Source organism: Streptomyces sp. NBC_00122 (genome assembly GCF_045160845.1).
Taxonomy (GTDB): Bacteria; Actinomycetota; Actinomycetes; order Streptomycetales; family Streptomycetaceae; genus Streptomyces.
The window spans coordinates 3,264,404-3,376,751 of sequence record NZ_CP108191.1; the positions used below are offsets into that span (position 1 = coordinate 3,264,404).

Below are 112,348 nucleotides of genomic sequence, written 5' to 3' on the forward strand. Positions count from 1 at the left end.
ATGACGCCCTTCCCCGGTGCGGCAGCGCCGGAAGGACGGCCTCCACCCAGTCCGGCGCGACGCTCAAGGACACGATGGTCCGCGCCGGCCAGTCCTCGGAGAAGGCCGCAATGATCTACCAGCACTCCGACGAGGAGCGTCAGCAGGAGGTCGCCGGGGGCATCGACGCCAGAGTGCGCGCCGCCCGCGACAAGGGGTTGGTGAAGAGGCAAGCGAGGGGTGCCTGACGACGGGTGGGTGGGGAGAGCTGCGCGCCTCCCTCGCCCACCGACTCTGAGATTGGCTGCGTGTGCCGTTCGGCCGGGTCCGGCGGGCCGGGGTACGGCACACACGGCCTCGGTCGCTCCCGCTATGAAACGCCCCGGCCCACGGCATCCTTGGCTCGCAGGCGCAGTCGTCACACTGCGGCTGGTGGATTGGGTGTTTCGCCGGTGCGGCGGTATTCGGCGTTGATGCGCTGGGCTTCCGCGAGCTGGTCTTCGAGGATGACGATGCGGCAGGCGGCCTCGATGGGGGTGCCCTGGTCGACGAGCTCCCGCGCGCGGGCGGCGATGCGCAGCTGGTAACGGGAGTAGCGGCGGTGTCCGCCCTCTGAGCGGAGCGGGGTGATGAGGCGGGCTTCTCCGATGGCGCGGAGGAAGCTCTGGGTGGTGCCGAGCATGGCTGCGGCCCGGCCCATGGTGTAAGCGGGGTAGTCGTCGTCGTCGAGACGATCGTCGAACGAGTCGTGTGCTGTCATTTGCACCTCTCTCTGTGGAACGCGTGGAGGGGCCCTGGTGCCGTACGGCACCAGGGCCCCGAAGGAACTGCTACACCATCTGCCGACCCTAGTACTCCGTCGGCCTTCTGTTTCCGCGGACCTGACCTGCACTCGGCCGGGGGCGCGGGGATCGCGGTTGCTTGACCGGAGACCACCTCACTATCGATGTCCTGCGGTACCCGGGCTCAGCCTTTCGGCCCGGGCGATCCTGATGGCGGTCAACTCCTCCGTTCTTCCCTCTGGACCGATCACTTGCCAAACGGGGGACTGCGTACTGCTGTTGATGCGAACTGCTCAGTGGCCTGCGGTAGCGCCACTCTCCGGCAGCCAGCCCCGTCGCCCATCCTGCGTCTGCTCTGGCTTAGAACCCCACTGCCGAACTTCCCGGTACGCGCGCCCGCAGCCGACGCCTTTACCGAGGTACCGCTCACTGACTGCACTGCTGGTACTGCGAACTGCACTTACTGAACTGCCACTGCGTTAACTGCGGTACTGCTCGTGGCAGCCCCTGATCACTGCGGGCCGCCCGGTCCGGTCGTCAGTCCCGTCGCCGTCCTGCAACAACCCTGGCTTCGGAACTCCACCACCGCACCGCCCTGCGCATTGCGTGTACTGATGCCCGGCAGTTCGTCTCTCCGGGCCTTGCTCGATCTCGGCTACGAGAGAAACCATAACCACACCGCAATCGAATGTCTACTGTGGCCATCACAGATTTTCGCGTGTTCGACGAGGAGGTAATCGGGGGTCGAACGCAACCCTGTATCCGCGCGCTGGGCAGCCAGAACGGGGTGGGGCGGGATCAGGCGGCGGGCTGGGGCTGCCGCAGTTCTGCCTGGCCGAAGAGGAGTGCGTAGCCGCCGGGAAGCTGGTGGAGGATTCGGGCGAGGAGGTCGGGGCCTGCGAGCCGGGAGACGACGGCGAGTACGGCGCCGGTGTCCCAGCGCGCGGTGGCCGGGGTGCCCCCGGTGCGGGCGGCCAGCTCTTTGACGAAGCCCCAGCCGGTGAGTTGTTCGGTGTCGGGGATCTGGGCGGTCAGGGTGAGGGCGGCCTCGACGGGCAGGCACTGCGCGAGATCGACACGCTCGTCTCCGGTGATCTGCCGGCCGAGGGCGGCGAGGACAGCGCGGACGGCTTCCTCGGCGCGTTCGCGGGTGGGATAGGCGCCTTCGTAGCGCACGCGTTCCAGCATCTGGTCGAACGTCATGGCCGCGAGGGACGGGTTCGCTCGAGGCTGGTCGTACATGGTGCTGCAGCTGCCTTTCTCTTCGAAGGGTTCGGGTTACGGACGGTGGCGGCGGGCAGTCAGGTGGGCTGGGGGTGGCCGAAGAGGAGGTCGTAGCCGGGCGGGAGCTGCAGCAGGACCTCGCGCATGAGGACGTCTCCCGCCGCGGCGGCCACGGTGGAGAGGGCCGCGCCGATGTCCCACAGGGCCGTCTTCTCGGTGGCGCCTTCGATCCAGGCCGCAGCCGCGCGGATGAAGCGTTCAGGTGAGAGCGGTTCGGCGGCCTGCAGGGGGTTGAGGAGGATCAGGGCGTACGTCTCGGGGAGCCGGGCGGCGAGCTCGGCCCGCACGGTGCCGACCAGGTGTGCGCCCAGCAGGGCCAGGACGACGCGGGCCGCCCGTTCGGCCTCCTCCCGAGTCTGATACTCACCGCGTTCCTGGACGTGGTCCAGGAACGCCTCCCGGCGCATCGTCATCACGTCACCTCCGGATAGGGGTGAAGGGGCGAGGGGGTGCGGAGGACGGGGTGCCGGAGGGGGAATCGGTTCCCCGTCCTCCGCCGCTGGTGCCGGGCTGTCAGCCGGAGATCTGCTTGCGGCCGGACTCGCCGCCGATGCTGATCTTCCGCGGCTTGGCGCGCTCGGCGATCGGGATCCGCAGGGTCAGGACACCCGCGTCGTACTCGGCTTCGATGCGCTCGGTGTCGAGGGTGTCGGCCAGCATGATCTGGCGGGAGAAGACGCCGAGGGGTCGTTCGGAGAGCTCCATCTGCACGCCGTCGGACTTCTCCGCGGGCCGACGCTCGGCCTTCACCGTCAGCATGTTCCGCTCGACGTCGATGTCGATCGCCTCCGTGCTCACGCCGGGGAGGTCGAAGGCGATCACGTACACGTCGCCTTGGCGGTAGGCGTCCATCGGCATCACGGACGGCTTCGACCACGTGCCCGACGCACCCGAAAGCTGCTGAACGATCCGGTCCATCTCGCGGAACGGGTCAGTGCGCATCAACATCGCGAAACACCTCCAGTTGGTTCAGGCAGAAACTGCCAATGCGCTTCAACGTGCTCCCGTTGTAACATGTCATTGAAACGATGACAAGCAAGGAGTCATCTGGAGGATGACAGAGTCACGGAGAACGCAATGAACGAGGCCGCCGAGCCGATCACACCAGTCCCTTTCCTGGCTGCCGCCGCGGCGCTGGAGGCCATCAACCAGGCCGTCAAGGACGCGCAGCAACCCTCCGCGAGAACCCCGACGGCCGAAGCGGCGCCCGCGGCGGACTCTGGCCCGCACCCGGCTCTGGCCGCGCTGCTGATGCTGCGCGAGGTCCGTGAGCAGCTCGCGGGCTGGGAGAGCGGCCTGATCGAAACCGCCCGCGGTAGGGGCGCGAGCTGGGCCGACCTCGCAGGCCCCCTCGGGGTCGCCAGCCGGCAGGCCGCCGAACGCCGCTACCTGCGCCTGCGCCCCGGCACCGCCGGAAGCACGGGCGAGGAACGCGTCCAGGCCACCCGTGACACCCGCGCCGCCGACCGCACCGTTACCGCCTGGGCCCGCGACAACGCGGCCGACCTGCGCCGACTCGCCGGGCAGGTCACCGCCCTCACCGGCCTCCCCGCCAACGCCCAGGACGCCATCGGCGACCTGAACCTGGCCCTCGCCGACAATGACGCTGCCCGTCTCGTTCGCCCCCTGACCGCCACCCGGGCCCATCTGCGGCCCGAGGACGCCGAGCTCGCCGAACGCATTGACGCCTTGACCCAGCACACGGACCAGCTCCGCCAGGACACCCACGACCAGCGCAGCACGTGACACGTAACCCGCGAACTATCGACTGGCCAACGGGCGTCGGGAGGGCCACGCCCGTAGATGCAAGGAGTGATCACCATGGTCGAACACCCGCCCCGGACGGCCGACGGTAACGACGTCGCCGTAGAGGTCCTGGACCACACCGTCGCGGTCAGGCTCACCGGCGAGATCGACCTCGAGACGGCGCACTCCCTGCACCTCGCCCTCTCCGAAGCTCTCGCTTACGCGTCACCGGCCAAGCCGGTGGCGGTCGACTGCAGCCGCCTCACCTTCTGCGACTCCTCGGCACTCAACGCACTCCTCGCCGCACGACGCGCAGCGCAAGAGACCGGCGCCGTCATCCGCTTGGCCGCCCCCAACCCCCAGCTCCGGCGCCTCCTGGAGATCACCGGCACCCTGGCTCTCTTCCCCGTGGACCAGGACCCGCCGCCGGCCGGCCGCGTTCCCGGGCGGCGCCCGGATGGACCCTCGCAGTAGGCGCCGACTGCCGATTCCGATCCCAGCCAGGACAAGTGGCTGACCCCGGGTGTGAAAGGCATTAGAGGGCATCTCCGACCCGATGGCAGGGGCGGCAAGGCTCGGGGGTGGCGTTCTCGCGGACGGCCCGGCGCGTCGGCCGAAGGTCGCCGTCGGGGGCTGTGCGACGACGGCAGTGCTGGGCGCGGCCACCGCCGGCGCGACAGCGGTATGGCAGGTGGGCCTGCTGCGCGCCGCCGCCTGGATCGCGCGCGGTCTGCGTGTTCCCGACCGGAACGCGCTCCTGGCGGACATCGTCCCCGCCAAGGCGTACGGACAGGCCTATGGCTTCGAGCGGATGATGGACAACCTCGGCGCCACCTTCGGACCGCTCCTCGCCCTCGGCCTGGTGGCCTGGCTCGGCGTCCCATGGGCCATCGGCCTCTCCGTTCGGCAAACTGCTGGGAGCGGTTGCTGCGTTCGAGGTCGGCAACGTCGCCGCGCCCCTGCTGATCCTGCGCGCCTCGGACTTGCTGGCCCAGGAACACGGCACGAAGACGGCGACGACGATCGCACTTGGCCTTTACACCGCCTACAACGTCGCGGCCACGATCGCCTCCGTGCCCGCTGGCCGGTTCTCGGACCGGCTCGGCACCCGAGGCCCAGCCGTCGTCCTCGCCGGCGTAGGCATCGGAGCGGTCGAGACCGCCGAGCACTCCGCCGTCGCGGCCCTCGCCCCGAAGGGCCTGCGAGGCTCCGCCTTCGGCATGCTCGCCACCGTCCAGTCGCTCGGCAACCTCGCCGCCTCCACGATCGCCGGCCTCCTGTGGACTCTCGTCTCCCCGACCGCCGCCTTCGCTTACCTCACCGCCTGGATGGGCGTCGCCCTCATTGGTCTGCTTTGGTCCGCCCGGCGTGCGCGCGGGTAGATGCCGCCTGAGTGGACACCGTCCGTCAACTGCCTCTTTGGGAGCGCGAATTCGCACCCGGTGTCGCCGATTATGGCGCAGGTCACAGGAAATGCGTCTCGTGATATGAGGCGCCACAGCGTCGGGGTGGTGCAAGTGGTGCACGGAACGCCCCCGGCCAGGGCGTTTCAGCGACTTGGGGCACGCGGAGGGCGCGGCGAAGGCTGAGAGGTATAGACAATGAAGAAGGCCCAGGTCGCCGACCTGGGCCTTCTTGCAAGAGCGGATGACGGGAATCGAACCCGCGCTATAAGCTTGGGAATCACCCGGCACTCAAGGGCCTGCACAGCCTCTGACCTGCTGAGATGGTGCCCAGGAGTGGCGTGGGAGCGGCCCCGTCGAGCCCTCTGGTGACCGCTGTCTACCGCCTCTACTGGCACGTTGTGGCACGGCCGGCGGCTTCGCACGGCCCCTGACTGCCGTGAGGTGACCCCTGGGAGCCCGGCGCCCGTGCGCTTCAGGGTTCAACTCCCACCCATTTCCATGGTGCCTCGCTCCTCTCGGCCCGGTCCTCCAGCGAGAGAGTCCATAGCGTCAAGTCATGGTGACGGTTTATGCTCGGATCGTGCGAGCCGCGAGTGAACCCCTGACCGACGACGAGAAGACCGACCTGGACGAAGCCCTCAAGGCCGTCCGCCGGGCCGAGCAGGCCCTTGCCCGGGCGCAGGCGCACCTCAATCGCACGGTGGGCCGGATCGGCTCCGCCGACCGCTACGGGCAGAAAGCTGCGGCAGGCCGCCGCGTCGGCTGGTCCCGCCAGCACGTCACCACCCTTGCCAACGCCTACCGTGCGGGCGAACTTGACCAGGAGGAGAGGGCCGAAGCCGCATGAGCACCGCGCCCCAGTCGTCCGCTATCCCGCAGCCGCCCGCCCAGCCCGAGGCGATTCGCGCCGCCCTCGCCCAGGTGGCCCCGCAGTTGCTCGCCGACTTCGACCGCGACCGCGCGGCCAGCACCGCCCGCGCGCGCGCCGAGGTTTCCGCCACTCCCCTCCGCACCTTCACGGAGGCGTGGGCCGTTGAGGTGGCCATTGCCCGACACCCGGAAACCGCCACCCGGCTCCACGCGCTTGAGGCCCGCGCCGGGGAGGTCACCGACCTCGGCGATGCCCGGGACATCGCCGCCGAGATCAGCCGCATCCGCAACGCCGCCGCCGCCGAGGCGGGCCTCCGTACCGCGGGCGAGGCTTCCCGGTGACCGACGACCGTTGGGTGTGGGAGTACGCCTTCCACGCAGAGGACGAGGAGGGCTACCCGAAAGTTGTGCGCGACGAAGTGAAGGCTGTCGCCGATCAAATCGTCGAGCTGGCCAACCTCGGCGTCGACCCGTCCGAACTCGGCGACCCCACCCCCGGTACGGCTCGCCGTCACATGCTTCTCTCCGGCGGGTGGTTCGAGACCCAGGCGCTCCCGCGGACGAGGCCACGCCTCCTGGCCGTGGTCCTGGTCGTACCGCCGCCGCACCTGCTCTGACACGAGAAGGGGCAGGTGGTGCGGCGGTGGTGGGCGGCGCCAGGAAGGGCAGAGCGGATGACGGGAATCGAACCCGCGCCATAAGCTTGGGAATCACTCGGCACTTGGGCGTGCGTATGCCCTCTGACCTGCCGGAATGTCCGCCAGCTGAACCTGTTCCGGCTGCTTCTGGGAACCCCGTGGTGACCGCTCTTCACCGCCCCTACTGGCACGTTGTGGCACGGAGCGGGCGCCGCCGACGCCGTTTCTCCCTGCCGTAGCCCTATGCGCCGCCGACCGCAGCAGGGTCGAGGGAGTCGACGTCTTCCATGAAGGACAGCATCCGGGCATTGACCACGTCGGGGTGGTCGATCTGCGGGCCGTGCCCCGTCGCGGTGATGATCTCGGCGCGGGCTCCGGGAACAAGGCGCGGAACGCGTTCCAGCTGCCGCTTGGGGTGTACGAGCAGGCTGTGCTTGCCCATGATGACGTAGAGCGGGGTCCGGATGGATCGCAGCGCATCCTCGGCCAGCGGCAGCGGTGCGGGGCGGCGGATCCGGTACGCACGGGCGCCGAGCTGGATCCATTTGCGCATCTCGGGGACGGCTATGACCGGCTGGTCCAGCCACTTGGCGAGCCGGGGGCGCAGCGCCTTGGGGGCGAAGGTGGCGAACAGGCTCACGAAGACCCAGGCGAAGAAGCGCAGGCCGACCTTCTCCAGGCCGCCGGGGTCGAGGGCGGTGACCGAGGCGAGCCGTCCGGGCCGTCGGTGGGTTTGGTTGAGCACGAGCCAGCCGCCGTAGGAGGAGCCGACGAGGTGGACCCGGTCGAGGCCGAGAGCGTCGAGGGCCTCGTCCATCCACTGTGCGGCGCGCTCGGGCTGCCACATGGGCTCGCGGTGGACGCTGCGGTTGGCGTCGCCGGGGGTGTCGAGGGCGTAGACGGGGCGGTCGAGGCTGAGCCCGGGGGTGTTGGGGTACCACATCGCCGAGCTGTAGCCGGCGCCGTGGATCAGGACGATCGGCGTACGGGACTCGGCGGCGGGGTCCGAGGGCCCGTACCGGTAGACGTGGGTGGTGCCGAAGCTCGTCTCCACGTCCGTCTCGGAGTGGGCGGGTGCCCCCATCGCGTAGAGGACGTCGGCGGCGGCGAAGTAGCGGTCGCGCAGGGCGTCGTTGACGTAGCGACCGACGTCGCGGCGTACGCGGGCGGTGTTCTCGGGCACGGCGGCACCTCCGGTGAAGATCCATTCTTCGTGGTACGACCGTACCATCAATGTGGTACATCGGTATCATGAAGGGGTTCGGGTAGCGGAGCGCGAACCCACTATCGACGGGCGGGGACACGGGAACATGCCGAAGCGTGTGGATCACGAGGAACGGCGCGCCCAGATCGCCGAGGCGCTCATCCAGGTCGCCGGACGGCGCGGGCTGCACGCCGTCGGCATGCGGGACGTGGCCGCCGAGGCCGGCGTGTCGCTCCGGCTGGTGCAGTACTACTTCGAGACCAAGGAAAAGCTGCTCTTCTGCGGCCTCCGGCACCTGACCGACCGCTTCGCCGCGAGGGTGTGTGCCCGCTTGGCCGCTGCCGGCCCGGAGCCGGGCCCGCGCGCCACGGTGGAGGCGCTGCTGCTGGCCTCGCTGCCGACCGACGAGGAGAGCCGCACGTTCCACCTGCTGTACAGCTCCTACGCGATCCTGTCGGTGACCGACGAGGCGCTGGCCGCCCAGCCCTTCATCGACAACCCCGACGCCGCGGAGAGCGCCGTGACCGGCCTGCTCGAACAGGCCCAGGCGTCAGGTCTGGCCGATCCCGGCATCGACGCGCGCACGGAGGCGATCAGCCTGCTCGCGATGGCGGCGACCATGGGCACCAGCATCCTCGTGGGCCAGCGGAGTCCGGAGTCGGCGATCGCCGTGCTCCGCCACCACCTGGACCGGATCTTCACGGCTGTCAGGACGTCCGAGCGGGGAGCGGGATCAAACTGATGTGTCACGAAGCACCATGGAGGGTTTCAGCGCGTTCATGGCGACAGAGGACGCATTCGATCCGGAGGCGATGCTGAGCCTCTACGACTCGGTCGGATGGGAGGACCACGAGTCGACACCCGAGGACAAGCGCAACCACGCGTTCTACCGAAGCCTGGGTTTCTGTCCTACGAGGAGAAGGAGATGGCGGGCTTCGGACTGCCCAGGAACCGCCCCGACCTGCGCAACGCGGCGCCCTGACCGGATCCGACGCGGATCCCCACGTCAGCTGAGCACCAACTGCGGGCCATGCGGGGGCCCATGTGGTGCACAGGTGGTGTGAGGCTCGGATCTGGATCGGGCAACAAACAAGCCCCAGGTCGTTGACCTGGGGCTTTGTTATGGAGCGGATGACGGGAATCGAACCCGCGCTATAAGCTTGGGAAGCTCATGTTCTACCATTAAACTACATCCGCATACGTCCCAGTTGCCCGGATCTGTATCGTCACCCACTCTACCCCATGATCGACCCCCGGTGAATCGACCGCGGGGTCGTTGTCGTGTGTGGCGTGCACCGAGGCGTGTGGGTGCGGGAGTTGGGGCGTACCGTGTGTACGGAGCGGCGGCTGGAGTGGGTCCTGATCATCCCCTAATGTGGCGATTCATCGCAGTACGGCTCGTTGGGGAAAGGGACTCGATGGAGCACACCGTCGTCCGTTGTGCCGAAGGGCACGTTTTCAGTACCGCCTCCTTCCCGCTGCAGCACCTCGGTGCCGGCCGGATCGGGCCCGGACGGTTGCTGCGGTGTCCGCGCTGCGCGCGGCTGAGGCAGGCCGTGCCCGTGGGGCCGGCCGTCAAGCGATAGCGGACGGGCGCGCGGGCCGCCGCTCTCGATTGGGGGTGGCCCGCGCGCACTGCGTATCCTCGGGACGTGCTTCTCTCTGACAAAGACATCCGGGCCGAGATCGACAGCGGACGGGTTCGCATCGACCCGTTCGAGGAATCGATGGTGCAGCCCTCCAGCATCGATGTACGTCTCGACCGGTTCTTCCGGGTGTTCGAGAATCACCGCTACGCGCACATCGACCCCGCCGTCGAGCAGACCGACCTGACCAGGATGGTCGAGCCGGAGGGCGACGAGGCGTTCATTCTGCATCCGGGTGAGTTCGTGCTCGCCTCGACGTACGAGGTCATCTCGCTGCCGGACGACATCGCCTCCAGACTGGAGGGGAAGTCCAGCCTGGGCCGCCTCGGCCTGGTGACGCATTCGACCGCCGGGTTCATCGACCCCGGGTTCTCGGGCCACGTGACCCTGGAGCTGTCGAACCTCGCCACCCTGCCGATCAAGCTCTGGCCGGGCATGAAGATCGGGCAGCTGTGCATGTTCCGGCTCAGCTCGCCCGCCGAGTTCCCGTACGGCAGTGAGCGCTACGGATCCCGGTACCAGGGGCAGCGCGGGCCGACCGCCTCGCGCTCCTTCCAGAGTTTCCACCGCACCCAGGTGAGGCACGAGGCATGAGTGACGGAGTACGCGAGAACCTCGATTACGAGGGATTCGGGCGGGCTGTGCGGGAGCTCGCGCAGACCATCGCAGACGACGGCTTCGAGCCCGACATCATCCTGAGCATCGCCCGGGGCGGGGTGTTCGTCGCCGGCGGCCTGGCGTACGCGCTCGACTGCAAGAACATCCACCTGGTGAACGTCGAGTTCTACACCGGTGTCGGGACCACGCTGGAGATGCCGGTCATGCTGGCTCCCGTGCCCGAGGCGATCGACTTCACCGACAAGAAGGTCCTCATCGCCGATGACGTGGCCGACACCGGCAAGACGCTCAAGCTCGTGCACGACTTCTGCCTCGGGCACGTCGCCGAGGTGCGGTCCGCGGTCATCTACGAGAAGTCGCACTCCCTCGTGAAGTGCGAGTACGTGTGGAAGAAGACGGACGAGTGGATCAACTTCCCCTGGTCGGTCGAGCCGCCCGTCGTGAAGCGTGAGGGCCAGGTCCTCGACGCGTAGCAGCCATACCGCGTGGCGCAGGGCTGCCACGCGGTGCATGTGCCCGGTTCGCCGAGCCGTGCATCAGTGCTCGTCGCCGTCGCCGTCGCCGTCGCCGTCGGCTTCCGCGCGCTGCCGTTGCTGAGGCAGTAGCAGCTCGGCCAGGAGGCCGCCGCCGTGTGCCGGGGTGAGCCGGGCGGTGCCGCCGTGGAGTTCGGCGACCCAGCGGACGATGGCCAGGCCCGTGCCGGTTCCGGTACTCGCGGCCCCGGTGACGTGGCGTTCGAAGACCCGTGCGCGGTCTTCGGCCGGTACGCCGGCGCCGTGGTCCCGCACCGTTACCCGGTCGGCCCGGTCGGTGGTGACGTGCACCTCGAACGGGGTGCCACCGCCGTGTCGCAGTGCGTTCTCCACGAGGTTGCGGACTGCTTGGGCGAGGAGCTCGGGGTCGCCGTTGACGACGGCGGCCTCGGTGGTGACCGTGACGCCGGTGCGGTCCGGCAGTTCCTCCACGGTCTGCTCGACCAGTTGGTCGAGCCGCAGCGGCGTGAGTTGGACTTCCTGGGTACCGGCCTCGACCCGGGCCCGGGCCAGCAGCCCGGTGACCAGCCGGCCGAGCCGGTCGATGAGCCGGACCGCCTCATCCAGGGCGGCAGGGGCGCGGGTGGGCGAGATCCTGCCGCTTTCGACGGTCAGACGCACCTTCGTCATCGGCGCCGGGACCACCTTCCCGCACTGCCCCGAACACCAGCCGGCCAACCTCGCCGGTGACCTGGGCGGCGAGGGCGGCATCCTGCGGGGCGGCGTCGTCAACGGCCCCAACGCGGCGGACAAGCTCAAGGACCTCAACTCCTTCCCCACCATGCGCAAGTGCCCGACCGGCCAGGGCAACCCCTTCGCCGCCTTCGACGGCCGCGGCGGCGGCTTCATGGATCACGTGGGCGCCTGGCAGGCGGTCGAATCAGCCGACGACTTCACCGCCACGGCCCTCCTCTCCTTCACCCTCTCCGCCGCGCCTCCGAGCGCCGGACCGACCCCAGCTGACGGCACGACGGCACCGCGAGGAGACCCGCGCATACGCGTGGCCGTACACAGGTACGCGTGAAGGGGCCCGCCGCGCAGACACTGCGCGGCGGGCCCCTTCAGGTGTGCTGCTAGATCGTGCCCAGCTTGATGATCGACAGCAGGGCGATGAGCTGGATCGCGGACGCGCCCAGCGCCTTCGGCCACGGCAGGTCGTGCGATTTGGCGACGAGGGACGTGAACAGGAAGCCAGCGGCCACCCAGGTGGCCCAGCCCAGGACCTGGACCAAGCCGTTGTCGCCGCCCAGGAACACGGCGAAGAGCAGGCGGGGGGCGTCCGTCAGCGACATGATCAGCATCGACAGGCCCACGGTGGGCTGCCAGGAGCCGTCGCCGCCCATCTGGCGGGCCAGGGTGTGCGTGACCGCGCCCAGGAGCAGCCCGCAGATGACGAAGGCCACGCCGGTGGACAGGACGATCGGGACGGCCTTGGCGAGGGTCGCGTTGATCACGTCCTTGCGGGCGTCGTCGAGGCCGAAGACCGCGAGGAGCCCGTAGAGGAAGGTCACGGTCAGCGCCGGACCCCAGACGGCGTAGTCGCGCATCTGCAGGAAGGTCTGTCCCGGCCGCATCACGATGCCGCGGAGCAGTTCCTTCCACGGCAGCCGCGGGCCGGCCGGAGCGGCCGCGGCCGCGCCCGCCTGGTACGTCCCGCCCTGGCTGTACGGGTCCTCGCCGACGGCGAAGACCTGGGTGTGCCCGGGGTTGTCGTTGGTGTAGCCCCCGTGGCCCCCGTGGCCTCCGTGGCCGTACGGGGGCTGCTGCGCCTGCGGCGGCTGCTGCTGTCCGTACGGGTCGAAGTACTCGGGCTCACCGTGCCCCCCTGGTCCCGGCTGCGGCCACTGCTGCTGCGGCGGCGGGCCTGCCTGAGGGTAGGGCTGCTGGCCGTACGGCGGCGGTTGCTGCTGTCCGTACGGCTGCTGCCGCGGGGGTTGTTGCGGGGTGCGGTTGTTGTCCCGGCCGCGTCCGATCCTGAATCCAGCCACGTGATCGAAAGTACCCGGTCCGGCGGGCCGCCGTGGACGGGCAGCCGGAACCCGTGGCCTTTGCGGCTGACCTGTGACATCCCCTAGGGGAACCCCGGGGGGTTGTCCCCACCCCGGCGTTGTGCCCGGTTTACGTAGCTGAGGTGTTTTCTGAGATCTTTCGTTACGTTCTCGACGGAATACCCACATATCGGGTCCGTAGCTTCGTCTCCGTCGCCGCCACGCAGAGACGAGAAGAGCACCCATCATGCGCAGCACCCGCCGCAGCACCCGCCGCACCGCCCGCCGCACCGCCCGCCGCACCGCCGCCGTCTTCGCCGGCGCGGCCGTCGTCCTGGCCCTTCCGGCCGGATCCGCCTTCGCGGACTCCCCGGCCGTCCCGGTCACCCAGCCGACGAAGCCGCAGGTCAAGCCGACCGCTGAGGTCCGGGCGTACGTCACCGCCGTGAGGCTCGCGGACGGCTCCGTCGCCAAGGTCTACAAGGTCGGCGACAACCACTTCGAGGCGGACGTCTTCGCCGGCTCCACGAAGCCGGACACCCTGGTCGGCAAGGGCGGCGCCGTCGCGTACGGCCGCAGCAACGGCCTGCACGCCGTGCTCCAGCCGAACGGCACCGTGACCTCGTGGGTCGAGGGCGGGGAGCGGCCGAAGCCGGTGGGGAAGGAGAGCTCGGTCCGCTTCACCATGCCCGACGGGCGGATCGCCAAGCTGGTCGACGGCCCGGACGGCAAGCGCGTCGAGATCTCGACGCCGAAGGGGAACTCCCTCGGCACGATCGATCTGAAGCACCCCGGCACGCACTACGACGGCTGGACGTACGAGCTCGTCCAGGACGGGAAGCGCGTGAAGTTCCTCGTCATCGACGGCAAGGGCGGCGGCAACAGCTGGGTGTACGACTTCGGCGGCAAGCTGATCGGGAAGTACACGGTCGTCGCGCCGTAGGACGGAACGCCAGAGCGGCCGGTCCCCGGGTGGGGACCGGCCGCTCCGGCGTGCTCAGGGTCTGGAGAACCAGTGGCCTACTTGGCGTCCTCGGGCTTCGCCTCGGACCCGTCCTTCGCCTCGGCCGGCTTCTCCGTCTCCTCGGTCGGCTCCGCCTCGGCCTTCGCGTCGGGCTCGGCTGCCGCCTCCGGAGCGGCCTCGGCCTCCTCCGCCACCTCGGCTTCTGCCTCTGCCTTGGCCTCAGCCTCAGCCTCAGCCTTGGCCTTCGCGTCGGCTTCGGCCTTCGCCTTGGCTTCCGCCTCGGCCTTGGCTTCCGCCTCGGCCTTGGCTTCCGCCTCGGCCTTGGCTTCCGCCTCGGCCTTGGCTTCCGCCTCGGCCTTGGCTTCCGCCTCGGCCTTGGCTTCCGCCTCGGCCTTGGCTTCCGCCTCGGCCTTGGCTTCCGCCTCGGCCTTCGCCTTGGCTTCCGCCTCCGCAGCGGCAGCGGCCTCGGCCTCCGCCTGGAGCGCGGCCAGCTCCTCCTCGGTCGGGCCCGGGGTCTTGACCGAGTCCAGCAGCAGCTGGGCCACGTCCACGACCTGCACGGACTCCTTGGCCTTGCCGTCGTTCTTCTTGCCGTTCACCGAGTCGGTCAGCATCACCAGGCAGAACGGGCACGCCGTCGACACGATGTCCGGGTTCAGGGACAGCGCCTCGTCGACACGCTCGTTGTTGATGCGCTTGCCGATCCGCTCCTCCATCCACATCCGCGCGCCACCGGCGCCACAGCAGAAGCCCCGCTCCTTGTGGCGGTGCATCTCCTGCTGCCGCAGGCCCGGCACGGCCGACATGATCTCGCGCGGCGGCGTGTAGACCTTGTTGTGCCGGCCCAGGTAGCACGGGTCGTGGTACGTGATCAGGCCCTCGACCGGCGTCACCGGCGTCAGCCGGCCCTCGTCGATCAGGTGCTGGAGCAGCTGCGTGTGGTGGATGACCTCGTACTCGCCGCCCAGCTGCGGGTACTCGTTCGCGATGGTGTTGAAGCAGTGCGGGCAGGTCGAGACGATCCGCTTCGCCGACTTCGGCTTCTTCGTCGCCGGGTCCTCGTCGTCCTCGCCGAAGGCCATGTTCAGCATGGCCACGTTCTCCTGGCCCAGCTGCTGGAACAGCGGCTCGTTGCCCAGGCGGCGCGGCGAGTCACCGGTGCACTTCTCGTCGCCGCCCATGATCGCGAACTTGACGCCCGCGATGTTCAGCAGCTCCGCGAAGGCCTTCGTCGTCTTCTTGGCCCGGTCCTCCAGGGCGCCCGCGCAGCCGACCCAGTACAGGTAGTCGAACTCCGAGAGGTCCTCCGCGTCCTTCCCGATGATCGGGACCTCGAAGTCGACCTCCTTCGTCCACTCGACGCGCTGCTTCTTCGCCAGGCCCCAGGGGTTGCCCTTCTTCTCCAGGTTCTTGAGCATCGTGCCCGCCTCCGACGGGAACGCGCTCTCGATCATCACCTGGTAGCGGCGCATGTCGACGATGTGGTCGATGTGCTCGATGTCGACCGGGCACTGCTCGACGCACGCACCGCAGGTCGTGCAGGACCACAGCACGTCCGGGTCGATGACGCCGTTCTCCTCGGCCGTCCCGATCAGCGGGCGCTCGGCCTCCGCCAGGGCGGCCGCCGGGACGTCCGCCAGCTGCTCCGGCGTCGCCTTCTCGTTGCCCTCCATGTCCTTGCCGCCACCGGCGAGCAGGTACGGGGCCTTGGCGTGCGCGTGGTCGCGCAGCGACATGATCAGGAGCTTCGGGGACAGCGGCTTGCCGGTGTTCCAGGCCGGGCACTGCGACTGGCAGCGACCGCACTCGGTGCACGTGGAGAAGTCGAGGATGCCCTTCCAGGAGAACTGCTCGACCTGGGAGACGCCGAAGACGTCGTCCTCGCCCGGCTCCTCGAAGTCGATCTCCTTGCCGCCGCTCGTCATCGGCTGGAGGGCGCCGAGCGCCGTCGAACCGTCCGCGTTCCGCTTGAACCAGATGTTCGGGAAGCCGAGGAAGCGGTGCCAGGCGACACCCATGTTGGTGTTGAGCGAGACCGTGATCATCCAGGTGAAGGACGTGACGATCTTGAGCGCCGCGAAGAAGTAGGTGAGGTACTGCAGCGTGCTCAGGCTCAGCCCGTCGAAGGCGGCGATCAGCGGGTACGAGGCGAAGAAGCCCGGCTCCCAGCCCTCGACGCCGTGCTGGACCCCTTCCAGCGCGCGCAGCGTCATGATGCAGACGCCGACGATCAGGATGACGGCCTCGACGAAGTACGCCTGGCCCGTCTTGGAGCCCGCGAAGCGGGACTTGCGGCCCGCCTTGCCCGGCCGGCTCAGCTGCCGGATCACGATCAGGGTGACGATGCCGAGCACGGTCATCAGGCCGAGGAACTCGGTGAAGATCTCGTACGGCAGCCAGTCGCCGATGATCGGGATCAGCCAGTCGGCCTGGAAGAGCTGGCCGAAGGCGTTGACGATCGTCAGCAGCAGCGAGAAGAAGCCCACCGCCACGAACCAGTGCGCGAACCCGACGATGCCCCAGCGGTTCATGCGGGTGTGGCCGAGGAATTCCTTGACCAGCGTGATGGTGCGCTGTGTGGGGTCGCCGGTGCGCGTGCCCGCGGGCACTGGCTGGCCGAGGCGCACGAAGCGGTAGATCTGCGCGATGGCACGGCCGAACAGCGCGACGGCTACCACCGTGATGACCAGCGACACGATGATCGCGGCGAGTTGCATGGGAGGGCTCCTCGGGCGGTACTTACTAAGCGGTAACTTATTGAGTCAAGGCATGAGGTTACCCACTCCCGACGCCGCAATGTAGCTGAGCGCGCGGTGATCTGTGTCGCTCAGGCATGCCTTTGCCGATAGGCCGCCCGCGGCGTCTGCGCGAGGATCGCCAGGTCCATCCCCAGCCAGTGGTTCTCGACGTAGTGCCGGTCGAGCAGCGCCATTTCCTCCCAGGGTAGGTCGGAGCGCGCGCTGACCTGCCACAACCCGGTCATCCCGGGCCGTACGAAGAGCCGCTCGGGCCGGTCCGTACGGGACTCCGGGCGCGGCCCGACCAGGGACATCTCGCCGCGGAGCACGTTGATCAGCTGGGGCGCCGGGTCGAGCGCGCAGCGCTCCAGGGCCGCGCCGAGGCGGCCGGCGTCGTCGGTGCGCAGCCGCCAGGTGCGGAACGGCCGTCCGGCCAGGCCGGCCGCCGGTACCCGTGCGAACGCCCGGCCGCCCTGGGTCACGTAGAGCAGCCCTGCCGCTGCCGCGAGGGGGGCGGCGAGCGTGAGGAGCAGGATCGCCGCACCGATGAGGTCGAGCACCCGCTTGGCCGAGGGCCGGGCCGGCCGGAGCCCTGGCCGGGCGGGGAGGGGCAGCAGCAGAGGCATGTCAGCACCGTGCCGTAAGCCTGCGGCGGTCCTGGGGTGGCGCGCGGCCGGATGCCCCGTTCGGGTGCGGCGCCCGCGGCCGGACTCCGCGCCCCGGACCCCGCGCCGTCAGGGCCGATGCCGTGGGTTGCGCGTAAGGGGGGCCTAAAGATTGAGTCGCATCGACTCAGCTCTGTTGACGTCCGCGCGGCGATGCGGCATGGTTGAGTCTGTTGCACTCAAGTCAGCTGGAGGAATCAAAATGGCACGTGCGGTCGGCATCGACCTGGGCACCACTAACTCCGTCGTCAGCGTTCTGGAAGGCGGGGAGCCCACCGTCATCACCAACGCCGAGGGCGCCAGGACCACGCCGTCCGTCGTCGCCTTCGCCAAGAACGGTGAGGTCCTCGTCGGCGAGGTGGCCAAGCGCCAGGCGGTCACGAACGTGGACCGGACCATCCGCTCCGTCAAGCGCCACATGGGCACTGACTGGAAGATCAACCTGGATGGCAAGGACTTCAACCCGCAGCAGATGAGCGCCTTCATCCTGCAGAAGCTGAAGCGCGACGCCGAGGCGTACCTGGGCGAGAAGGTCACGGACGCGGTCATCACCGTCCCGGCCTACTTCAACGACTCCGAGCGTCAGGCGACGAAGGAGGCCGGTGAGATCGCGGGTCTGAACGTCCTGCGCATCGTCAACGAGCCGACCGCCGCCGCTCTGGCCTACGGTCTCGACAAGGACGACCAGACCATCCTCGTCTTCGACCTCGGTGGCGGCACCTTCGACGTGTCGCTCCTCGAGATCGGCGACGGTGTCGTCGAGGTCAAGGCCACCAACGGTGACAACCACCTCGGTGGCGACGACTGGGACCAGCGCGTCGTCGACTACCTCGTGAAGCAGTTCGTGGGCGGCCACGGCGTCGACCTGTCCAAGGACAAGATGGCGCTCCAGCGTCTGCGCGAGGCCGCGGAGAAGGCGAAGATCGAGCTGTCCTCCTCCACGGAGACCTCGATCAACCTGCCGTACATCACGGCGTCCGCCGAGGGCCCGCTGCACCTGGACGAGAAGCTCACGCGCTCGCAGTTCCAGCAGCTGACCGCGGACCTGCTCGACCGCTGCAAGACCCCGTTCCACAACGTCATCAAGGACGCGGGCATCAACCTGTCCGAGATCGACCACGTGGTCCTGGTCGGCGGCTCCACCCGTATGCCGGCCGTCGCCGAGCTCGTCAAGGAGCTCACCGGCGGTCAGGACGCCAACAAGGGCGTCAACCCGGACGAGGTCGTCGCCATCGGCGCCACCCTCCAGGCCGGTGTGCTCAAGGGTGAGGTCAAGGACGTCCTGCTCCTCGACGTGACCCCGCTGTCCCTGGGTATCGAGACCAAGGGCGGCATCATGACCAAGCTGATCGAGCGCAACACGACCATCCCGACCAAGCGGTCGGAGATCTTCACGACGGCCGAGGACAACCAGCCGTCCGTGCAGATCCAGGTCTACCAGGGCGAGCGCGAGATCGCGGCGTACAACAAGAAGCTCGGCATGTTCGAGCTGACCGGCCTGCCCCCGGCCCCGCGTGGCGTCCCGCAGATCGAGGTCTCCTTCGACATCGACGCGAACGGCATCATGCACGTCACGGCCAAGGACCTCGGCACGGGCAAGGAGCAGAAGATGACCGTCACCGGCGGCTCTTCGCTCGGCAAGGACGAGGTCGACCGCATGCGCCAGGAGGCGGAGCAGTACGCGGACGAGGACCTGCGTCGCAAGGAGGCGGCCGAGTCCCGCAACCAGGGCGAGCAGCTCGTCTACCAGACGGAGAAGTTCGTCAAGGACAACGAGGACAAGGTTCCGGCCGACGTCCGCACCGAGGTCGAGGCCGCCGTCGCCGAGCTGAAGGAGAAGCTCAAGGGCGAGGACACCGCCGAGATCCGTACCGCGACCGAGAAGCTCGCCGCGGTCAGCCAGAAGCTCGGCCAGGCCATCTACGCCGACGCCCAGGCCGCGCAGGGCGCCGCCGGCGCCGCTGCCGGTGACGCGGGCCAGGCGAAGGCCGACGACGACGTCGTCGACGCCGAGATCGTCGACGACGAGAAGCCGAAGGGCGGCGCTGCCTGATGTCGGAGGAGACCCCGGGTTTCGAGGAGAAGCCCGACGTCCCCGTCGACGGCACGTCCGACGAGCCGAAGGCCGCCGACTCCGCCAAGGAGGAGGCGGCGGCCCCGGCCGGGGACTCCGCACCGGATGTGGCCCTGCTGGCGCAGCTGGACCAGGCCCGTACGGCGCTCGGTGAGCGGACCACGGACCTCCAGCGGCTCCAGGCGGAGTACCAGAACTACCGCCGCCGGGTGGAGCGGGACCGGATCACCGTCAAGGAGATCGCGGTCGCGTCCCTCCTGACGGAGTTGCTCCCGACCCTGGACGACATCGGCCGGGCGCGGGAGCATGGCGAGCTGGTCGGCGGTTTCAAGTCGGTGGCCGAATCGCTGGAGACCGTCGCCGCCAAGATGGGCCTGCAGCAGTTCGGCAAGGAGGGCGAGCCCTTCGACCCGACGATCCACGAGGCCCTGATGCACTCGTACGCGCCGGACGTCACCGAGGACACCTGCGTGGCGATCCTGCAGCCGGGGTACCGGATCGGCGAGCGTACGATCCGCCCCGCGCGGGTCGCGGTGGCCGAGCCCCAGCCGGGCGCGGCCCCCAAGTCCGAGTCGGGCGAGGCCGACACGCCGTCGGACAAGGACACGGATGCCCCCGACAAGGGCTGATGTTGAACCAGTAGAAGCACGAGAGGAGGGACACCGGGGATGAGCACGAAGGACTTCGTCGAGAAGGACTACTACAAGGTCCTCGGTGTCCCGAAGGACGCCACCGAGGCCGAGATCAAGAAGGCGTACCGGAAGCTCGCACGCGAGTTCCACCCGGACGCCAACAAGGGCGACACCTCCGCCGAGGAGCGCTTCAAGGAGATCTCCGAGGCGAACGACATCCTCGGCGACGCCAAGAAGCGCAAGGAGTACGACGAGGCGCGCGCCCTGTTCGGCAACGGTGGCTTCCGCCCCGGGCCGGGCGGGGCCGGCGGTTCGTTCAACTTCGACCTCGGCGACCTGTTCGGCGGCACCCAGCCGGGTGCCGGCGGCGCGGGCGGCGGCTTCGGCGGCGGCCTGGGCGATGTCTTCGGCGGCCTGTTCAACCGCGGCGCCGGGCCGGGTGCGGGAACCCGTACCCAGCCCCGCCGCGGCCAGGACATCGAGTCCGAGGTCACCCTCTCCTTCACGGAGGCGGTGGACGGGGCCACGGTCCCGCTCCGGATGTCCTCCCAGGCCCCCTGCAAGGCCTGCTCCGGCACCGGCGACAAGAACGGCACCCCCCGGGTGTGCCCGACCTGCGTCGGCACCGGCCAGGTCTCGCGGGGCAGCGGCGGCGGCTTCTCGCTGACCGACCCCTGCGCGGACTGCAAGGGCCGCGGCCTGATCGCCGAAACCCCCTGTGACGTCTGCAAGGGCAGCGGGCGCGCCCGCAGCTCGCGCACGATGCAGGTCCGGATCCCGGCGGGCGTCTCCGACGGCCAGCGCATCCGGCTGCGCGGCAAGGGTGCGCCCGGCGAGCGCGGCGGTCCGGGCGGTGACCTCTACGTCGTCGTGCACGTCGACTCCCACCCGGTGTTCGGCCGCAAGGACGACAACTTGACGGTGACCGTCCCGGTGACGTTCGCGGAGGCGGCGCTGGGCGCCGACATCAAGGTCCCGACACTGAACGGCCCCTCGGTGACGCTGAAGCTGCCGCCGGGCACTCCCAACGGCCGCACGATGCGGGCCCGCGGCAAGGGAGCGGTCCGCAAGGACGGCACCCGCGGCGACCTGCTGGTGACGGTGGAGGTCGCGGTCCCGGTCGAGCTGTCGGACAAGGCCCGCGAGGCGCTGGAGATGTACCGCGAGGCGACGGAGTCGCAGGACCCGCGCTCCGCGCTGTTCGAGTCCGCGAAGGGAGCATGACATGGACGGCCGCCGACGACAGTCCTCCCGCTTGGGTGGGGGCTACCAGCTCACCGACGAGACCCCGGTCTACGTGATCTCGGTGGCCGCCCAGCTCTCGGGTCTGCATCCGCAGACCCTGCGCCAGTACGACCGTCTCGGCCTGGTCTCCCCGGACCGTACGGCCGGGCGCGGCCGGCGCTACTCGGCCCGTGACATCGAGCTGCTCCGCACGGTGCAGGCGCTGTCCCAGGACGAGGGCATCAACCTGGCGGGCATCAAGCGGATCATCGAGCTGGAGAACCAGGTCGCCGCGCTCCAGCAGCGCGTGGCCGAACTCTCCGCAGCGGTGGACGGCGCGGCGGCCACGCTCCAGGCCCGCGAGGCCCAGGTGCACGCCTCCTACCGGCGCGACCTGGTCCCGTACCAGCCACCGGTGCCGGGCAACGCCCTGGTCGTCTGGCGGCCCAAGCGGCCGACGGACTGACGACGCGTGCGAAGGCCCCTCCCGGTGACCCGGGTGGGGCCTTCGGCGTACCCGGCGCCGCCGGCGCCGGTCAGAGCTGTGGATCCCGCCTGGGCCCCGAGACCTGGCCCAGGATCCCCGACTGGGCGATGAGGAAGCCGAGCTGGGCCCGGCTGCCGCTGCCCAGGGCGGAGGCCAGCTTGGCGATGTGCGCGCGGCAGGTCCGTACGTTCATGCCCAGGCGGCGCGCGATGGCCTCGTCCACGTGCCCCTCGACGAGGAGCTGGGCGATGGAGCGCTGCACGCCCGAGATCCCCGAGGGCGTCGGATCGTAGGGGATCTGCTCGTTGAGCGGGGTGGCCCGGCGCCACAGCTGCTCGAAGACCCGGGCCAGGTAGCGGACGAGCGCCGGGTGCCGCAGCTCCAGGGCGATCTGCTGGTCGTCGCTCGCGGGGATGAAGGCGACCGACTCGTCGCAGATGATGAGCCTCTCGACCAGCTCCTCCAACGTCCGGATCTCGACCTTCCCGCTGGCCATCCGGTCGACGTAGGCCATCGTTCCGCGGCTGTGGCGCACGGTGTGCTGGTAGAGGGTGCGCATGCTCACGCCACGCCGGATGAGCGGCTGGTCCCGCTCTATCGCCTGGTTCAGAATGTTCTCGGAACGCCCGCCGCCCGGCTGGATGGTGAGCATTTCCGCCTGACACTCGGCGGTGGCGACGTTGAGGGCCGCGTTGATCCTGTTGAATCCCTCCAGCACGGTGATCGCGTGGGTGGGCGCGGGAGTCAGCGCGCTGATGGCCATGAATGGCTCAAACGCTTCGGTGAGCTCGATGGAGGAGCGCCGGCGTTGCAGGATGTCCCGTTCCAGCGGGTGCAGCCGCTGTGCGAGTGCCACCGAAGGTGGAACCGGACGGAGCCAGTTGTCGTCGTCCGGGTCAGGGTGCAGCAGCGCGAATTCCAGCAGGCAGGGCGTCTGCTCGACCTCTTCGCGGGCTATGCGGCCGGAGCTGAGCGCGCTCGCGTACAACTCGGCCCCGAGATCGCACAGGTCCGTCACCGCATGGGGATGTGTCTGGTTCATCCGCATAATCGGCAAATCTCCCACCCCCAGGGTCCTGCATGTACAGGAACATGATGCATCGCCACGGTGGCAATGGCGTGGCTCGATAAGTCATCGTCTGAGATGCGGGGGAGAGGAATCCATCAAGTGAGGACAACGTCGACCATGTACAAGAAATTGCTTCGCTCGGTGGCTGCCATTGCTCTCTCTACGGCCGCTGCTGTCGGTGGAATCTCGCTCGCGCAGACCAGCTGGGGCGGTGCGCCCGCCGACAGCGGTTGGGGGGCCGGTGCCACCACCGGTGAGAGCGACAGTGGTTGGGGCAAGGTCGTGGCCGACAGTGGCTGGGGCCCCGCACCCAAGCCGGTTATGGGTGGGAAGTCTTCGGACGCATGACCCCCGACGACCGCGGCTTCCGCCGCGAAATGGCCTCCGCTTACCGGTCGGGATGGCAGTTCATCGACCTGGCCACGGCGATCCCGTTCCCCGGGGACTCGCTGATGGTCACCCTGTTCGGTCAGCCGATCGTCGTCGTGCGCGAGGAGGACGAGGACGTACGTGCCTACCGGTGCCTGCGCCGCCCGCGGGGCGCGCCGCAGCCCGTCCGCTGCGAGGTGCGCTACGGAATGGTCTTCGTCAATCTTGATCAGCGCGATCACCAGCTCTTCGAACCCGATATCACCACCGCCACCCCCCGCAGTGCCTGAAGCGATTCCCCCGTCGTTGCAGATCGCTCAGGCGCTACCCCCACACAACGGCGCCATCGTGGACCTGACCACGATGGCGCCGTTGTGATGTCCGCGTCCAGTCGCTGACCGGACAAGATTCGGACAGATGAGAATTCAACAATTCACGCGCGCCCCATGGCCCGGTCCAGAGTGATCTCCATGACGACCCGGTCGGGATTGGGCGAGGGCATCCGCCCGTAGCGCTCCGCGTAGCGCGCCACCGCTTCGGCGACCGCCGCCTCGTCCGTACGGATCACCGCGCGGCCCTCCAGGGTGGCCCAGCGGCGCCCTTCCATCTGGCACACCGCGACCCGCGCCCCGCCCGTCCCGCCGGCCTGGGCCGCCAGGATGTTGCGGACCTTCTTGCTGTGCTTGTTGCTGATCACCCGGGCCAGTCCGGCCTCCGGGTCGTAGGTCACGCCCACCGGCACCACGTGGGGCGTGCCGTCGGGACGCGGTGTGGTCAGCGTGCAGACGTGCCGCTCCCGCCAGAAGGCGAGGTATTCGGGCGTCGGGTTGAGTGCGTCATGGGACATGGCCCGAAGAGTACGACTCCCTGCCTTGAGTGGAATAGACTCAACTTTGCATAGGTTGTTCATGTCAGAGTTAGACAGAGTCGGTCAGGGTGCCGTCACCCCTTCCGGAGAGGAGAAGCCGCCCCGTGGACGCCGAGCTGACCAACAAGAGCCGAGCCGCGCTGAACGCGGCCACCAGCAGGGCCGTCAAGGACGGCCATGCCGATCTGACCCCCGCGCACCTCCTGCTGGCGCTCCTCGCCGGCGAGGACAACGAGAACATCACCGACCTGCTCGCGGCCTCGGACGCCGACCAGGCCGCCGTACGCGGCGGCGCGGAGCGGCTCCTGGCGGCCCTGCCCAGCGTCACCGGCTCCACGGTCGCGCCCCCGCAGCCCACCCGCGAGCTGCTCGCCGTACTCGCCGAGGCCGACGCCCGGGCGGGCGAGCTGGGCGACGACTACCTGTCCACCGAGCACCTGCTCATCGCCATCGCCGCCAAGGGCGGCGCGGCCGGCGAGCTGCTGTCCAACCAGGGGGCGAGCGCGAAGAAGCTGCTGGACGCCTTCGAGAACGCGAGAGGAGGGCGGCGGGTGACCACCCCCGACCCCGAGGGCCAGTACAAGGCTCTGGAGAAGTTCGGCACCGACTTCACGGCGGCCGCCCGCGACGGCAAGCTCGACCCGGTCATCGGCCGCGACCACGAGATCCGCCGCGTCGTGCAGGTGCTCTCGCGCCGTACGAAGAACAACCCTGTGCTCATCGGCGAGCCCGGCGTCGGCAAGACGGCCGTCGTCGAGGGACTGGCCCAGCGCATCGTCAAGGGCGACGTCCCCGAGTCCCTGAAGAACAAGCGGCTCGTCGCCCTGGACCTCGGAGCCATGGTCGCGGGCGCCAAGTACCGCGGCGAGTTCGAGGAACGGCTCAAGACCGTCCTCGCCGAGATCAAGTCCAGCGACGGCCAGATCATCACCTTCATCGACGAGCTGCACACGGTCGTCGGCGCGGGCGCCGGCGGCGACTCCGCCATGGACGCGGGCAACATGCTCAAGCCCATGCTGGCCCGCGGTGAGCTGCGCATGGTCGGCGCGACCACCCTCGACGAGTACCGCGAGCGCATCGAGAAGGACCCGGCGCTGGAGCGGCGCTTCCAGCAGGTGCTGGTCGCCGAGCCGTCCGTCGAGGACACCATCGCGATCCTGCGCGGGCTCAAGGGCCGCTACGAGGCCCACCACAAGGTCGTCATCAACGACAGCGCGCTCGTCGCGGCCGCGACCCTCTCCGACCGCTACATCACCTCCCGCTTCCTTCCCGACAAGGCCATCGACCTCGTCGACGAGGCCGCGTCCCGGCTGCGCATGGAGATCGACTCCTCGCCCCTGGAGATCGATGAGCTCCAGCGAGCGGTGGACCGGCTGCGGATGGAGGAGCTGGCGCTGAAGAACGAGTCCGACCCGGCCTCGCTGGAGCGCCTCGACAAGATCCGCAAGGACCTCGCGGACAAGGAGGAGGAGCTGCGCGGCCTGACCGCCCGCTGGGAGAAGGAGAAGCAGTCCCTCAACCGCGTCGGTGAGCTCAAGGAGCGCCTGGACGACCTGCGCGGCCAGGCCGAGCGCGCCCAGCGCGACGGGGACTTCGACACCGCCTCCAAGCTGCTCTACGGGGAGATCCCGGACCTGGAGCGCGAGCTGGCGGAGGCCACCGAGGCCGAGGCCGAGGTCTCCAGGGACACCATGGTCAAGGACGAGGTCGGCCCGGACGACATCGCGGACGTGGTCGGAGCCTGGACCGGCATCCCGGCGGGCCGGCTGCTGGAGGGCGAGACCCAGAAGCTGCTCCGCATGGAGGACGAGCTGGGCCGCCGCCTGATCGGCCAGAAGGAGGCCGTCCGGGCCGTGTCCGACGCCGTACGCCGCACCCGCGCAGGAATCGCCGACCCCGACCGCCCGACCGGCTCGTTCCTGTTCCTGGGCCCGACGGGCGTCGGCAAGACCGAGCTGGCCAAGGCGCTCGCGGACTTCCTGTTCGACGACGAGCGGGCCATGGTCCGCATCGACATGTCCGAGTACGGCGAGAAGCACAGCGTGGCCCGCCTCGTCGGAGCCCCGCCCGGCTACGTCGGCTACGAGGAGGGCGGCCAGCTCACCGAGGCCGTGCGCCGCCGCCCGTACAGCGTGGTGCTCCTGGACGAGGTCGAGAAGGCCCATCCCGAGGTCTTCGACATCCTGCTCCAGGTCCTGGACGACGGCCGCCTCACGGACGGCCAGGGCCGCACCGTGGACTTCCGCAACACGATCCTGATCCTCACGTCGAACCTGGGGAGCCAGTTCCTGATGAATCCGTCCACACCTGTGGACGAGAAGACGAAGCAGGTCCTGGACATGGTCAGGGCGAGCTTCAAGCCGGAGTTCCTGAACCGGCTGGACGACACCGTGGTCTTCTCCGCACTGGGCGAGGACGAGCTGGCGCACATCGCGCAGCTCCAGATCGGCCGTCTGGCGGCGCGCCTGGCCGACCGGCGCCTCGTTCTGGAGGTCACGCCCGAGGCCCTGGCCTGGCTGGCGGACAAGGGCAACGACCCGGCGTACGGTGCCCGGCCGCTGCGCCGCCTGATCCAGACGGCGATCGGCGACCGTCTCGCGAAGGAGATCCTCTCCGGCGAGGTCAGGGACGGCGACACCGTACGCGTCGACGTGGCGGGCGAAGACCTGCTGGTCGGCAAGGCGCTGTAGCCCTCCGGGCGGGGGCGGCGGGGCTCACATGTCGAAGGCCTCGACGGCCACGAGGACGCTCCCGTCGTCCCCGTGGCCGGACCCGAGGCCGACCCGCACGGAGACGGCGGTGCCCGCCGGCGGGTGGGAGGTGTCGGTGCTCACGCACCCGTTGTCGGCGCCGGCCGGGCAGGCCGAACCGGCGGACACCGTCGCGGGCGCCGTCGCGGGCGCCGTCGAGGGCGGCGTTGCGGGCGGTGCCCCGGGTGTCGTCGAGGGCGGTGTCGAGGGCGGCGCCCCGGGCGGCGTCGCGGGGCGGGACCGGGCGATCCACTCCCGGGCGGCCTCCGCGTCCATCCGGAACGTGCCGGTGTAGGTCGTGTCCATCCACCGGCTGCGCTCGCACGCCGCGTCCCGCGCGCCCTGCGGCGCGGGGAGCCGCGCGAAGGCGAAGGCCTCCGCGCAGTCGACCGGCTCGGGCTCGCCCGGAAGGTGGTTCATCCATGAGACGGCGATCCATCCCGCCAGGCACAGGAATCCCGCGCACAGCAGCAGCGGCACCGCGATAACGGCCTTCACCAGGCGTGATCCGGACATGTTCCCCCTCGGTCGGCCCACTCGTGTCCGCCCGGAGCGGATCGTAGCCGTCAAGGTGGACACGAGGAGGGCGAGATGGGGGAGGATGCATGTATCCGCACGAAGGGAAGTACACGGTGAGCATCGACCCGGCCTCGATTCCGAACTTCGGAGGGCAGCAGCCCGATCCGCAGGCCACAGGACCCGCGGGCCCCGTCGTCCCCGACCAGGATCTGGTCAAGCAGCTGCTGGAGCAGATGGAGCTCAAGTACGTCGTCGACGACGAGGGTGACCTCGCGGCGCCGTGGGAGGAGTTCCGCACCTACTTCATGTTCCGCGGCGAGGACGAGCAGCAGGTTTTCTCGGTGCGGACCTTCTACGACCGTCCGCACAAGATCGAGGAGAAGCCTCAGCTTCTCGAATCGATCGATGACTGGAACCGTCGCACCCTGTGGCCGAAGGTCTACAGCCACACCCACGACGACGGCTCGGTCCGCCTGATCGGCGAGGCGCAGATGCTGATCGGCACCGGCGTCAACCTGGAGCACTTCGTGTCCTCCACGGTCAGCTGGGTCCGCGCCTCCATCGAATTCGACAAGTGGCTCGTCGAGCAGTTCGGCCTGGAGAAGGAGATCGACTCCGCCGACGGCGACGACGAGAAGAACGGCGACGACAGCCAGTAGTCGGCGGTCTCGCTCACAGAGGTACGCGCGCCACGAGCAGCAGGTACAGCCCGTAGCCGTAACCGAGCCCGGCCAGCACCGCGGTCACCACGACCGCGGTGCGGGGCCGGGCTCTGGCCATGACGGCCGCCACGGGCAGCAGCAGCGGGAAGGCCGGCAGCAGGAACCGGGGCTTCGATTCGAAGAAACCGGCTCCGCCGTAGGCGATCAACAGCAGCACCCCGGTGTAGACGAGCAGCGCCGGCGGGGTCCGGTCCAGCACCAGCAGGACCGCCAGCAGCCCGGCCGCGGCCAGCAGCACCACGGTGACGGTGGTGGCGAGCGGCACGTGCCCGCCGGTCAGCACCCGCTCCGCGGAGCGCAGGGCGCCCTGCCCGAAGTCGAAGCGGGAGCCCCAGTGCCGCTGCACGTCGAAGTAGCCGCCGACGGGATCGCCCGTCCGTGCCCCGACGGCCAGCACGTACGCCGCCCAGCCCGCCGGGGCCAGCAGCCCGGCCACCCACACCTCGGGCGCGCGGGATCCCCGTACGAGGACGGCGTACAGGGCCGTGGCCGAGACCGCGGCCGCGACGGCGAGCCCGGTGGGCCGGGTCAGCCCGGCGAGCACGGCCAGGCCCGCCGCCCACAGCCAGCGGTCCCGCAGCAGGGCGTGGAGCGTCCAGGCGGCGAGCGCGGCCAGCAGCCCCTCGGTGTAGGCGAGGGTCAGCACCACGGAGTGCGGCAGCGCCGCCCACAGCCCCACGAGCAGCAGCCCGCCGCGCGGGCCGATCACCCGCTCCCCGACCCGGTAGACCCCGACGGCGGCCGCGGCGGCGCAGACCCAGGCGACCAGGAGCCCGGCGGGGACGAGCCCGCCGGGCAGGACGGCGGATACGAGCCGTATCAGCGTCGGGTAGAGCGGGAAGAAGGCGTAGTCGCTCTGGATGGAGCCGGTCGCGGGCCACATCAGGGTCCGGCCGTAGCCGTGGGCCGCGATCCCCAGGTACCAGGCGGAGTCCCAGGACTGGCCGAGAACCCGGAGGGGATCCCGTCCGGCCCACCAGGACCCGAGGGTGACGACCAGTACCCCGGCGCCGCGTACGGCGGCGAACACTCCGAGCGCGAGGACCGTCGTCGGCGCGGCCGACCGGACCGCCCTGACCGCGCGGATCTCCAGGGGTGACGCGGACACGGAGGCTCTGCCCGTTGCCATGTATCCCGACTTTCCCGCTCTTCGTGAGTACGCTCATCTGATGATGAGAGCTTCGGGCACCTTCAAGGTCGTCAGCTTCACACCGGCTTCACTCACCCCGCAACCACATGTGGAAACCGGTCTCCCGGTGGGCGTCGCCACGATGGAGAAGCGTTACGCGGGCGACACCTTGACGGGCCACTCGTCCACGCTCTTCACGGCCGCGTTCGACCAGGAGGCGGGCGTCGGCAGCTACGTCGCGATGGAGTCCTTCGAAGGCGCCCTCGACGGCCGCCAGGGCGCCTTCAACTTCGTCCACTCGGCCGCCACCGACGGCGGACCGTCCCGTGCCGCGGAACACTTCGCGATCGTCCCGGGCAGCGGTACGGCCGCACTGACCGGCATCACGGGCGCGGGCGGTCTGCGCGTGGACGAGGACGGCACGCACCGCATCTGGTTCGACTACGAGCTCCCGCCCGCCTGAGCGGCTCAGGTGCCTGCCCGGAGGCGGCTCAGGCGGGCCGCGGCCTCGCGGAGGACCTCGGTCTTCTTGCAGAACGCCCAGCGGACCTGGGTCGCTCCGGCGGCCTTGTCGTCGTAGAAGACCTGGTTCGGGATGGCGACCACGCCGCAGCGCTCGGGCAGGGCGCGGCAGAAGGCGAGACCGTCCTTCTCGCCGAGCGGGGTGATGTCCGTGGTGATGAAGTACGTGCCCTGCGGGCGGAAGACCTCGAAGCCGGCGGCCGTGAGGCCGTCGGCGAGGACGTCGCGCTTGGCGGCCAGGTCGGCGCGGAAGGCCTCGTAGTACGTGTCGGGAAGGGCGAGGGCCTCGGCGATCGCGTACTGGAAGGGGCCCGAGGAGACGTAGGTCAGGAACTGCTTCGCCGAGCGGACCGCCGTGACCAGTTCCGGGGGCGCGGTGACCCAGCCGACCTTCCAGCCCGTGAACGAGAAGCTCTTCCCGGCGGACGAGATGGTGACCGTGCGCTCGCGCATGCCCGGGAAGCCCGCCAGCGGGGTGTGGGCGCCCTCGAAGACCAGGTGCTCGTACACCTCGTCCGTGATCACGAGGAGGTCGCGCTCCACGGCGAGGGCGGCGACGGCGGACAGCTCCTCGCGGGTCAGGACCGTGCCCGTCGGATTGTGGGGGGTGTTCAGCAGGATCAGCCGGGTGCGGGGGGTGACCGCGGCGCGCAGTTCGTCCAGATCGAGGGCGAAGGCCCCGGCGTGCGGGCGCAGCGTCACCGGGACGCGTACCGCGCCGGCCATCGCGATGCAGGCCGCGTACGAGTCGTAGTACGGCTCCAGGGCGATGACCTCGTCGCCCGGTTCGAGGAGGGCGAGCAGAGCGGCGGCGATGGCCTCCGTGGCGCCCGCCGTGACCAGGACCTCGGTGTCGGGGTCGTAGGCCAGGCCGTAGAAGCGCTGCTGGTGCGCGGCGATCGCGGCGCGCAGTTCAGGGATGCCGGGGCCCGGCGGGTACTGGTTGCCGAGGCCCGTGAGGACCGCGTGGGAGGCCGCCTCGGCGATCTCGGCGGGGCCGTCCGTGTCGGGGAAGCCCTGGCCCAGGTTGATCGACCCGGTGCGGGCGGCCAGCGCCGACATCTCCGCGAAGATCGTGGTGCCGAAGGCCGCCAGTCGGCGGTTCAGGAAGGGGCGGTCGCTGCTCACGGGTGCGCTCATGGGCGCCATCCTGAGGGGAACCTCTGGAGTTGCTCAAGTGTGCTTTGGGCCGCGTGGCTTGCGGGCATCCCCCCTTCACGCGGGACGCGGGGATCCCGCCCCCCGGGAAGACCGGGGTGTGAGAGAGGGGGCGGGCATCGTGTTCGTCTTCATTGTGATCGGGCTTCTGTTCGTCGGAGTCGTCGTAGTCGTCGTGACCGTGGCGGTGCGTTCGGCCAAGAACGGGTTCTCGTCCGGCGGCTCCAGCAGCAACAGCAGCTGGTGGGCGGGTGGGGGCGGCTCGTCGTCGAGTTCGTCCTGCGGCGGATCGTCCTCCTGCGGATCCTCCTCGTCCTGCGGCGGATCGTCGTCCTGCGGCGGCGGGGGGTGCGGTTCCAGCTGACACGGGGCAGCCGGTACCGCGCCGACGAGGGCGCCCGACGGGTCTGACTTCCGCCGGGCGCCTTCTCCTGCCCGGCTCCTGCCCGTCTTCCGCCGGTCTCCCGCCGGTCCTGCGCGCCCATGCAGCACGACGCGCGGGACGCAACTTGTTGAACACGTGAACTGCGAAGCCCCCGGGGGGATGTAAACCCCGTCAACTTGGGTAAAACGGCTGTGAGTGCCGTGCCTTTCATGATTCCCTCGGTTGAGTAGACCAGTCCCCGGACCTCCCGGGACTTCCTGTGGACCCGTGCCGGTGTCCCCCCACCCGTTGACTACCGCTGGCGGGCCCCGGCCCATCTCCCTCGCGCGTTTGCGGAGCCGACTCATGCTCACGACCCTCCAGACCACCTATACCGACACGCGTGCCGCCGACCTCGCCTGGGCCCTGGGTCGGGACCGGCTGCCCGCCCTGGCCGTACTGAACCTCGAACTGTCAGGCGCAAAGGTCGAGTTGCGCCTGCTCGGGGCCTCTCATCAGGTGCTCCTGGAGGAGGGGAAGGTGCTCTGCTCGGAGACGGTCGCCTGCATGCCCGGCAGCAGTACGCCGCTGCCGCTCGGCGTGGCCAAGCGGGTGGGCGACTGGGAGTACGAGTTCGCCGCGCGGGTCGAGACGCTGTCCCGCGGGTCCTTCGCGGGACGGGCCCAGGAACTGCTCGCGCTGGTCGCCGACCACCCGAACGGACTAGCGGGCACCTTCCCGGGCAGTCCGCACGCCTTCACCGCCCTGCTCGCGCAGCGATACGAGGGCCAGGTGCGCTGGCGGACCTGGCACGCGTACCCGCAGGAGGGTCAGCTGGTGGCCACCCGGACCCGGGTCGCCGTACGGACCGGGGCCCCGGACACGGCCGCCGCGGAGACGCGCGCGCTGACCTAGGGGCGGCTCGGGGCGGCCCGGAGCGTGTCGGCGCCAGGCGGCGGTGCGGGGCCCCGACGTTGCGGCGCGGTTACTCCAACTGGCTGGATCAGTAAGTCACTTGCACCCATGTGGGTGACCGGGTGTGAGTGGGTGGTGACGTACGGTTCGGTTCATGATCGACCGTTCCGTCCCGCGTCGGGTGCTCCCGGCTCCGGAGCCGCGGGGCGTGGCGACCGTCCCGGCCGCCCTGCCCGTACGGCCCGGGACCGGCCGACTCCTCGTCCTGGCCACCGTGTTCGTGTGCGCCGCCTGCGGCCTCGTATACGAACTGGAGCTGCTCGCCCTCGGCTCCTACCTCATCGGCGATTCCGTCACCCAGGCGTCGGTCGTGCTGTCCGTCATGGTCTTCGCCATGGGTGTCGGATCCCTGCTCGCCAAACGGCTGCGGCACCGGCCCGCATTCGGTTTCGCCGCCATCGAGGCCGGGCTGGCCCTGCTCGGCGGCCTCTCGGCCGTGGCGCTGTACGCGAGCTTCGCCTGGCTGGGGGAGTCCCGGCCCGCGCTCGTCGCGTTCTCGTTCGCCATCGGCGTCCTCATCGGCGCCGAGATCCCGCTGCTGATGGTCCTCATCCAGCGCATCCGCCGGCAGGACGCGGGCGGGGCCGTCGCCGACCTGTTCGCCGCCGACTACGTGGGCGCCCTCGTCGGCGGCCTCGCCTTCCCGTTCCTGCTGCTGCCCGTGCTCGGCCAGCTCACCGGCGCGATGCTCACCGGCACCGTCAACGCGCTCGTCGGCGGCGGGCTGGTGCTGTGGCTGTTCCGCCGCGACCTGAGCCGGCGCGCCCGGTGGACGCTGATCGTCGCGAACGTGACCGTGCTTTCCGTACTCGCCTGCGCGACCGTCCTCGCCGACGACTTCGAGCGGGTGGCCCGCCGCGCCGTCTACGGCGGGGAGGTGCGGGTCGCCGTCCAGACCGGCGTGCAGGAACTGGTCCTCACCGGGCCGCGGACCGGCTCCCCGCGCTCCCTCGACCTGTACCTCGACGGGCGGCTGCGGGTCAGCGGCTACGACGAGTACCGCTACCACGAGGCCCTCGTCCACCCCGCCATGACCGGCCCGCACGCCCGGGTCCTGGTCCTCGGCGGCGGCGACGGCCTCGCCGCCCGGGAGGTGCTGCGCTACCGGGACGTCGCCTCGGTCACCGTCGTCGAGCTCGACCCCGGGGTGGTCCGGCTCGCCCGCACCGACCCGATGCTCTCCGCGCTCAACGCCGGGGCGTACGGGGACCCGCGCGTCGGGGTCGTCACGCAGGACGCGTTCCGCTGGCTGCGCGGGCCGGCCGCCCGGGAACGGTTCGACGTCATCGTCTCCGACCTCCCCGACCCGGGCATCACCCCGAGCACGAAGCTCTACTCGCAGGAGTTCTACGGGCTGGCCGCGCGGGCGCTGCGGCCCGGGGGCCGGATCGCCGTACACGCCGGGCCGCTGGCCTCGCGCCCGCGTACGTACTGGACCGTCGAGTCCACCCTGCGCGCGGCGGGCCTGCGGACCTCGCCCTACAGCGCGGGCGGACGCCTCTCGGGTTTCGCCGCCGGACCCGACCGCACGCCGCTGGGCGTCAGCGACGCGCCACCGCAGGACTGGGGCTTCGTACTGGCCTCCCGAGAGCAGGCGCCGCCGCTGCGCGTGGACCGCGACACGCCGGGGCTGCGCTCGCTGTCGACCGGCTCGCTGCGGGATGCCGCGCGCGACGCGGAGCGGACCCGGATGGACGGGCTCCCGCCGTCGACCCTGCCGCACCCGCGGTATTCGTGACCGGGTGCGGGTCTCGTCGGTAGGCTCGTCCGCATGGAGCATCAGGTGTTCGTTCCGGTACCGGCAGACAGCCTCCGCGCCGTGCTGCGCGACCCCGTCCGGGTGGCCCGTTGCGTGCCGGGACTCCAGCAGGACGCCGACGCCGAGTCCGGACCGCTGTCGGGCCGGCTGAAGGTCCGGGTCGGCGGGCACACCGTGACCTACCGGGGCGCCCTGTCCGTCACCGAGCGTGACCCGGGCCACTTCGCCGTCGACGGCGAGGGCACGGAGGTCCGGGGCAGCGGGACCGTGAAGCTGGCCCTCGTGCTGCGGCTGACCCCGCAGGGGGACGGGACCCGGCTGGACTTCACCGCGGCAGGCACCGCCGACGGGCGCGCCGCGGGCTTCACCGCCGAGGCCACGGCCGCCGCCGTGCAGCGGCTGCTGGAGCGGACCGCCGAGCAGCTTGCGGCGGTGGCGGAGCCCGGAGCGGCCGGAGCGGGCCTGGCGGCCGGAGCCGCCGCCGGTGCGGACGACACCGACGGGGCCGACGAGGCCGACCCCGTGGCCGAGGCCGAGGACATCGAGGGCGCCGGGGCCGACGGGGACGCGGCGGACGGCGACGACGTCACCGAGGTCACCGCCTCCGTGTTCGAGACCGAGGTGCCCCCGCCGTCCCTCGATCCTTTCCTGGCCGGCGGGTTCGACGAACAGGCTGATGTGCCGGGGCCGCCGGCCGAGGCCGCCCACGCCCGCCGCACGATGATCGGCCGCAGCGCCGAGGAGGTGGACCACGCGCCCCCGCGCGGCCGGTACGCCCCCGTGCCCCCGCCCGCCGCCACCACGACCAAGGACAACCTGCGCTGGCTCGCTCCGGCCGCCGCTCTCGCCGTGGCCTCGGCGGTCGTCCTCGGCCGGGCCCTGCGCCGCCGCCGCTGAGCCCGTACGGGCGGCACCCGGCACCCCACTAGGGTCGACCGCATGAGTACGCAACTGAGCGCCGGCGGCGCCGAGGTGACTGTCGACCAGGAGAACGGCTGCCGGATCAGCAGTCTGCGCATCGACGGGACGGAGCTGCTGCGCGAGGGCCCGCACTACGGGTCCTTCCCGATGGTGCCGTGGTGCGGCCGGACCGGGAACGGCCAGTTCCGGGACGGGGCGAAGGTCCACCAGCTCCCGCTCAACCACCCGCCGCACGCCCTGCACGGCTTCGGCCGGGACGCGGCCTGGCGCCGGGCCCGTGCCACCGGCACCGACGCGGTGTTCACGTACGACCTCGTCGACCCGTGGCCCTACCCCGGCCGCGTCACCCAGATCTTCGAGCTGTCGCCGGACGCGCTGACCCTCACCATGGGCGTCGAGACGTACGGGGACTCCTTCCCGGCCCAGGCCGGCTGGCACCCCTGGTTCCGGCGCGACCTCGGGCTCGGCGGCGGGGACGTGAGCATCGGCTTCGACCCCGCCTGGCAGGAGGAGCGCGGCGAGGACCACCTCCCCACCGGCAACCGCATCGACCCGAAGCCCGGCCCCTGGGACGACTGCTTCGGCATGCCCGACGGAGTGGACGTCACCCTGACCTGGCCCGGCGCGCTGGAGCTGAGGCTCACCAGCCGGTCCGAATGGGTGGTCGTGTACGACGAGCAGCCCGAGGCCGTGTGCGTCGAACCGCAGTCGGGCCCGCCGAACGGGCTGAACACCCTGCCGCGCCTGATCACCCCGGTGGACCCGCTGGAGATCTCCACGACCTGGACGTGGCGGCGGCTCGCCTAGTGCCCAATTAAGCTCGGGGTCATGAGTGACGTACGCGATGCGCTTCTGCAGCAGATCAAGGACAAGGCCGTCGTGCACGGCAAGGTGACCCTCTCCTCCGGCCGGGAAGCCGACTACTACATCGACCTCCGCCGGGTCACCCTCGACGGCGAGGCGGCCCCGCTGGTCGGTCAGGTCATGCTCGACCTCACCGCCGAACTCGACTTCGACTGCGTCGGCGGTCTGACCCTGGGTGCCGACCCGGTCGCGACCTCGATGCTGCACGCCTCCGCGGCGCGCGGCGGCCGCCTGGACGCCTTCGTCGTCCGCAAGGCGCAGAAGGCCCACGGCATGCAGCGCCGCATCGAGGGCACCGACGTCAAGGGCAAGCGCTGCCTGGTGGTCGAGGACACCTCGACCACCGGCGGGTCCCCGCTGACCGCCGTCGAGGCGGTCCGCGAGGCCGGCGGCGAGGTCGTCGCGGTCGCCACGATCGTGGACCGCGGCGCGGCCGACGCCATCGCCGAGGCGGGGCTCCCGTACCTCACCGGTTACCGCCTGGAGGACCTCGGTCTCTCCTAGGCCTCAGGGACAGGTCTCAGGGTCCGGACGCCCTCGTTCCGGCCTCGGCGGAACTGGTGGCGATGGCCCTTCGATTGCTCTGAGTGGGTTCTGACCTGCTCTTTTTCGGCGGGCCGGGATGTTTCACGTGAAACATCCCGGCCCGTTCGGCTTGCACGTGGCGACCGGCGGGGTGGAGTGTCGCGCGGAGTCTGGAAAGATGGGCGCGACGATGACGTCGCCCCCAGGTCAGGGCCCGCAATAAGCACACTCCCCGCACATCCAAGGAGCGGTAGATGCCCATCGCAACCCCCGAGGTCTACAACGAGATGCTCGACCGGGCGAAGGCAGGAAAGTTCGCCTACCCGGCCATCAACGTGACCTCTTCCCAGACCCTGCACGCTGCGCTGCGCGGCTTCGCGGAGGCCGAGAGCGACGGCATCATCCAGATCTCCACCGGTGGTGCGGAGTTCCTGGGTGGCCAGTACAGCAAGGACATGGTCACCGGCGCGGTCGCCCTGGCCGAGTTCGCGCACATCGTCGCGGCGAAGTACGGCATCACGGTCGCGCTGCACACCGACCATTGCCCCAAGGACAAGCTGGACGGCTACGTACGTCCGCTCCTTGAGGTCTCGGCCGAGCGCGTGGCCCGCGGTCTGAACCCGCTCTTCCAGTCGCACATGTGGGACGGTTCCGCCGAGACCCTGGCCGACAACCTGGCCATCGGCCAGGAGCTGCTCGCCAAGGCCGCCGCCGCGAAGATCATCCTTGAGGTCGAGATCACCCCGACCGGCGGCGAGGAGGACGGCGTCAGCCACGAGATCAACGACGAGCTGTACACCACCGTCGAGGACGCGATCCGCACCGCCGAGGCCCTGGGCCTGGGTGAGAAGGGCCGCTACCTGCTGGCCGCCTCCTTCGGCAACGTCCACGGCGTCTACAAGCCGGGCAACGTGGTCCTGCGTCCCGAGCTCCTCAAGGACCTCCAGGCGGGCGTCGCCGAGAAGTACGGCAAGGCTTCGCCGTTCGACTTCGTCTTCCACGGCGGCTCGGGCTCCACGGCCGAGGAGATCGCCACCGCGCTGGAGAACGGCGTCGTGAAGATGAACCTCGACACCGACACCCAGTACGCCTTCACCCGCCCGGTCGTGGACCACATGTTCACCAACTACGCCGGCGTTCTGAAGGTCGACGGCGAGGTCGGCACGAAGTCCAAGTACGACCCGCGCACCTGGGGCAAGGCCGCCGAGGCCGGCATGGCCGCGCGTGTCACCGAGGCGTGCGCGAACCTGCGCTCCACGGGCACGAAGCTGAAGTAGTCCCGAGGCACGACGTAGCGAAGGGCCCGGCCCCGTCCCACACCACGGCGGCCGGGCCCTTCGGCGTTTCCCCCCGGTCCGCCCCGGACCCCGACCCGGGCGAGCGCGCCGGGCACACGCCCGGGCCGCCGGGTGGTGGGGCGCGCCCACCACCGGGCCCGGCAGACTGGGGGCATGTCCATTCACCAGAACCTCCTCGGGGGCCCCGCCCCCACCCACCTCCCCGACGAGCCGGGCCGTGAGGCCCTGGCCGCAGGCACCCCCGCCGTCGAGGTGGCCGCCGCGCACCCCACCTCGTCCCTCGCCTGGGCGACCCTCGCCGACGAGGCCTTCGCGGCCGGCAACACCATCGAGTCGTACGCGTACGCCCGTACGGGCTACCACCGCGGCCTGGACGCCCTGCGCCGCGCCGGCTGGAAGGGCCACGGCCCGGTCCCGTGGGAGCACGAGCCGAACCGCGGCTTCCTCCGCGCCCTGAACGCCCTGGCCCGCGCCGCCGAGGCGATCGGCGAGAAGGAGGAGTACGAGCGCTGCTCGACCTTCCTGCGCGACTCGTCCGAGACGGCTGCGGACGTCCTCGGCGCCTGAGCCGTACGAACGCGCGGACGGGCACACGCGCGTGGCCGGGGCCTCGCACCAGGGGCCCCGGCAGGCCATAGTGTCCTAAAAGTGATCGTGACCCCGGTCACACCTCGCTGGAGAGGGCCCGGCAACCGGTCCTATGATGCGGGCAGGGGACCGGGGCTCCACTCACCCATCGGAAGGAGCGGACCGCTACCCGGAAGCACGTGTCGAGGAGACAGCGATGTCGAACACCCTTGATGCCTCCGGAGCCGGTTCGGACACCCCGAACCTCGACTTCGACGGCACTACCCCCTACGAGGACTACGTCCAGGCGGACGTCCTCACCCACCTCCAGCACCTCCGGTCGGACGACCCGGGCGAGATGGTCTTCCTGGTCACGACCCAGGTCATGGAGCTGTGGTTCACGGTCATCGTCCACGAGTGGGAAACCGCGGCGAAGGCCCTGCGCGAGGACCGCATCCCGGTCGCGATGGACGCGCTGAAACGATCCCTCCGCGAGCTGGAGGCCCTCAACTCCTCCTGGCGCCCGCTCGCCCAGCTCACCCCCGGGCAGTTCAACGCCTACCGCGCCGCCCTCGGCGAGGGTTCCGGTTTCCAGTCGGCGATGTACCGCCGGATGGAGTTCCTGCTCGGCGAGAAGTCCGCCTCCATGCTGGTACCGCACCGTGGCGCCCCGCGCGTCCACGCGGAGCTGGAGAAGGCCCTCCACGAGCCCAGCCTCTACGACGAGGTCCTGCGCCTCCTGGCCCGCCGCGGCCTCCCGGTCCCGGGCGCGGTCCTGGACCGCGACCTCTCGCAGCGCTACGAGCCCTCGGCCGAGGTCGAGGCCGTCTGGACGGGCCTGTACGCCGCCCCGGACGAGCACCTGGACCTCCACCGCCTGGGCGAGGTCCTCACGGACGTCGCCGAGCTCGTCTGGCGCTGGCGCAACGACCACCTGGTGGCCACCCGCCGTGCGATGGGCGCGAAGACCGGCACGGGCGGCTCGGCCGGCGTGACCTGGCTGGAGAAGCGCGCCACGAAGAACGTCTTCCCGGAGCTCTGGACGGCCCGCAGCCATGTCTGAGCCCACGCTTGCACCGATGCAGCAGACGCAGATACCGGACCTCCGGAGCCGTGCCGCGGCCCTGGACGCCGCCGACGGGCTCGGGCGCCTCCGTGACCGGTTCACCCTCCCCGACGGAGTCGTCTACCTGGACGGCAACTCCCTCGGCGCCCTCCCGGCCACCGTCGCGCAGACCACCGCCGACGTCGTCACCCGGCAGTGGGGCGAGCTCCTCATCCGGTCCTGGGACGAGAGCGACTGGTGGACCGCCCCCGAGCGGATCGGCGACAAGCTCGCCCCCCTCGTCGGCGCGGCCCCCGGCCAGGTGGTCGTCGGCGACTCCACCAGCGTCAACCTCTTCAAGGCTCTGGTCGGCGCCGCCCGCCTGGCCGCTCCCGGCCGCACGAAGATGCTGGTCGACGCCGCCACCTTCCCCACCGACGGCTACATCGCCGCCTCGGCGGCCCGGATGACAGGCCTGACCGTCACCCCGGTGGACCCCGCGCACGCGGCGGAGGCGATGGACGCGGACACCGCCGTCGTCCTCCTCAACCACGTCGACTACCGCAGCGGCCGGCTCCACGACCTGCCCGCCCTCACCGAGGCCGCGCACGCCGCCGGGGCGATCATGGTCTGGGACCTGTGCCACTCGGCGGGCGCCCTGCCCGTCGGCCTCGACGCGCACGCCGTCGACCTCGCGGTCGGCTGCACGTACAAGTACCTCAACGGCGGCCCCGGCGCCCCCGCGTACCTCTACATCGCCGATCGCCACCAGGCCGCCTTCGATTCCCCGCTGCCGGGTTGGAACGGCCACGCCGATCCCTTCGCCATGACCCCGGAGTTCGTCCCGGCGGACGGGGCGCGGCGCGGCCGCGTCGGGACCCCGGACATCCTGTCCATGCTGGCCCTGGAGGCGTCGCTCGACGCCTGGGACGGGGTGTCCGTCGAAGCCGTACGGGCCAAGTCCCTCGCCCTGACCGACTTCTTCCTCGAATGCGTGGCCGCCTACGTCCCCGAGGGCCGGGTCGAGTCGGTCACCCCGGCCGAGCACGACCGGCGCGGCAGCCAGGTCTCGCTGCGCACCGAGAACGCCCGTGAGGTCATGCGGGAACTCATCGGCCGGGGCGTCGTCGGCGACTTCCGCGCCCCGGACGTCCTGCGCTTCGGTTTCACTCCGCTCTACGTCGGTTTCGCCGATGCCGAGCGCGCGGCGCGCACGCTGGGTCACATTTTCGGGTGACCCCCTAGCGAAACGTCACATCACCGGGCGGGCGGGGCTACGGCTCCGCCCGCTCCGGCACATCCCGGGCCCCGCACGGAACGCGTCGTTCCAGACTGATACGGTCCCGGACCACCGGACCACCGGAACATCTGTCCCCGCTGTCCCACGCGTTACCGAGAGGTTGAGCCGATGACGGACCCCGCCGCAGTGGAACGGGACGCCGCCGAGGCCGCATCGGCCTTCTCCCATCCGGCCGTCGCGCCGGACACGAGCGCCGCGTACGGGGAACACCCCGACCAGGTCGTCGACTTCTACGCCCCGCGAGGCGGGACCGAGGACCCCGTCCCCCTCGTCGTCGTGCTGCACGGCGGCGCGTGGCGGGCCCCGTACGACCGGCAGCACGTCACCCCCTTCGCCGACTTCCTGGCCCGGAAGGGTTTCGCCGTCGCCAACGTCGAGTACCGGCGCGGCCGTTCCCTTCCGCACCAAGGCACCGAGGGCCCGATCGCCGGGCGCTGGCCCGAGACCTTCGACGACGTCGCCGCGGCGCTGGACGCCCTCCCGGGGCTCGCCGCCGCCGCGCTGCCGCAGGCCGACCTCCGCCGCGTCGTCGTCACCGGACACTCGGCCGGCGGCCAGCTCGCGCTGTGGGCCGCGGCCCGGCACGTGCTCCCGCACGGGTCCCCGTGGCGGCTGCCCGCCCCGCCGCCGCTGCGCGGTGTGGTGGCACTGGCCCCGATCGCGGACTTCGCGGTGGCGGAGGAGCTGGGCGTCTGCGGCGGCGCGAGCGCGCAGCTGCTCGGCGGCCCCGAGCACTTCGCCTCCCGCCTCCCCTTCGCCGACCCGGCGGCCCTGCTCCCGACGGGCATCGCCACCGCGGTGGTCCAGGGCCGCGACGACATCGTGGTCCCGCAGCAGGTGGCGGAGGCGTACGTGGCCGCCGCCGCGCGGGCGGGGGAGATGGTCGGGCTGACGCTGCTGGACGGGGTCGGCCACTTCCCGCTCATCGACCCGGCGGCGGACGCGTGCGCGGTGGTCGCCGAGGAGATCTCGCAACTGGCCTGGTAGAGCCCGGCCGCCCGGAACGGGTCAGTCCCGGGCAGATACGGGCCAACCGCCTCTGCCCCGGTCGGTACCCGCATGAGAACTGCCGAAAGGCTATGTACTCTGATCGGGAATCACCCTGAGCGCGTTCAAAAACGAAAATGGGGGGGCCGGTGCGTAGTCGCCGTCTCGTAATATCCGCTGCCGCCATCGTCGCGGCCAGCGTTGGTCTCATCCCGGGCATGGCCCACGCGGCCGACCCGGTCAAGCCGGGCGCGCATGGCGTGTCCGCACCCGCCGGGGACCTGAGGAAGGCCACGGCGTCCAAGGCCAAGAGCTTCACGAGCCCTGCCGACCGTACGGTCCGGCAGACCATCCCGGCGGCCGGCAGCAAGGCCGCCGCAGCCCCGCAGACGGTGGCCACCGCGGGCAACCCGACCCTCGCGGTCGGCCTCAAGGCCACGGGTACGACGGCGCACAAGGTGCGCCTGACGTCCACCGTCACGAGCGCGGCCGCCTCGCTCGCGGTCACCATCGCGTGGGGCGACGGCACGACCGACATGACCACCGCGCAGGGCGCCGGTGACCTCGTCAACGAGCACACCTACGCCGAGGTCGGCTCGTACAAGGTCACCGTCACCGTGGTGGACGCCGCGAACAACACGCAGGCCGTCAACCAGCTCGACGTCGTCACCGAGGGCTCCGACTTCACCCCGTACGGGCCGACCCGCCTCCTGGACACCCGTAGCGGAATCGGCGCCCCGAAGGCCAAGGTCGCCGCGTACGGCAAAGCCCGCGTGAAGGTCGGCGGCAACGGCGGCATCCCCGCCGGGGTCACCGCGGTCGTCCTCAACGTCACCGTCACCAACGCCACCAGCGCCGGGCACGTCACCGCGTACCCGTCGGGCGGCGTGCAGCCGATCAGCTCGAACGTCAACTTCGTCGCCGGTCAGACCGTGCCGAACCTGGTGATCGTGCCGGTCGGCCAGGACGGCTACGTGGAGCTGTACAACGGCGGCTGGGAGTCGCTCGACCTGATCGCGGACGTCACCGGCTACTTCAGCCACACGGCGGCCAGCGGCTACAACCCGCTGGCACCGGTCCGCGCCGTGGACACCCGCAACGGCACCGGAACGGCCCAGGGCCAGCTCGCCGGGCAGGGCACCTTCAGCGTGCAGATGGCCGGCCGCAACGGTGTCTGGAAGGGCATCAGCGCGGTGGCACTGAACGTGACGGTCACCAACCCGAAGGAGGCCGGCCACCTGACCGTCTTCCCGAGCGGGCAGGCGGCTCCGTCCACGTCCAGCGTGAACTTCACGGCCGGTCAGACGATCGCCAACTCGGTGATCGTGCCGGTCGGCCCCGACGGCCAGATCAGCGTCCGCAACGGTGCGTGGGCCGGGACCGACGTGATCGTCGACGTCGTCGGCTTCTACACCAACGAGAGCTCGGGCGCCTTCGTGCCGATGGACCCGGCCCGCATGCTCGACACCCGGGACGCGGCGACCTGGGACGGCGGGCCGATGGGGGGCCGCGGCTACATCTACATGCGGCCGTTCCGCAACCCGGCCGGTGTCTCGGGCTTCGTGTTCAACACCACGGTCACCAACACCCGCGGCGACGGCTTCCTGTCGGTCACCCCGGACCCGAACACGTGGGACGCCTACGGCGACGGCACCGCGGTCTGGCCGGAGGAGCCCACCGCCTCCGCCCTGAACTGGACGTACGGCAAGACGGTCCCGAACCTGGTCCAGGCGAGCGCCGGTGCCAACGGCATCGTCGACTTCTGGAACATGGGCTGGGACAACACCGACCTGATCGTCGACATGTTCGGCTTCTACGACACCATCTGAGTCAGCCCCTCAGCGCCCCGGGCCCGGCCGTCGAGGCCGACCCCGGGGCGCTGTTCCGTACGCTCATTCCGCAGGTACCACCGGGCTGATCTCGAAGGCTCCGCACACCCGCAGGCGGTACGGGATCTCCTCGGCCAGGCCGCTGGCCGGCGGGTACACCTTGACGGCTGCCGACTTCTGCCGACAGTCCGGCACCACACTCCGGCTGTTGGTGCGGAAGGTTGCGGTCACGGTGTCGTCGGGGAAGACGGACACCGTGTTGTACGACTCGCCGGTGCGAATCGCAGAGGTGCCGATCTGGCGATGCTTGGCGTCCACGACGCTGACGCCCGGGTATCCGCGCAAACTACAGGTACGGGATGTGGTGTTGGTGAACTCGATCGGGTAGAGGACTGACCCCGCGGCACCTTGCGGCTCGCCGATGGTCAGCTCCAAGTCGGCCAGGCGGCAGGTCGGGGCCTTGTACGCGGCCGACGCGTGGGTGGCGCCGACCAAGGCGCCGGTGGTTGCGAGGAGGGCTGCGGAAGCGATGGTCGCCGCCCGGGTCAGGACGTTGCTCATGGGCCGACTCCTGTGCCAGCGAAGGAAGGTGTCCTCGTCCGGCGAGACGGGTACGCCGTCTGCGGGAGAGGTGCTCGCACTCTCTCGGGTGCCGGACCGGGGCGTGTAATCCCGCGGCTGACAGTGCGGGCCTGATGACACCATTCTAACGGCGCGGGCTCTTCGCGACCTTTCGGCGGCGTTCACGGTAACGCCGAGGGGGCGGTGCGCCGTGTGGCGCACCGCCCCCTCGCGTCGTGACCGGCCGTCCCTACAGGAACGAGTTGATCTCGATCGTCTCGGTGCGGCCCGGGCCGACGCCGATCGCGGAGATCGGGGCGCCCGACATCTCCTCCAGGGCCTTGACGTACGCCTGGGCGTTCGCCGGAAGGTCCGCGAAGGTCTTCGCCTTGGTGATGTCCTCGGACCAGCCGGGGAGGTATTCGTAGATCGGCTTCGCGTGGTGGAAGTCCGTCTGCGAGTACGGGAGCTCCTCGACGCGCTTGCCGTCGATCTCGTACGCGACGCAGACCGGGATCTGCTCCCAGCCGGTCAGCACGTCCAGCTTGGTGAGGAAGAAGTCGGTCAGGCCGTTCACGCGGGTGGCGTAGCGCGCGATCGGCGCGTCGAACCAGCCGCAGCGACGGTCACGGCCGGTGGTCACGCCGCGCTCGCCGCCGATGCGGCGCAGGTCCTCGCCGTCCTGGTCGAACAGCTCGGTCGGGAACGGGCCGGCGCCGACGCGGGTCGTGTAGGCCTTCAGGATGCCGATCACGCGGCTGATCTTCGTCGGGCCGACACCCGTGCCGGTGCAGGCGCCGCCCGCGGTCGGGTTCGAGGAGGTGACGAAGGGGTACGTGCCGTGGTCGACGTCGAGCAGGGTGCCCTGGCCGCCCTCGAAGAGCACGACCTTGTCCTCGTCCAGCGCGTTGTTGAGGATCAGGGTGGTGTCGGCGACGAACGGCTTGATCTGCTCCGCGTACTGGAGCATCTCCTCGACGATCGCGCCGGCCTCGATCGCGCGGCGGTTGTACAGCTTCGCGAGGAGCTGGTTCTTGCCTTCGAGGGCCGCTTCGACCTTCTGGGTGAGGATCGACTCGTCGTAGAGGTCCTGGACCCGGATGCCGACGCGGTTGATCTTGTCCGCGTAGGTCGGGCCGATGCCGCGGCCGGTCGTACCGATCTTGCGCTTGCCGAGGAAGCGCTCGCCGACCTTGTCGAGGGTGACGTTGTACGGCGTGATCAGATGCGCGTTGCCGCTGATGAGCAGCTTGGAGGTGTCGATGCCGCGCTCGTTCAGGCCGCGCAGCTCGGAGAGCAGGACGGCCGGGTCGACGACGACGCCGTTACCGATGACCGGGGTGCATCCGGGGGAGAGGATGCCGGAAGGGAGAAGGTGCAGTGCATACTTCTGGTCGCCTACGACAACCGTGTGGCCGGCGTTGTTGCCACCCTGGTATCGCACTACATAGTCAACGGATCCACCGAGCAGGTCGGTGGCCTTTCCCTTGCCCTCGTCACCCCACTGAGCTCCGAGCAGCACAAGAGCGGGCACAGGCGTACACCTCTTCCGGATGGGGCATGTCCAAGGTCAGGGGGCGTACGACGATGTACACCGCAGGCTGAGCCGTCGGACCGGTACCCCGGAATAGACGAAGGCCCTGGCGCAATAGCGCAAGGGCCTCTTGCACAAAGATGCTACCCGAGGAAGGACCGAGGTGTCGGCTCCAGAGCCCACCATGAGCCACGCGGGCGCGCCGGTAGGCGGCCTGCTCGTGCTCGTCGACCCGGTCGCCCGCCGTCTTGACGGCGAGTCCGTGCGGATCGCGAAGGATGTGTTGTCAGCGGGAGCGGCGGCGAAAATCTGCCTCCCGGATTCGCAGGAGGAATTCGCGCGGGCTCTTGCCCGCCGGGGCCAACGGCGGCTGGTGATCGTGGGCGACGACCGGGCCCTGGCGCGCACCGTGGGGCTGCTGCACCGGGAGCGGGGGCTGGCCGACGGGGCCCTTGCGCTGGTGCCGGTGGGGCCCACGGGGTCCCTGGTACTGGCCAGGTCGCTCGGCGTGCCGCTGTCCGCCGTCACCGCGGCCCGGGCGGTGCTGGACGGGTCGCTGAAGGTGTGCGACCTGCTGGTGGACGACAGCGACGGGGTGGTCCTGGGCGGACTGCGGATCCCGCCGCTGCGGGGGGTCAGACCCCCGGCAGGGCCGTCCGTGTGGACCGCGTACCGCTCGCTGGTACGGACGCTGGTCCGTCCCGCGGGGCCGATCGGCGCGGGCCGGCTCCGGCTGCGGGTCGAGGCGGACGGGGTGGTCCTGGCGGATGTGGACCGGCCGGTGGAGGAGGTCTCGCTGGCCGTGGGGAGCGACGGCGGCCCGGCGGAGGTCGTGGTCCGTACGGGTGGCGGCGGCACGGCTTCGGAGGTGACGGCGCGTGCGAAGACGGTCACGGTGTCGGGCGCGGACTTCCGCTACCGGGCCGACGCGGCGGTGACCGGCCCGGTGCGCCGCCGGACGTGGAACCTGCACCCAGGGGCATGGACCCTCACGCTGCCCCGGTGACGCGCGACGCAGAGATGCGTGACGCGCTCGCCGACCGGCGGGCGGGCCGGGAGCTGCGCGCCCCGGTCCCCCGCCCCGGGTGCGCCCGCCCCCTGCGCCGCAGTGCCTAGCCGAGGCCCAGGGTCGCCTTGTGGGTCCGCCAGCGGTCCATCATGCCCAGCAGCTCGCCCTGCATGAACTCGAAGAACGCGGCCGTCTCGGCGATGCGCGTACTGGCCGGCGAGTCGGAGCCGAGGCTCGCGGCGCCCTCGCGCAGGGTCTTCTCCCACAGGGTCAGCACCTGGTCCCGCCGGGTGAAGGTCTCGTACCAGAGCTCGTTGTGCAGCACGTACCGGTCCCGCCGCGAGCCCGGTTCCCGCTCCCGGCTGACCATGTTGACCTGGGTCAGGTAGGACACGGCTCCTGACACCGCCGCCGGGCTGATCTGCAGCGCCTCGCCCAGTTCCGCCGAGGTCATCGAGCCCTCGTCGCTCGCCAGCAGCTGCGCGAAGACCCGCGCGGCCATCCGCTGCATCCCCGCCTCGGTCAGCTGCGCGGCGAACCGCTCCACGAAGCGCGAGACCGCTTCCTCGTTCCGTACCGCTGGTACCGCCATGTCTTCCGCCACCTTCCCAACTTTAACGTGATTCCCGAGCTTCACAAATTTGTGAAAGTAGCGTACGTTCAGAAGTATGACGAAGGCAATCAGCGTCGCCGGACTCCACAAGGTGTTCGGCCGCACCCACGCACTGGACGGACTCGACCTCTCGGTCGCCACCGGCGAGGTCCACGGCTTCCTCGGCCCCAACGGCTCCGGCAAGTCCACGACCATCCGGGTCCTGCTGGGCCTTCTGCGCGCCGACTCCGGCACCGCCGAACTCCTCGGCGGCGATCCCTGGGCCGACGCCGTGGCCCTCCACCGCCGCGTCGCCTACGTACCCGGCGACGTCACCCTGTGGCGCAACCTCTCCGGCGGCGAGGTCATCGACCTCTACGGACGGCTGCGCGGAGGCCTCGACCGGGCCCGCCGCGCCGAGCTGATCGAGCGGTTCGAGCTCGACCCGGCCAAGAAGGGGCGTACGTACTCCAAGGGCAACCGGCAGAAGGTCGCCCTCGTCGCCGCCTTCGCCTCCGACGCCGAACTGCTCATCCTCGACGAGCCCACCTCCGGCCTCGACCCGCTGATGGAGGAGGTGTTCCAGGACTGCGTCGCGCAGGCCCGCGCCGCCGGGCGCACCATCCTGCTCAGCTCGCACATCCTCAGCGAGGTCGAGACCCTCTGCGACCGGGTCAGCATCATCCGCAAGGGCCGCACCGTGGAGACCGGCACGCTCGCCGACATGCGCCACCTCACCCGTACGTCGATCAGCGCCGAACTCGCCGGCCCGCCGAACGGCATCGCGCACCTGCCGGGCGTGTACGACGTGCAGGTCCAGGGGCTGAAGGTCCGCCTCCAGGCCGACACGGACAAGCTGGACGCCGTCCTGCGCGCCCTCACCGCGTCGGGCGTGCGGTCGCTGGCCTCGACCCCGCCCACCCTCGAAGAGCTGTTCCTGCGCCACTACACCGAAGAGGCGTCGCGATGAAGAACCAACTGGCGGGCACCGGCGCGCTGCTCCGGCTCGCCCTGCGCCGCGACCGCGTGATGATGCCCGTCTGGGTACTGGTCACCGCCCTGTTGGTGGTGATCATGCCCGGCTCGCTGGGAAGCGTGTACGGGAGCGCCGCCGAACGCGCCGAGGTCGCCGCCTCCATGAACGCCAACAGCTCGATGCGCGCCATGTACGGGCCGGTCTTCGGTGACTCGCTCGGCGCTCTGACCGCCTGGCGGATCGGGGTCTACGGCGCCGTCCTGGCGGCCGTGATGAGCCTGGTCATCGTCATCCGGCACACCAGGGAAGAGGAGGAGACGGGCCGTCAGGAGCTGCTCTCCGCCGCGATGGTGGGGCGGCGGGCCCCGCTGAGCGCGGCCCTGCTGGCCGCCCTCGTGGCCAACACGTGCGTCGCGCTGCTCATCGCGGGAGGTCTCGCGGGACAGGGCGCGCCGGGTGCGCTCGCCCTCGGGCTGGCCATCGCTGGCGCCGGGATGCTCTTCGCCGGCGTGGCGGCCATCGCCGCCCAGCTGACCGAGAGCGCCCGGGCCGCCAAGGGGATCGCGGCCGCTGTGCTCGGCGCCGCGTTCGTCCTGAAGGCGGCCGGAGACGCCGGGACGGCCGGCGGGGAGTCGGCTTTGACCTGGCTCTCTCCGCTCGGCTGGGTGGAGAACGTACGGGCCTTCGCCTCGATGCGCTGGTGGGTGCTCGCGCTGCTCGCCGTGGCCGTCGTGGCGCAGGCGGGCGCCGCGTACGTGCTGGCCGGCCGCCGTGACCTGGGCATGAGCTTCCTGCCGACCCGGCCGGGACCGGCCGAGGGACGCCTGGGCACGGCGGGTGCGCTGGCCTGGCGGCTGCAGCGCGGCAGCGTGTTCGGCTGGAGCGCGGGCTTCCTCGTCGCCGGTGTCGTCTTCGGCGGGATGGCGCAGGGCGCGGCCGACGTGGTCGGCGGCAATGAGAAGACCCGTCAGATCATCGAGCGGATGGGCGGGCAGAGCGGACTCACCGACGCCTTCCTCGCCGCGATGGCCGGGCTGCTGGGCCTGGTCGCCGCGCTGTACATCGTCTCCTCGGTGCTGCGGCTGCACGGTGAGGAGAGCTCGGCGCGCGCCGAACCGCTGCTCGCGAACGCCGTCGGCCGGCTGCGCTGGGCCGCGGGCCATCTCGCCGTCGCGTTCGGCGGCTCGGCGCTGATCCTGCTGCTGGGCGGTCTCGGGCTGGGCCTCGGGCACGGCGAGGAGGTGGGCGCGGCGGTGGGCGCCACCCTCGCGCAGCTCCCGGCGGTGTGGGTGATCGGGGCGGTGGCCGCCCTCCTGTACGGCGCGGCGCCCAAGTACGCGGTGGCCGCCTGGGCGGTGGCCGGGATCGCGCTGGCCCTGGGCTGGGTCGGCCCGGCGCTGAACCTCCCGGAGGCGGTCTTGGACCTCTCCCCCTTCGCCCACCTGCCCAAGCTGCCGGGCGGGCAGGCCATGGCCTGGATCCCGCTGCTGGTCCTGACCGCCCTGGCGGTGGCCTTCACGGGCGCGGGGCTGGCCGCCCTGCGCCGCCGGGACCTGGTCGCCTGACGCCTCGCTCGGTGCCCGGCGATGTCCGCCGGGCTGCCGCCCTAGAACTGCACGAGCAGTTCGCGCAGTCCCCGGATGACGTAACCGTCCCGCCACCGCGGCTCCTCGACGAGCCGCAGCGGCGGGACTCCGTCTGCCAGCAGCGCCCCGAAGGTGGCCTCCAGCTCCCGGCGCGCCAGCGGCGCCCCCAGGCAGTAGTGGATCCCGGCACCGAAGCTCAGGTGCGGATTGTCGGCCCGTACGAGGTCCAGCGCGTCGGGATCGTCGAACCGCGCGGGATCGCGGTTCGCGGACCCGAACAGCAGCGCGACCTCGGCTCCGCGGGGAATCTCGGTGTCCCCGATCCGGATGTCGTCGAGGACCCAGCGCTCGAACATCTGCAGGGGTGTGTCGTAGCGCATCAGTTCATCCACAGCTGTGGACAACTTTTCGGGATCGCGGCGCTCACGCAGCGCGGCGAGCTCGCCGGGGTTGCGGAACAGTGCCCACCACCCGTTGGCGGTGGTGTTGACCGTGGCCTCGTGCCCGGCGTTCAGCAGGAGCACGCAAGTGGAGATCATCTCCTGCTCGCTGAGCCGGCCCTCCTCATCGTGGGCGGCGATCAGCCCGGAGATCAAATCCTCCCCGGGGCGTGCGCGCCGCTCCGTGATCAGCTCCCGCAGGTACGCGCTGAACTCGACGCTCGCCCGCACCGCGCGCCGCGCCGTCTCCTCGTCCGGCCGGAGCTCGAACATCCCGCAGATGTCCGCGGACCAGGGCCGCAGCAGCCCCCGGTCCGCCTCCGGGACGCCCAGCAGCTCCGCGATCACCGCCACCGGCAGCGGCTCGGCGACGGCCGTGAGCAGGTCCCCGCCTCCGTCCGCCAGCAGCCGCCCCACCAGCTCCCCGGCCATCCGCTGCACGGCCGGCACGAGCCGCTCCACCGTCCGCGGGGTGAAGGCCTTCGCAACCAGCTTGCGCACCCGCGCGTGCGCGGGATCCTCCAGGTCCAACAGCCCGTTGCCGTTGAGCACGTGGAAGGCCTCGTGCTCCGCCGGCGGGGCGGTGCGCCCGAACTCCTCGTGCGTGAACCGGTGCAGGTAGGTCCTCCCCAGGCGCCGGTCCCGCAGCAGCGCACTCACATCGGCGTAGTGCGGCACCAGCCACTGCCCGGTGGCCTCGTACCACACCGCCCGCCCCTGCTCCCGCAACTCCCGGTACGCCGGATACGGATCGGCGACGAACTCGGCATCCCACGGATCAAAGCCCATCCCCGCACCCTATGCCGGGGTCACCAGCCGGGTCTCGTAGGCGAAGACCGCCGCCTGGGTGCGATCCCGCAGGCCCAGCTTCACCAGGATGCGGCTCACATGGGTTTTGATCGTGGACTCGGCGACGATCAGCCGGCCCGCTATCTCCCCGTTGGACAGCCCCTGCGCGATCAGTACCAGCACCTCCTTCTCCCGCTCCGTCAACTCGCCGACCCCCGCAGGGTTCGCGAGCTTCGGTGTCTCGGCGAGCTTCGAGAACTCCACGATCAGACGCTTGGTCACCGACGGCGCCAGCAGCGCCTCCCCGGCCGCCACCACCCGGACCCCGTCCGCGAGCTGACGGGCCGACGCGTCCTTGAGCAGGAACCCGGAGGCCCCGGCCCGCAGCGCCTGGTACACGTACTCGTCGAGGTCGAAGGTCGTCAGGACCAGCACCTTCGCGTCCGTGTCCGCCGCCACGATCTCCCGCGTCGCCTCCAGCCCGTTCATCAGCGGCATCCGGATGTCCATCAGCACCACGTCCGGCCGCAGCGCCGCCACCTGAGCGATGGCCTCACGGCCGTCGACCGCCTCGCCCACCACCTCGATGCCGTCCATGGCGTTCAGCAGGACGGAGAACCCCTCGCGCACCATCATCTGGTCGTCGACGATCAGCACCCTGATCGTCATGGCGCGCCCGCCCCGGACCCAGTGCCCGACCCGGTCGCCGACCCGGTCGCCGTCCCCGAATTCGGCCCCGTCCCCGCCACCGGCTCCGGACGGTTGCGCACCGGTATGAACACCGCCACCTCGTACCCGCCCGTCCCGGACTCGCCGACCGTCATCTCCCCCTCCAGCATGGCCACCCGCTCCCGCATCCCGGTGATCCCGTGCCCGGCACCCGGCGAGGGCCGCACATCCCCGGTCGGCGCCCCGTTCACGACGCGTATCCCCAGGCCGCCCAGCACATACGACACTTCCACGGAGGCCGCCGCGCCCGGCGCGTGCCGCAGCGTGTTGCTCAGGGCCTCCTGGATGATCCGGTACGCCGACAGCTCCACCCCCTGAGGCAGCTCCCGCACCGCACCCGTGACCGTCTTCTCCACGCTCAGTCCGGCTTCCCGCACATTGGCCAGCAGCCCGTCGAGCGAGGCCAGCGTCGGCTGCGGCGCGTCCGGAGCCTCGTAGTCCGCGGAGCGCACCACGCCCAGCACCCGCCGCAGCTCCGTCAGCGCCGCCACCGCGTTCTCCCGGATGGTGACGAACGCCGCCTCCAGCTCGGGCGGCGGGTTCTTTACCCGGTACGGCGCGGCCTCCGCCTGGATCGCCACCACCGACATGTGGTGAGCCACCACGTCGTGCAGTTCCCGCGCGATCGTGGTCCGCTCCTCCAGCAGCGTCCGCTTGTCCCGTTCGACGGCCGTGACCTCCTGCTGCGCGCTCACCTCCGCCTTGGCGTTGCGGCGTATCCGGATGCTGCTCGCGATCGTCAGCGCGATGGCCGAGGTCACGGCCATCTCCGGCAGGTTCGTCCCGTAGCGGTTGTTGAGCAGCACCGACATCGCGAAGCCGAGGACCAGGGTGAGGGACCACATCCACCCGGCCACCCGGGGTCCGGTCCGCAGGGTGACGAGGACCATGACCGCGATGTAGGAGACGAAGGCTCCAGGGCTCCAGGGCCAGAAGTCGTTCCCGCCCAACCCGGGGACGGCGCCGAGCACCAGCGTCATGGCGACCGCGGCCCACCAGGCGGCGACCGGCCGGACCAGCGTCATCAAGACCGGCGCCGCGGCCACCAGCCCCGTGAACAGGAGGCCGGCATCGCCGAGATACCCCGAGTCGGACGTTCCGGTGAACAGGACGAGGATGAAGGCCAGCGCCCCCACCGCCGCGTACTGGCGCCACGGCGCGTACCGGCGTATCGGAGCGGGCAGCCGTCGCACGAAGCGCCCCGGGGTCTCCACCAGCGGCAGCGGCCGGTAGGCCATGGCATCGGTGAGGAGGTCCTGGCGCAGGGTCGCGATCACCTCCGATGCCACTCGGAATTCAGGCGTCCGGGTTGTCCCCCCGGTGGTCGTCTCGGTCATACCAGAACCGTAGGGCCGCACGGCCGTACTCCGCGTCGCCGCTGATGGGGATTTCCCGGGCTCCCTCTCAAGTACTACGTGGGGTGTATCAGTAGCCCGTCGGACGGACCAGGCCCGTCTCGTACGCGAACACCGCGGCCTGCGTGCGGTCCCGCAGGCCCAGCTTCACGAGGATCCGGCCCACATGGGTCTTCACCGTCTGCTCCGCCACGGTCAGGTGCGACGCGATCTCCGCATTCGACAGGCCCTGGGCCACGAGCGACAGGACCTCCGTCTCCCGCTCGGTCAGCTCGTCGATGCGCGCCCGCGACGGCGCCCGCGGCGCCCCCAGCCGGGAGAACTCCGTGATCAGCCGCTTCGTGATGTTCGGCGAGAGCAGCGCCTCCCCGGCCGCCACCACCCGCACTGCCTCCGCGAGCTGGTCGGCCGACGCGTCCTTGAGCAGGAACCCGGAGGCGCCGGCCCGCAGCGCCTCGTACACGTACTCGTCGAGGTCGAAGGTGGTCAGCACCAGCACCTTCACGGTCGCGCCGGCGGCGCCCGTGATGACGGAGGTGGCCTCGATGCCGCCCATCCCCGGCATGCGGATGTCCATCAGGACCACGTCCGGCCCCAGTTCGCCGACCTTGGCCACGGCGTCGGCCCCGTCCACGGCCTGGCCGACCACCTCGATGTCCGGCTGGGCATTGAGAAGCACGGTGAAGCCCTGCCGGACCATCATCTGGTCGTCGGCGATCATCACCTTGATCGGGGAGTGCATGAATCCCTACTTCGTCTCGGGTGCGGAGCCGCCGGGCAGGTCCTGCGGATCCATCGGGAGTACGGCGGTCACCTCGTACCCGCCGTCGGGGCGTGCACCGGCGGCCAGCTCGCCCCCCAGCATGCCTGCCCGCTCCCGCATCCCCAGCAGCCCGTGCCCCGCACCCGGCGAGGGAAGGGCCGGCCGGGTCGGCGCGGTGTTGGCGACGCACAGGTGCAGGTCGCGCGGCCCGTAGGCGATGCCGATCTCCACCTGCGAACCTGGAGCGTGGCGCAGGCAGTTGCTCAGTGCCTCCTGCACGATCCGGTACGCGGTGAGCTCGACGCCAGGGGTGAGCGGCCGCCGTATCCCCGCGATCTCGGTGGTGACATCGAGCCCCGCTCCCCGCACGTTGTCCACGAGGCCGTCCAACTCGGCGAGGGTGGGCTGCGGATGGTGGGGGTTCGCGGGATCGTCCGGCTGCTCGGAGCGCAGCACGCCCAGCACCCGCCGCAGCTCCGTCAGGGCCTCCAGCGCGTTCTCCCGGATGCCCGCGAGGTTCTCCTTGAGCTCCTCGGACGGGTTCTCCACGAGGTGCGGGGCGACCTGCGCCTGGATGGAGATCACCGACATGTGGTGCGCGACGACGTCGTGCAGCTCGCGGGCGATGCGGCTGCGCTCCTCCAGCAGCGTGCGCCGGGCACGCTCCTCCTCGGTGAGGGTCTCCTGCTCGACGAGTTTGCCGCGGGTCAGGCGGTTGGCCCGCAGGGCGTAGCCGAGGATTCCCACGAACCCGAAGAGGATGGCCACGCCGGCGATGATCGTCTGGCTCCGCGGCGGACTGAGGACGGCCTCGGCCAGTCCGGAGAGGGCGAGCGTGATGCCGATGACCCAGGCGGTCACCCGGGGCGGCACCCGCAGGGCGACCATCAGGATCAGGGGCGCGAGCGTGAACGGCCCGGCGGGCGTCCAAGGCCAGGACTGTCCCGGACCGACGTGGTCGTGGATGACCCAGGCGATGAGAGCCGCGGTGACGAGGCCGAGCCACCAGGCGGCGATCGGCCGGAACATGCTGAGCACGATGGACGCGGACGTCAGCAGCGCAAGCGCCACGCCGGCGCCCTCGACCCCGTAGTGGTCGTTCAGCTGCATCCCCGTCAGGACACCGCAGGGAATAGCGGCGTAGCAGAGGACCACATGCGGCAGCCAGGCCAGCCAGCGCGGCCGGGACATCTTCGGGAGGGGGTCCCGCTTCAGGGTGAACAGCTCCCGGGCCAGTCCGCGCGGCAGGACGATGCGGTGCTCGGCGGCGGGCGGCTCGGTCTGCTGGTTCACGCCGTCCAGGCTAAGGCCGGCCCTAGACATGGGTGATCTTCCTGGCGGTGGTGGCCGTCCGGGGGCGGGGGACGGCGGCGGTAGCGGTGGCGGGTGCCGCGGTGGGGGCCGTGGTGGGGCCGGGCTTCGGACGGCATGAGACCTGTTCGTACGTACGGAACGCGGCCCAGCAGATCGACAGCGCGGCGGCGAACACCGGCAGCCACAGCAGCCGGGCCGCTATCCATGCCATCGAGCCGGGCACGGTGTGCAGCCCGGGCAGGTCGGCCGGGACCAGCAGCCCGAGTGCGGTGACGGCCATCATGGCGGTCTGGTGCCAGAGGAAGATCGTCATGGCGGAGAGGTTCACCAGGGCGACCTTCGCCCAGGCCGCCGGGCGCCGCATGGCGCGGGCCAGCGGCCCGCGGACCAGCAGGGCCAGCCCGCACTGGGCCAGTCCGAACGCGGCCGCGGCGAGCGTCGGCGGATTCAGGTTCGATACGGCCGCCCCCGGGACACCCACCATGGACGCCGGATAGCCGCCCCACAGGATCAGCGCCGCGGTGGCGACGGCCCCCGCGGCGAGCAGGAGGAGGGCGGGACCGCGCCGGGCGAACGCCCCTCGGGACCATGCGGCACCCAGGGTGTACGGGACGAGCCAGCCCGCGGCCACGTTGACCCAGCCGACCCACTCGGGCCCTTCGAGTCCGAAGCGCCACAGGTCGACGCCCGCCACCACGGCCAGCGGCCACAGCGGATGGAGCCGGGACACGAGCGGGGTCGCGGCGGTCAGCGCGGCGAAGACGAGGAGGAACCAGAGGGGGGAGAGGACCAGCTTGACCAGCGTCTGGACGGTGTTCAGCTCCACTCCGCCGATGAGCATCCCGCCCGCCACGACCGTCCACAGGGTGAGCACGGCGGCGACCGGACGGAACAGCCGGCCCAGCCGCTGCCCGACCCAGGTGCGGTACGAATCCCCGCGCTCCCGCGCCGAGGCGTAGCCGCGGGCGGCGACATGACCGCCGACGAGGAAGAAGACGGCGAGGGTCTGGAACACCCAGGACACCGGGGCGAGCCAGGTCATGTGCGCGAGCGGGCTGGTGTTGCTCAAGCCGCCATCGGTGGTGGTCAGAGCCGTGACCAGCCAGTGGCCGAGCACCACGCCGAGGATCGCGAAGGTCCGCAGCGCGTCCACGGCACGGTCCCGGTCGGCCGGCGTGGCCGCGTCGATGCCCTCGGCCAGGTCGGACCAGCGGGCGCGGAGCTTACGCATGAGGGACCTCCGGGGCGGTGGTAGTGGCGGTGCCGAGGACGATGGCGGCCAGGTTGTCGAGGGACTCGGTGCCGGGCTTGAGGTAGTCGCTGTGCCCGGCCGGGCCGGCGGCGAAGGCCCGTGCTCCGAAGGCGGGGTCGACGGGGTCGGTACCGAAGCCGATCCGGCCGAGCCGGACGTGCGGGACGGTGCCTATCCAGTCGCCGCCGCCCCGCCCCGCCCAGACCCGGGCCTTCGTCGGCAGGTCCTGGACGGAGCCGGCCCCCGTCCCCGGACTGCCGAACAGGACCATGTCGGTGACCTCGGGCGCGGTCCCGGTCCGGGCGCAGACCACGGAGCCGTACGAGTGGCACAGGAGCGAGAGATGGGAGCCGGGCCCCGCCATGTCCCGCAACCGGTCCAGGAAGGGCCCCAGTTCGGCGGCGGCCTCGTCGGCGCGATCGGCTGTCAGGACGGTCGTGCTGACCGTGCCGGGGGTGTCGTACCCGAGCCAGGCGACCACGGCGGAGCGCGGATGCTCGGCCTGGAGGCGCTGCTGAAGGGAGACGGCCCCGGCACGGAACCTCTGGTAGGTGTCGAGCGTCGTGTCGGACCCGGGCACTAGGACGGTGACCCGGTCGGCGGTCTCCAGGTCGCCGAACACCTCGACGGCCCGGCCCCCTCCGCGGCCGTCGAAGGCGAGGAACCGCGCCGCACCAGCCGCGTCCATGGCGCGCAGCTTGGCGGCCCGGCCGGTGCGTCCGGCGGCCTCGGCCATACGGGCCGCTTCGGCGAGGTTGGCACGGTTGGCGTCGTAACGGTCGTGCGGTGCGGTGCCGTCGGCGAACGCGACGGGCGCCGGCGCGGGGACGCCGGGGGAGGCGGCGGCGGACACGGGAACCACGACCGCCGCCGCGACCAGCGCGGCCAGCAGCGTGCGCCGCAGCCGCCCGCTCGACGCGGCACGCCGCCCCGACCCCGACCCCGATCCCTCCCCTGCGCCCGCCCCCGTCGCCCCGCCGATGCCCGCCGTCGTGCCCACGGTCGTCGTGCCCACGGTCGTCGTCCCCGCCGCCATCGTCTCTTCCTTCGGTCAGGAAGAGCCGTCACCGCCCTTCTCTGTCACCGAAGTTAGAAATCCGAGCCCCTCGTCGGCGTCACGCTCCAGAGCCGTGTTCCCGCGTAGCTCTCAGGTATGACAGGGGCTACCTGAGAGTCACGCCGAAGCCCAAGTCGCCCGGTTCGCAGCCGCGTTAGGGTCCGGAGATGACCGAGACCGACTGGCTCCACGACCGCATCGGCAGCGCGCACCGCGGGGAGAATCCCACCGTCCTGCGCCGCCTCGACGCCGGTTTCGCCGTGATCGGGGACCGGCAGTTCCTGCCCGGATACTCCGTACTGCTGACCGACGATCCCGCCGTGACCCGCCTCTCCGACCTCCCCCGGGCGCGCAGGGCCATGTACCTCGGCGATCTGGAGCGGCTCGCCGAGGCCGTCGAGCGCGCCTGCCGACGGCTCGATCCCGCCTTCCGCCGCGTGAACATCGAGATCCTGGGCAACGCCGACCCGTACCTCCACACCCACATCTGGCCCCGCTACGACTGGGAGCCCGCCGACCGCGTCCGGCTGCCCGTGTGGCTGTACGAGGAGGAGTACTGGCGGGGCGGGCAGCACGCGCTGAGCCATCGGCACGACGGCCTGCGGGCCGCCATCGGGGAGGAACTGGACACCCTCACCGGGCAGTCCGGACCACGGGGCTAGTCCGTCGGGACGCCTACGACGTCGTCGCCACCCGCACGCCGAAGCCGATCAGGACCACACCCGTCACGCGGTCCAGAGCCCGCCGGACGCGCGGTCGCGCGAAGAAGCGCCGGGCGCGCGAGAGGACGTACACGTACGTGCCCAGCCAGCACAGGTACGCGGCGCCCGCGAGCTTCACCGCCAGGTACACCTCCGCCGACGCGGCGAGCCGCGCGGCCAGGCCCGCCACGGTGAGGGCGCCCCACAGCAGCAGTCCGACCGCGATCCCGCCGACGGTGCGCAGCCCGTCGGCGCGCCCCCGGGTCACCGCCCGCTTCGTCACGACCGCCATGTCGGGACCGGGGACGAGGGTCAGGAGCGCCAGGACGCCGGTCGCGCCGAGCAGCGGGGTGAGGTGGTGGCCGAGCACGCGGCTCAGTCTGCCACCAGGGGTTCCACGTAGCCCGCCCGCCACCGCGGGGCCGGGTCCTGGCCGGGGCTGGTCCAGTACTCCCGCGCCCCCACGATCTCCCCGTCCCGCACCGTCCACAGGGAGACGGCCCGGTAGACCACGTGGTCCTGGGGTATCTACACCTCGGTGACGACGAGGTCGCCGTCCGCCAGGATCCGCAGCAGTTCCACGGATCTCTCGTCCGCGTACCCGTCGTCGCTGTTGACGGCTATGAAGTTGGCCCGCCCCACGATGCGCTCGCCGCTCACGGGCCACTCGATGACCGCGTCCTCGGCGATGAGCCCCGCCACGCCGTCCCAGTCGCGCGCCTCGATCCGCTCCCACAGTCGTGCCACTACGTTCAACGGCTCCATGCCCGGCAGTGTCCGACGGCGCTTCGACGCGCAACAAGCTTTGCTTGCAGGCTTATCGACTTCGACACATTCGGTGCGGTCGGAGATCGGTCACTGCCTGCGGTAGGTGAGCGGGGGATGGTCGCTGCCCTCCAGCTCACGCTGGAGCGTGCCGTCGGATCGCAGCCGCAGCCGGCTCCGGCCGCCCGGGGTGCAGGTCGGCGGAGCCCCGGAGGTGACGGTGGAGGCGCCGAGTTCCACCGGGTCCGGTGCGCTGTTCAGGGGAGCCGTCCAGGCGCAGGCGAAGCCGGGGGCCTGGACGGCGAGGGACATCACCGGGTCGCCGGCCTCACCGCCGGTGAGGGTGAGCCGCCAGGTCTGGGTGCCCGTGGTGGCCCGCCAGTTGCCGAGGTACGCCTCGGGGAGACCGGTCGTGCCGGTGGCCGTCGTGGCAGTCGGGGCCGCGCCAGCCGTCGTGGCCGGCGTACGGGGACTGCCGACGGGCGGGCGCGGGTCGTCGGCGCCGCTCATCACCGCGTACACCGTGCCGGCGGACAGGCCGGCGACGGCCGCGGCCACTGCGAGGAGGAGGGCGGTGGAGGCGGTACGGGGGCGATGCGGAGGTTCCGCTTCCACCGGCGGGTACGGCCCGTACGACGCGTACGGCGCGTACGCGGGCGGCGGCTGCGTGAGCGGCGGCTGCGCCGGGCGGTCCGGTCCGGCGTCCTCCCGGTCCAGGAGCCGTACGGCGTGCAGCCCGAGCTGGGCCACCAGCGCCGCCGGGAGCCAGGGCTCCAGGGCCTTTCCGTCGGCCACGGTGTCGTCCGCGCCGACCCGGGTCAGGATCTCGGCGGGTCCGGGCCGCGCCGCGGGATCACGCCGCAGGCAGTCCCGTACGAGGTCGTGCAGCTCGGGCGGCACGCCGGTGAGGTCCGGTTCCGCGCCGGTGATCCGGAGCAGGAGGGCGGCCACGCCGCCGGGGTGTTCCGCGTCGCCGAAGGGCAGCCGTCCGGTCGCCGCGTACGCCAGCACCGCGCCGAGGCAGAAGACGTCGCAGGCGGCGGTGACGGGTTCGCCGCGGATCTGCTCGGGGGCCATGCAGCCGGGGGAGCCGATGAGTTCGCCGGTACGGGTCGGACCGGCGTCGGGCCGGGCGGTCCCGGCCGGGGCGCGGGCGATGCCGAAGTCGATGACGCGGGGGCCGTCCAGGGTGAGCAGGACGTTCGAGGGCTTCAGGTCGCGGTGCACGAGGCCGGCGTCATGGATGTCCTGGAGGGCGTACGCGAGGCCCGCGGCCAGGATCCGTACGGACCGGAGCGGCAGCGGGCCGGAGCCGTGGGCCACGACCTGGCGCAGGCTCGGCCCGGCGACGTAGCCGGTGGCGAACCAGGGGGTCGCGGCCTCGGTGTCCGCGTCGAGGACCGGGGCGGTCCACTCGCCGCCGACGCGCCGGGCGGCGGCGACCTCGTGGCGGAAGCGGATGCGGAACTCCTCGCGGGCGGCGAGCTCCGGGTGGATCAGCTTCACGGCGACGGTACGGCCGCGGTCGGACCGGGCGAGGTAGACCTGGCCCATGCCGCCGGCGCCGAGGCGGGACAGGAGGCGGTACGGGCCGATGAGGTGCGGGTCGCCTGGGTGCAGTTGTTCCATGGCAGGGTGGTCCCTCCCCCTAGGACAGGCCGAACGGCTCCGCAGCGGAGGACGGCAGGGGGCTCCGGACGGTTGCGCGTCGCCCGGCCGGTCCGCCCGGGCGCCGCCCCGGACCCCGCGCCGTGAACGCCGGCGGTGCTGAACGACCGCCCGCGCCGCAAGCGCCGGCGGTCCCGGTGGGGGGCGCCTCAGGCCCCGACGGGGCCGGATGGCGGGACGGGGCCCGGGGCAGGGTCGGGGACCGATGCCGGGGCCGAGCCCAAGCCCAAGTCCGAGCCCGAGTACGAGTCCGAGCCCGAGTCCGGGAGGCCGGACACGGTGTCCAGAGCGGACGAGAGGCGTTCCAGGACGCGGACCGTCTCGGCGAAGGCGGCGTCGCCCAGTTCCTCCGCGAGCCGGGCGGCCAAGGACGCGTGGCCCGGGCCGATGCGGGCCACCGCCGCCCGGCCGGCCTCCGTCGGCCGCAGCAGCTTCGCCCGCCGGTGCGCCGGGTTCGGGACGTACTCCGCGAGCTCCTTCTCGGCGAGCAGGTCCGCGATGCGCTGCACGCTCTGCCGGGTGATCCCCATGGCCCGGGCGATGCCCGCGACCGGCAGCGGCTCGTGCAGCACCGCACCCAGCACCTGCCACCACGCGGCCGTCAGCCCGGCCGGCCGGGCCAGTTCCTCGGAGACCGAGAGGAACTGGCCGTTGAGCCGGAACACCCCGAGCGCGGTCCGGCTCAGCAGGTCCTGCCGGGCGCGGACCGAGGGCTCACGCATCGCCCGCCTCCGCCGCCGCCATCAGCACCGGGTACGCGCTCGCGTCCGAGTCGTGGAACAGCCGGTACCACGCGTCCAGGACGTCCGGCTTGTACACGTCCAGGCGGGCGAAGACCTCGCGGGCGAAGGCCACCGGCTCCGTCGGCCCCGCCGTGATCAGGTCGCCGTCCGTCACCGCGTCGGCCTCGACGTACCTCCCGGCGCCGCCGTAACCCGGCTGCTGCGCCAGGTAGAAGGAGGCCGCGCCGGTGTGGGCGCGGTCGTCCAGCAGACCCTCCCGAGCGAGGCCGGCCGTGGCTCCGCAGATCGCCGCGACCGGCACCCCGGCGTCCAGGAACTCCCTCGCCTTCGCCGCGAACGGCGCCAGGTCCCCGCTCGTGTCCCACAGCGAGGCGCCGGTGAGGATCAGCAGCGAGGAGTCCTGCGGCCTCAGCCCGGACAGGGCCAGGTCGGGCTGGACGCGGACGCCGCCCATGGTGGTGACCGGCCGCTCGGCGGTCAGGGCGACGGTGCGGATCCGGTGGCCGCGCTGGGTCAGGTGCGCGGTGGTGTGGCCGGTCTCCCAGTCCGCGTACGTGTCGTAGACCGCGAGGTGTACGGGCTTGCGCGGGGTCTCGCTCATGGTGATCGCCTCCGGGTGGGATCCGACGTCCAGGACAAGCTCTATGACAAGAGACTGTCATGTCGACAGTATGCTGTCAACTAGTGCTGTCAGCCATCCTGGCGGGCCCCGCGCAACGACAGACTGCCGAGACCGGCCCCCCACCCCCATACAATCCGCCGATATCCCTTCCCACCTGCGCACTTCTAGCGTGACGCCATGACCCCTCATGTCGCCTCGCACACCCTCGCCGCAGTGAAGGACGCCGACCGCAAGCACGTCTTCCACTCCTGGTCCGCCCAGGCCCTGATCGACCCCCTCGCCGTCGCCGGGGCCGAGGGGTCGTACTTCTGGGACTACGACGGCAAGCGCTACCTCGACTTCTCCTCCCAGCTGGTCAACACCAACATCGGCCACCAGCACCCCAAGGTCGTCGCAGCGATCCAGGAGCAGGCCGCACGGCTCTGCACCCTCGCGCCCGGCTTCGCCGTCGACGTCCGCTCCGAGGCCGCACGCCTCATCGCCGAGCGGACCCCCGGCGACCTGGACAAGATCTTCTTCACCAACGGCGGCGCCGAGGCCGTCGAGAACGCCGTCCGCATGGCCCGGCTGCACACCGGCCGCGCCAAGGTGCTCTCCACCTACCGCTCGTACCACGGGGCCACCGCCGCCGCGATCAACCTCACCGGCGACCCGCGCCGCTGGCCCTCCGACACGGCCGCCGCCGGCGTCGTGCACTTCTGGGGCCCGTACCTCTACCGCTCCGCCTTCCACGCCACCACCGAGGCCGAGGAGTGTGCCCGCGCCCTCGCCCACCTCGCCGACACCATCGCCTTCGAGGGGCCGCAGACCATCGCGGCGATCATCCTGGAGAGCGTGCCCGGCACCGCCGGCATCATGACCCCGCCGCCCGGCTACCTCGCGGGTGTGCGCGAACTCTGCGACCGCCACGGCATCGTCTTCATCCTGGACGAGGTCATGTCCGGCTTCGGCCGTACCGGCAAGTGGTTCGCCGCCGACCACTGGGGGGTCACCCCCGACCTGATCACCTTCGCCAAGGGCGTGAACAGCGGGTACGTGCCGCTCGGCGGCGTCGCCATCTCCGCCGCGATCGCCGAGACCTTCGCCACGCGCCCCTACCCGGGCGGACTCACGTACTCCGGCCACCCCCTGGCCTGTGCCGCCGCCGTCGCGACGATCAACACGATGGAGGAAGAGGGTGTCGTCGAGAACGCCGCTCGCCTCGGCGAGGACGTGATCGGCCCGGCGCTCGCCGAGATCGCCGAGCGCCACCCCTCCGTCGGCGAGGTCCGCGGTCTGGGCACCTTCTGGGCGCTGGAACTCGTACGGGACAAGGAGACGCGCGAGCCCCTCGTCCCCTACAACGCGGCGGGCGCGGCCAACACGCCGATGGCCGAATTCGCGGCGGCCTGCAAGGCGTCCGGCCTGTGGCCCTTCGTCAACATGAACCGCACCCACGTCGTCCCGCCGTGCACCATCACCGAGGCGGAGGCGAAGGAGGGCCTGGCTCTCCTGGACGAGGCGCTGACGGTCGCCGACCGCCACACCACCGCCTGACGGGCCGATCCGGAGGGCAGGGCCCGGTCCGGGTCCGCGGGTCTGTGTGGTTCTCGTCCGCATAACGGGTCGGACATCCACATAACGATCACAAACCGCTCGGTTTCAGCCTCGCTGTCTGGCCTATGGTGTCCGGAGTTCTACAGAGGAGACGGACCCCTATGCCAGGCAGCGGAGCTGTCACCCGCAACACACTTCGCCAGCAGATCGCGGACGCGCTGCGTGACGAGGTGCTCGCGGGACGCCTGCCGCCGGGAACCGAGTTCACCGTCAAGCAGATCGCCGAGCAGTACGAGGTCTCCGCGACCCCGGTCCGCGAGGCGCTCGTCGACCTCTCGGCCCAGGGGCTGCTCGAACTGGTCCAGCACCGGGGCTTTCGCGTGCGGATCCTCTCCGTGGACGACTTCCGCGGAATGATCGAGGCCCGCGCGCTGGTCGTGGACGGGATCTTCCGCAGGCTCGCCGAGCGCGGCACCGACCTCGGCTCCGGCGAGCCGCTGGTCTCCGTGCGCCGCCGCGCCGACGAGGCGCGGCGGGCCGCGCAGAGCGGTTCGCTCGAAGTACTGATCGGCTACGACCTCCGCTTCTGGCGGGAGCTGAGCGGGCTGGTCGGCAACACCTACATCTCCGAGTTCCTGCACCGCATCCGCGTGCAGTGCTGGGTCTTCGCCGTACCCCACCTCCAGCGCGATCCGCAGCAGCTGCGGGCGGCGCTGTGGGACGGGCACAGCGACCTGGTGGACGCGGTGACCCTCGCGGACGCGGACGCCGTACGGAGCATCGTGCGGGGCTACAACCAGCACGCCCTGGCCTGGGCCGCCGGACTGTAGCGACCGCGCCGGGCCGGACGCCGCGGCACCCTGTCGTGCCCATGGCGTCACCCAACGTGGACCGGGTTCTGCGCACCCCTTCGCGGAGGGTGTTCGGCCCACTACTCTGGCCGGATCGGCGCCAACGACTGATCGGAGCCCGCGTGGCCTGTGACCTGTGGCTGGTCCCCCTTGTCGACGTGCTGTGCCACAGCCCCGACAATCCGTTCGCGGAAGAGATCGCCTCGTACGACAAGGCGCTGGGAGAGGCCGGACTGCCGTCCGTGCCCGTGTTCGCCTACATGCCGGGCCTGAGCGGGGACGTCGCCCCCGTCGCGGGCTTCGACTACGACGCCCTGCACTTCCTGCGGCGGGCGTACCTGCTCCAGATCTGCGGGCTGCCGGTGACCCCGGTGGACGAGCTGGGCGGTGACTACGAGCAGCTGCTGGAGATGTTCGAGCCCACGGCGCAGCAGTCACATCTGGTGTGGCACTACGACCACGCCGGGGCGTACGTTCCCGTGGACTTCGCGGTTCCGCTGGCGAACGAGGAGCTGCTGGCCGGAGGGGGTCCGCTGGGGTCCGCACAGGGGCTGCTGCGGGAGCTGGCCTTCGTGGGCCCGGCCATCGGGATAGACCCGGCGAACCCGCCCGCGGCGCCGGCTCCGCCGAGGCGGCCGACGTCCCTGGAGGAGCCCGCGGGGCCGATTCCGTACGACGACAACCCCTTCGCACGTGAGCGGCACGTCTGGCTGGGGCTGCACGCGGCCGCGACGCGGAGCCTCGGCCAGGGCTCGATGATCATTTTCAGCTGAGCCGGCCCCGGGGGGTGCGGGCGCGGGGGCCGCTGCGCGCAGCTGGTCGCCGCCGGCCCTCTCCCCGTGGCCCGTCCCGGGTCAGCCACGCCCCGGGAAACAGCCCCGGGTCAGCGGGGCTGTTCCGGCGGGCGCTGGCGCGGCATGTTCGGGCGGGTGCCCGGGGGGAGCGGGAAGCGCGCCGGGGGGATGTACGCGTCCGAGCGGGCGCCGACGGCGCCCAGGGACTGCATCACCAGCGGTGCGGGGCCGGAGCTGAACTCCACCATCCACTCCGCGGTCTCGGAGCGGACCAGCTCCGTCACGTCCTCCGAGAAGCGCCGCAGCACCGTGAGGCAGCGCTCGGCGGCCTCGCTCGCCGTGCCCTCCGTCGGGCCGAGCACCTCCCGAACGTTCTCCGAAGCCCAGTCGAACTGGAGCGTCTGCAGACGGCGCTGGACCGCCTGCGCGGTGGCGACGTCCCGCATCCAGCCGGACGTCAGGCCGAAGAACCGGTCGCATCCCAGGCAGGCCGCGCCCAGCAGCAGCGCGAGGAACCCGTACGCCGTCGCGCCCGGCGCCGAGCCCGTCAGCTCCAGCAGCGGCATGGCGGCGCCCGTGACGGCGCCGAACGCCGCCCCGCCGCGCAGGACGCGCGCGCCCCGGCGCTTCCAGGCCCGGTCGGACAGATACCACTCGGCCGTGCGCAGCGCGTCGTCCTCGACCCGGCGGTAGAGCTCGTCGAGGCGCTCGGCGGGCTCGCCCCAGTCCCCGAGGGGGAACGGCCGGCCGGTCAGATCGCCGGCCGCCATCGGCCCGCCGCCTTCCTCCCGGGGATCCCGGGGTGGCCCCTCGGGCTGCATCTCCGGCTGGCTCACCCGGCACTCCCTCTGCCTGCGCTGACGTGTGGTGGTGCGCGTGTGCGCAATGGTGCGCATGCTCTTCCTACCTTCGAATGACGCGCGATGGACAACGAATCCCGGGATTTCCGCTCACAAGGAGGGCTCCAGCAGGTACGCGCACGCCCCGACTCTCACTCGAAAGAGTTGGTCCTCACGGCGTAGGGCGCAGCGCCCGGGGAGCACGTAGGCTCGGATTGACCAAGCGTCCCGACCGCGCGTCCCGACTGTACGGAGTGAGTGACCTGTGATTCCCGGTGGTGGCCAGCCCAACATGCAGCAGCTGCTCCAGCAGGCCCAGAAGATGCAGCAGGACCTCGCCGCGGCCCAGGAGGAGCTTGCCCAGGCCGAGGTCGAGGGCCAGGCCGGAGGCGGTCTGGTCAAGGCGACCGTCACCGGCTCCGGTGAACTGCGCGCACTGGTGATCGACCCGAAGGCCGTGGACCCCGAGGACACGGAAACGCTCGCCGACCTGGTGGTCGCGGCGGTCCAGGCCGCCAACGAGAATGCCCAGGCGCTCCAGCAGCAGAAGCTGGGCCCCCTCGCCCAGGGCCTGGGCGGCGGCAGCGGCATTCCCGGCCTCCCGTTCTAGTCCCCTCCCGCATCCGCACCGAAAACCGAAAGAAGGCAGTCCGTTGTACGAAGGCGTGGTCCAGGACCTGATCGACGAACTGGGCAGGCTGCCCGGCGTCGGGCCCAAGAGCGCGCAGCGGATCGCCTTCCACATCCTGCAGGCCGAGCCCACCGACGTCCGACGCCTCGCGCACGCGCTGCTCGAGGTGAAGGACAAGGTCCGGTTCTGCGCGGTGTGCGGGAACGTGGCGCAGGAGGAACGGTGCGGCATCTGCCGTGACCCGCGCCGCGACACCACGGTCATCTGTGTCGTGGAGGAGCCGAAGGACGTCGTCGCGATCGAGCGGACCCGCGAGTTCCGGGGCAAGTACCACGTCCTCGGCGGAGCGATCAGCCCGATCGAGGGCGTCGGCCCCGACGACCTGCGCATCCGCGAGCTGCTGGCGCGCCTGGCGGACGGCGAGGTGACCGAGCTGATCCTCGCCACCGACCCGAACCTGGAGGGCGAGGCGACCGCCACCTACCTCGCCCGCATGATCAAACCCATGGGCCTGAAGGTCACCCGCCTGGCCAGCGGGCTCCCCGTCGGGGGAGATCTGGAGTACGCGGACGAGGTCACGCTCGGGCGGGCCTTTGAAGGAAGGCGACTTCTCGATGTCTGACGCAACGCTGCACGCCCTGGGACAGGATCCGGACGACTTCGCCGTCCAGATCGCGGACCAGATCGAGTCCTTCATCGTCGCGGTCACCGAGGTGGCCAAGGGCGAGGACCCGGACAGCGCGGTGCCCTTCCTCCTCCTGGAGGTGTCCCAGCTGCTGCTGGCGGGCGGCCGGCTGGGCGCGTACCAGGACGTGCTGCCCGACGAGCGCTACGAGCCCGACCTGGGCCCCGAGCCGGATGTCGACGAGCTGCGCGAGCGGTTCGCGTACATGCTGGAGCCGGTCGACGTGTACTCCGAGGTCTTCGACCCGTACGAGCCGCGCAAGGCCCCGGTCGCGCACCGGATCTCCGACGACGTGGCCGACGTGGTGGCGGACCTGCGGCACGGGCTGGCCCACTACCGGGCGGGCCGGACCACCGAGGCGCTGTGGTGGTGGCAGTTCTCGTACTTCACCAACTGGGGCCCGACGGCCTCCGCCATCCTGCGCGCCCTGCAGTCGCTGGTGGCCCACGTACGCCTGGACCAGCCGCTGGCGGCCCTGGACGGCCTGGACACGGACGAGGACCTGGCCGAGGATGACCTCGCGGAACAGGCCGGACAGGTCATGGCCGAGGAACTCGGCGGACTCGGCCGCAAGTGAAGGCCCCGACGCGGGGAACGTGTGCTGTGATCTTTTCGTCTCATGATGCGGTACGAAGCGGTCGGATCGCGGCTGCTCGTTAGACTGCACCAGCAATGAGACGGACTGAGCGAGGAGCGCACGTGGGCCTTGTCGTGCAGAAGTACGGAGGCTCCTCCGTAGCCGATGCCGAGGGCATCAAGCGCGTCGCCAAGCGGATCGTGGACGCCAAGAAGAACGGCCACCAGGTGGTCGTCGTGGTTTCCGCGATGGGCGACACGACGGACGAGCTGATCGATCTCGCCGAGCAGGTATCCCCGATGCCTGCCGGGCGTGAGTTCGACATGCTGCTGACCGCCGGAGAGCGGATCTCCATGGCCCTGCTGGCCATGGCGATCAAAAACCTGGGTCACGAGGCCCAGTCGTTCACCGGTAGCCAGGCAGGCGTGATCACCGACTCGGTCCACAACAAAGCGCGCATCATCGATGTCACGCCGGGCCGTATCCGCACCGCGCTGGACGAGGGCAACATCGCCATCGTCGCCGGCTTCCAGGGCGTGTCCGCGGACTCCAAGGACATCACCACCCTCGGCCGGGGCGGCTCGGACACGACCGCCGTCGCGCTGGCCGCGGCGCTGGACGCCGAGGTCTGCGAGATCTACACGGACGTCGACGGCGTCTTCACCGCGGACCCCCGCGTCGTGAAGAAGGCCCGGAAGATCGACTGGATCTCGTCCGAGGACATGCTGGAGCTCGCCGCCTCCGGTTCCAAGGTGCTGCTGCACCGCTGTGTCGAGTACGCACGCCGATACAACATCCCGATCCACGTCCGCTCGTCCTTCTCGGGACTGCGCGGAACCTGGGTCAGCAACGAACAGCCGCAAGGGGACGAGCAGGTGGAGCACGCCATCATCTCCGGAGTCGCTCACGACGTCTCCGAAGCCAAGATCACGGTCGTCGGCGTCCCGGACAAGCCGGGCGAGGCCGCGGCGATCTTCCGCGCCATCGCGGACGCCGAGATCAACATCGACATGATCGTGCAGAACGTGTCGGCGGCCTCCACCGGCCTCACCGACATCTCCTTCACCCTCCCCAAGGCCGAGGGCCACAAGGCCATCGACGCCCTGGAGAAGGCGAAGGGCGCCATCGGCTTCGAGTCGCTGCGCTACGACGACCAGATCGGCAAGATCTCCCTGGTCGGCGCGGGCATGAAGACGAACCCGGGCGTCACCGCCTCCTTCTTCCAGGCGCTGTCCGACGCGGGCGTCAACATCGAGCTGATCTCGACCTCCGAGATCCGCATCTCGGTCGTGACCCGCCAGGACGACGTCAACGAGGCCGTCCGCGCCGTGCACACGGCCTTCGGCCTCGACTCCGACAGCGACGAGGCCGTCGTCTACGGAGGCACCGGACGATGAACCGCGCCCGGTCCTCCGGCCCGGCGCTCGCCGTGGTCGGGGCGACCGGAGCCGTCGGCTCCGTCCTGCTCCAGATCCTGTCCCAGCGGGCGGACGTCTGGGGCGACATACGCCTGATCGCCTCCGCGCGCTCGGCCGGCCGGGTGCTGGCCGTCCGCGCGGAGGAGAGCGAGGTGCTCGCCCTCACCGAGGACGCCTTCGACGGCCTCGGGCCGGGCGACGTCGCGATCTTCCTCACCCCGGCCGAGGTCTCGGCCCGCTGGGCTCCCGTCGTCACCACGCGCGGGGCCGTCGTCGTGGACCAGTCAGCCGCCTTCCGGGAAGATCCCGAGGTGCCGCTGGTGGTGCCCGAGGTCAATGCGCACGCCGTACGGATGCGGCCGCGCGGCATCGTCGCCGGTCCCGACTGCGTGACCGCCGCGATGATCGCGGCCCTGGGCGCGCTGCACGCCGAGTACGGTCTGGCCGAGCTGACCGTCTCCTCGTACCAGGCCGCGGGCGCCGCCGGCCGGGCCGGCTCCGAGGTGCTGCGCCGCCAGCTGTCGCTGGTCGCCGGGACCTCCCTCGGGGAGCACCCCGGCGACGTCCGCCGCGCGGTGGGCGAGGACACCGGGCCCTTCGCCGCTCCGCTGGCGCTCAACGTCGTGCCGTGGTCCGGTGAGCTGCGCGAGGACGGCTGGTCCTCGCACGAGCTGGCCGTACGGGCGGAGACCCGCCGGATCCTGGACCTGGCGGAGCTGCCGATCGCCGTGACCTGCGTACAGGTGCCCGTGGTGACCGGGCATTCCCTGACCGTGCGGGCCCGGTTCGAGAACGAGGTGGACGCCCCGCACACCCGGGAGATCCTGGAGGCCGCGCCGGGCGTGGTCCTCGTGGACGACCCGGCGGCGGGGGAGTTCCCGACGCCGGCGGACGCCGCCGGTACGGATCCGGCCTGGGTGGGACGGGTGCGGGCCTCGCTCGACGACCGGCGCTCGCTGGAGTTCTTCGTGTGCGCCGACAATCTCCGCAAGGGCGCGGCCCTGAATGCCACTCAGATCGCGGAACTGATCGCGGGTGAATTTGCGTAATTCGCTTTGTAGGATCGGTGCTGATCCCTTGATCAAGGTGATGGCCCGACTGCCGTCTCGAAAGACGGGGCAAGCGGGAAGAGCGGGTACGCATGAGGGCAATCGGGATATTGCTGGTGAGGCTGCGTCGCGCGTACAACCCTGACGGGGGGACGCGTGTCCTACAGGCGTGGCAGAGGCACTGCTCGAACTGGCCGTCGTACCGGCGCGCATCGGGATCGTCCCGCCGCGCCGGAGTTCCCGTGCGCCCGGCGACGGTCTTCCCGTGATCGTTCCCGTCCCGCCGACGGGGCAGTCCGAGGCACCCGCACGGGACGCCGTACCGACCCCGGGCGGCCGCGTGCCCACGCCGCGCGACAGCGCTGACGAGGCCGGGAGCGAGAAGAACGAGACGCCCGGAGCTCCGGCGGAGGCCGCGGCCGAGGCGGTGACGGAGCCGGCGGCCGAGGTCGTGGCCGGCACCACCGTCGACCACCTCACGGAGACCTACCAGGCGCACTACCGCTCGCTCCTGGGCCTCGCCGCGCTGCTCCTCGACGACACGGCCTCCTGCGAGGACGTGGTCCAGGAGGCGTTCATCCGCGTGCACTCGGCCCGGAACCGGGTGCGCGACCGCGACAAGACGCTGGCGTACCTGCGCCAGACCGTCGTGAACCTCTCCCGGTCCGCCCTGCGCCGGCGCATCCTCGGCCTCAAGCTGCTGTCGAAGCCGATGCCGGACATGGCGAGCGCCGAGGAGGGCGCGTACGACCAGCTGGAGCGGGACGATCTGATCAAGGCGATGCGCGGACTGCAGCGCCGCCAGCGAGAGGTGCTCGTGCTGCGCTACTTCGCGGACATGACGGAAGCCCAGGTCGCCGAGACGCTCGGGGTGTCGCTCGGCTCGGTGAAGGCGTACGGATCGCGGGGCATTGCCGCGCTGCGGGTGGCGATGGAGGCTGCGCAGTCATGATGGACGACCACACTCCTCCGGGCGGGGCGAGCGAGGAGCAGGCGCTGCGGGGCCTGCTGCACGGGGCCGTCGAGGGCCTGGAGCCCTCCGAGGGCGCGCTGGAGCGGCTGCGGTGCGCCGTCCCCGCGCGCAGGGCCCTCAAGCGGCAGGTCTGCGTCGGCGCCGCGGCCGTCGCCCTGCTCGCCGGGACGGCGATCCCGGCCGCGCTGCACCTGACGGCCGCGGAGGGCAGCGCCACCGACCACTCGGCCATGGCCGGGCACGGGGAGCCCGGCGGGAAGCCCGCCGCCGTGCCGTCCGACCCGCACCTGAACGGCGCCGGGGCCCAGCCCAGGGCCACCCGCTCCGTCGGCGCCGCCCACGACGCGGGCGGCGCCACCGGGCAGCCGGACCCGACGGCGGGCGGCGTCCCGTCCGGTGGAGTGACGCAGGGCCCGGGCGGCGTCGGCCCGGATCCGGTGGCGGGCACAGGTCCCCAGCCGCCGACGGCCGTGCCGGGGGCGCCCGGGTGCGGCGCCGACCAGCTGGGCGTGGTGGGCTCGGCCCGCGCCCCGCGGGCCGACGGCAAGGTGTACGGCAGTTTCAAGGTCACGAACGTCTCGGCGCACGGTTGTACCGTCACCGGCGCGGGCACGGTGAGGGCGGCCGCCGCGGCCGGTACGTCGACCGGAGCGGGCGCCGGGGTCAGCGTGGTCGGCCACACGGCGGGCGACCCGGCGAGCGGGCTGCTGCCCGATCCGTCGGCAGAGGCGCCGGTGCTGGTGCTCCAGCCGAACACGGCGTACGAGGTCCAGTTCGCGTTCGTGCCGTCGGGCGAGCCGTGCCCCGCGCCGAGCCAGGTGACGGGCACGAAGCCGCCGGCCCAGTCCGGGGACACGGCGGGGGCTTCCGGGATCGCGGCGGACACGCCCGAGCCGCGGACGGACACCACGGCTCCGGCGGCGGCGGGTGTGGCGGTGTCCCACACGCCGCAGGCGGGATCCCCGACGACGCAGACGACGATCCCCGAGGCGTGCACGGGGACGGTGTACCGCACGGGTGCGATCCCGGTGGACGCGCCCAAGCCGTAGCCGTACCGGCGGGCCGGTACGGCTAGGCGGTCTTCGCTGCCGTCGGCGCTGCCGTCTCCGCCGTCTGTGCCGGCTCCGCCGCGAGGAGACCCGCCTCGGTGTCCCGGAGGGTCTCGATCTCGCGGCGGTAGAGGCGGAGCCACATGAAGAGCACGAAGGCGACGAAGACGAACCACTCGCCGGTGTAGCCGAGGTTCTGGAAGGCCTTCAGGTCGAGCCCGGTGCCGTTCGGGGCCTGTGCGGGGACCGGGGTCAGCCCGTCGGAGGGGTTCTGCACGGTCAGCCAGGCGTCGTACACGCCGTACGGGACGAGGTTGACCAGCGAGGCGGCCCCGATCACCCCGAGCTGCCCCGCCGGGAGGCCGCCCTGGGCGTGGACGCCCTTCGTACCGGAGTTCTCCGAGGCCTGGAGGGCGCCCGTGACCTCGACCCGGCCGGTCGGCGCGGCCGGGGCCTTCGCAGGGTCGGCCGTTCCCGGCAGCCAGCCCCGGACCACCGGGACGGCCTTGCCCGAGTCGGTCTTCAGCAGGGTCAGCACGTAGAAGCCGGTCGCGCCGTCCAGGCGCCGCTCGGGGACCAGCAGCTGTTCGCCGTACTCACCGGAGGCGTAGGCGAGCTTTCCCGAGGTCCTCTTGTCCACCGGAAGGAGCGATTCCAGCGGCTCGGGCCCCTGGTCGGCGGGCCGCTCGGCGGTCGCCTCCCGGTGGCTGTCGACGCGGTCCTCGAAGCGGCCGAGCTGCCACGACCCCATGAACAGGCAGAAGGGGACGGCGAGCGCGACGAAGACGTTGATCCCCCACCAGCGCGGGGTCAGGAGAAACCGGTGCACCCCACCACCGTACGGGGGTGCACCGGCCATCCCGCCGGTGGGTCAGCGCGGCAGGTGCTTGAGCGCGAACTCCAGATCCATCCGGACCTGCTTGATCCGCTCCTCCACGACCAGTGAGCCGTGCCCGGCGTCGTACCGGTACACCTCGTGCACCCCGCCGCGTGCCGCCAGCCGGTCCACGTAGTTGTCGATCTGCCGGATCGGGCAGCGGGGGTCGTTGACGCCCGCCGCGATGTGCACGGGGGCCTTCACCGCGTCGACGTACGTCAGCGGCGAGGACGCCTCGAAGCGGTCCGGGACCTCCTCCGGCGTACCGCCGAAGAGGGTGCGGTCCAGGGACTTCAGCGCCTCCATCTCGTCGTGGTAGGCCGTCACGTAGTCCGCGACCGGCACGGCGGCCAGGCCCACCGCCCACGCGTCCGGCTGCGTGCCCAGCCCCAGCAGCGTCAGGTAGCCGCCCCAGGAGCCGCCCGACAGCACCAGGCGCGCCGGGTCCGCCAGGCCGGAAGCTACCGCCCATGCGCGGACCGCGGCGATGTCTTCCAGCTCGATCAGGCCGACGCGGTGCTTGAGGGCGTCCGTCCACTCGCGGCCGTAGCCGGTCGAGCCCCGGTAGTTGACCCGCACGACCGCGAAGCCGTGGTCCAGCCAGGCCGCCGGGGCCGCCGCGAAGGCGTCGCTGTCGTGCCAGGTGGGCCCGCCGTGGATCTCGAAGACCGTCGGGAAGGGGCCTTCGCCGTGGCCGGCGGGGCGCTGCGCGAGGGCGTGGATCCGCCCGCCGGGGCCCTCCACCCACACGTCCTCGACCGGTACCGAGCCGGGCGGCCGGAAACCGGGAGGGTCCAGGACGATCCCGCCCGCGGTGGACCGTACGGCCGAGGGCTCGGCAGCCGAGGACCACTGGTACTCGACCGTCCCGTCGGGGCGCGCCGTCGCACCCGACACCGTCCCCGGCGGCGTGTCCACGCGTACGAGGTCCCGCGCGGCCAGGTCGTAGCGCCAGAGCTCGCTGCGCGCCTCGAAGCCGTGCGCGATGAGCAGGGCGGAGCCGTCCGGGTACCACTCGGCGCTCACGTCGCCCGGCAGGCTGATCGCGAGTTCCTCCTCGGCGCCCGTGGCCACGTCCCAGACCATCGGCTCCCAGCGGCCGCGCCGCTGGTGGCCGACCAGCAGCCGGGTGTCGCCCGCGACCGGCGCGAAGCCCAGTACCTCCAGGCCCAGCTCCTCGGTCCCGCCCAGGGAGTCGTCCAGCTCCGCGACGGTGGTCCCGTCGAGGGTGAGCACGCGCAGCGCGGAGTGCATCGCGTCGCCGTGTTCGGTGTGCTCGACGGCGATCAGCGTCCCGTCGCGGGACAGGTCGCCGACCCCGGCGGACTCGCGGTGCCGGTAGATCACGGCGGGCGCCGAGCCGTCGGGGCGTACGACGTGGATCGTGGAGCCCTCCTCGTCGGTGGAGCGCCCGACGACCGCCGTGCCGTCCCGCCCGATGGCGAGCCCGGCGGGGTAGGAGGGCTCCAGGCCCGGGGTGGCCGGCTCGTCGGGGCCGCCCGCGAACGGCTGGCGCACCCAGGTGCCGAACTCGTCGCCGTCGGTGTCGGAGAACCACCAGATCCACTCGCCGTCGGGGGAGAGGGTGCCGTCGGTGGTCCCGTTGGGGCGGTCGGTGGCCTGCCGCTGGGCGCCCGTGGCGCGGTCCCAGGCGTAGAGCTCGAAGGTCCCGGTCGCGTTGGAGACGAAGAGCGAACGGTCCGAGGCGTCCTCGGCCCAGTCGGGCAGCCCGACGCGCGGGGCCCGGAACCGCTTCTCCCAGTCGGGCATCTCGGGGGTGATCTCGCTGTCGCTGGTCATGCGCCCATTGTGGCCGCAGCGTCCGCCGGGATGCCGACTGCTCCGTACGGGCGCACAGTGGAACCCGTAGCCCAAGGAGGAACGATCATGGCGAAGAAGGCCCGGACCGGTCACCACGGCCACCACGCCCACCAGGACTCCGAGACCGCGATGGCGAAGAACACGGCGGCCGAGGCGCGCGCCAAGGCCGCGGTCAGGGACGTGCAGTCGCTCTCCGCGAAGACGCGCGGCATGCAGCAGAAGGCCCAGGCCAAGCGCGGCTGAGTCCGCAGGTCCTCGAAGACCGCCCGGACACGGCCTACGGTGGCGGCATGCGGATGATCGTCCGGGGCGCCCGGCTGCTCCACACCGATGGCCTGTCCGACGTCGAGGTCGCCGAGGACGGCCGGATCGCGCGGGTGATCCCGTACGACGACCAGAAGGAGCCACCGGCCACGGGCACCCTCATCGAGGCCCACGGCTGCCTCCTGACCGCCCCCTTCGTCGAGCCGCACATCCATCTCGACACGGCCCTGACGGCGGGGGAACCGGGTCCGAACGTCTCCGGCACCCTCTGGGAGGGCATCGCCCGCTGGAGCGAGCGCAAGCGGACCCTGACCCGTCAGGACGTGCTCGCGCGGGCCACCGAGGTGCTGCGCTGGCAGGCGGCGCAGGGGGTGCTGCACGTGCGCGCCCACTGCGACACCACCGACCCGGCCCTCACCGCGCTCGACGCGCTGCTCGAACTGCGCGACCGGCTCCGGGACGTCATGACCCTGCAGATCGTGGCCTTCCCGCAGGAGGGCATCGTCTCCTTCCCCGGCGGCGAGGCGCTGCTGCGGGAGGCGATCGCGCGCGGCGCGGACGTCGTCGGCGCCATCCCGCACTTCGAGGACACCCGCGAGGACGGCGTGGCCTCGCTGCGGACGGCCTTCGCGCTGGCCGAGGAGAACGGCCTGCGCGTGGACGCCCACTGCGACGAGATCGACGACGAGCAGTCCCGTTTCGTGGAAGTACTGGCCACCCTCGCGCTGCGTACGGGCCTGCGCGAGCGCGCCACGGCCTCCCACACGACGGCGATGGGCTCCTACAACGGCGCGTACAGCTTCAAACTCCAGCACCTGCTCGCCCGTTCCGGCATCAACCTGGTCTCCAACCCCTTCGCCAACCTGGGCCTCCAGGGCCGCTTCGACGCCTATCCCAAGCGGCGCGGCCTCACCCAGGTCAAGGAGATGCTGGCGGCGGGGGTCAATGTGGCCTTCGGCCACGACGACGTGATGGACCCGTGGAACGCGCTCGGCACCGGCAACCCGCTCCAGACCGCCCTGGTCGGGCTGTACGCCGCCCAGCTCACCGGAGCGGACGAGATCCCGCTGGCCTTCTCGATGGTGACGGAGCGTGCGGCGCGGGTCCTGGGCCTGTCGGACGCGGAGTACGGCATCACTGAGGGCGCCCCCGCCTCCTTCGTCCTGCTCCCCGCCCCGACGCCCGAGGAGGCGATCCGCCGCCAGGTCCGCCCCCGGTACGTCGTCTCGCGCGGCACCGTCATCGCCGAGACCCCGCCCGCGCCGGCCCGGCTGTACTGGCCGGGGGAGCCCCCGTCGGACGTCGACTTCGCCCGGAGCCTACGCTGACGCCCCATGACATGGACGCTCGACACCGATTCAGCCCGCGCCGCCCTGGAGATCGCGTCGGAGTACGCGGACGCGGACCTCCTCAACCACTCGGTCCGCTCGTACGCCTTCGGCGCTCGGTACGCCGGCGTGCACGGCCTCGCGTACGACGCGGAGCTCTTCTACGTGTCGGCCCTCGTCCACGACCTGGGCCTGACCGCGCCGTTCGACAGCCACACCCTGCCCTTCGAGGAGGCGGGCGGCCATGTCGCGCGCGTGCTGACGGCGGGTCTGGGCTGGCCGGCGGCCCGCCGGGCCCGCGCCGAAGAGGTGATCGTCCTGCACATGCGGGACGACGTGAGCGCGGCCGAGGACGTGGAGAGCCACCTGCTCCAGGTCGGCACGAGCGCCGACGTGTCGGGCCTGCGCGTCGGCGAGTTCGACCTGTCGTTCACGGCGGACCTGCTCGCCGCGTACCCCCGGGGCGACTTCGGCCCGTCCTTCCTCGCGCTCGTCGAGGACCAGGCGAAGCGCAAGCCCGAGTGCGCGGCGGCCGCCTACGTCGCGGGCGGCGCGGCCACCCGCATCGCGGCGAACCCGCTGGACCGGTTCGGCCGGCAGGGCTGAGACCGGGCTGTCACAGCCCGCGCTCGATCATGCCGATCAGGTCCTGGCCGGCGTCGTGGGCCTGGGCCTCGGTGACGCCGCGGAGCGGGCCGTCGATCATCAGCACGGCCAGTCCGTGCACCGCCGACCAGGCGAGGAACTCCGCGCCCGGGCGGCGTTCGGCGGGCAGCAGGCCCGTCGCAACGAGGCCGTCCAGGGCGGCGCCCAGCAGCTCGAACGGGGTCAGTCCGCCTTCCCCGGCGGCGGTGGTGTCGGTGGCGTAGGCCATGTCGGCCGGGACGCGGAACGCGGTGCGGAAGAGCCCGGGCTCGGTCACGGCGAAGCGGATGTAACCGGTCCCGACGGCGCGGAAGCGGGCGCGGGCGACGGCGGGGCCGTCCGCGTCGCCCGCGTGTGCCACGTCGGCGGTCGCCCGCGCGATCTCGTCCTCCATCGTGAGCGCCACCCGGGCCATGGCCGCCTGCGAGACCCCGTGCACCAGGGCCGCGCGGTCGGCGAAGTGCCGGTAGGCGGCGTTGGGCGAGACGCCGGCGCGCCGGGTGACCTCGCGCAGCGAGACGGCGTCGGGCCCGCCCTCGCGGGCGAGCTCCAGCGCCGCGTCGAGGAGGGCGTTGCGGAGGTTGCCGTGCCGGTAGGTGCTGCGCTTGCGCGGAGGCGGCTCGGCGGAGGGTGTCGTGGCGGACATGCGGGTCCTCTCCGGATTCAGATGTGGACAGCGTTCACTTTCCAGGTATAGCCTACGGGTGGGAAGTGGACGGCGTCCACATGTGCATATGAGGGGGTTCGTGATGCAGAAGGTCATATCCCGTGACGGAACCGTCATCGCCTGCGACCGGACCGGCGAGGGCCCTGCCCTCGTCCTGGTCGGCGGTGCCTTCCAGGTCCGCGACGACCCCAAGTGGGTCGAGCTCGCCCGCCTGCTCGGCGACCGCTTCACGGTGGTGACCTACGACCGCCGCGGCCGTGGCGACAGCGGTGACGGCGCCGCCTACGACGTGGCCCGCGAGTTCGAGGACCTGACGGCCGTCATCGAGGGGACGGCCACGCCCGACGGCCGCGCCTTCGTGATGGGCATGTCCTCGGGTGCGGTGCTTGCCCTGGAAGCGGCCGCCCACGGGGTCCCGATCTCCGCGCTCGCCCTGTACGAGCCCCCGTTCGTCCTCGACGACTCGCGGCCGCCGCTCCCCGCGGACTACCTCGACCGCCTGCACGCCGCGCTGGCGCGGGGCGACCGGGGCGCCGCCGTCGAGGTCTTCATGACCGCGGCCGTCGGCATCCCCGCCGCGTACCTCGCCCCCATGCGTGCCGACGCCGCCACCTGGGACCGGCTCTGCTCCGTGGCCCACACCCTCCCGTACGACGGCGCCGTCATGGGCGACACCATGTCCGGCCGCCCGCTCCCCGCGGACCGCTGGGCATCGGTACGGATCCCCGTGCTGGCCGTCGGGGGCGGCGCGAGCGACCCTTCGCTGCAGGCGGGGGCCAAGGCCCTTGCCGAGCTGTTGCCGACCGCCCGGCACCGCACCCTGGAAGGGCAGACGCACGACGTCGACCCGGCCGCCCTGGCCCCGGCGCTGAGGGCGTTCTTCGCATGAGGGGGTGCCTAAGCGGCCTCGGGGAAGTAGGGCACGTCCCCGAGGCCGCTTAGTCACGGGCACCGCCACCCCGCAGGTCACCCACATCCGCGACCGCGTCGGATAGCGTGCCCGCATGTCGTGGGACGAGGACGGAACTCCGCACCCGCTCGCACTGCGCCGCTCCGGCCGCAGCGAACTGGAGCCGGACCGGCTGCCCGAGATCCGGGAGCTGGAGGCCCTCGGCTGGGAGCCGGCGCCCGAGGAGCTGCGCTGGGCGTTCCTCCCGTACGTATGGCCCCCGGCGGCCCGCACCTGGATCCCGGACCGCTCCACCCACTGGGCGGTGGAGACCTCGCTCGACGGCCACGGCCACATCACCGGCGTGGAATGCGCCCCGCTGCCCGAGGCCGACCTGCACGGCCTCGACGGCGAGACCGACACGGCCCTCGCCGCCCTCGGCCTCCCGCCCCGCCCCCTCGGCCGCCTCTGGCTGCTGCGCCCGGTCGGCCCGTTCGCCACGGTCGCCGAGGTCCTCGCCCACCTCGACGCGACGGCCGCCGCCCGCGGTACGGACCCGGGCCTCACCACGGAGTTCCTCACCCTGGCCGGTGCCGAACTCGCCACGCTCGGCGGTCCCCCGCCGCCCGGGGCCTAGACAGAGCCCGCGGGGGTGGCGACCCGGTCGCGGGGCGCGGGCGCCCCGGGCTGGAAACGGGACAGCAGCGGGCCGGTCATCATCGTGGTGACCACCGCCATGACCACCATCATCGAGTACAGGGATCCGTCCAGCAGGCCCAGCTTCAGTCCGACCCCGAGGATCACCAGCTCGGTGAGTCCCCGGGTGTTCATCAGGGACGCCAAGGTCGCGGCGGAGCCGTGCGGGAGCTTCTGGGAGCGGGCGGCGAGATAGGTGCCGCCGAACTTACCCCCGACGGCCACCAGCATGATCAGGGCGAGCTCCGCGAGCCCGGGCAGGCCGATGCCCCCCAGGTCCACCTGGAAGCCGGCGACCACGAAGTAGACGGGAAGCAGCAGCCCCGTGAGATGGCCCGTGCGTGCGTGGAGGTCCTCGCGCAGCGCCCGTGTCCCCTCCCGGGGCAGGACGAGGCCGAAGAGGAACGCGCCGAAGATGTGGTGCATGCCCATGGCCTCGGTGGCGGCGGCCGACAGCAGCGCCCCCGTCAGGACGACCGCGAAGCGCAGCGAGGTGAAGGGCTTCGCCTCGCCGCCGGGTGCCAGGTACCGGCGCAGCAGGGGCCGCACCGCGAACAGCATGACCAGCAGGTAGGGCGGTACGAGAAGGACCGGCCAGTGGCCGTCCCCGGCGCCGACGGAGGCGTTGACCCCGGCGAGCGCCGCCCACGCGACCACGTCGACGACGGCCGCCGTGGCCAGTGCGATCCCGCCCACCGCGGTCCGGCTCAGCCCCCGGTCGGTGAGGATGCGGGCGAGCACCGGAAACGCGGTGACCGAGACGGACAGTCCGATGAAGACGGCGAACGCCGCGGGATCGGTGCTCTCATGGCCGCGCATCAGGACGAAGGCGAGCCCTGCCGAGGAGGAACGGCACGGCCGACGAGCCGAGGGCCGCCGCGGCGGTCACCCGGCCGTTGGCCCGGAGCGTGGCGCCGTCGATGTCCAGACCGACCGCGAACATGAACAGGGCGACGCCGAGATTGGCCATCCCGGCGAGCACGGGACGTACCTCGGAGGGCAGCAGGGTCTCGCTCAGAGGGCCTCCGAGCAGCGTCGGGCCCAGCAGCACGCCGGCGATGATCTCCCCGATGACCGCGGGCTGGCCGGCCCGGGCCGCCAGGTGCCCGAGCCCCCGCGCCGCGGCGAGTATGAGTGCGATGTCGATGAAGAGGAACTGCAACTGATGACTGGTCATGTCCCCCGGCCCGTCGATCGGTGCGTGTGGCTGCCGGGGTGACGATGCCCGTCACTCCGCCGGTGTAGCGGAAAGACGGAGATGAGGATCTTGACCTCAGTGTCCGGGGGAGAGTTCGCCGCTCAGCGTGCGGTGGATGCGGGCGCTGTGCTCGTTCAGGCCGGTGATCTCGACGGTCTTGCCGCGCTGGGCGTACTTCGTCTCGATGGCATCCAGGGCCGCGACGGTCGAGGCGTCCCAGATGTGGGCCGAGGACAGGTCGATGACGACCTTGTCCGGGTCTCCCGCGTAGTCGAACCGCGTCACCAGGTCGTTGGAGGAGGCGAAGAACAGCTCTCCGGTGACCGAGTAGACGACGTGGGACCCGTCGGGGTCGGTGACCGAGGTGACGTCCGCCAGGTGCGCGACGCGCTTGGCGAATATGACCATCGCGGTCACCGATCCGGCGATCACGCCGACGGCCAGGTTGTGGGTCGCCACCACGCACCCCACCGTGATCACCATGACGGTGATCTCACCGGCCGGCATCCGCTTCAGCGTCTTCGGCGCGATCGAGTGCCAGTCGAAGGTCGCGAAGCAGACCATCACCATGACGGCGACCAGCGCGGCCATCGGGATCTCGGAGACGACCGGCCCGAAGACGATGCACAGCACCATCAGCAGGACGCCCGAGAGGAAGGTCGACAGCCGGGTCCGGGCCCCCGACACCTTCACGTTGATCATCGTCTGGCCGATCATCGCGCAGCCGCCCATGCCGCCGAAGAACCCGGTCACGATGTTCGCGATGCCCTGCCCGACGGACTCCCGTGTCTTGTTGGAGCGGGTGTCGGTGATCTCGTCGACGAGCGTCGCCGTCATCAGCGACTCCATCAGCCCGACCAGTGCCATGGCGAAGGCGTACGGGGCGATCGTCGTCAGCGTGTCCGGGGTGAACGGCACGTCCGGCAGCCCCGGCACCGGCAGCGCCGACGGCAGCGCCCCCTTGTCGCCGACCGTCGGCACGGCGATACCGGCGGCGACGGTGATGGTGGTGAGGATGGCGATGGACACGAGCGGCGCGGGGACCAGGGTGGTGACCTTCGGGAAGAACACCATCAGCGTCAGCCCGGCCGCGACGAGCGGGTACACGGCCCACGGCACGTCCCGGAGCTCGGGCACCTGCGCCAGGAAGACCAGGATGGCGAGGGCGTTGACGAAGCCGACCATCACCGAGCGCGGCACGAAGCGCAGCAGCCGGGCCACGCCGAGCGCGCCGAGCACGATCTGGAAGACGCCCGCCAGGATGACGGCGGCGACCAGGTAGCCGAATCCGTGCTCCCGGTTCAGCGGGCCGATGACCAGCGCGACCGCGCCGGTCGCGGCGGAGATCATCGCCGGCCGCCCGCCGACGACCGCGATCGTCACGGCCATGGTGAACGAGGCGAACAGACCGATCGCCGGGTCCACCCCGGCGATGATCGAGAAGGAGATGGCCTCGGGTATCAGCGCGAGCGCGACCACGAGCCCGCCGAGCACCTCGGTCCGCAGCACCTTCGGCGAGAGCCAGGACGGACGACGGCGCGGGACGCGCGGCCACTGCGACGGGGAGAGGGTGTTGGCGAGCATGGCGGAGCGGACCTGTCCTGTCGTGAGTGCGCGGAGACCAACGGACCACGCGATTCGGGCGCTTGCCGACGGGAGGCAGCCCGGGGAAAGCCGACCGGAATCGTCTCCCGGATTCCTCCGAACGATCACCGAAGACGCAGGAAGGGCCTGACCCGCGATGCGGATCAAACCCTTGACCTGATCTTACTCTGTCGGGGTGGGGATTTGAACCCATGACCTCTCCATCCCGAATGAGGTCCGGTCCAGGTCCAGACTTGGCGTGGGCCATATGTGCGCAGGTCACGACCTTGGTGTGCGTTGGTCTGGGCGAGCACTCGGACAACGTCGGGAGAAGATCTTCCCCCAGATTGTCCCCAGGGCCGCGTATCGTCCAGCAGCACCCCGACGAGGTGCTGCTGGACGGTCAGCCACCGCACCCGCCTGGTTGTCCCGCTCGCCGTCGCCCACACGGCGACTGGTCGGCCGTCGTCGGCTCTCCGTGGCAGGTGCGGGCGGCAGCTGGGGAATCGGCTTCAGCGGTTGAGGAGGCGAGTGGCCAGCACCTGGATGATGATGCCGCCGCCGGCGAAGGCGGCTCCCTTGAGGATCTGGATCACCAGCGTCCAGCGAAGGAAGCGAAGCCGGCGACGCGTCTTCTCCCACAGGGGACCGACGCGTCCCGCGCCGTCGGCTGCAGCGCGGAGCCGCAGGCAGACAGCCTTGATCTTCCTGGCCAGCCAGGCCAGGAGGGCCTTACTATTCAAGATGGAACTCCTAGTTGGTCATCGATCTAACGGGCGTTCCGGCAGGGGAGGTCTCGGTCGTGGTTTCCAGACCCTTAAGGCCGAGCCTTCCCTGCGCTGCCGGGGGGTGCGCGGCAGTGGCTATAAAGAGGGCGGGAGAACCCCTCGCACTTGTCACTGGACATATGTGTTCCTTGTTCGTGGTTCGGGTGGGAGTCAAATCATTCGAGATGCTAGCGGAGTCTGCCGAGGATGATTGCGATTTCCGTCGAGTCCCTCCCGGCCGATTCTGCTGAACGGATCAGGACTTCCATTTCGGTCTTCATTCCTGCACGTGCAAGGATGTCGGCATATATGCCAACATCCCCTTCACTCAGTGCCGCCACCAGATTCTGCAGATGAGTCTTGCGATCGGCCTCCGTCATCGTCGCCAGGTGTGCGGGTAAATCCGGGTTCGGCGGCGCTGTGCTGTTGCGCCGGTCCCCCTTGTCGGCAGGGGTGCTGCAGGAACTGTTGCGCCGGTCCCCCTCACTTCGCGTCCCGCTGCAGGTGCAGCCACCCGTGCATCGGCGGCAGATCGACCGCCGTGCGTCCTGGAGGAGTGACCCGAGTGCTGTGAACTCATGGACCAGTGCGGCAATATCCCGATCACCCGCCATCCCTCCCAGTGCCAACCCGGACAGCTCTTCTATGGCCGCCGGACGCGGAAGCCGCCGCCCGTTGAGCCAGTGAGAGAGGAGTGGCGGCGAGATGCGCAGCGCCTTCGCCTTCAGTGCCATCGTGTCGCCAGGGCGGACGTGGTGGATGAGGCGTTTGAGGGCGTTGGCAAATGCCTGAACCTCTTCCGTGGCCTCAGGTGCACAGGTGGTGCTAATCGATCCAAGTGATGGCACGCCAAACGAACCCTTCCGCTCGCCCGAGATTGCCCATGGAGAACCGGTGATCACCTGAAGCCTAGCCACTCACCGGCCCGGGGGTGCAAAATTCCGCGCTTTTCCCTGACTACTTTTCGAGGAGTGATTTGTCGCCTTTGATGCCGACAAATGGTGGCAAAACGGATCTTTACGGAGTCGCTTTCTTTCCTTGTTTGAGTAAAGATTGATAACCGCTGGAATAAGGGGGTGGGGTCGTGCTAGGAATGAAGGTCCCCAGTCCCCAGTCCCCAGTCCCCAGTCCCCTGCTCACCTGTGCCACCCAGGGCCTCCCGCCGGGAGGCCCGCGAATGGAGATGTCATGCCGTCCTGGCAGGATGCCGGCCTCGGAACGATGAAGCGCGTGGCCCTTTGGCTGGTCTCTGAAGTGGGCGAAGGCAGCACCTTTACCAAGGAGGAGCTGCGAGCCGCCTTTCCCGGGGTGTCCCAAGTCGACCGCCGCATGCGAGACCTCCGGGATTTCGGTTGGCGCATCGACACCAGCAGGGAAGACGTGGGATTGGACTCTCACGAGCAGCGCTTTGTGAAGCCTGGTGACCCCGTCTGGGAGCCGGGTCGCGCGACCCGCAGGGCAGGCACGATCGCGATCGGCGCAGGGCGTCGGCGTGAGGTGCTGGCTAGGGACGGGTACATGTGCCGTTCCTGCGGTATCGCCCCCGGCGATACCTACGCCGGCACCTACGAGGCAGCCCAGCTCGACATCGCGCGCAGAGAAGTAGTGAAGCCGGACGGCACCAAAGCCACGGAACTGGTCACCGAGTGCAAGCGGTGCAGGGTGGGAGGCAGGTCGCTCGCGGTGGATCTGGACAAGGTGCTCACGGCAGCCGCTTCCCTCGACTCAGCCGAGCGCGGCGTACTGTCCGACTGGGTGGCGGCCGACCAGCGGGAGTTCAGCCGCCTAGAGCAGATCTGGAGTGACTACCGCTCTCTGCCTGAGGAGTCACGAACGCAGTTCCGGGCGGAACTGGGACTCGACTGAGCATCCCGGTAGATCGGAACAACCCTTGTACGAACAAGCACGAAAGCAGGAGCGAGTACATGGCCAAGGGCTACGGTCTGCCGCCGGGTGCCGAAGAGAACCGCGCCCTCGTCCGGTCCCGGCTGGAGGAGATCGCGGCCGGCGGCAGCCCCCGCGAGACCTTCACTGTCGAGTGGAGGGGCGGCTCGGAGCACCTGGAGGTCATCCAGATGCCAGTGGGCAACCTCTACTACAACCCGGCAACCCACCGCATCCGCGCGCAGGCCGGCCACGACCCGAAGCAGGCGGAGGCACTCGCGGACGACCCTTGGAGCAGTGACAGCCAGGCATACCTGGACCGCCTCCTGCAAGTGCTCCCGGCAGACCCCGCCCGGACTGATCCTGAGTTCGACGAGCTGACAGCGAGTCTGAAGGAGTACGGGCAGACGGATCCCGGCCTGATTACTCACGAAGGCATCCTCGTCAACGGAAACACCCGGCGTGCTGCCCTGATGCAGCTCTACGGCCCTAACCACGCCATGCGTGTAGCCGTTCTGCCGCCTTCCTGCGACTGGCAAGACATCGCCGCAATCGAACTGTCGCTCCAGCTGCGCAAGGAGCACCGGCGGGATTACTCCTACATCAACCGGTTGCTCGCGGTTCAGGAGCTAGTGGATCAAGGCACGCCACTCGCCGTCATCGCGGCTACCTTCCGTACGACCGCAGAGCGCTGCCGGCAGGACCAGTGGGTGCTGGCCTGCATCCAGTCACTCATCGAACGGAGCAAGACGGCAGGCGAGCAGCTGTCATTGGTTGCTTTCGAGGATCATGCTGAGAAGTTCCGAGAACTGCAGCGTGCCTACGCCAAGCAGTATGCAGTGAACCCAGAGAAGGCCGAACTGCTGCTGGAGAACCGGCTGGCAGCCATGCTCCTGGGCTTCGCCAAGACCGACGTCCGCTTCATCGATCACGATTTCGCTGGCCTGTACCTCTCCAAGAAGTTGCCAGCCAGCCAAGTTCCAGCTGAGACTTCGGCGACTGTAGCCATCCCCGGTCTGGGGCGTGCGGTGAAGGGTCCGTCCGCCCCCCTTAGCGCGGCTAAGGCACTAACGGACTCCGTCCTGCACGCACGAGCTGTCAGCCAACCCGGCAGCGCGGCCCCGCCGGAGGCTGCGGCGCAGGCCCAAAATGAGATCAGCCGGCTGCGTGCGGCGATGGATGAGGCCATCGCCAACGTCGGGCGTGACGCGCGAATCAAGAAGCGCAAGCAGGCAGCACCTGCCCGCCTTGCCGACGCCGGCCGCGACATCGAGCAGTGCGTCACCGATTTGGTCATGTCCCGCGCGCAGCGAAGCCTGGATGAGGAGTCGTTCGACGACGCCGTCGCTGACCTGAGGCAGAAGCTGGAGAAGCTTGCCATCGAGGCCAGGCGAACTGTGCAGCACCCCGGAGACGGCGTGGCCTGGCTCCTTGAGACGTTCGGGAAGGCGCGTTAAGTGGCCGAGGAGCCCAGTCTGACGATCGGCTTCGACGTTACCCGTACGCAGACTGCGCTGCGTACCGTGCCTGAGTGCCGCGGCGCGCTCGGGCAGCTGGTTGCCAGTTTCCCCAACGGCCGTATGACCGACAGGCTCTCTGCGACTGTCCCTATCGACAGCTTCCTCGCAAGCCTCAGCGCTCTCGGGACCTGGCCCCGGCCGGACACTGTCATCTGGGAAGACGACTTCCGCCTCCTAGCCACCGAGATGCTTGACACGGCTGACACTGCGGAACGGCTCCTCAGCGGTTCGCCCGACGAGGACACCGTCGAGCCGGAATCGGTTCCGGCTCTGCTGGGCGACGACTGGACCGGCCCTCTCACCCCGTTCCAGCTCCGCGACGTAGCTCGACTGCTCTCGGTCGGCCACGGAGCCAACTTCAGTGTGCCGGGCGCCGGCAAGACCCGTGTCTCCCTCGCTGCCTTCTCTGCGCTCCAAAGGCGCGGAGTGGTGGCTCGCATGCTTGTGGTGAGTCCCAAGTCCGCCTACGAGGCGTGGCAGGAGGAAGCCAAGCAGTGCTTCTCCACTCCGCTCGACGTGCAGGTGCTCGGCAAGTCGGTGCCGGCCTCGGCGGACATCCTCCTTGTCAACTACGAGCGCTTGGACCGGGCTCTGGCCGGGTTGTCCCAATGGTTGAGGGCGGCTCCTGTGATGCTCATCCTCGATGAGGCGCACCGCATGAAGCTCGGCGGTGCGGGAGTGTACGGTGCCGCATGCATGGCGCTGGGCCCCCTCAGCCGAGTCCGGATGATTCTCAGCGGCACCCCTGCACCCAATGGCGCCAAGGATCTGGAGAACCTGTTCTCCTTCGTCTGGCCGGGGCATGGGCGGCGTGTGGTGACACAGGCTGTCGACGGCGGCGATCTCGCCCATGCCAGCCAGGTACTGCGCCCCATGTATACGCGGACGACCAAGGATGAGCTGGGACTCCCCCCAGTGGAGACACGGGTGCGCCGCATTCCGATGCCGCCGCTGCACCGCGAAATCTATGACGCGCTCATGGGCCAGTTCTCGGCCAGGGCGATGGCCGACAGGGCTGACTTCGAGGCACTCGGCAAGTCGGCGCTGCGCCTGCTGATGGCAGCGACCAGCCCAGCCCTGCTCGTGGCTGGCTCAACACGCCATGAGCCGCTGCACTTCCGCGTCCCACCGCTGGAGGCGGCCGAAGGAGACTCGCTCACCATGCTTCTCCGGAAGCTCCCTGACTACGAGCTGCCGCCCAAGTACCAAGAGGCTCTCTCCATCGTTTCTGCTAATGCCTCCGCTGGGCGCAAGACCCTGGTGTGGACGAGTTTCGTCCGCAGCATTACTTCACTCCAAGCTCTACTGGCCCCGTTCCAGCCAGCGGCCGTGCACGGCGGAACACCAGATCGGGAAGCTGAGCTCCGCCGCTTCCGGGAAGATCCGGACTGCACGGTCTTGATCTCTAATCCGGCGACCCTTGGCGAGGGCATCAGCCTCCATCAGGTCTGTCATGACGCGGTTTACGTCGATCGTGACTTCCAGGCGGGCCGGTTCCTGCAGAGTCTGGACCGCATCCACCGCCTCGGCCTCGATCCGGGCACGCAGACGCGGGTCACAGTGCTCGCGGCCGAGGGGAGTGTCGATGACGTGGTCGCACTTCGGTTGGCGGAGAAGCTGGACTTCATGGGGCGAATCCTCGATGACCCGGAGGTGCAGCAACTCGGCGATCCCGAAGAAGAGGTGCCGCTTGCCGCGGGGATGGACGCTGCCGACGTGCGAGCACTCCTGGAGTACCTCGGCACAGGGGTGGTCTAGTCTCGGTTAGACATCGACTCAGAGGCCCGTCTCGCAGCAGTGCCTCGGCGGCGTCCGCTTATCCATGGCCATGGCGTGCATGGTTCCCATGTCAGCTTCGCTGCACGCTTGGCTTTGGCCGACGTGGACAGGAGCGCCAGCCGACCAACTGAGCGGGGAGGACGTCGACAAGTGGCTCGCCGAGAAGGCCAAGACGCTCAGCACCCGCACCCTCCGGGCGATCCACTCCTGCCTGAACCGCGCCGTGAGTCGGCCGTGGTGCGGGACAAGGTGAAGCGGAACATCGTGGAGCTGTGCTCCATCCCCACTGGCCAGCCTGGCCGCCCGTCGAAGGCGCTCCGGCTGGCCGAGGCCGAAGCGGTGCTCAAGGCCGCCGAGGGTACGTCCGCCTACGCGTACATCGTGGTGGCCCTGCTGACCGGCGCCCGGACCGAAGAGACGCGGGCGCTCACCTGGGACCACGTCTTCCTGAAGGGGGACCCTACTGCGGTGCCGCCCGTGCCGCCGCACATCGCGGCGGGGCGGTCGGTTCGCTCCACCGGGGACACCAAGACCAAGAAGTCGCGCCGGACGATCGCCCTACCGGCCAGGTGCGTGGATGCCCTGTGGCAGCAGTTCGAAGATCAAGGGTGGGACCGGCTGGCCGCTGGTGATCAGTGGACGGAGAAGGGGCTCGTCTTCTCCTCCGCCACGGGGTCCGAGCTCGACTCGACCAACGTCCGGCGCGCCTTCCGGCAGGCGATCACCGGTGCCGAGGGGGTCGACGCGAAGGAGTGGACCCCGCGGGAGCAGCTTCGTCTCGTTGCTCTCCGACAAGGGGGTTCCGCTCGAAGAGATCTCCCGGCTCGTCGGGCACTCCGGTACGGCGGTCACCGAGGCGGTCTACCGGAAGCAGATCCGGCCCGTGATCCAGACCGGGGCCACGGCCATGGACGAGATCTTCAAGAACGCTCGGAAGCCGTAGTCGCTCAGTTAGTCACCCAGACGCAGGAAGAGCCGGTGCAGATTGCTCTGCACCGGCTCTCACCTGGTCTTACTCTGTCGGGGTGGCGGGATTTGAACCCACGACCTCTTCGTCCCGAACGAGGTCCACCCAAGATCCCCACCAGCACTTACGACGTTTCCCCAGGTCAGAGCGCTGGCCTCGCATGGTCTGGGGGAGCCTCAAGGGGCCTCGGGGACCAGGCCGGCTCCCCGATGGCTCCCAGCAGCCGATGAAGGATGCCTCCTCTGCTTCGCCGCTGCCCATGTGGTCGGAGAGCAAGACCGCATTTCGCACAGGACCGGGATCAGGACTGCTTGATGTCCTTCGCCGTTGCACGAGGGGGCGGCACCGATTTCTGATCCGAGGCCTTCCGGTTTCCGGCCAGCCCCAGGGACTGCTTGATGTTCTCAAAATCGACGTCTGGGGTACCGATCCTGGCCACAGTGTGGCCGTGCGAGGTCAGCATGGCCTCGGCGAATGGGCTGTCTAGCGTCGCGACGCGGCTCCACGAGCGGACCTCCGTCAACAAGACAGACTGCACGATCTCGAAGTCGACTAGGAGGTCCGGGATGTCGAGGTACTTGGGCAGAATCCGATAACGAGCGCTGTTGTTGCGGAAAATCTCCAGTGCTGCATTCCGCTCCCTACCTTGCGTTGGGGATCCGACCTCGTTCCAACGTGCGATCAAGGGCGCTTCGCTCAACGGAACCGCTCTGGCGAGACGCACGTACTCGGCCTTCGCGGTGCGATTGCCGCCGCTGTGCGAATCCTCATAAAGGTCGCACGCAGGCGTGAGGACGACCCACCAGCCGTCCTGGTGATCCCGGAGAATGTCGGCGGCGGTCACGTGTTTAGTAACCGGTGGCATCAAATACACCCGGGCGGTCGACGCGTGTCCCACCACAGGGTTCTCAGAGGAGCCGAGCGCTGCTCCGAGAGCCTCGACTGCGTTCTCCTTCAGCCAGGCTGCGAGGCGGTGCACGAGAACGGCGGCGATCTGGCTACGGTCGACGGCTGCGAGCCGGTCCCAGTTTGGGGCGATCTCGTCCCGCAGGAATCCACGCACGTGCTCGTCCACCAAGGCGGTGATGTGCCGGGTGAGGACCGGGACGCCGGACTCAAGGCCAGCCCGTACCGCGGTGACGGCTTCATCCAGCCGGTTCTTCGAAACCACCTGGATGAGTGGTGGCTGCGCCAAGTCGCTCACCTGCTCCGCGAGGGCGGTGCAGAAGACGATCGGCACCCAGCGGGTCTTGGCGATACGGTCGTGCAGTTCGCGGCCCTGTAGGTTCGGGTGGGCGGGTGAACCACCACGTGCCGCGTCCCTGACGTCCAGTACGACCAAATCGAACGCCTGGGTCTCCAGGAGGCTTTCAGCTTCGTCGAAGTCGTTCTCGACGTGGATATCGAGCGTGCCGAGATCCGAGAGCTCCTCCGCGAGCATCTCGGACAGTGCCTCCGCGATGTCCACCTCGTCCTCGACGATCAAGACCCGGTACACCGCGCCCCCCTCCGTCACCCAATTCTCCTTCTCAGTCTTGCCCTGAACGTGGCGCCGGCGAGCGGCCCTGGCGACACCAAGGACAGATCGCCGTCGTAGAAGTCCTTAACGACGCTTCCGGCGATGCTGAGGCCCAACCCGATGCCGTCTTCCTTGTCGCTGAAGTACGTATCGAAGATCATCTCTCGGATTTCCTCACGTACTCCGGGACCGCTGTCGCTCACGTCGATGTCGACCTCGTCCTCAGCCGTTCGCCTCGTCTCGATGAGGATGGCGCGCTCCTTCCCCTCGGGCAGGGTGGAGAGCCAGTAGATCGAGTTCCCGACGAGGTTGTGGACCACCTGGGAGATGTCACCGGGGTCAGCCGTCACTGTCACGTCTTCGCCGCCGACGGTGACGGTGATGCCATGTTTGTCGAGCGTCCCCTCGTGGACCGCCACGGCCTCATCGATCGCGGCTTGGAGGGAGAGCGCGCGGGGGCGGCCTCGCCTTCGGCCGCTCAGCGGCTCGACGCGGGTGAAGAGTCGGTCCAGAGCCTGTTCCTGCGCGGTGAGGTCTACGTGCATCTTCGCGAGAACGGAGGCAAGCTGTTCGTCCTCGTCGCGCTTGCCGCCCGCCAACTTGTTCAGTCGGCGGAGGACGTAGGCGATCCGGGTCAGTGCCGTTCGGCCGTCGTGCAGTACTACGTCGACCAGTGCCCCCAGAGTCGCGAGACGGGAAAATTGCGAGAGGACCTCTTGGACCTTCTCGACGCTCTCGTCGATCGTCTCCTGAGCCTCCTCCAGCGCGCGGCTCAGCACGATGTCGTCCGGGTACCTCTCGTTGATGATGTCCCGGACGGGCGAGAGGGTGAAGTTCTGGAACAGGCCGTGGCGGTCGCTTCCACCGGAGGCGGTATCCACCAAGGCCGGGCCCAGCTCGGTGCGGCTCTTTCCCTTCGGGCGACGCAGTCCATAGCGCCAGGTCTCGAGCCGACTCGCGGCTTGGGTAAGGACGCCCTTCAGATCCTCGTACTCGGGAGAGTCGATTAGCCCTTCCCGGTGCGACCGGTCCCGAAGCCCCGGGTTGCCGTCTGCCGAGATGTACACGAATCCCGCGACCTGGTTGTTGGAGAACCGCATGGTGGGATTGTTCACGCGGCGGAGATCGAAGCCGAGCCAGTCGAAGTCGACCTCGCCGAAGGGCTGCACGCGGAAACCGTCCCGGTAGAGCGCGACACCGGTGTTGACCTTGATCAACTTGCGGACCTCGGTGATGTTGCGGGCTCCCAGGTCGATGTCCAGTAGCTCTTTGAGGGAAGCCGAGTCGAGGTCCCAGGTGCGGAGGTCGAGCTTCAAGGGACCGCACTTGGGCGCCTTCCCATGCGGTGGGAAGAGGTACTGGTTCAGGCGCTCTGACTGTCCTGACGCCAAGTTGGTCATGGTCAGGTCGGCAAGACCGTTTTCGTCGACGGCCCCTATGAGGCGGTAGTGCGGATGCGCCAGAGCCTCACTGGCTCCGACGAAACCAGTGAGGTGGTTCAGTGGCCCGGCTGGAAGGGAGAGGTAGATCGCGAACTCAGGCTGATCGGGTACGTCCAGTTCCACAGGAGGGGGCGGGGGAAGGAGCCGGGACAAGGACCGCTTCAGGCTCTCCACCGACTCGACCCCCCAGTCCTGCCGCAGGCCTTCGAGGCGGACGAGCGTGCCGTGGGAGCCCATCCAGGCAGACTGCTTCTCGCTGGTTCGGAAAGAAGCCGTCACTTCGTCGAAGAGGCGTCGCGCTTGGCCGTTGTCGGCGAACACCACGGGAGCATCTACGCTCCACTGGACCGGCACTTGGTCGAGGTAGGCGTTCTCGGCGGCGAAGTCGTTCCAGTCGAGCCGGATGTTCACTTCGGGCCCGCCGGCCCTGCGACTCGTGATCGCGGTCACGGCGCCAAGGCGGGCCGCGGAGAAGCGCCCGATCCCCTTCGCGCCAAGAACCCGCCGCCCGAACCGTTCGCTGCGCGGAGCACGGTGCCGGAACGGTGTGGCGATCTCCATCCAGGTGTCCCGGACGGTGTCGGGGGACATGCCGTGCCCGTCGTCCCACACCTCGATGGAACCGTAGCCCTCCTCCAGTGGTCCGTTGAACTCGATCACAACCAGGCTGGCATCGGCGTCGTAGGCGTTCTTGACCAGCTCGGTGAGCGCCACCCGCTCGTTGCTGATCAGTTCCTCGCCGAGAGTGCTCATCAGACGCGCACGGGGACGTAGGAACGCCTGTGTGTTCTCGGAGTTCACGCTCGCCCTTCTGACGGCCTTCGTGCCTGCACCCCCGCCTGAGGAGCGCCAGCGTGATCTTAACGGCGGGGAACACTCTGGGGGCGGTGCTCCGGAGATTTGGGCAGTACATGAAGCGGCGCAGTAGATGCGGCGGCTCCAGAGCTGACGAAGAGGGCTACGTGGCCCTGCGGTCGAACGTGTCTTCTGGTGCAGGGTTTCGTTGAGGCAGGTGATGTCCGTAGACGTGTGGCCGAAGCGGGGCAGTCGTAGGGGGAGGTCTAGGGGAGTCCTTTAGCATGGGGTGTCTCAAGAAGGGGACGCTACTTACAGCGATCACTGATGCACGGTGAGTGGATAGTGGGCAGGTCACCCACGTGGCACTTGAGGCTTTGCGGCGGCGCAGGCTAACCGGAAGCCTTGCCTCCGAAGCCTCGTGCGTGATCTCCTGGAGCTCGTTCAGGTCGGCAAGTACGGAGGATTGGGTCGTGGCGAAGGAGAAGGGGGCGAAGAGTCCGTACGGCGTACCCTTGGAGCGGAGCGACTACCTCAAGCTGGACAAGCATAAGCATCATTGTGAGCCGGAAGAATTCAGGAAATGGGTCCAGTCCGGTTATGGAAAAGGTAAGCGTCTCGCTATTGACCTCTTTTCGGGCGCCGGCGGGCTGAGCCTCGGTCTTGAGCGGGCCGGATGGACTACTGCGGCAGCCGTGGACTTCGATGAGCGGGCCCGCGAGACCCACGGGGTGAATTTCCCCGGGATGAGCCTTTGTGTCGACCTCGGGGACGACGAGCAGCGGGGCGAGTTCGTTCAGCGAATCCTCGACTCGGGAGCCGAGATCGACATCGTGGCAGGAGGGCCTCCCTGTCAGCCGTTCAGTCGTGCTGGGCGTAGCAAGATCCGGCACTTGGTCGACTACCACAACCGCGACCCGCACGACCTCCGCAAGGAACTGTGGCGTGCTTATGTCGATGTGGTGGAGCGGCTCCGTCCGCGCGCCGTCCTTATGGAGAACGTCCCTGACATGGGACTCGGCGATGATTTCAGCGTGATCCGGATCATTGAGGCGAAGCTGGAGAGTCTTGGGTATGCGACCCAGGTTCGTCTCGTCGATGCGTGGAACTATCGCGTGCCGCAGCATAGGAAGCGGCTGATCCTGCTTGCGCGGAGAGATGGTGGCAGCTTCACGTGGGAAAAGCCGAAGAAGCAGACCACCCTGCGTGATGCGATTGGCGACCTTCCTGCGATCGACCCTAAGCCTTTGGATCCGGTGGGCTCTCGAATTCTCGATTATGACGAGAAGCAAGAGCCGAAGCCTTCTGCCTTCGCCAAGGAGATGCGGAGGAAGGCTGATGCGGGTGTAATTCATGATCACATGACGCGGCGGGTGCGCGCCGACGACTTCAAGATCTTCACCATCATGGATTCCAAGACCCTCTACTCCGACCTGGACGAGAAGCTGGGAGATGACGAGAAGGACTTCCAGAGGTACGATGCGGAGCAGTTCACGGACAAGTATAAGAAGCTCGACTGGAACGAGTTGAGCCGTACTATTACTGCGCACATCGCCAAGGATGGTTACTGGTACATCCATCCTGAAGAGCCGCGAACGCTAACCGTACGCGAAGCTGCGAGGATCCAGACCTTCCCGGACCGCTTTCGCTTCGCAGGTACGCGAAGCGACGCCTTTCGGCAAATCGGCAATGCGGTTCCCCCACTGCTGGGCGAAGCCGCAGCCCGGGTTCTCCTGCCACAAGATGTGCCTGCCGGCCACGAGGTCGCGGACAAGTGGCCGAAGGTCCGTGAAGAGCTAACTCTCTGGGCCAAGGAGCAGCGCGCCGGTAAGCAGTGGTACCAGTTCCCCAATGGTCGGAAGATGAAACCGCTCGGGGCACTCGTCATGTCGGTGCTTTCAGGAAGCAAGCTGCACTCGAAGCAGCTTGCTAACGTGATGGAAGATGTTGCCGGGCACAAGGAACTGACACGGGATGTCTACCTCGCGCTTATAAACGCGGCGCCGACAGCAGCAACCCGCAAGCGTCTGGAAGACCGGCTCGGTCCGGTTGTCGACAGGCCCGAGGTCTGGGTAGATGCGGATTCGATTCTTGAGCACAGCAAGATGATGGGGCTCAAGCCGGCTGAACTTGCGTTGTTCAGGCTGCTGGCGGGCGGCGACATAATGCTGATCAACCAGGGTGCGTTGCGAGTAGCCGCGAGGTTGCAGCAGAACCAATCACACCTGACCAACCGGCTGACCGAGGGGCGGCTTAACCTCATTAAGCTTCTCGGCGCTGGCCGCGACGCACCGGTGCGCATGGCCGCCATCAGGTTCGTCGGCGAAAACCTGTGCCGGGAGAAGCAGCCTGTTTGCGGAAGCTGCCCGCTGAGCGACTACTGCCCAACCCGTCCGCAGGAGGACGAGGGAGCCGCAGCCACCTTCGATGCTGCACTAACCGCAGGCTGACAGGCCCTTTCCCTGACAGGTGTCGGGGAAAGGCGGCCCGCTCTGCGTCAGTACTGACTTTCAAAACGACCTGCTAGGCAAGGGAGCCCTGTAGCGGCAGCCCCAGTTGGTCCGGGACTGCCGCGCTCACGCCGTCTCGTGGTCGAGGTCGGCGGGAATAGGGTGGAACCCTTGCCGCAGAGCGTCCTCGTAGACCTCCATCGCCTGCCTGGCCTGGGCCCCGACGACCCGTCGTCCCTGGGATAGGCGCTGCGCGACACGGTCGGCGAGCTGCCTGTCCACGGAGCGCAGGACCCGGCCTTCGCGGGCCCAGTCTGCGAGAGCCTGCCACTCCTCGCTGGGGATGTCCTCGACGGCGGCTTCAGCCTCGTCCGACTCGGTGCTCTCGGGCGACGCGATCTCGAAGGGGTCAGCCGTGAGCTCGGTGGCCAGCGCGTCGGGAAGCGTCCACGGGATACGGGACACTTCGTCCCAGCAGTCGGGCTTCTTCGCCCACTCCGACACGTGCCGGTCGCTGGCGATCACCGTATCCATGATCAAGGGACAGAGTTCGTCGAGGGCGCCATTCAGGGCGTCCGTAGTGCCCTGTTCGTTCCAGATCCTGTCGAGGTCGATCCGCTTCTTGGCCTCAAGCGAGAGCCGGGCGACCGTGTAGGTCGTGATCAGCCGTTTGTGGCTACCAGCCGAGTGTGTACGGGCGATCCGGTCAGCAGCCTGGAATAGGAGGGAGGTGGCGATGGCGCGCTTGCAGTACTGCACGTCCACGACGGGATCGGACTTCTCGATCCGCTCCATGAAGTGGGCGAAGTTCTTCTGGGCGCCGCGGCTCACCCAGTGCGGGAGCTGTTCCCAGGAGTGCACGAAGGTGGCCAGGTCTGACTTGCTGAATCTCTGCCGTGTCGGCGTGATCAGCTTGAACTTGCGCTGGGCGGCGCGTGACTCGTACTCGGCGGACTTGTCGGTGTACTGGCCCCGTGCCCGCTCGTAGAACCATCGCGTCTCCTGGCCGCTGCCATCGGTTGCGGGGGCCCACAGGCTACGGGAGACACGTTCGAAGGCGACGTGGAACTCGTGGTTCGAGCTGAAGTCGACCAACGTCACCTTGTTCTGGGTGTTGGAGTACTGGGAGATCCTCGGAACGATCTCGGAAAGGTGGGCGGGATCGACGATTGTGAGCTTCATCTGCACGTGGACCCCGTCCAAGTCCCGCTTGTCACGGGTCAGGACGTGATGCAGCGAGGCGGTGGTCTGGCCGCCATTGACGATTTGGAGGCCGGTCATGCTCCTGATGGCGATGGGACTGCCGGCCTCGTCGGTCTCGAAGTCCACGTCCGAGGCGGTGGCGGTCACACCGTTGTTGTAGGCGAGGAACTGGCCCGGGGCGTTCAGCAGGGTGTCGCGGATGCCCTTGTTCACAGCGCCGCGGGTCTGGAGGAAGGACCGGACGTTGAGTTCGAGCAGCCGGGTCCTGTGCTCCTTGTACAGCTCGGCCAGCTGTCGACCGGGAATCACGGCCAGGACGACCGAGTAGTTCGGCTCGTCGCTGTGAGCCGCCAGGCAGGGAAGGGGACGCTCGAAAGCCACCTTGATGGGCTCGCCGATGCTCCCGGATGTCTCGTGCCTGTGGAGCCGCGCGAGGTCCCAGAGCTCATAGGTGACGGGGATCCCCTCGAACTCCGTGGGCTCCGGGGCGCTCGTCGTGCTGACCCGGTTACTGAGGAGGAAGAGGCGGATCTTCGGAACGTTCGACAACGCCTTCTCCACACCGACGCACATGTCGTGCACGTCGGTGTTGTCCTCCTGGTTGGGGCGGATCGCCCCGTGCTTGCCCAGGAACGCGAACAGCCTGCGGAAGAGCCTGTCGGACTCGGCCTTGGTCAGCTTGCTGCTCGACGGGGTCAGGTTGAAGTCCGTGGTGTAGAGATCGAGGCTTGACCCGTCCTCAGGCAGGCCGTAGCCGTAGATCTCCAGTCCCCGAGAGGAGTGGTAGGCGAGTGCCGCGTCGGTGACGACACCGGCTTCCTCAAGGATCTCGAGTACGTGCTGGGTGAACGTGTTCGGAATCGAGCCGCCCTCGGCGTCCGCCAGCGCCTGGATGTCGGTGACCAGCGCGCGGGAATACTCGTGGACGTCGTGCTCAGCCATGGGTTCCTCGGATCAGGTCGACCAGTGTTTCGGCGGTCACGCTGTGGGTGGCCAGGGCCGACACGTCAATGGTGTAAGTGCAGTTGCCGATCCCGGGCGGCAGCGCGGCCTCGATGATCCGGGGGAAACCCTCCCCGACCGTCCAGAACTCGCTGCGACGCAGGGTGTAGCGATCGTGGTCGTAGAGGTCCCGTTGGTTCGGCAGATAGCCGGCCTGGACCAGCAGGCTCTCGAAGCGCTGTGAGGCGGATGGTGAGGTCAGACGAGCCCGTATCTCGTCCACCAGGCCGTTCAGGCTCGCGCCGAGCCCCCGCTGCCGGTCGTCGAGGACGACATGGGCCAGTGCGAGGGGCGTCGAGTCGGCCGTGTCCAGCTGCCGCTCGCTCGCGATCTGCACCGTCCGGGGAGAGCGGACCGTGGTCGACTTCACCTCGACCGCAGCGCCGGGCAGCTGGAAGTCCTGGTTCGTCTGCCGGGGTCCGGTCCAAGAGCTGATAGCTGTGTGCTGGTCGACAGCTGGCAGGACGTACTCGAGGAGAAAGTGGAGTTCGCCGAAGAGGCCGCACCGAGCCTGTCGGGACAGGCCCTCGCGCGACACAGAGCGCAACAGCTGCTGCCAACCGACGTAGCGACGAACCGCAGCCTCCGCCGCCGTCTCGGTGGTCGGTGAGTCCCGCACCACCTCTGCGATGTCGGAGACGAGCGGGGTGAACACCTCCGTGAGTTCGTCGTCAGTGAGCATGACCTGGAGCTCGTACTGGTTGCCGGACACCGACGACAGGTTCAGCTGCAGGCCGCGTGTTGCCGGCAGTTGTTGGATCTCCTGACGTACGGTGTCAGCGGTCCTGGCGTCAGTGCCGAGCAGCAGCATCCGCCGGAGAGCGGGGTGCGTCACCGATACCTGGATGTCGTGTGGGGAGTCGGGGTAGAGCCGCCGGGTGGACCTACCCGGGGTCTGCTGGTGAGCTTCCAGCTCCTGCCACACACTCTCGTCGATCACTCTTCGTCCTCGAAGTCGTCGAACTCCATGTCCTGCTTGAACCAGATGTCGTTCACCACGTACTCAGTCTTCAACTGGTGGCGGGAGAACGGGAAGCTGATTGCGAACCCGACCAGCGGAGCGACCGGCTCGGGGTTTCCCGACGACTTGGCCACCTCGGCAGGGCTGAGGGGATACAGCAGAAGCAACGGCTGGTCAGGGCGGCGCTGGTGACGCAAAGGCCGACCGCGAGGGGTGTCCGGATCGAGCGGTTCCCCCTTCCTGTTGAGCTTCCCCTTCGCGGCTTCCTGCGTGGCTTCCAGGGCACGCTTGCGCTGTTCCGGGGTCAGGTCGCGGAGCTCGTCGGCAGGGCTGAGCACACGCTTGATCGTGTAGCGGCCGGAAACGACGTCCGAGGACCGGGAGTGGCTGCGCGTGATGAGGCCGACGGAATGGCCTGCGATCTCCGCCGGCGCTCCCTCGGGCAGTCGGCTCGCCAGACGGATCGTCCAGTTGCCCAGCTCACCCTGCTTGGCGCACTGGCGTACGTACTCCGCGATGAATGCCGGCCGCACCCGCTGGGCCTGTCGGTCGGTGAGGTAGGAGTCGAGGAAACCCTCGGTGACGTCGGAGGATGCGACGCCGCTCCAGACAATGGTCCCGCTCCGCTCGTCCACCTCCCTGGCTGAGTGCGCATCGAGGCGTGCGACAAACGACTCGAGCAGCTCGTGGTTGCTACGGACCACCTTCTCGGAGAGGTCGAAGATGGTCGTCTCGGGAAGCTCACCGGAGTAGCTGAGGCGGACACGTGTGCCCTGCCTCATCTTGTTGGACGCCGTGATACCGAGGCCTAGCGACGAGGTTCTGACCTTGAGACCGTACTCGCGGGGGGTGAGTCCAACCGCGGACATCTCCTCTACGTCGCGCCGGAGTTCGTCTGTGGCCGCAGTGATCTCCGCGTACTGGCGCTGCAGCGTACGTGTCGTGTACAGCCGACACAGGTCTTCGTAGCGAGGACGGTAGCCGAACCAACGTCCCATCTGCAGCAAGGTGTCGTACGTCTTGGAGGCACGCAGGTAGTAGCTGACCGACAGCCCTTCGAGGGTCAGACCGCGGGAGAGCTTCTCGCCGCCTACGGCGATGACTGACAAGCCGGTCTCCCGGCGCTCGTAGTACTGGAGGGCGTCCTTCGCCGCACCGTTGACCGCCATGACGGTGATCTTCGCGAGCGCGGCATGGAGATGGGCTTCGACTTCCTCCCAGTCGAGCCTGTCACCGGTCATGTCCTCGGTGCAGGGGACGAAGTCCTCCTCCCAGAGCTGCCGCAGCTCTTCCTCGAGTTCTTCGCGTGCGCTGCTGAACCGGTCCTGGAGAACGTCGAAGAGCAGGCGTACATGGGCGTCGATCTGGTCGCGGACCTGCTGCTGCACAGCGGTGAAGCGGGTCACGTGCACCAACATGGAGTTGTGCACTGCGACCTGCCCGCGCGCTCGGCGTGCCGCACAGGTCAGGACGAAGGACCGGATGGCGCGCTGGAGTGACTCGGGCAGAAAGTCAGGAATCTGGAGGTGGGACTTGTGCTTGTCCGGCACCCAGAGGTCCGTGTCCTTGATGTGCCTTATGAGTGGCAGGGGCTCGATGTCCTCCTCGTCGCCGTCGGTCTGTAGACCGAAGAGACGCTCTGGGCCGAGGTAGTTGGACGGCGCCCGCAAGGTGCGGATGAAACTCTCCGGGAAGAGGTCGGGGCCCAGCTCGGCATCGTCGGTATCGGGGTTGATGTAGATGTTCGCGAAGGGAGTCGCGGTGTAGCCGACGTAGGACGCCTTTGTGAAGCTGTTGACCAGCCGCCTGATGGCCTTGTTGATTGCCGACGGGTTGGTGTCTGGGTCCTTGGAGGTGTTCACCCCGGCGTTGTCGGCCTCGTCGTCGATCACGAACAAGGGGAGGTCGGGAACGACCATCCGGCCGGTCTCCGGGTCCTCCACGCCGTGGTTGTCGATGACCCAGTCGCGCAGGTTGTCGATGATCCGACGGTTCTTTTTGACCACGAGGACCACCGGGACACTGCCCACCGGCACGTTCGCGGAGACCGCCGTCTTCCGGGCGAAGTCCCCCTTCTCGTGACTGGTGGTGAGCGACGCGGCCTTCAGTCGCTTGCCGTGATGCGACATAGCGCCAACGCCGATATGACGATGCGCGTCGTCGTCCGAGCGGAACTGGAACTGGGTGTCGAACCCAAGGAGCCCCTCATCGATACGGAGCTGGGTCTGGCTGCGCAGGTCGTTGTGGATCCCTGCGAACACCACGATGAGCCGGTAGCCGGCGTCGGCTGCTTTCGCGGCGAGCCCAATGAACTGCCCCGTTTTGCCGGACTGTACCTGTCCGATCACGAGCCCGGTCCGGCGCCAGATGCCTTCCCGCTGAGGGTCCTCCAGCTCACCGAGAACGTCGTCGGTGCTCTGATCGAGGCGGCGAACGACCTGCGTCGGGAGCTTGGACACGCTCAGCAGGTAGCGCCGGTAGCGGTCCCAGAAATCCCAGTTCCGGTCGGCCTTCGCATCGGCGAGCCAGGCCACGTGTCCCTCGCCGTTCGTCATCGCCGAGGAATCAGCCTGGAACACGGAAGCTCGGGCCTCGAGCACCTTTCGCACCTGGTCCCGCTCCACGGTGATCCCTTGGGCAGCAAGGATGCTGACCGCGGTGTTCACGGCGAAGTCCACCTCGGCCGACGTTGCCTGGCGGTCACCCGGCAGGAGCAGCAACGCGGTCTGCTCGGCCTTCTCGAGACTGTCTTCGGGGGTGGTGCTCACAGCGACCTCCAGCGGCCGGGTCGGTTGGGAGTGGGGCTACCAGGTGGGTCAGGAGTTCCAGAAACCTTGTTGCTCGTCGAAGGGAGGCATGGAGCCGAGTACTCCCCGGGCGTCCTCAGGGGAGCGGCCCTGCTCCAAGAGCACCTCGTACACTCGGCGAGCGATGTCGACGGTCTCGGGAGCGGCTGGCCCTGGACCGCCGAAGGGTTCGGGGTCGTCGACTGTGTCGGTCTCGTGGAGCATGCGGAGCGCCGTGACTGGGACCGTCTCCTCAAGGAGGCGGAGCATCGAGCGGACGACTTCCGGATTTCCCCCTTGGTCGTCCATCGCTGCCTTCACCAAGGGGTGTTTTCTGTTGATGCGCAGAGTGATCCGGCCGTCGTGACGCTTCACGTTCCAGGCAAACCTCAGGGGGTCACCGTGTGCCCGCGACACCACCTGACCACGCTGCCGTGCGGAACGGGAGGCCGCCTCGCGGGTGTACCTGGCGATCCTCTCCAGGTGACGGCGCAAGGAGACGGGGGGAACCACGCTCGCTTTGCGCACGTCCACGCCCCAGTCCGCGTCGGCCTCCGCCGGGATGTCCACGGCAATCCGCGCGAGGTTGTACTTCTCTTCGCGCTTCAGGCCGCGGATCCCCAGCCAGTCCCCGGCCAGAATCAGGCGATCACGGCGGTAGACGTAGAACCCCTGTTGCCCCAGCCATCCCCTCTGCCCGGCAGCCGACTCGTATTCGGCTTCCGAGAGACGCTGTGCCGTCGGGAGGATGAAGGGCTCCACGCGCACCGACTGCGATCCCAACGGCAAAGGCTCCCAGGGGATCCGCTGTACCGACGGGTGCGTGGACAGAAATGGGTCCCACGGGGAGAGGTCGGAGCCGCGCACCCGGATCCGGCACCGGACCGGACGCTTCAGGAAACGCGCGAAGACCATCGAGAGATGGGCTTCCGTACGCTCCGCCTCCGCATAGAACTGGGCCTGCGTCTTTTCGTCGTCGCCAGCCACGGCGGTGTTGTGGTAGCCGGAGAGCTGCTCCCACAGGACGACGGTCCCGTGCTGCAGGCTTCCCGCGATCCGTCGCAGGAGGGCCATGGTTGTGTCGCCGGGGTCACGGAGTAGCCGCCACTCCTTGTAGTACTCCACGACGCCGAGGTCCCATGTCCGAACGTGCCAGATCCCGTCCTTGACTGTGGCTACAGTGAGCTTGCGGCACTGGGAGAACGAGGCGGACTTCAACCCCACACCGAAACGACCGAGATCCGTGGCACTCCGCTCGGCGGATGGGCCGCGGGCCGCCACCGTCATGGCGGTCACCAGCTCGGGCTCCGTCATCCCCTTGCCGTCGTCCGTCACTGAGATCCAGGAACCCTGTCCGTCCCACGTGAAGTCGACGTCGATGTTCTTGGCCTCTGCGGAGACGCTGTTGTCCACAAGATCTGCGACGGCGGCGGGAAGTGAGTAGCCGAGCGAACTGAGCGACGCCACCATGCCGGCAGGGTCAGGCGCGGCAACGTCGAAGTCCATCTTCACGCTCCGTACCCGGTGCACCCGGTCAGTCCTGTGTGGTCGGTTCGTCTGTGTGCTCCGCGAAGCGGCACATGACAGGACTGCTCGGGCTTCGTGCGGTGAGTGCGCTGCTACTCGTCCCACGTCAGCCGAAATCCCCCGTTCGGAGCATGCTACCGAAAGGGGCTGGTCGGGCGTGAGTGATCTTTAAGAAGAGTTGTCCACTGGAGGCTTGCTCAGTCCAGGTCCCGTTCGCATTAGCGTCGTTGGTGACACGGGCTGCCATGGCTGATGGTCATGCCGAGGGAGTTGGCCTGTCCCCTGTCGATTCACCGCTGGCCTGCTCCATGCCCGACAGGGGGCTTGGCCAAGCCCGGTGGCTGAGCCAGAGCTCAGAGATGCGCTCCCTGGCGGTGGGCACGTTCTCAGAGGGTGGCGCGCGTGCGGCCAGGCTCAGTCCGACGCTATGACGTGGCCTGCGCGCCACGCGGAGACAGGTTTCCTGCACCCGTGTGGTCAGGCCCCTGTTTCCGGCAACTGCCCGTGTTCCAGGTAGGCAGTCAGGCCGTTCGTTCGGGCCTGGATGCCAGCGGCGATTCGGCGCGCGAGGCGGGGGATGGTGAGGTCTGGCACCTGCTCGGCGCCGTGGAAGTCGTAGCCGCGGAGCTCGTCCGCTTGCAGTGCGATCTGTTGGCGGTGGTCTGCGTCGAGGCGGCCGCCGTCGAAGAGGTAGAGGACCTTGTCCCCCTCTCCCTGATTCGGCGCCCAGTCGACGACGAGGAGGCGGCCGATGTGGGGCTTGATGCCCAGTTCCTCATGGACTTCGCGCACACAGGCCTGTCGGGGCGACTCGCCCTGTTCGACGTAACCGCCGGGAAGGTCTCGGTAGTCCTTGTACGACGGCTCGACGAGGAGGACTCGATCAGCTTCGTCGAAGAAGAGAGCGCCGGCCGCCATGCGGGGGTGGGCCATCTTCGCTTCGTGCTCGTTCTCGCTCACGGATTCGACTCTAGCCGCCAGCGACGATGCGGAGCCTTCGGGCCAGGTCGGCCACGGGGTGGGACGGCCGGCCTCTGGTACCACGTATCCAGCCGATGACCAGCTCTCGGCTCATGTAGTGGTGACGGACCTGTTCGGGGGCGGCCTGTTCAGCTTCCAGGAGGACGGCCAGGGCTTCGTCGGTCCGGTTCCAGGCACTCAGCGCCCTGGCAACTTCGAGGCTGTGCCGCACGCGCCGTTCCGCCGGCATTCCGCTGGTGTCGATGTGAGCGCCGAGGTCCGCGGCGATCTGGATGTCGCCGAGTTCGCCGGCGGTGGCTACGCAGTGGATCGCGACATTCGTTGGACCGAAGGCTGTCCACATGTGGTTGGCATCGGCGCCGAGGCGCTGCGCGGTCTCGTCGGCCTCTCGGAGGAAGGTCTGCGTAGCTGCCCGGTCCTCTGCTCGTGCGGCGGCCATCGCCCCGGTGAGGAACAGCGTGCCGTACACCGAGAGGTACTCGTCGTTTGCCGTGCCCAGTTCCGGCTGCATGACGGCTGCCGCGTCGTTCACGAGCTGGACCGCTGCCGTGAAGCGTCCGGTGGCCAAGAGGCAGTGCGTGACCGCTCGGAAAAGCGAACCTGTGACCTCGCTTCGGCCGCTGTGCTGCGCGGCTGCCAGACCGCGGTCAGCGGCGATCCATGCCAGTTCGGGCTCTCCGACCTTCCCCAGCACCATGGCTGCTCCGTGGTAGACGAGGGCGAGCAGAGCATGGGCCTCCTCCCCCTCGTACCCCGAGTAGGCGCGGGATGCGGCGAGTGCGTCGGCCAGGACGAGGGGAAGACGTCGGGTGGCGAAGCCGTAGCGGGATGCCTGGTAGGCGTCGAGGACGTCGCCCACGTTGGCTCGAAGGCCCTGTAGGGCAGGCGGTTCGTCATCGGGTGTAGGGCCCAGCAGGGGCGTGAGCTGCTTGTAGTCCATCAGCGCTTCGCGTAGCGCGGGGACTGTGCGGTGGCCGCTGTCGGCCGACCACTCCATGAGCGTCGGCTCCGCTAGTAGGTCTCCGAGGGAGACGTCGAGGGCGTCGGCGAGTGAGGTGATCACCGAGAGGCGATCAAGCTCGATCCGGTTGTTCTCCGCCTTGCTCAGCCAGTCCGTGGTACGGCCGACAAGGCCGGCCAGGACCTCTTGGGAGAGGCCGCGCCGCCGCCGGTACCAGGCAACGCGCTCCCCGATGGTCAGGTTCTCTGTCATCCCTCGCATGTCCTGATCATCACCTCGTGGCCGAAGTGGACCCCGGAAGGATTTTCCGGGGTGTCGCGGGGCGCCCTGGCTACTGTCGCAACAGACCGAGAACGCCGCTGGGAAATGCGAGCAACTCAATCTGCATCAACCGGCTTTGGCTAATGACGTTCATCCGTCCCACCCGTCTTCCTCAGGCAGAGAGATCGGAGTTTGTCATGCGCAAAACCATCACGACTGAGGGCGGTTTCCTGTCCATCGAGACGGGCACCATCGAACCCGACGCGACGACCATCGTGGAGCGGAAGGGACTCGGCCACCCCGACACCCTGGCCGATCACCTCGCCGAGCGGCTGTCCCGCGCTTACAGCCACTACACGGTCCAGCGCTTCGGCGCCGTGTTGCACCACAACTTCGACAAGCTCGCCCTCCTCGGCGGGGCCAGCGAGGTCCGCTACGGCGCTGGTGGGATGACGGCCCCGGTCCGTGTCTTGGTCAACGGGCGGGCCGCGCCAATGTGCGGAGGCGAGACGATCCCCGTTGAGGAGATCGTCGAGGCCGAGGTCAGGGCGTTCTTCGCCGAGCGGCTCCCGGAAGTGTCGGATCACCTCGACATCACGTTCAACATCACCAGCAACTCCAGCCCCGGCGCGGTCCTCACGGGCGACGCGGTGCCGGACCGCACCCGCTGGTTCAACCCACGCTCCATCGACGACCTGCGAGAGCGTCGGGTGCGGCTCTCGAACGACACCTCCCTAGGCACCGGCTGGGCCCCGGAGAACGCCTTCGAGTCGTTCGTCCGCGAGCTGGTGAACCACTTCTCCGGCGAGAGCGACTTCACCCTCTCCCACGCCTGGTGCGGATCCGACGTCAAGCTCATGGGCTACTGGGACGGGGACCAGGCCGACGTCGTCCTGTGCGTCCCGCAGAAGTCGCGCCACGTCGGCAGCCGCGCCGAGTACGTCCGCAACGCCGAGACCGTCCTGGCCGAGTGCTACCGCATGGCCGGCCTCCGCCTCCCCGGCGCACCAGCCCGCTTCCGGCTCAACGCCCGCGACGTCCCGGAGAAGGACGAGCTGTACCTGACGTACACCGGGAGCTCGATCGAGTCCGGCGACGAGGGTGTCGTCGGCCGCGGCAACCGGGTCAACGGGCTGATCACGCCGCTGCGGCCCATGAACCTGGAGGGCGCCAACGGCAAGAACCCCGTCTACCACGTCGGCAAGCTCTACAACATTGCCGCCCAGCGACTGGCCGAGCGGCTGCACGAGGCCACCGACGGGCACGCGGAGGTGCACCTGGTCAGCACCACCGGCCAGCGTCTCGACCAGCCGTGGCGGATCCTGGTCCGGTTGTCCTCCCCGGACGTCGAGACCGACAAGGTCCAGGCGCTCGTGGCCGAGGCACTGGAGGGCTTCCCCGCCCTCACGGACGAGCTGGTCTCCGACGGGATCGTGCTGAGCTGATGGCGACGCAGACGCTCGGAGATTTGCCCTCGGGGTGTCGGGAGCGGCTGCTCGCGCACTACGGTCCGTCGGTCCAAGAGTGGCTGGAGGCCGCCCCGGGCCTCCTGGCCGAGGCGGCGAAGCGGTGGGACCTCTCGCTGAGGGGCTACCACGATGCCGGGCACGCCTCTGCGGTCGCGCTCGCCGTGGCACCCGACGGAAGCCGGTTGGTTCTGAAGGCGTGGGTCGACCCCATCCGCTACCGCCACGAGATCACCGCGTTACGGGTATGGGCCGGCGGCCCGACCGCGCACGTAGCCGAAGCGGCGGATGACCTCTCGGTGGCGGCCTTGGAGCTGGTCGGCGGGCGGCCCGGGGGCGCCGATCGTCCCGCACGGGCGACGCAATCGGTGGCCGGCGCGATGCATAGGCTCCATGCCCTTGGCCGCCGGAGGCCCGGATCGGGCGTGCCCATGCTGACCGACTTCATGCGCAAGGTCGTTCTGCCTCGCATCCACCAGCGAGCGCAGGCGCTCGACCTCGGCACCCGTGACGGACTCGTGCAGCAGGCGTGCCACGGGCTTGCCGGCCTCATCCAAGCCCCTGACCGGACGACGGTCCTGCACGCGGACCTGTACGCGGAGAACGTCATCTTCGACGCGCGGCGGCAACCACGCCTGATCGATCCACACCCTGTGGAAGGTGACGCAGTCTTCGACTGGGCCTTCTGGAGCGTCTATTACGACCTCGAACAGGGGCTGGCCGATCGGCTGGCCACCGCCGCTCGGATCTCCCGCATCCCCGTACCGGAGATCCTGCCGTGGTGCAGGGCCCTCGCTGTCGATGGCCTCCTCTACTACAGGGAGATCCGCGACCCCGCGGAACCGAAGATCGCCGCGGTCCTGTCCGATCTGCTGGCTACCGGAGCAGGGGGTGACCGATGACGACGTACGTCCTCCGTCACGGCCAGACGAACTACAGCAAGCGCTACCTGGTCAACGGCGACCCGACCAAGCACATCCACCTCAACGAGGAAGGCCGGCACTCCCTGCGCCGCGCCTGGACCACGCTCCCCCTGCACTCAGTGGCCACGTGGCTGACCAGCGAATTCCCGAGGGCTCGCCAGACGACCTCGCTGCTGATGGGTGTCCCGTCCGCCGGGCTCGTGGTCGACCCCCGGCTGAACGAACTGGACTACGGGGAATTCGAGAGCAGCCCCTTCCTCGAATATGCCGTCTGGCTCGACACGCACGGCTCCGCCGAGCGCCCACCCGGCGCTTCCGAGTCTCAGCGCGAGGGCATCCGCCGGATGCTCGCCGGAGTGCTCGGGGCTCTGGAGCGCCCTGGGCCCCGGGTCCTCGTCGGGCACGGCCTGCTGGTTTCGGTCCTCCTCTGGTACCGCGACCGCGCGGAGGGAGAGGCCATGCCGCTGTTCTTCCCCGAGGCCCCGCACGTCGAGCCGGTCGCCATTCCCGATGACGAGCTGCCCATTCTGATCACCGCACTCCTGGGCGATCTTGATTCGGGTGCGTGTAGGGAGATCACCGGCGCCAGTGACGCGGCGATATTGCGGATCAGCGAGGGGTCGACGGTTGCTAACGTCGATGGCGTATCCCCATCCCACTCGCTGGATAAAAAGGATCTTCCTCATGCATGACGCCCGCGCCCTGATTGAAATGGGTGCCGAAGCAGTTCGTCGGCTCGCTCGTCGCGGTTACTCCCTGGATCTGTCCCGGCTGGAAGACCTCCAGTCCCGGCGCAACCAGAGCATCCGCTCAGCCGACGAGCTGCGGGCGGAGGCCAAGCGGGTGGCCAGCGAGGTCCAGCAGACGGCCAAGCAGGGCGGCGACATCTCCAAGCTGAAGGAGCGCGCCCGCGAGCTGAAGGACCAAATCCGGGACATCGAGACCGAGCAGGAGCAGGTCCAGCAAGAGCTGAGCGAGCTCCTCCTGACCATCCCGAACCTGCCCGACGACGCGGCCCCGGACGGCGACTCGGAGGAGTTTGCGGTCGAGGTCCGGCGCATCGGCACCCCGCCGGCCTTCTCCTTCGAACCGAAGGACCACGTCGATCTGGGCGAGGGCACCGGCATCCTCGACTTCGCCCGTGCCACGAAGCTGTCCGGCCCCCGCTTCGCGGTCTCCCGCGGCGCCGGCGCCGCGCTGGAGCGCGCCCTGGCGACGCTCTTCCTCGACATCCACACCCGTCGCCACGGGTACGTCGAGCACTCGGTCCCGTACCTGGTCAGCCGCAAGACGATGACCGGCACCGGACAGCTGCCGAAGTTCGAGGAGGACCTGTTCAAGACCGGTGTAGCCGACCGTGAGCTGTTCCTCATCCCGACGGCCGAGGTACCGCTGACCAACCTCTATGCCGATGAGATCATCCCGCCGGCCGACCTGCCGCTGGCCCTGACCGCGCACACGCCGTGCTTCCGGTCCGAGGCAGGCTCGTACGGCCGCGACACTCGGGGGCTGATCCGCCAGCACCAGTTCGCCAAGGTCGAGATCGTCCAGATGGTCGACCCGGCGGACGCGGACGCCACGCTGGAGACAATGGTCGGCCACGCCGAGGCGTGCCTGAAGGAGCTCGGCCTCGCGTACCGCGTCGTCAAGCTGGCGGCCGGCGACACGGGCTTCTCGGCCCAGCTCACGTACGACATCGAGGTCTGGATCCCGAGCCAGAACACGTACCGCGAGATCTCCTCGATCTCGAACTTCGGCACCTTCCAGGCCCGCCGCGCGAACATCCGCACCCGAGGCGAGGACGGCAAGCCCAAGCTCGTCGCCACCCTCAACGGCTCCGGCCTCCCCATCGGCCGCACCCTGGCCGCGCTCCTCGAGCAGTGCCAGCAGCAGGACGGCTCCCTCGTCCTTCCCGAATCTCTCTTCCCGTACCTCGGCTTCCGCCGTATCTCGGCGGACGGAACACCGGAGGCATAACGTGCTCGTCGGCGTCTGCGACTTCCCTGGTAGCTACGCCTTTCCACCCGCCGGGTACGGCGGGATCGAACGATGGCTGTGGGCGGTCGCCGTAGGCGGCCGGGCCGCAGGCGCCGACGTCCACCTCCTCGGGCCGGGCTGGCTCACGGACCTGGAGAACGACTGGGTCCGTAAGCCGGTTCGCCTGGAGGACATCGCCGCCGGATCACTCGCCGAGCGTGAGCTTCGCGGCAGCGGATACGACCTCCTGGTCGTCGGGCACGAGTACCCCTCGCTGCCCGCATGGACCCGTACCTGGAACGAACTGAACTGTGACGTCGCCACGTTCCAGCACTCGCCGGTCTTCCAGCACGCCACTGCCGCCTTCGACGGCAAGCGGTCACGGCTCTACTGCTACTCGCCCGAGATGATCGAGCGGTACGCCGACCACCAGCCGATCCCCGAGCTCGCCGTCCACCTCGGCCTCAACGAGGAGGAGCCGCCAGCCGTCGCGGGACAGGATCTGGTCTGGCTCGGCCGCATCGACGCCGAGAAGGCGCCGCACCTGGCTGTACGCGCCGCCCAGATCCTGGGCCGGAAGATCCGCATCGTCGGCCCGATCTTCGACCACGACTACGTACAGAACCACGACCGCCTCTTCGGAGCGGACCACGTCGAGTGGGTCGGCGAACTCGGCGGCCCCGCCAAGACGGCCGCCCTCCGCCACGCCTCCGTCTTCGTCTACACCTACGCCCGCACCTACGTGGAGGCCGGCGCCGCTGTCTTCGGTGAGTCCCTTCGCGCCGGCACCCCTATGGCCGCCCTCACCTGGCGCACCGGAACCTGCGCCGAAGCCGCCCTCTGCGACCAGACCGGCGCCCTCACCGTGGCCAACCCCGACGCGGACGACGAGCAGGCAGCCCACCTGCTGGCCCGCGCCATCGAACAGGCGGAGGACCTCGACCACGGTCAGGTCCAAGAGATCGGCCTGCGCCGCTTCGACCCCGCGCGGCACTTCTCGGCGATGGCATCCCGATCGTGCTGACTGAGGCAAGCAGTGCGGCCGGAGATGCGCTGGCCTTGCAAATACCCGCCGTGCTCCGCGCGGCGTTAGGTCCCCACTGGGAGTTCGCCGTCGACGGCCCCCGCATCGAAATCCGGCACCCGCACCGAGGCACCCCGTACCGTCCCCCGCGCCGACCGCCTTCGTGGAAAGAACTCCTCCACAATCTGGAGACCGCCTTCGCCAACGTCGGCGCTCCACGCGACGACTGTCTCCCGCTCCGCTGGGGGCGCGACACAGAACTCACCATCTCGGCTGTCCAGGCTCTCGACCCGCTACTCAAGGACGGCAGCCCCCAGACGTACCGGCGCGGGTTCCTCCCCCAGCCCGTCGTTCGCTTCACGGGCGAACGCGATGCCTCGGGCGAACTGCGCGACGGCTTCCTTACCTCCTTCGTCAATGTCTCCCGCGTGCAGCCCATAGAACGACTCGACGAGTACGGGGCGATACTCGACGGCTGGCTCTCCGTGCTCTCGCAACTCGGTTTCCACGCCCGACATCTGAGCATTCACGGAGCTCTCACCCCTTGGCGCCGACGTGAGGTCGCAGGCATCACGCTGCACTTCCGCCACCTCGACCTCGACCTCGGCGACATCGTCCTCCTGTGGAACGCCGAGGATCCGACCCGCATGGCAGTAGACCTCGGCACGGGCCTGGAACGCCTTGCCTGGGCCCGCACTCGGCAAGGCTGGCCTCACCTGGTCTACGGCCGCTTCGCTCAGTCGGCACCGCCGACGACGCTGGACGCCATCCGCACCGCCACGCTCCTCCTCGGCCACGGGATTCATCCCGCAGCGCGCGGAGCAGGCGGAATCACCCGGCGAGTCGTAGGCGCCATTGCCCCAGAGGCTGCACGCCTCGGCGTCAGCGCCATGGTCCGCGACGCATTCCACTACTGGACTCTCTTCGGCGAGCTTCGCGTTCCGTGGCCGGCAGTCGCCTGCCTCATCGAGGAGGAGGCGCGCCGGTAAATGAGGTCGGCGTCCCTAGCCCCGTTGAAGTCGTGAAACTCCACTCCCGCCGGGCGACAGACGACATGCGGCAATTGGCCAGTCTCGCCGCCGTACACCGAACGACCCCCGAGGCGGCCAAGCTGCGCGACCGCATCAAGGAGACGATCAAGACGTGACCCTCGCCCCCACCGACAGCGTTACCGTCTCCCGACGCGTCCTCATCGATGCCTGCCGAACCCTCGGGCTGGATACCGGGGGCGCCGAGCCGATCCGGATCGCGGAGAACGCGATATGGAGGCTCCCCGGGAAGGTGGTAGCCCGGATCTCCCGCCCCGGTGGCACGCCCGCAGCGTCACGTGAGATCACCGTCGCCAACTGGCTTGCCGACAAAGGCGTCCCCGCCGTACGGCCGGCCCCCGGCATCGCCCAGCCCATCACCATCGATGGCCGAGCGGTGACGATCTGGGAGGAACTTCCGCCGCACCGCGACGGGAGCGTCAACGAGGTCGCGCACCTCTTGAAGGCCCTCCACGCTCTTCCGGAGCCCGACTTCGACCTTGAACCGCTCGAACCGTTCCGGAAGATCCGCACCAGGCTCGACCAGGCGAAGGCCATCAAGGAGACCGATCTGGAATGGCTGTACCGCTACACGGACAGCCTCGAAGAGGCATGGCTTCGGCTCGTGGAGACCCCTGGTCTGTCGCGGTGCGTCCTGCACGGGGACGCCTGGGTCGGCAATGTCGCCTCCGCTGACGACGGCACGGCCTATCTCCTCGACCTCGACAGTTTCACCGTCGGCCCGCGGGAGTGGGACCTGACGTCCACCGCGGTGAAGCTCACGTCCACGAGCAGCATCACCCGGCACGACTACGAGGACTTCTGCACCGTCTACGGCGCGGACGTCACCACCTCGGACGGGTACGAGGTCCTCCGGGACATCAGGGAGCTGCGGATGACGGCTTACGCCGCCCGGATCACGACCGAGCACCCCGACCACCCCCATGCCCGCGACGAGACCCAGTATCGGATCGAATGCCTCATGGGGGGCCAAGGGCAGCGGCCTTGGCGGTGGACTGCAGTGCCCTAGCGGTAGGTCAGTGCAGGTCGTGGCTTCCCTCAGAAGGAGCCGCACCGATGGCCGATGGACCACCGCTCGGCGACGCTGCCACACTCATCCCGGAGGTCACTTGGGCTTCCGGGGTGAGGCGGGGGCGGGATGGGGTGGCAGCCACCAGCTGGCGAGGGCTGGATACGGGGAGAGGACGGCATATATCGCCGGGGGCCAGGTGCGGAGAACGGGGGGAAGGCCCCGATACGTGCGCAGGAATCCGCACTGC

At 69.9% G+C, this 112,348-nt stretch carries 108 protein-coding genes, 1 tRNA gene and 4 pseudogenes; 65 read left to right on the top strand and 48 right to left on the bottom strand.

Going from position 1 to position 112,348, the window contains the following annotated elements:
• Window positions 1-29: 29 nt before the first annotated feature.
• Window positions 30-227 (top strand): annotated as a pseudogene (locus tag OG737_RS15475) (site-specific integrase); the annotation flags it as partial.
• A 170-nt stretch (window positions 228-397) separates the two neighbouring features.
• Here OG737_RS15475 and OG737_RS15480 read toward each other — a convergent pair.
• The 4 genes from OG737_RS15480 to OG737_RS15495 all read right to left on the bottom strand — a co-directional run bounded on the left by OG737_RS15480 (window position 398) and on the right by OG737_RS15495 (window position 2,993).
• Window positions 398-739, bottom strand: coding sequence for a MerR family transcriptional regulator (locus tag OG737_RS15480; RefSeq protein ID WP_405921628.1), 342 nt, complete (start codon window positions 737-739; stop codon window positions 398-400).
• Between the two features lie 820 nt (window positions 740-1,559).
• A complete protein-coding gene (locus OG737_RS15485; RefSeq protein ID WP_328926760.1) occupies window positions 1,560-2,003 on the bottom strand; it encodes a DUF2267 domain-containing protein in 444 nt (147 codons plus the stop codon).
• Between the two features lie 59 nt (window positions 2,004-2,062).
• On the bottom strand, window positions 2,063-2,458 hold the full coding sequence (locus tag OG737_RS15490; RefSeq protein WP_405921629.1) for a DUF2267 domain-containing protein: 396 nt from the start codon (window positions 2,456-2,458) through the stop codon (window positions 2,063-2,065).
• Window positions 2,459-2,558: 100 nt separating this feature from the next.
• A complete protein-coding gene (locus OG737_RS15495) occupies window positions 2,559-2,993 on the bottom strand; it encodes an Hsp20/alpha crystallin family protein (protein ID WP_314242814.1) in 435 nt (144 codons plus the stop codon).
• Window positions 2,994-3,122: 129 nt separating this feature from the next.
• Here OG737_RS15495 and OG737_RS15500 point away from each other — a divergent pair, with 129 nt between their 5' ends.
• The 7 genes and pseudogenes from OG737_RS15500 (at window position 3,123) to OG737_RS15530 (ending at window position 6,684) form a co-directional block, all read left to right on the top strand.
• Window positions 3,123-3,791, top strand: coding sequence for an HSP18 transcriptional regulator (locus OG737_RS15500; RefSeq protein ID WP_405921630.1), 669 nt, complete (start codon window positions 3,123-3,125; stop codon window positions 3,789-3,791).
• Window positions 3,792-3,866: 75 nt separating this feature from the next.
• Window positions 3,867-4,265 (top strand): STAS domain-containing protein, encoded by a 399-nt coding sequence (locus OG737_RS15505; RefSeq protein ID WP_405921631.1) that lies wholly within the window; start codon window positions 3,867-3,869, stop codon window positions 4,263-4,265.
• An 82-nt stretch (window positions 4,266-4,347) separates the two neighbouring features.
• Window positions 4,348-4,629 (top strand): annotated as a pseudogene (locus OG737_RS15510) (MFS transporter); the annotation flags it as partial.
• Window positions 4,630-4,774: 145 nt separating this feature from the next.
• Entirely contained in the window at window positions 4,775-5,173 is a 399-nt protein-coding gene (locus tag OG737_RS15515) for a hypothetical protein (RefSeq protein WP_328930566.1), read from the top strand.
• Window positions 5,174-5,777: 604 nt separating this feature from the next.
• On the top strand, window positions 5,778-6,044 hold the full coding sequence (locus OG737_RS15520; protein ID WP_328926765.1) for a hypothetical protein: 267 nt from the start codon (window positions 5,778-5,780) through the stop codon (window positions 6,042-6,044).
• Window positions 6,041-6,409: a hypothetical protein gene (locus OG737_RS15525; RefSeq protein ID WP_405921632.1), complete on the top strand. Its 369-nt coding sequence runs from the start codon at window positions 6,041-6,043 to the stop codon at window positions 6,407-6,409. Before OG737_RS15520 ends, OG737_RS15525 begins: the two co-directional genes overlap by 4 nt.
• Window positions 6,406-6,684, top strand: coding sequence for a hypothetical protein (locus tag OG737_RS15530; RefSeq protein ID WP_328926767.1), 279 nt, complete (start codon window positions 6,406-6,408; stop codon window positions 6,682-6,684). Before OG737_RS15525 ends, OG737_RS15530 begins: the two co-directional genes overlap by 4 nt.
• Before the next feature lie 262 nt (window positions 6,685-6,946).
• On the opposite strand, the gene OG737_RS15535 is transcribed toward OG737_RS15530, so the two are convergent.
• Window positions 6,947-7,888 (bottom strand): alpha/beta hydrolase, encoded by a 942-nt coding sequence (locus OG737_RS15535; RefSeq protein WP_328926768.1) that lies wholly within the window; start codon window positions 7,886-7,888, stop codon window positions 6,947-6,949.
• 127 nt (window positions 7,889-8,015) lie between these two features.
• On the opposite strand from OG737_RS15535, the gene OG737_RS15540 reads away from it, so the two are divergent.
• The gene (locus OG737_RS15540; RefSeq protein WP_405921633.1) at window positions 8,016-8,651 is read left to right on the top strand and encodes a TetR/AcrR family transcriptional regulator; all 636 of its coding nucleotides are present in this window, start codon (window positions 8,016-8,018) and stop codon (window positions 8,649-8,651) included.
• Between the two features lie 381 nt (window positions 8,652-9,032).
• Here the strand turns inward: OG737_RS15540 and OG737_RS15545 are convergent.
• Window positions 9,033-9,106, bottom strand: a tRNA-Gly gene (locus OG737_RS15545).
• Window positions 9,107-9,282: 176 nt separating this feature from the next.
• Here OG737_RS15545 and OG737_RS15550 point away from each other — a divergent pair.
• The 3 genes from OG737_RS15550 to OG737_RS15560 all read left to right on the top strand — a co-directional run bounded on the left by OG737_RS15550 (window position 9,283) and on the right by OG737_RS15560 (window position 10,646).
• Window positions 9,283-9,495 (top strand): hypothetical protein, encoded by a 213-nt coding sequence (locus OG737_RS15550; protein ID WP_328926770.1) that lies wholly within the window; start codon window positions 9,283-9,285, stop codon window positions 9,493-9,495.
• A gap of 66 nt (window positions 9,496-9,561) precedes the next feature.
• Window positions 9,562-10,149, top strand: coding sequence for a dCTP deaminase (gene dcd, locus OG737_RS15555; protein WP_328926771.1), 588 nt, complete (start codon window positions 9,562-9,564; stop codon window positions 10,147-10,149).
• Window positions 10,146-10,646: a phosphoribosyltransferase gene (locus tag OG737_RS15560; protein WP_328926772.1), complete on the top strand. Its 501-nt coding sequence runs from the start codon at window positions 10,146-10,148 to the stop codon at window positions 10,644-10,646. The genes dcd and OG737_RS15560 overlap by 4 nt, the downstream gene beginning before the upstream one ends.
• A 63-nt stretch (window positions 10,647-10,709) precedes the next feature.
• Here OG737_RS15560 and OG737_RS15565 read toward each other — a convergent pair whose 3' ends face one another.
• Complete coding sequence (locus OG737_RS15565; protein WP_405921634.1) at window positions 10,710-11,336, bottom strand: sensor histidine kinase; 627 nt, start codon at window positions 11,334-11,336, stop codon at window positions 10,710-10,712.
• Here OG737_RS15565 and OG737_RS15570 point away from each other — a divergent pair.
• Window positions 11,290-11,730 carry a glycoside hydrolase family 9 protein gene (locus OG737_RS15570; protein WP_405921635.1) on the top strand — a complete coding sequence of 147 codons (441 nt, stop codon included), beginning with the start codon at window positions 11,290-11,292 and terminating at the stop codon, window positions 11,728-11,730. The genes OG737_RS15565 and OG737_RS15570 overlap by 47 nt on opposite strands.
• Before the next feature lie 49 nt (window positions 11,731-11,779).
• Here the strand turns inward: OG737_RS15570 and OG737_RS15575 are convergent, their stop codons facing one another.
• Complete coding sequence (locus OG737_RS15575; protein WP_328926775.1) at window positions 11,780-12,694, bottom strand: Yip1 family protein; 915 nt, start codon at window positions 12,692-12,694, stop codon at window positions 11,780-11,782.
• Between the two features lie 247 nt (window positions 12,695-12,941).
• On the opposite strand from OG737_RS15575, the gene OG737_RS15580 reads away from it, so the two are divergent.
• Window positions 12,942-13,637, top strand: coding sequence for a hypothetical protein (locus tag OG737_RS15580; RefSeq protein WP_405921636.1), 696 nt, complete (start codon window positions 12,942-12,944; stop codon window positions 13,635-13,637).
• Between the two features lie 485 nt (window positions 13,638-14,122).
• Here OG737_RS15580 and OG737_RS15585 read toward each other — a convergent pair.
• Window positions 14,123-16,375 (bottom strand): annotated as a pseudogene (locus OG737_RS15585) ((Fe-S)-binding protein); the annotation flags it as partial.
• A gap of 110 nt (window positions 16,376-16,485) precedes the next feature.
• Window positions 16,486-17,022 carry a sugar transferase gene (locus tag OG737_RS15590; RefSeq protein ID WP_328926778.1) on the bottom strand — a complete coding sequence of 179 codons (537 nt, stop codon included), beginning with the start codon at window positions 17,020-17,022 and terminating at the stop codon, window positions 16,486-16,488.
• 241 nt (window positions 17,023-17,263) lie between these two features.
• Here OG737_RS15590 and dnaK point away from each other — a divergent pair, with 241 nt between their 5' ends.
• The 4 genes from dnaK to OG737_RS15610 are packed head-to-tail and all read left to right on the top strand — an operon-like array spanning window position 17,264 to window position 21,457.
• Window positions 17,264-19,114, top strand: coding sequence for a molecular chaperone DnaK (gene dnaK / locus OG737_RS15595; RefSeq protein WP_328926779.1), 1,851 nt, complete (start codon window positions 17,264-17,266; stop codon window positions 19,112-19,114).
• Entirely contained in the window at window positions 19,114-19,764 is a 651-nt protein-coding gene (gene grpE, locus OG737_RS15600; RefSeq protein WP_328926780.1) for a nucleotide exchange factor GrpE, read from the top strand. The genes dnaK and grpE overlap by 1 nt, the downstream gene beginning before the upstream one ends.
• Window positions 19,765-19,803: 39 nt before the next feature.
• Window positions 19,804-20,991 (top strand): molecular chaperone DnaJ, encoded by a 1,188-nt coding sequence (dnaJ, locus tag OG737_RS15605; RefSeq protein ID WP_328926781.1) that lies wholly within the window; start codon window positions 19,804-19,806, stop codon window positions 20,989-20,991.
• 1 nt (window position 20,992) lies between these two features.
• On the top strand, window positions 20,993-21,457 hold the full coding sequence (locus OG737_RS15610; RefSeq protein WP_328926782.1) for a heat shock protein transcriptional repressor HspR: 465 nt from the start codon (window positions 20,993-20,995) through the stop codon (window positions 21,455-21,457).
• Between the two features lie 70 nt (window positions 21,458-21,527).
• Here OG737_RS15610 and OG737_RS15615 read toward each other — a convergent pair whose 3' ends face one another.
• Window positions 21,528-22,520 carry a helix-turn-helix transcriptional regulator gene (locus OG737_RS15615; protein ID WP_328926783.1) on the bottom strand — a complete coding sequence of 331 codons (993 nt, stop codon included), beginning with the start codon at window positions 22,518-22,520 and terminating at the stop codon, window positions 21,528-21,530.
• A gap of 371 nt (window positions 22,521-22,891) precedes the next feature.
• Here OG737_RS15615 and OG737_RS15620 point away from each other — a divergent pair, with 371 nt between their 5' ends.
• Window positions 22,892-23,206 (top strand): (2Fe-2S)-binding protein, encoded by a 315-nt coding sequence (locus OG737_RS15620; RefSeq protein ID WP_328926784.1) that lies wholly within the window; start codon window positions 22,892-22,894, stop codon window positions 23,204-23,206.
• A gap of 143 nt (window positions 23,207-23,349) precedes the next feature.
• On the opposite strand, the gene OG737_RS15625 is transcribed toward OG737_RS15620, so the two are convergent.
• A complete protein-coding gene (locus OG737_RS15625; protein ID WP_328926785.1) occupies window positions 23,350-23,763 on the bottom strand; it encodes a TIGR03618 family F420-dependent PPOX class oxidoreductase in 414 nt (137 codons plus the stop codon).
• 125 nt (window positions 23,764-23,888) lie between these two features.
• On the opposite strand from OG737_RS15625, the gene clpB reads away from it, so the two are divergent.
• Window positions 23,889-26,474 carry an ATP-dependent chaperone ClpB gene (clpB, locus tag OG737_RS15630; protein WP_328926786.1) on the top strand — a complete coding sequence of 862 codons (2,586 nt, stop codon included), beginning with the start codon at window positions 23,889-23,891 and terminating at the stop codon, window positions 26,472-26,474.
• 24 nt (window positions 26,475-26,498) lie between these two features.
• Here the strand turns inward: clpB and OG737_RS15635 are convergent, their stop codons facing one another.
• Window positions 26,499-27,050, bottom strand: a complete 552-nt coding sequence (locus OG737_RS15635; RefSeq protein WP_405921637.1) for a hypothetical protein — start codon at window positions 27,048-27,050, stop codon at window positions 26,499-26,501.
• Between the two features lie 116 nt (window positions 27,051-27,166).
• Here OG737_RS15635 and OG737_RS15640 point away from each other — a divergent pair, with 116 nt between their 5' ends.
• Window positions 27,167-27,712 (top strand): YbjN domain-containing protein, encoded by a 546-nt coding sequence (locus OG737_RS15640; RefSeq protein ID WP_328930358.1) that lies wholly within the window; start codon window positions 27,167-27,169, stop codon window positions 27,710-27,712.
• A 13-nt stretch (window positions 27,713-27,725) separates the two neighbouring features.
• Here the strand turns inward: OG737_RS15640 and OG737_RS15645 are convergent, their stop codons facing one another.
• The gene (locus OG737_RS15645) at window positions 27,726-28,904 is read right to left on the bottom strand and encodes a hypothetical protein (protein ID WP_405921638.1); all 1,179 of its coding nucleotides are present in this window, start codon (window positions 28,902-28,904) and stop codon (window positions 27,726-27,728) included.
• A gap of 43 nt (window positions 28,905-28,947) precedes the next feature.
• Here OG737_RS15645 and OG737_RS15650 point away from each other — a divergent pair, with 43 nt between their 5' ends.
• On the top strand, window positions 28,948-29,367 hold the full coding sequence (locus OG737_RS15650; protein ID WP_328930359.1) for a DUF3224 domain-containing protein: 420 nt from the start codon (window positions 28,948-28,950) through the stop codon (window positions 29,365-29,367).
• Between the two features lie 5 nt (window positions 29,368-29,372).
• On the opposite strand, the gene OG737_RS15655 is transcribed toward OG737_RS15650, so the two are convergent.
• A complete protein-coding gene (locus OG737_RS15655) occupies window positions 29,373-30,575 on the bottom strand; it encodes a pyridoxal phosphate-dependent aminotransferase (RefSeq protein ID WP_405921639.1) in 1,203 nt (400 codons plus the stop codon).
• 252 nt (window positions 30,576-30,827) lie between these two features.
• Here OG737_RS15655 and OG737_RS15660 point away from each other — a divergent pair, with 252 nt between their 5' ends.
• The 12 genes from OG737_RS15660 to OG737_RS15715 all read left to right on the top strand — a co-directional run bounded on the left by OG737_RS15660 (window position 30,828) and on the right by OG737_RS15715 (window position 43,018).
• Window positions 30,828-30,995, top strand: a complete 168-nt coding sequence (locus tag OG737_RS15660) for a hypothetical protein (protein ID WP_328926790.1) — start codon at window positions 30,828-30,830, stop codon at window positions 30,993-30,995.
• A 319-nt stretch (window positions 30,996-31,314) separates the two neighbouring features.
• A complete protein-coding gene (locus OG737_RS15665; protein WP_328926791.1) occupies window positions 31,315-31,863 on the top strand; it encodes a DUF2617 family protein in 549 nt (182 codons plus the stop codon).
• Between the two features lie 154 nt (window positions 31,864-32,017).
• Entirely contained in the window at window positions 32,018-33,661 is a 1,644-nt protein-coding gene (locus OG737_RS15670) for a polyamine aminopropyltransferase (RefSeq protein WP_328926792.1), read from the top strand.
• Between the two features lie 33 nt (window positions 33,662-33,694).
• On the top strand, window positions 33,695-34,579 hold the full coding sequence (locus tag OG737_RS15675; protein ID WP_328926793.1) for an SRPBCC domain-containing protein: 885 nt from the start codon (window positions 33,695-33,697) through the stop codon (window positions 34,577-34,579).
• Window positions 34,580-34,621: 42 nt separating this feature from the next.
• Window positions 34,622-35,410, top strand: coding sequence for an aldose 1-epimerase (locus OG737_RS15680; RefSeq protein WP_328926794.1), 789 nt, complete (start codon window positions 34,622-34,624; stop codon window positions 35,408-35,410).
• Between the two features lie 21 nt (window positions 35,411-35,431).
• Window positions 35,432-35,971: an orotate phosphoribosyltransferase gene (gene pyrE / locus OG737_RS15685; RefSeq protein WP_328926795.1), complete on the top strand. Its 540-nt coding sequence runs from the start codon at window positions 35,432-35,434 to the stop codon at window positions 35,969-35,971.
• Window positions 35,972-36,246: 275 nt separating this feature from the next.
• Window positions 36,247-37,269, top strand: a complete 1,023-nt coding sequence (gene fbaA, locus OG737_RS15690) for a class II fructose-bisphosphate aldolase (RefSeq protein WP_328926796.1) — start codon at window positions 36,247-36,249, stop codon at window positions 37,267-37,269.
• A 174-nt stretch (window positions 37,270-37,443) separates the two neighbouring features.
• Window positions 37,444-37,857: a DUF3151 domain-containing protein gene (locus OG737_RS15695; protein WP_328926797.1), complete on the top strand. Its 414-nt coding sequence runs from the start codon at window positions 37,444-37,446 to the stop codon at window positions 37,855-37,857.
• Window positions 37,858-38,074: 217 nt separating this feature from the next.
• The gene (locus OG737_RS15700) at window positions 38,075-38,920 is read left to right on the top strand and encodes a tryptophan 2,3-dioxygenase family protein (RefSeq protein ID WP_328926798.1); all 846 of its coding nucleotides are present in this window, start codon (window positions 38,075-38,077) and stop codon (window positions 38,918-38,920) included.
• 16 nt (window positions 38,921-38,936) lie between these two features.
• Window positions 38,937-40,139, top strand: a complete 1,203-nt coding sequence (kynU, locus tag OG737_RS15705) for a kynureninase (RefSeq protein ID WP_328926799.1) — start codon at window positions 38,937-38,939, stop codon at window positions 40,137-40,139.
• A gap of 171 nt (window positions 40,140-40,310) precedes the next feature.
• Window positions 40,311-41,189: an alpha/beta hydrolase gene (locus tag OG737_RS15710; protein WP_328926800.1), complete on the top strand. Its 879-nt coding sequence runs from the start codon at window positions 40,311-40,313 to the stop codon at window positions 41,187-41,189.
• Between the two features lie 218 nt (window positions 41,190-41,407).
• Window positions 41,408-43,018 (top strand): PKD domain-containing protein, encoded by a 1,611-nt coding sequence (locus OG737_RS15715; RefSeq protein ID WP_328926801.1) that lies wholly within the window; start codon window positions 41,408-41,410, stop codon window positions 43,016-43,018.
• A 63-nt stretch (window positions 43,019-43,081) separates the two neighbouring features.
• On the opposite strand, the gene OG737_RS15720 is transcribed toward OG737_RS15715, so the two are convergent.
• Window positions 43,082-43,579: a DUF4232 domain-containing protein gene (locus OG737_RS15720; protein WP_328926802.1), complete on the bottom strand. Its 498-nt coding sequence runs from the start codon at window positions 43,577-43,579 to the stop codon at window positions 43,082-43,084.
• A 250-nt stretch (window positions 43,580-43,829) separates the two neighbouring features.
• Window positions 43,830-45,113, bottom strand: coding sequence for an adenylosuccinate synthase (locus tag OG737_RS15725; protein ID WP_328926803.1), 1,284 nt, complete (start codon window positions 45,111-45,113; stop codon window positions 43,830-43,832).
• A gap of 184 nt (window positions 45,114-45,297) precedes the next feature.
• Between OG737_RS15725 and OG737_RS15730 the strand changes: the two genes are divergently transcribed.
• On the top strand, window positions 45,298-46,119 hold the full coding sequence (locus OG737_RS15730) for a diacylglycerol kinase (protein ID WP_328930360.1): 822 nt from the start codon (window positions 45,298-45,300) through the stop codon (window positions 46,117-46,119).
• 106 nt (window positions 46,120-46,225) lie between these two features.
• Here OG737_RS15730 and OG737_RS15735 read toward each other — a convergent pair whose 3' ends face one another.
• Window positions 46,226-46,714 carry a GbsR/MarR family transcriptional regulator gene (locus tag OG737_RS15735; RefSeq protein WP_405921640.1) on the bottom strand — a complete coding sequence of 163 codons (489 nt, stop codon included), beginning with the start codon at window positions 46,712-46,714 and terminating at the stop codon, window positions 46,226-46,228.
• A gap of 76 nt (window positions 46,715-46,790) precedes the next feature.
• Here OG737_RS15735 and OG737_RS15740 point away from each other — a divergent pair, with 76 nt between their 5' ends.
• Together OG737_RS15740 and OG737_RS15745 are read left to right on the top strand one after the other, a co-directional pair.
• Window positions 46,791-47,684, top strand: a complete 894-nt coding sequence (locus tag OG737_RS15740; RefSeq protein ID WP_405921641.1) for an ATP-binding cassette domain-containing protein — start codon at window positions 46,791-46,793, stop codon at window positions 47,682-47,684.
• Complete coding sequence (locus OG737_RS15745) at window positions 47,681-49,255, top strand: ABC transporter permease (protein WP_405921642.1); 1,575 nt, start codon at window positions 47,681-47,683, stop codon at window positions 49,253-49,255. The genes OG737_RS15740 and OG737_RS15745 overlap by 4 nt, the downstream gene beginning before the upstream one ends.
• A 41-nt stretch (window positions 49,256-49,296) precedes the next feature.
• On the opposite strand, the gene OG737_RS15750 is transcribed toward OG737_RS15745, so the two are convergent.
• The 7 genes from OG737_RS15750 to OG737_RS15780 form a co-directional block, all read right to left on the bottom strand.
• On the bottom strand, window positions 49,297-50,505 hold the full coding sequence (locus tag OG737_RS15750) for a cytochrome P450 (protein ID WP_405921643.1): 1,209 nt from the start codon (window positions 50,503-50,505) through the stop codon (window positions 49,297-49,299).
• A gap of 9 nt (window positions 50,506-50,514) precedes the next feature.
• Complete coding sequence (locus OG737_RS15755; protein WP_405921644.1) at window positions 50,515-51,174, bottom strand: response regulator; 660 nt, start codon at window positions 51,172-51,174, stop codon at window positions 50,515-50,517.
• Window positions 51,171-52,571, bottom strand: a complete 1,401-nt coding sequence (locus tag OG737_RS15760; protein WP_405921645.1) for a sensor histidine kinase — start codon at window positions 52,569-52,571, stop codon at window positions 51,171-51,173. Before OG737_RS15760 ends, OG737_RS15755 begins: the two co-directional genes overlap by 4 nt.
• 88 nt (window positions 52,572-52,659) lie before the next feature.
• Window positions 52,660-53,331 carry a response regulator transcription factor gene (locus tag OG737_RS15765; protein WP_328926810.1) on the bottom strand — a complete coding sequence of 224 codons (672 nt, stop codon included), beginning with the start codon at window positions 53,329-53,331 and terminating at the stop codon, window positions 52,660-52,662.
• Between the two features lie 6 nt (window positions 53,332-53,337).
• Window positions 53,338-54,645 (bottom strand): histidine kinase, encoded by a 1,308-nt coding sequence (locus OG737_RS15770; RefSeq protein WP_328926811.1) that lies wholly within the window; start codon window positions 54,643-54,645, stop codon window positions 53,338-53,340.
• Between the two features lie 22 nt (window positions 54,646-54,667).
• Entirely contained in the window at window positions 54,668-55,897 is a 1,230-nt protein-coding gene (locus tag OG737_RS15775) for an acyltransferase (protein ID WP_405921646.1), read from the bottom strand.
• On the bottom strand, window positions 55,890-56,954 hold the full coding sequence (locus OG737_RS15780; RefSeq protein ID WP_328926813.1) for an alpha/beta hydrolase: 1,065 nt from the start codon (window positions 56,952-56,954) through the stop codon (window positions 55,890-55,892). Before OG737_RS15780 ends, OG737_RS15775 begins: the two co-directional genes overlap by 8 nt.
• Window positions 56,955-57,142: 188 nt before the next feature.
• On the opposite strand from OG737_RS15780, the gene OG737_RS15785 reads away from it, so the two are divergent.
• Window positions 57,143-57,637, top strand: coding sequence for an HIT family protein (locus tag OG737_RS15785; RefSeq protein ID WP_405921647.1), 495 nt, complete (start codon window positions 57,143-57,145; stop codon window positions 57,635-57,637).
• Window positions 57,638-57,650: 13 nt separating this feature from the next.
• On the opposite strand, the gene OG737_RS15790 is transcribed toward OG737_RS15785, so the two are convergent.
• From OG737_RS15790 to OG737_RS15815, 6 genes are all read right to left on the bottom strand, one after another.
• Window positions 57,651-58,046, bottom strand: a complete 396-nt coding sequence (locus tag OG737_RS15790; RefSeq protein WP_328926814.1) for a LysE family transporter — start codon at window positions 58,044-58,046, stop codon at window positions 57,651-57,653.
• Between the two features lie 5 nt (window positions 58,047-58,051).
• The gene (locus OG737_RS15795; protein WP_328926815.1) at window positions 58,052-58,189 is read right to left on the bottom strand and encodes a hypothetical protein; all 138 of its coding nucleotides are present in this window, start codon (window positions 58,187-58,189) and stop codon (window positions 58,052-58,054) included.
• Window positions 58,190-58,204: 15 nt separating this feature from the next.
• Complete coding sequence (locus OG737_RS15800) at window positions 58,205-58,441, bottom strand: nuclear transport factor 2 family protein (protein ID WP_328926816.1); 237 nt, start codon at window positions 58,439-58,441, stop codon at window positions 58,205-58,207.
• 90 nt (window positions 58,442-58,531) lie between these two features.
• A complete protein-coding gene (locus tag OG737_RS15805) occupies window positions 58,532-60,070 on the bottom strand; it encodes a serine/threonine-protein kinase (RefSeq protein ID WP_405921648.1) in 1,539 nt (512 codons plus the stop codon).
• A 188-nt stretch (window positions 60,071-60,258) separates the two neighbouring features.
• On the bottom strand, window positions 60,259-60,831 hold the full coding sequence (locus tag OG737_RS15810) for a MarR family winged helix-turn-helix transcriptional regulator (protein ID WP_405921649.1): 573 nt from the start codon (window positions 60,829-60,831) through the stop codon (window positions 60,259-60,261).
• Window positions 60,824-61,453, bottom strand: coding sequence for a DJ-1/PfpI family protein (locus tag OG737_RS15815; protein WP_328926819.1), 630 nt, complete (start codon window positions 61,451-61,453; stop codon window positions 60,824-60,826). The genes OG737_RS15810 and OG737_RS15815 overlap by 8 nt, the downstream gene beginning before the upstream one ends.
• A 198-nt stretch (window positions 61,454-61,651) precedes the next feature.
• Here OG737_RS15815 and OG737_RS15820 point away from each other — a divergent pair, with 198 nt between their 5' ends.
• From OG737_RS15820 to OG737_RS15830, 3 genes are all read left to right on the top strand, one after another.
• On the top strand, window positions 61,652-63,010 hold the full coding sequence (locus OG737_RS15820; RefSeq protein WP_328926820.1) for an aspartate aminotransferase family protein: 1,359 nt from the start codon (window positions 61,652-61,654) through the stop codon (window positions 63,008-63,010).
• A gap of 161 nt (window positions 63,011-63,171) precedes the next feature.
• The gene (locus OG737_RS15825; protein ID WP_328926821.1) at window positions 63,172-63,840 is read left to right on the top strand and encodes a GntR family transcriptional regulator; all 669 of its coding nucleotides are present in this window, start codon (window positions 63,172-63,174) and stop codon (window positions 63,838-63,840) included.
• A 143-nt stretch (window positions 63,841-63,983) separates the two neighbouring features.
• Entirely contained in the window at window positions 63,984-64,634 is a 651-nt protein-coding gene (locus OG737_RS15830) for a hypothetical protein (RefSeq protein WP_328926822.1), read from the top strand.
• A gap of 110 nt (window positions 64,635-64,744) precedes the next feature.
• Here the strand turns inward: OG737_RS15830 and OG737_RS15835 are convergent, their stop codons facing one another.
• The gene (locus OG737_RS15835; protein ID WP_328926823.1) at window positions 64,745-65,491 is read right to left on the bottom strand and encodes an SLATT domain-containing protein; all 747 of its coding nucleotides are present in this window, start codon (window positions 65,489-65,491) and stop codon (window positions 64,745-64,747) included.
• Window positions 65,492-65,759: 268 nt separating this feature from the next.
• Between OG737_RS15835 and OG737_RS15840 the strand changes: the two genes are divergently transcribed.
• The 7 genes from OG737_RS15840 (at window position 65,760) to OG737_RS15870 (ending at window position 71,876) form a co-directional block, all read left to right on the top strand.
• A complete protein-coding gene (locus OG737_RS15840) occupies window positions 65,760-66,104 on the top strand; it encodes a YbaB/EbfC family nucleoid-associated protein (protein ID WP_078892798.1) in 345 nt (114 codons plus the stop codon).
• A 43-nt stretch (window positions 66,105-66,147) separates the two neighbouring features.
• Window positions 66,148-66,747 carry a recombination mediator RecR gene (gene recR, locus OG737_RS15845; RefSeq protein WP_030010802.1) on the top strand — a complete coding sequence of 200 codons (600 nt, stop codon included), beginning with the start codon at window positions 66,148-66,150 and terminating at the stop codon, window positions 66,745-66,747.
• A complete protein-coding gene (locus OG737_RS15850) occupies window positions 66,740-67,387 on the top strand; it encodes a DUF5063 domain-containing protein (protein WP_328926824.1) in 648 nt (215 codons plus the stop codon). The genes recR and OG737_RS15850 overlap by 8 nt, the downstream gene beginning before the upstream one ends.
• Before the next feature lie 122 nt (window positions 67,388-67,509).
• Window positions 67,510-68,784, top strand: a complete 1,275-nt coding sequence (locus tag OG737_RS15855; protein ID WP_328926825.1) for an aspartate kinase — start codon at window positions 67,510-67,512, stop codon at window positions 68,782-68,784.
• Window positions 68,781-69,854, top strand: a complete 1,074-nt coding sequence (locus tag OG737_RS15860) for an aspartate-semialdehyde dehydrogenase (protein WP_328926826.1) — start codon at window positions 68,781-68,783, stop codon at window positions 69,852-69,854. Before OG737_RS15855 ends, OG737_RS15860 begins: the two co-directional genes overlap by 4 nt.
• A 169-nt stretch (window positions 69,855-70,023) precedes the next feature.
• A complete protein-coding gene (locus tag OG737_RS15865) occupies window positions 70,024-70,806 on the top strand; it encodes a SigE family RNA polymerase sigma factor (protein WP_328926827.1) in 783 nt (260 codons plus the stop codon).
• Window positions 70,803-71,876, top strand: coding sequence for a hypothetical protein (locus OG737_RS15870; protein ID WP_328926828.1), 1,074 nt, complete (start codon window positions 70,803-70,805; stop codon window positions 71,874-71,876). Before OG737_RS15865 ends, OG737_RS15870 begins: the two co-directional genes overlap by 4 nt.
• Window positions 71,877-71,898: 22 nt before the next feature.
• On the opposite strand, the gene OG737_RS15875 is transcribed toward OG737_RS15870, so the two are convergent.
• Window positions 71,899-72,705 (bottom strand): SURF1 family protein, encoded by an 807-nt coding sequence (locus tag OG737_RS15875; protein WP_328926829.1) that lies wholly within the window; start codon window positions 72,703-72,705, stop codon window positions 71,899-71,901.
• A 42-nt stretch (window positions 72,706-72,747) separates the two neighbouring features.
• Window positions 72,748-74,553, bottom strand: a complete 1,806-nt coding sequence (locus OG737_RS15880; protein WP_405921650.1) for a prolyl oligopeptidase family serine peptidase — start codon at window positions 74,551-74,553, stop codon at window positions 72,748-72,750.
• A gap of 87 nt (window positions 74,554-74,640) precedes the next feature.
• On the opposite strand from OG737_RS15880, the gene OG737_RS15885 reads away from it, so the two are divergent.
• Genes OG737_RS15885 through OG737_RS15895 form a run of 3 tightly spaced genes read left to right on the top strand, consistent with a single transcriptional unit; the run spans window position 74,641 to window position 76,772 of the window.
• Window positions 74,641-74,817, top strand: coding sequence for a hypothetical protein (locus OG737_RS15885; protein ID WP_328926831.1), 177 nt, complete (start codon window positions 74,641-74,643; stop codon window positions 74,815-74,817).
• A 47-nt stretch (window positions 74,818-74,864) separates the two neighbouring features.
• Window positions 74,865-76,166, top strand: a complete 1,302-nt coding sequence (gene codA, locus OG737_RS15890; RefSeq protein ID WP_328926832.1) for a cytosine deaminase — start codon at window positions 74,865-74,867, stop codon at window positions 76,164-76,166.
• A 6-nt stretch (window positions 76,167-76,172) separates the two neighbouring features.
• The gene (locus tag OG737_RS15895; RefSeq protein ID WP_405679239.1) at window positions 76,173-76,772 is read left to right on the top strand and encodes a cyanamide hydratase; all 600 of its coding nucleotides are present in this window, start codon (window positions 76,173-76,175) and stop codon (window positions 76,770-76,772) included.
• A 10-nt stretch (window positions 76,773-76,782) separates the two neighbouring features.
• Here the strand turns inward: OG737_RS15895 and OG737_RS15900 are convergent, their stop codons facing one another.
• Window positions 76,783-77,457, bottom strand: a complete 675-nt coding sequence (locus tag OG737_RS15900) for a TetR/AcrR family transcriptional regulator (RefSeq protein ID WP_405679237.1) — start codon at window positions 77,455-77,457, stop codon at window positions 76,783-76,785.
• Between the two features lie 103 nt (window positions 77,458-77,560).
• Here OG737_RS15900 and OG737_RS15905 point away from each other — a divergent pair, with 103 nt between their 5' ends.
• Both OG737_RS15905 and OG737_RS15910 read left to right on the top strand, forming a co-directional pair.
• The gene (locus OG737_RS15905; protein ID WP_405679234.1) at window positions 77,561-78,367 is read left to right on the top strand and encodes an alpha/beta fold hydrolase; all 807 of its coding nucleotides are present in this window, start codon (window positions 77,561-77,563) and stop codon (window positions 78,365-78,367) included.
• Window positions 78,368-78,482: 115 nt separating this feature from the next.
• The gene (locus OG737_RS15910; RefSeq protein WP_405679232.1) at window positions 78,483-79,004 is read left to right on the top strand and encodes a DUF5956 family protein; all 522 of its coding nucleotides are present in this window, start codon (window positions 78,483-78,485) and stop codon (window positions 79,002-79,004) included.
• Here the strand turns inward: OG737_RS15910 and OG737_RS15915 are convergent.
• The 5 genes from OG737_RS15915 to OG737_RS15935 form a co-directional block, all read right to left on the bottom strand.
• Complete coding sequence (locus OG737_RS15915) at window positions 79,001-79,882, bottom strand: cation:proton antiporter (protein ID WP_405921651.1); 882 nt, start codon at window positions 79,880-79,882, stop codon at window positions 79,001-79,003. The genes OG737_RS15910 and OG737_RS15915 overlap by 4 nt on opposite strands.
• Entirely contained in the window at window positions 79,869-80,240 is a 372-nt protein-coding gene (locus tag OG737_RS15920; protein ID WP_405921652.1) for a cation:proton antiporter, read from the bottom strand. The genes OG737_RS15915 and OG737_RS15920 overlap by 14 nt, the downstream gene beginning before the upstream one ends.
• A 96-nt stretch (window positions 80,241-80,336) precedes the next feature.
• Window positions 80,337-81,845, bottom strand: coding sequence for a SulP family inorganic anion transporter (locus OG737_RS15925; RefSeq protein WP_405921653.1), 1,509 nt, complete (start codon window positions 81,843-81,845; stop codon window positions 80,337-80,339).
• Between the two features lie 512 nt (window positions 81,846-82,357).
• Window positions 82,358-82,588 (bottom strand): hypothetical protein, encoded by a 231-nt coding sequence (locus OG737_RS15930; RefSeq protein ID WP_328926839.1) that lies wholly within the window; start codon window positions 82,586-82,588, stop codon window positions 82,358-82,360.
• Between the two features lie 212 nt (window positions 82,589-82,800).
• The gene (locus OG737_RS15935) at window positions 82,801-83,514 is read right to left on the bottom strand and encodes a hypothetical protein (protein WP_328926840.1); all 714 of its coding nucleotides are present in this window, start codon (window positions 83,512-83,514) and stop codon (window positions 82,801-82,803) included.
• Between the two features lie 286 nt (window positions 83,515-83,800).
• Here OG737_RS15935 and OG737_RS15940 point away from each other — a divergent pair, with 286 nt between their 5' ends.
• From OG737_RS15940 to OG737_RS15955, 4 genes and pseudogenes are all read left to right on the top strand, one after another.
• The gene (locus tag OG737_RS15940; RefSeq protein ID WP_328926841.1) at window positions 83,801-84,478 is read left to right on the top strand and encodes a hypothetical protein; all 678 of its coding nucleotides are present in this window, start codon (window positions 83,801-83,803) and stop codon (window positions 84,476-84,478) included.
• 59 nt (window positions 84,479-84,537) lie between these two features.
• Window positions 84,538-85,953 (top strand): transcriptional regulator, encoded by a 1,416-nt coding sequence (locus OG737_RS15945; protein ID WP_328926842.1) that lies wholly within the window; start codon window positions 84,538-84,540, stop codon window positions 85,951-85,953.
• Complete coding sequence (locus OG737_RS15950; protein ID WP_328926843.1) at window positions 85,954-87,774, top strand: DEAD/DEAH box helicase; 1,821 nt, start codon at window positions 85,954-85,956, stop codon at window positions 87,772-87,774. It abuts the gene before it with no gap.
• Window positions 87,775-87,922: 148 nt separating this feature from the next.
• Window positions 87,923-88,738: pseudogene (locus OG737_RS15955) on the top strand (tyrosine-type recombinase/integrase); the annotation flags it as partial.
• A gap of 325 nt (window positions 88,739-89,063) precedes the next feature.
• Here OG737_RS15955 and OG737_RS15960 read toward each other — a convergent pair.
• Both OG737_RS15960 and OG737_RS15965 read right to left on the bottom strand, forming a co-directional pair.
• Window positions 89,064-90,278, bottom strand: coding sequence for a hypothetical protein (locus OG737_RS15960; protein ID WP_405921654.1), 1,215 nt, complete (start codon window positions 90,276-90,278; stop codon window positions 89,064-89,066).
• Window positions 90,275-92,524, bottom strand: a complete 2,250-nt coding sequence (locus tag OG737_RS15965; protein WP_405921655.1) for an ATP-binding protein — start codon at window positions 92,522-92,524, stop codon at window positions 90,275-90,277. The genes OG737_RS15960 and OG737_RS15965 overlap by 4 nt, the downstream gene beginning before the upstream one ends.
• 467 nt (window positions 92,525-92,991) lie before the next feature.
• Between OG737_RS15965 and OG737_RS15970 the strand changes: the two genes are divergently transcribed.
• On the top strand, window positions 92,992-94,968 hold the full coding sequence (locus OG737_RS15970; RefSeq protein WP_405921656.1) for a DNA cytosine methyltransferase: 1,977 nt from the start codon (window positions 92,992-92,994) through the stop codon (window positions 94,966-94,968).
• Window positions 94,969-95,094: 126 nt separating this feature from the next.
• Here the strand turns inward: OG737_RS15970 and OG737_RS15975 are convergent, their stop codons facing one another.
• The 6 genes from OG737_RS15975 to OG737_RS16000 all read right to left on the bottom strand — a co-directional run bounded on the left by OG737_RS15975 (window position 95,095) and on the right by OG737_RS16000 (window position 104,641).
• Window positions 95,095-97,113, bottom strand: a complete 2,019-nt coding sequence (locus OG737_RS15975) for an AIPR family protein (RefSeq protein WP_405921657.1) — start codon at window positions 97,111-97,113, stop codon at window positions 95,095-95,097.
• Window positions 97,106-98,113 carry a PD-(D/E)XK motif protein gene (locus OG737_RS15980; RefSeq protein WP_405921658.1) on the bottom strand — a complete coding sequence of 336 codons (1,008 nt, stop codon included), beginning with the start codon at window positions 98,111-98,113 and terminating at the stop codon, window positions 97,106-97,108. The genes OG737_RS15975 and OG737_RS15980 overlap by 8 nt, the downstream gene beginning before the upstream one ends.
• Entirely contained in the window at window positions 98,110-100,902 is a 2,793-nt protein-coding gene (locus OG737_RS15985) for a Z1 domain-containing protein (protein WP_405921659.1), read from the bottom strand. Before OG737_RS15985 ends, OG737_RS15980 begins: the two co-directional genes overlap by 4 nt.
• A 48-nt stretch (window positions 100,903-100,950) precedes the next feature.
• Window positions 100,951-102,426: an ATP-binding protein gene (locus tag OG737_RS15990; RefSeq protein ID WP_405921660.1), complete on the bottom strand. Its 1,476-nt coding sequence runs from the start codon at window positions 102,424-102,426 to the stop codon at window positions 100,951-100,953.
• A gap of 498 nt (window positions 102,427-102,924) precedes the next feature.
• On the bottom strand, window positions 102,925-103,407 hold the full coding sequence (locus tag OG737_RS15995) for an NUDIX domain-containing protein (RefSeq protein WP_405921661.1): 483 nt from the start codon (window positions 103,405-103,407) through the stop codon (window positions 102,925-102,927).
• 10 nt (window positions 103,408-103,417) lie between these two features.
• Window positions 103,418-104,641 carry a helix-turn-helix domain-containing protein gene (locus OG737_RS16000; protein WP_405922423.1) on the bottom strand — a complete coding sequence of 408 codons (1,224 nt, stop codon included), beginning with the start codon at window positions 104,639-104,641 and terminating at the stop codon, window positions 103,418-103,420.
• Window positions 104,642-104,847: 206 nt separating this feature from the next.
• Here OG737_RS16000 and OG737_RS16005 point away from each other — a divergent pair, with 206 nt between their 5' ends.
• From OG737_RS16005 to OG737_RS16035, 7 genes are all read left to right on the top strand, one after another.
• Window positions 104,848-106,095 (top strand): methionine adenosyltransferase, encoded by a 1,248-nt coding sequence (locus OG737_RS16005; RefSeq protein WP_405921662.1) that lies wholly within the window; start codon window positions 104,848-104,850, stop codon window positions 106,093-106,095.
• Complete coding sequence (locus tag OG737_RS16010; protein WP_405921663.1) at window positions 106,095-107,018, top strand: aminoglycoside phosphotransferase family protein; 924 nt, start codon at window positions 106,095-106,097, stop codon at window positions 107,016-107,018. The genes OG737_RS16005 and OG737_RS16010 overlap by 1 nt, the downstream gene beginning before the upstream one ends.
• Window positions 107,015-107,731, top strand: coding sequence for a histidine phosphatase family protein (locus OG737_RS16015; protein WP_405921664.1), 717 nt, complete (start codon window positions 107,015-107,017; stop codon window positions 107,729-107,731). The genes OG737_RS16010 and OG737_RS16015 overlap by 4 nt, the downstream gene beginning before the upstream one ends.
• The gene (gene serS / locus OG737_RS16020) at window positions 107,724-109,016 is read left to right on the top strand and encodes a serine--tRNA ligase (protein WP_405921665.1); all 1,293 of its coding nucleotides are present in this window, start codon (window positions 107,724-107,726) and stop codon (window positions 109,014-109,016) included. Before OG737_RS16015 ends, serS begins: the two co-directional genes overlap by 8 nt.
• Before the next feature lies 1 nt (window position 109,017).
• The gene (locus OG737_RS16025; RefSeq protein WP_405921666.1) at window positions 109,018-110,040 is read left to right on the top strand and encodes a glycosyltransferase; all 1,023 of its coding nucleotides are present in this window, start codon (window positions 109,018-109,020) and stop codon (window positions 110,038-110,040) included.
• On the top strand, window positions 110,034-111,029 hold the full coding sequence (locus OG737_RS16030) for a hypothetical protein (protein WP_405921667.1): 996 nt from the start codon (window positions 110,034-110,036) through the stop codon (window positions 111,027-111,029). The genes OG737_RS16025 and OG737_RS16030 overlap by 7 nt, the downstream gene beginning before the upstream one ends.
• A gap of 154 nt (window positions 111,030-111,183) precedes the next feature.
• Window positions 111,184-112,098: a phosphotransferase family protein gene (locus tag OG737_RS16035; protein ID WP_405921668.1), complete on the top strand. Its 915-nt coding sequence runs from the start codon at window positions 111,184-111,186 to the stop codon at window positions 112,096-112,098.
• The last annotated feature ends 250 nt before the right edge of the window (window positions 112,099-112,348 follow it).

What these genes read in the sequence shown, in the direction of transcription:
- OG737_RS15480 (WP_405921628.1), bottom strand. Translation starts at nt 739, where the DNA reads ATGACAGCACACGACTCGTTCGACGATCGTCTCGACGACGACGACTAC.
- OG737_RS15485 (WP_328926760.1), bottom strand. Translation starts at nt 2,003, where the DNA reads ATGTACGACCAGCCTCGAGCGAACCCGTCCCTCGCGGCCATGACGTTC.
- OG737_RS15490 (WP_405921629.1), bottom strand. Translation starts at nt 2,458, where the DNA reads ATGACGATGCGCCGGGAGGCGTTCCTGGACCACGTCCAGGAACGCGGT.
- OG737_RS15495 (WP_314242814.1), bottom strand. Translation starts at nt 2,993, where the DNA reads ATGTTGATGCGCACTGACCCGTTCCGCGAGATGGACCGGATCGTTCAG.
- OG737_RS15500 (WP_405921630.1), top strand. Translation starts at nt 3,123, where the DNA reads ATGAACGAGGCCGCCGAGCCGATCACACCAGTCCCTTTCCTGGCTGCC.
- OG737_RS15505 (WP_405921631.1), top strand. Translation starts at nt 3,867, where the DNA reads ATGGTCGAACACCCGCCCCGGACGGCCGACGGTAACGACGTCGCCGTA.
- OG737_RS15525 (WP_405921632.1), top strand. Translation starts at nt 6,041, where the DNA reads ATGAGCACCGCGCCCCAGTCGTCCGCTATCCCGCAGCCGCCCGCCCAG.
- OG737_RS15540 (WP_405921633.1), top strand. Translation starts at nt 8,016, where the DNA reads ATGCCGAAGCGTGTGGATCACGAGGAACGGCGCGCCCAGATCGCCGAG.
- OG737_RS15550 (WP_328926770.1), top strand. Translation starts at nt 9,283, where the DNA reads ATGTGGCGATTCATCGCAGTACGGCTCGTTGGGGAAAGGGACTCGATG.
- OG737_RS15560 (WP_328926772.1), top strand. Translation starts at nt 10,146, where the DNA reads ATGAGTGACGGAGTACGCGAGAACCTCGATTACGAGGGATTCGGGCGG.
- OG737_RS15565 (WP_405921634.1), bottom strand. Translation starts at nt 11,336, where the DNA reads ATGACGAAGGTGCGTCTGACCGTCGAAAGCGGCAGGATCTCGCCCACC.
- OG737_RS15580 (WP_405921636.1), top strand. Translation starts at nt 12,942, where the DNA reads ATGCGCAGCACCCGCCGCAGCACCCGCCGCACCGCCCGCCGCACCGCC.
- OG737_RS15590 (WP_328926778.1), bottom strand. Translation starts at nt 17,022, where the DNA reads ATGCCTCTGCTGCTGCCCCTCCCCGCCCGGCCAGGGCTCCGGCCGGCC.
- dnaK (WP_328926779.1), top strand. Translation starts at nt 17,264, where the DNA reads ATGGCACGTGCGGTCGGCATCGACCTGGGCACCACTAACTCCGTCGTC.
- grpE (WP_328926780.1), top strand. Translation starts at nt 19,114, where the DNA reads ATGTCGGAGGAGACCCCGGGTTTCGAGGAGAAGCCCGACGTCCCCGTC.
- dnaJ (WP_328926781.1), top strand. Translation starts at nt 19,804, where the DNA reads ATGAGCACGAAGGACTTCGTCGAGAAGGACTACTACAAGGTCCTCGGT.
- OG737_RS15610 (WP_328926782.1), top strand. Translation starts at nt 20,993, where the DNA reads ATGGACGGCCGCCGACGACAGTCCTCCCGCTTGGGTGGGGGCTACCAG.
- OG737_RS15615 (WP_328926783.1), bottom strand. Translation starts at nt 22,520, where the DNA reads ATGAACCAGACACATCCCCATGCGGTGACGGACCTGTGCGATCTCGGG.
- OG737_RS15620 (WP_328926784.1), top strand. Translation starts at nt 22,892, where the DNA reads ATGACCCCCGACGACCGCGGCTTCCGCCGCGAAATGGCCTCCGCTTAC.
- OG737_RS15625 (WP_328926785.1), bottom strand. Translation starts at nt 23,763, where the DNA reads ATGTCCCATGACGCACTCAACCCGACGCCCGAATACCTCGCCTTCTGG.
- OG737_RS15635 (WP_405921637.1), bottom strand. Translation starts at nt 27,050, where the DNA reads ATGTCCGGATCACGCCTGGTGAAGGCCGTTATCGCGGTGCCGCTGCTG.
- OG737_RS15645 (WP_405921638.1), bottom strand. Translation starts at nt 28,904, where the DNA reads ATGGCAACGGGCAGAGCCTCCGTGTCCGCGTCACCCCTGGAGATCCGC.
- OG737_RS15650 (WP_328930359.1), top strand. Translation starts at nt 28,948, where the DNA reads ATGAGAGCTTCGGGCACCTTCAAGGTCGTCAGCTTCACACCGGCTTCA.
- OG737_RS15655 (WP_405921639.1), bottom strand. Translation starts at nt 30,575, where the DNA reads ATGGCGCCCATGAGCGCACCCGTGAGCAGCGACCGCCCCTTCCTGAAC.
- OG737_RS15665 (WP_328926791.1), top strand. Translation starts at nt 31,315, where the DNA reads ATGCTCACGACCCTCCAGACCACCTATACCGACACGCGTGCCGCCGAC.
- OG737_RS15670 (WP_328926792.1), top strand. Translation starts at nt 32,018, where the DNA reads ATGATCGACCGTTCCGTCCCGCGTCGGGTGCTCCCGGCTCCGGAGCCG.
- OG737_RS15675 (WP_328926793.1), top strand. Translation starts at nt 33,695, where the DNA reads ATGGAGCATCAGGTGTTCGTTCCGGTACCGGCAGACAGCCTCCGCGCC.
- OG737_RS15680 (WP_328926794.1), top strand. Translation starts at nt 34,622, where the DNA reads ATGAGTACGCAACTGAGCGCCGGCGGCGCCGAGGTGACTGTCGACCAG.
- pyrE (WP_328926795.1), top strand. Translation starts at nt 35,432, where the DNA reads ATGAGTGACGTACGCGATGCGCTTCTGCAGCAGATCAAGGACAAGGCC.
- fbaA (WP_328926796.1), top strand. Translation starts at nt 36,247, where the DNA reads ATGCCCATCGCAACCCCCGAGGTCTACAACGAGATGCTCGACCGGGCG.
- OG737_RS15695 (WP_328926797.1), top strand. Translation starts at nt 37,444, where the DNA reads ATGTCCATTCACCAGAACCTCCTCGGGGGCCCCGCCCCCACCCACCTC.
- OG737_RS15700 (WP_328926798.1), top strand. Translation starts at nt 38,075, where the DNA reads ATGTCGAACACCCTTGATGCCTCCGGAGCCGGTTCGGACACCCCGAAC.
- kynU (WP_328926799.1), top strand. Translation starts at nt 38,937, where the DNA reads ATGCAGCAGACGCAGATACCGGACCTCCGGAGCCGTGCCGCGGCCCTG.
- OG737_RS15710 (WP_328926800.1), top strand. Translation starts at nt 40,311, where the DNA reads ATGACGGACCCCGCCGCAGTGGAACGGGACGCCGCCGAGGCCGCATCG.
- OG737_RS15715 (WP_328926801.1), top strand. Translation starts at nt 41,408, where the DNA reads ATGGCCCACGCGGCCGACCCGGTCAAGCCGGGCGCGCATGGCGTGTCC.
- OG737_RS15720 (WP_328926802.1), bottom strand. Translation starts at nt 43,579, where the DNA reads ATGAGCAACGTCCTGACCCGGGCGGCGACCATCGCTTCCGCAGCCCTC.
- OG737_RS15730 (WP_328930360.1), top strand. Translation starts at nt 45,298, where the DNA reads ATGAGCCACGCGGGCGCGCCGGTAGGCGGCCTGCTCGTGCTCGTCGAC.
- OG737_RS15735 (WP_405921640.1), bottom strand. Translation starts at nt 46,714, where the DNA reads ATGGCGGTACCAGCGGTACGGAACGAGGAAGCGGTCTCGCGCTTCGTG.
- OG737_RS15740 (WP_405921641.1), top strand. Translation starts at nt 46,791, where the DNA reads ATGACGAAGGCAATCAGCGTCGCCGGACTCCACAAGGTGTTCGGCCGC.
- OG737_RS15745 (WP_405921642.1), top strand. Translation starts at nt 47,681, where the DNA reads ATGAAGAACCAACTGGCGGGCACCGGCGCGCTGCTCCGGCTCGCCCTG.
- OG737_RS15750 (WP_405921643.1), bottom strand. Translation starts at nt 50,505, where the DNA reads ATGGGCTTTGATCCGTGGGATGCCGAGTTCGTCGCCGATCCGTATCCG.
- OG737_RS15755 (WP_405921644.1), bottom strand. Translation starts at nt 51,174, where the DNA reads ATGACGATCAGGGTGCTGATCGTCGACGACCAGATGATGGTGCGCGAG.
- OG737_RS15760 (WP_405921645.1), bottom strand. Translation starts at nt 52,571, where the DNA reads ATGACCGAGACGACCACCGGGGGGACAACCCGGACGCCTGAATTCCGA.
- OG737_RS15765 (WP_328926810.1), bottom strand. Translation starts at nt 53,331, where the DNA reads ATGCACTCCCCGATCAAGGTGATGATCGCCGACGACCAGATGATGGTC.
- OG737_RS15775 (WP_405921646.1), bottom strand. Translation starts at nt 55,897, where the DNA reads ATGCGTAAGCTCCGCGCCCGCTGGTCCGACCTGGCCGAGGGCATCGAC.
- OG737_RS15780 (WP_328926813.1), bottom strand. Translation starts at nt 56,954, where the DNA reads ATGGCGGCGGGGACGACGACCGTGGGCACGACGACCGTGGGCACGACG.
- OG737_RS15785 (WP_405921647.1), top strand. Translation starts at nt 57,143, where the DNA reads ATGACCGAGACCGACTGGCTCCACGACCGCATCGGCAGCGCGCACCGC.
- OG737_RS15800 (WP_328926816.1), bottom strand. Translation starts at nt 58,441, where the DNA reads ATGGAGCCGTTGAACGTAGTGGCACGACTGTGGGAGCGGATCGAGGCG.
- OG737_RS15805 (WP_405921648.1), bottom strand. Translation starts at nt 60,070, where the DNA reads ATGGAACAACTGCACCCAGGCGACCCGCACCTCATCGGCCCGTACCGC.
- OG737_RS15810 (WP_405921649.1), bottom strand. Translation starts at nt 60,831, where the DNA reads ATGCGTGAGCCCTCGGTCCGCGCCCGGCAGGACCTGCTGAGCCGGACC.
- OG737_RS15815 (WP_328926819.1), bottom strand. Translation starts at nt 61,453, where the DNA reads ATGAGCGAGACCCCGCGCAAGCCCGTACACCTCGCGGTCTACGACACG.
- OG737_RS15820 (WP_328926820.1), top strand. Translation starts at nt 61,652, where the DNA reads ATGACCCCTCATGTCGCCTCGCACACCCTCGCCGCAGTGAAGGACGCC.
- OG737_RS15825 (WP_328926821.1), top strand. Translation starts at nt 63,172, where the DNA reads ATGCCAGGCAGCGGAGCTGTCACCCGCAACACACTTCGCCAGCAGATC.
- OG737_RS15850 (WP_328926824.1), top strand. Translation starts at nt 66,740, where the DNA reads ATGTCTGACGCAACGCTGCACGCCCTGGGACAGGATCCGGACGACTTC.
- OG737_RS15860 (WP_328926826.1), top strand. Translation starts at nt 68,781, where the DNA reads ATGAACCGCGCCCGGTCCTCCGGCCCGGCGCTCGCCGTGGTCGGGGCG.
- OG737_RS15870 (WP_328926828.1), top strand. Translation starts at nt 70,803, where the DNA reads ATGATGGACGACCACACTCCTCCGGGCGGGGCGAGCGAGGAGCAGGCG.
- OG737_RS15880 (WP_405921650.1), bottom strand. Translation starts at nt 74,553, where the DNA reads ATGACCAGCGACAGCGAGATCACCCCCGAGATGCCCGACTGGGAGAAG.
- OG737_RS15885 (WP_328926831.1), top strand. Translation starts at nt 74,641, where the DNA reads ATGGCGAAGAAGGCCCGGACCGGTCACCACGGCCACCACGCCCACCAG.
- codA (WP_328926832.1), top strand. Translation starts at nt 74,865, where the DNA reads ATGCGGATGATCGTCCGGGGCGCCCGGCTGCTCCACACCGATGGCCTG.
- OG737_RS15895 (WP_405679239.1), top strand. Translation starts at nt 76,173, where the DNA reads ATGACATGGACGCTCGACACCGATTCAGCCCGCGCCGCCCTGGAGATC.
- OG737_RS15900 (WP_405679237.1), bottom strand. Translation starts at nt 77,457, where the DNA reads ATGTCCGCCACGACACCCTCCGCCGAGCCGCCTCCGCGCAAGCGCAGC.
- OG737_RS15905 (WP_405679234.1), top strand. Translation starts at nt 77,561, where the DNA reads ATGCAGAAGGTCATATCCCGTGACGGAACCGTCATCGCCTGCGACCGG.
- OG737_RS15910 (WP_405679232.1), top strand. Translation starts at nt 78,483, where the DNA reads ATGTCGTGGGACGAGGACGGAACTCCGCACCCGCTCGCACTGCGCCGC.
- OG737_RS15915 (WP_405921651.1), bottom strand. Translation starts at nt 79,882, where the DNA reads ATGCGCGGCCATGAGAGCACCGATCCCGCGGCGTTCGCCGTCTTCATC.
- OG737_RS15920 (WP_405921652.1), bottom strand. Translation starts at nt 80,240, where the DNA reads ATGACCAGTCATCAGTTGCAGTTCCTCTTCATCGACATCGCACTCATA.
- OG737_RS15925 (WP_405921653.1), bottom strand. Translation starts at nt 81,845, where the DNA reads ATGCTCGCCAACACCCTCTCCCCGTCGCAGTGGCCGCGCGTCCCGCGC.
- OG737_RS15940 (WP_328926841.1), top strand. Translation starts at nt 83,801, where the DNA reads ATGCCGTCCTGGCAGGATGCCGGCCTCGGAACGATGAAGCGCGTGGCC.
- OG737_RS15945 (WP_328926842.1), top strand. Translation starts at nt 84,538, where the DNA reads ATGGCCAAGGGCTACGGTCTGCCGCCGGGTGCCGAAGAGAACCGCGCC.
- OG737_RS15975 (WP_405921657.1), bottom strand. Translation starts at nt 97,113, where the DNA reads ATGGCTGAGCACGACGTCCACGAGTATTCCCGCGCGCTGGTCACCGAC.
- OG737_RS15990 (WP_405921660.1), bottom strand. Translation starts at nt 102,426, where the DNA reads ATGGACTTCGACGTTGCCGCGCCTGACCCTGCCGGCATGGTGGCGTCG.
- OG737_RS16000 (WP_405922423.1), bottom strand. Translation starts at nt 104,641, where the DNA reads ATGACAGAGAACCTGACCATCGGGGAGCGCGTTGCCTGGTACCGGCGG.
- OG737_RS16005 (WP_405921662.1), top strand. Translation starts at nt 104,848, where the DNA reads ATGCGCAAAACCATCACGACTGAGGGCGGTTTCCTGTCCATCGAGACG.
- OG737_RS16010 (WP_405921663.1), top strand. Translation starts at nt 106,095, where the DNA reads ATGGCGACGCAGACGCTCGGAGATTTGCCCTCGGGGTGTCGGGAGCGG.
- OG737_RS16015 (WP_405921664.1), top strand. Translation starts at nt 107,015, where the DNA reads ATGACGACGTACGTCCTCCGTCACGGCCAGACGAACTACAGCAAGCGC.
- serS (WP_405921665.1), top strand. Translation starts at nt 107,724, where the DNA reads ATGCATGACGCCCGCGCCCTGATTGAAATGGGTGCCGAAGCAGTTCGT.